Genomic DNA, 100,713 nt, shown 5'->3' on the forward strand with positions numbered 1-100,713 from the left:
GGGCCGAGCAGCATCACATCGGCGCCCGCGGATGTCAGGCCTGCCTCAAGCGCCGATTCGAACATGTAACCGGAAATTCGCGTGTCCTTGCCGACCAGCACCTTGCAGGCACCCATCTTGCGAAAGGCCATGCCGGCAGCCCAGCCGAGCTTGAGCATGAAGTCCGGAGTGATCGGGTATTCCCCGACACGACCACGAATGCCGTCGGTACCAAAATATTTCTTGCTCATAAGTGCTCCATCTTTCTTATTCGGCTGATTCCACGGCCGCGAGCATTCGCACCACGTCCACCGTTTCCGCCACATCATGGACGCGCAATATACGCGCTCCTTTCACCGACGCCAGTGCAGCCAGTGCCAAACCACCGTATAGACGCTCACCCACCGGGCGATTCAATGCATGACCGATCATGCTTTTGCGCGAAACGCCCACCAACAGTGGCCGCCCCAGCGCATGCAAGGCTTCCATATGCTTGAACAAGCTTAGATTGTGCTGCAGGGTTTTGGCGAAGCCGAAGCCCGGATCAAGAATGATCCGCTCAGCCGGAATACCTGCCAACTCACACTGAGTCATGCGCTCGGCGAGAAATTCACCCACTTCCCGGGTGACATCCTGATAACGCGGATCGTCCTGCATGTCGCCAGGCTCACCGAGCATATGCATGAGACACACGGGCAATCCCGTGGCAGCAGCAGCATCCAACGCGCCATCCCGCCGCAGCGAACGAACGTCGTTGATCAAACCAGCACCCAACCGCGCAGTTTCGCGCATGACCGCCGGGGTAGATGTATCGACGGATATGACCACATCCAGTTCGCGATTGATCAGCTCCACGACGGGAGCGACACGCTCCAGTTCCTCCAACGGAGAAACAGCCCGCGCACCAGGCCGGGTCGACTCGCCGCCCACGTCGATCAGCGTCGCACCCGCCGCAACCATGGCTTCGGCATGACGCAAAGCCGCATCGAGCTGACTGTATCGGCCACCGTCGGAAAAGGAATCGGGAGTGACATTGAGGATACCCATGACATGTGTCTGGGCCAAATCAAGAACCCGGTTGCCGCAAGGCAACCGGGTCAGGGACTGTACAGAAGTCATTTCAAACCTTAAACGTCGGCAGCCGGACCGCCAATCGGTGCTTCCGGACGCTCGCCCTGAATGACAGGAGGCGTGCCAGTTCCGGTACCGCCCGACCAGTCGCGAGGCTCGCGAGGTGTACGACCGGCCATGATGTCGTCGATCTGCTCGGCATCGATCGTCTCGTATTTCATCAGGGCATCCGCCATGGCATCGAGCTTGTCACGGTTGTCCGTGAGGATCTGCTTGGCGGTGCCGTAGCACTGATCGATGATGCTGCGCACTTCGGAGTCGATCAGCTTCGCTGTCTCACCGGAGAAGCTTGCATTCTGACCGCCACCACCGCGACCGAGGAATACTTCACCCTCTTCTTCAGCGTACATCAACGGACCGAGTTTTTCCGACAAGCCCCACTTGGTCACCATGTTTCGCGCAATCTGACTCGCACGCATGATGTCGTTGGAGGCACCCGTGGTCACACCGTCAAAGCCCAACGTCATCTCTTCAGCAATACGGCCGCCGTACAGCGAGCAGATCTGACTGATCAACGCACGCTTGGACAGACTGTAGCGATCTTCTTCCGGCAGGAACATGGTCACACCCAACGCACGACCGCGCGGGATGATCGACACTTTGTAGACCGGATCATGCTCGGGCACGACACGACCAACAATAGCGTGGCCTGCTTCGTGATAAGCGGTGTTCTGCTTTTCCTTCTCGGACATGACCATGGATTTGCGCTCGGCGCCCATCATGATCTTGTCTTTGGCCAGTTCGAATTCCTTCATCTCGACGATGCGCTTGCCGGCACGGGCAGCGAACAGCGATGCCTCGTTGACCAGGTTCGCCAGATCGGCACCGGAGAAGCCCGGAGTACCGCGCGCGATAACGGCCGGAGCAACGTCGTCACCCATTGGCACTTTACGCATGTGAACCTTGAGGATTTGCTCGCGACCACGGATGTCCGGCAGACCGACCACCACCTGACGGTCGAAACGACCAGGACGCAGCAAAGCAGGGTCCAGCACGTCAGGACGGTTGGTCGCGGCGATGACGATGATGCCGTCATTCATTTCGAAACCGTCCATCTCGACCAACAACTGGTTGAGAGTCTGTTCGCGCTCGTCGTGACCGCCGCCCATGCCAGCACCACGATGGCGACCAACGGCGTCGATCTCGTCGATGAAGATAATGCACGGAGCGTGTTTCTTGGCCTGTTCGAACATGTCACGAACGCGGCTGGCACCGACACCGACGAACATTTCAACAAAGTCGGAACCGGAAATGGTGAAGAACGGCACCTTGGCTTCGCCGGCAATCGCCTTGGCCAGCAAGGTTTTACCGGTACCCGGAGGACCGACCATCAGCACGCCGCGAGGAATGCGGCCGCCCAGGCGCTGGAATTTGCCCGGATCACGGAGGAACTCGACCAGTTCGCCCACTTCTTCCTTGGCTTCGTCGCAACCGGCAACGTCAGCCAGGGTGGTTTTCACCTGATCTTCAGACAGCAGACGCGCCTTGCTCTTGCCAAAGCTCATCGGCCCGCCCTTGCCGCCCGCGCCGCCCTGCATCTGGCGCATGAAGAACATGAACACCGCGATGATCACCAGGATCGGGAAGCTGGCTACCAGAAGCTGGGTCCAGATGCTTTGCTGCTCAGGCTGCTTGCCTTCGACTACAACGTGGTTGTCGACCAAGTCGCCGATCAGGCCATTGTCCTGGATTGCCGGACGAATGGTCTTGAAGCTGTCGCCATCGTTGCGTTTGCCGGTAATCACGTAGCCGTCGACGGCCACGCGCTCGACCTTGCCATCCTTGACCTGCTGGATGAAGTCGGAATAGTTGAGGGTCTGCGGCTCGTTAGGGCTGGAGAAGTTGTTCATCACCGTCACCAGGACAGCCGCGATGATCAACCACAGGATCAGATTCTTTGCCATATCGTTCAATTAACTACCCTCTGAAGCAAGCTCCGCTACTGGCGCGCGCTTCGCATGATATTCACCGGCCTAACTTACTACATTACCTACAGCTCTGGCAGGCGCCGTCTGTAACCCTTTGTGAAACACTTTCTACACAATATTCGCTTATGCGCGCGGGGCGAAATACGAAAAACCTATCACCCCGCCAAAAAACCTCGTTTTACTCGCTACGACCGCGGTAGCCCCAAGCCAGCATGTACTGCTCGCGAGAGCTGCCACGAGAGGAGTCCGGCTTGATCATCTGGATCTTGTCGAACTTCTTGCGAGCGTCCTTCAGGTAAACATCAAACCCCTCACCCTGAAAAATCTTGATCACGAAATTGCCACCCGGCTTGAGTATCCGCTCCGCCAGATCAAGCGCCAGCTCGCAAAGAAACATGGCTTTGGGCATGTCCACTTCAGGCGTACCACTCATATTGGGGGCCATATCGGAAATCACAAGGTCCACCTGCGAATTACCCACGGCCTCAAGGATCTGAGCGAGCACTGCATCCTCGGTGAAGTCACCCTGAATGAAGGTCACATCCGGAATGCTGTCCATTTCCAGGATGTCCGAGGCGATCAGTCGCCCCTGACCACCGATCAGCCGGCTGGTGACCTGCGACCAGCCGCCAGGCGCCGCGCCCAGGTCGACGACGTTCATGCCCGGACGGATCAGTTTGTATTTCTCCTGGATCTCCAGAAGCTTGTAACTCGCACGCGAGCGGTAGCCATCCTTCTGCGCTTGCTTCACATAGGGATCATTGACATGTCTTTTCAGCCAACCAAGGCTTGTCTTGGAACGCGCCATTGGGCACCTCGTTGATTAGGGTCGTGATTAATTGGGCGGATCCACGAGCCCTCGGGTAAAATGGCCGCCATTTTACAGAATCCAGACGAAAGGGTCAGATTATGCCGCTCACTCCAGAGCAGAAGAAACAGTACAAATCCATTGGCCACCACCTGAAACCGGTTCTGACTGTGGCTGACAACGGTTTGACTGAGGGTGTTTTAGCCGAACTCGAACGCGCATTGGCGGATCACGAGCTGATCAAGATCAAGCTCAACATCCTCGATCGCGAGGCGCGCCTGGCGTCCGTTGCAGAGCTGTGCAAGGTCGGCAAGGCCGATCTGGTTCAAGTCATCGGCAAAATGGCACTGATTTACCGCAAGAACTTCAGCGTCAACAAGCAGCTGTCGAACGTCCATCGCTTCAAGTGATGGCAAGGGTCAAGGGTGTGCTTCGCGCACCCTGCCACTCCATCCCGGCACCGGCTGCAATACCAGCACCAACCCGGAAAAACCCAACACAAGAAAGCTGAACACCTGCCAGCGCTGCGCATCCGGCCAGCCGACACGCACAGCGACGAACATCGCACACGCATACAACGCCATCAGCAACACCTGCCCGCGAAAATCCCGCCATAGACTGGCAAGGCCCTCGGCCTGTACCAGCACCAAAGCCTGAAATATCACGCACGCGACGGCAAAACCTACCACCGCCACTTCAAACGTACTTGCAACTTCGTCGATCAGCAGCGGAGCCAGGCCAATTTGACCCAGCACCGGCCGCAGACCGAGATGTACCAGCCACAGGCCACCGACCCACAACATCTGGGCCAGTTGCCAGAGCATCGCGCCCGCATGCAGCGGGCGCCCACCCTCAGATGTGACGGACTTCGACAATCTCGTACTCGATATCGCCACCTGGCGTTTTCACGACGACCGAATCGCCCTCTTCCTTGGCAATCAAGGCGCGAGCGATCGGCGAGCCGACCGAAATCTTGCCGAGTTTGATGTCCGCCTCATCCTCACCCACGATCTGGTAAGTGACGCTTTCATCAGTCTCGACGTTGGCGATTTCGACGGTGGTACCGAAAATCACTTTGCCGGTGTGCGGAATGGTCGTCACGTCGATGATCACAGCGTTCTGCAGGCGACCTTCGATATCACGGATCCGCGCCTCGACCATACCCTGCTGTTCGCGCGCGGCATGGTATTCAGCGTTTTCTTTCAAGTCACCCAACTCGCGGGCCGTACCGATGTCCTGGCTAAGCTTCGGACGAACGACCTTGGTCAGGTGAGCATGCTCTTCTTCCAGGGCCTTGGAGCCCTGGACGGTCATTGGGTATTTATTCATGCCTTCAATCCTGCGTGTAGATCCTGCAAGCGGCGCACGGTCTTCTCGGGACCGAACTTCAGCGCTTCACAGATAGCTTCGCCAGCAGCAATGGTGGTGGTGCAGTAAATCTTGTGCTGCAAGGCGTTACGGCGAATGGAATAGGAATCGGCGATCGACTGGCGACCTTCGGTGGTGTTGATGATCAGGGTGACTTCGTCATTCTTGATCATGTCGACCACGTGCGGACGACCCTCGGTCACCTTGTTCACGCGACGCACTTTCAGACCTGCGGCTTCGATCAGCTTGGCAGTGCCGGCAGTGGCGACGACTTCGAAGCCCAAGTTGATCAGATCACGAGCCACGCCTGCAACCAGTGGCTTGTCATCGTCGCGCACGCTGATGAATGCGGTACCGCCGGTCGGCAGCACTTCGCTGGCGCCCATCTGGGCTTTGGCAAAGGCTTCGCCGAAGGTGTCGCCGACGCCCATCACTTCGCCGGTGGACTTCATCTCTGGGCCGAGGATCGGGTCAACGCCAGGGAACTTGGCGAACGGGAATACCGCCTCTTTCACGCTGTAGAAGTTCGGGATGATTTCCTTGGTGAAGCCGATTTCCTTCAGGGTTTTACCGGCCATCACGCGGGCCGCGATCATCGCCAGGGAAACACCGATGCACTTCGACACGAACGGTACGGTACGGGAAGCACGCGGGTTGACTTCGATGACGTAGATGTCTTCGCCTTGCAGCGCCAACTGAACGTTCATCAGGCCGACCACGCCCAGTTCCAGGGCCATTTTCTTGACCTGTTCACGCATCTCGTCCTGGATGTGCGCCGGCAGCGAGTACGGCGGCAGCGAGCACGCGGAGTCACCGGAGTGAACGCCCGCCTGTTCGATGTGCTGCATGATCGCGCCGATTACTACGTCCTTGCCGTCGCAGACCGCATCCACGTCCATCTCGATGGCGCAGTTGAGGAAGTGGTCGAGCAGCACCGGGCTGTCGTTCGACACTTGCACCGCGTCACGCAGGTAACGCTTGAGTTCTTCTTCCTTGTAGACGATTTCCATCGCCCGGCCGCCCAGTACATAGGACGGACGCACCACCAGCGGGTAACCGATCTTCGCGGCAGCACGAACAGCTTCGTCTTCGCTGCGCACGGTGGCGTTTGGCGGCTGACGCAGGTTCAGGCGCTCAACCATTTGCTGGAAGCGCTCACGGTCTTCGGCACGGTCGATGGCGTCAGGGCTGGTGCCGATGATCGGCACGCCGGCTGCTTCCAGGGCGCGAGCCAGTTTCAGAGGAGTCTGGCCACCGTACTGGACGATCACGCCTTTCGGCTTCTCGACGCGGCAGATTTCCAGCACGTCTTCCAGGGTCACTGGTTCAAAGTACAGGCGATCGGACGTGTCGTAGTCAGTGGAAACGGTTTCCGGGTTGCAGTTGACCATGATGGTCTCGTAACCGTCATCGCGCAGCGCCAGTGCCGCGTGTACGCAGCAGTAGTCGAACTCGATGCCCTGACCGATACGGTTCGGGCCACCGCCGAGGATGATGATTTTGTCGCGACCGGACGACGCAGCTTCGCACTCTTCCTCGTAGGTCGAGTACAGGTAGGCGGTGTCGGTGGCGAACTCGGCCGCGCAGGTGTCGACGCGCTTGTAGACCGGGAACACTTCCAGCTTGTGGCGGTGAGTGCGCAGGTTCTTCTCGGTGACGCCCAGCAGCTTGGCCAGACGCTGGTCGGAGAAACCTTTGCGCTTGAGCTTGTACATCAGATCGCGGTCGATAGCGGACAGACCGAGGGTCTTGACCTTCTCTTCGTCCTTGATCAGATCTTCGATCTGCACCAGGAACCACGGATCGATCATGTTCATGCCGAAGATTTCTTCGACGGTCATGCCGGCGCGGAAAGCGTCCGCCACGTACCAGATACGCTCGGCGCCCGGCACGGTCAGCTCGCGCTTGAGCACGCTCATGCTTTCCGGGTTGCTCAGGTCGACTTTCTCGTCCAGACCGCAAACGCCCACTTCCAGACCGCGCAGGGCTTTCTGCAGGGATTCCTGGAAAGTACGACCGATGGCCATGACTTCACCGACCGACTTCATCTGAGTGGTCAGGCGCGCGTCAGCGTTGGCGAACTTCTCGAAGGCGAAGCGCGGCAGCTTGGTCACGACGTAGTCGATGGACGGCTCGAAGGACGCCGGGGTACGGCCGCCGGTGATGTCGTTCTGCAGTTCGTCGAGGGTGTAACCGACGGCCAGCTTGGCCGCGATCTTGGCGATCGGGAAGCCGGTGGCTTTCGAGGCCAGAGCCGACGAGCGCGATACGCGCGGGTTCATTTCGATCACGACCATGCGACCAGTGTCCGGGCAGATACCGAACTGAACGTTGGAACCGCCGGTCTCGACGCCGATCTCGCGCAGTACCGCCAGCGAGGCGTTACGCAGGATCTGGTATTCCTTGTCGGTCAGGGTCTGAGCCGGGGCAACAGTGATCGAGTCACCGGTGTGCACGCCCATCGGGTCGAAGTTTTCGATCGAGCAGACGATGATGCAGTTGTCCTTTTTGTCGCGGACAACTTCCATTTCATATTCTTTCCAGCCGATCAGCGATTCGTCGATCAGCAGTTCCTTGGTTGGCGACAGGTCCAGACCACGGGCGCAGATTTCTTCGAACTCTTCACGGTTGTAAGCGATACCGCCACCGGTGCCGCCCATAGTGAAGGACGGACGGATGATGCACGGGAAGCCCAGGCGCTCGAGCACCGCGTTGGCTTCTTCCATGCTGTGGGCGATACCGGAACGCGGGCATTCCAGGCCGATGGCTTTCATCGCCTTGTCGAAACGCGAGCGGTCTTCAGCCTTGTCGATGGTGTCGGCGTTGGCGCCGATCATCTCTACGCCGAACTTCTCCAGAACGCCTTCGCGCTCCAGGTCCAGGGCGCAGTTCAGAGCAGTCTGGCCGCCCATGGTTGGCAGCACGGCATCCGGACGCTCTTTTTCGATGATCTTGGCAACGGTCTGCCACTTGATCGGCTCGATGTAGGTGGCGTCGGCCATGTCCGGGTCGGTCATGATGGTGGCCGGGTTGGAGTTCACCAGGATGACGCGGTAACCCTCTTCGCGCAGGGCTTTACAGGCCTGGGCGCCGGAGTAGTCGAATTCGCAGGCCTGGCCGATAACGATCGGGCCAGCGCCGAGAATCAGGATGCTTTTAATGTCTGTACGTTTTGGCATGGGTTTGTCACTCAAATCCGCAGGTCAGTCGGCAAGCCGTCTTGATCGATTTCTGAAGTCCCGAGGGGGCCGCCGGATCCGGGGCCGCCCTCGAGGGGCTTCTCGCTACAGTCTCAAGGCGAGCGCTTAGCGTCGCTTGGCCATCTCGTTGATGAAGCGGTCAAACAGAGGGGCCACATCGTTCGGGCCCGGGCTCGCTTCAGGGTGACCCTGGAAGCTGAACGCGCTCTTGTCGGTGCGCTCGATACCTTGCAGGGTGCCGTCGAACAGCGATTTGTGGATCGCGCGGACGTTGGCTGGCAGGGTTTCTTCGTCAACCGCGAAACCGTGGTTCTGGCTGGTGATCATCACGACGCCCGTGTCCAGATCCTGAACCGGGTGGTTGGCACCGTGGTGGCCGTGGCCCATTTTCAGGGTCTTGGCGCCGGAGGCCAAAGCCAGCAGTTGGTGACCGAGGCAGATGCCGAAGACCGGAATTTCGGTTTCCAGTACTTCCTTGATCGCCTTGATCGCGTAGTCGCAAGGCTCCGGATCACCAGGGCCGTTGGACAGGAACACGCCGTCCGGTTTCAGAGCCAGCACGTCGGCAGCCGGAGTTTGCGCTGGAACGACAGTGACGCGGCAGCCGCGCTCGACCAGCATGCGCAGGATGTTGACCTTGACGCCGTAGTCGTAGGCAACCACGTGGTATGGCAGCTCGGACGCTTCAATGGTCGCGTGGCTGTCGGTTTTCAGATCCCAGACAGTGGAACGCCATTCGTATTGGGTCTTGGTGCTGACGACTTTCGCCAGGTCCATGCCTTTCAGGCCCGGGAAGCCTTGCGCCGCGGCGATGGCCGCTTCTTCGGAGATGTTGTCGCCGGCCATGATGCAGCCGTTCTGTGCGCCTTTTTCACGCAGGATGCGGGTCAGGCGGCGGGTGTCGATACCGGCGATCGCCACAACGTTGTTGGCTTTCAGGTAATCGGACAGGGACATCGTGTTACGCCAGTTGCTCGCTACCAGCGGCAGGTCACGGATGACCAGACCAGCGGACCAGACGCGATCGGACTCTGCATCTTCCGGCGTGGTGCCGGTGTTGCCGATGTGCGGGTAAGTCAGGGTAACGATCTGTTGGGCGTAGGAAGGATCGGTAAGGATTTCCTGATAGCCGGTCATTGCGGTGTTGAACACCACCTCACCAACGGTCTGACCGTCGGCTCCAATGGCTTCGCCGCGAAAAATGCTGCCATCAGCAAGGGCGAGTATGGCTGGCTTAGTCAAGAAGACCTCCCGTAAATAACGCATGAAAGGGCAATCGCAGGTTGTAAAAAAGCGGAGTGACGTATGGACACGTCACCCCGCTTCTTCACTGAATTATTCTGCGCGCTTTTAGTGGACACACTAAAGCTGTAGCTTACAGAAAAAGGGATTTTTGGTCTACCGCCAATGAGGCCGAAAGGCCGGAGAATGCGACAGGGCGTCGCTCGGCGGAGCAAAACCGGCACAAACAGGGCGTTTGCGCCGGCTTCAGAACATCTCAATGCAGGCCGAGCACGTCCTGCATGTCGTACAAACCAGGCTCACGAGCATCCAGCCACAACGCCGCACGCACCGCACCCTTGGCAAACGTCATGCGACTCGAAGCCTTGTGCGTGATCTCCAGGCGCTCGCCCTCGCAGGCAAACAGCACCGTGTGATCACCCACCACATCACCACCACGAACAGTGGCGAAACCGATGGTTTCACGCTCCCGGGCACCAGTGTGGCCTTCACGACCATAGACCGCGACTTTCTGCAGATCACGATCCAGTGCATTGGCGATCACTTCACCCATGCGCAGGGCCGTACCCGACGGCGCATCGATCTTGTGCCGGTGATGGGCTTCGATGATTTCGATGTCCGCATCTTCCGCCAACACCCGCGCCGCCATGTCGAGCAGCTTCAGCGACAGGTTGACGCCGACACTGAAGTTGGCGGCGAAGACGATCGGAATATCCTTGCCCGCCTCGGCCAGCAGCTGCTTCTGCGCAGCGTCCAACCCGGTCGTGCCGATCACCATCGCCTTGCCGGCCTTGCGGCAGAAGGCCAGGTTTTTCAGCATGACTTCCGGCAGGGTGAAGTCGATCAACACATCGAACTCTTCCGCCACCGATTCCAGATTCCCGGACAGCGGCACGCCGATTCGACCGAGCGAAGCCAGCTCACCGGCATCCACCCCGATCAGCGTACTGCCAGGGCGGACAATCGCGGCCGTCAGACCGGTCAGCGGCGCGCGTTGCTGCACCGCCTCGACCAGAATCTTGCCCATGCGCCCGGCAGCGCCCATCACAGCTATACGTCGCATGCCGACTCCTTACAGATCGCCGAAGAAGCGTTTCACACCGTCGAACCAACCGGTGGTTTTCGGGGAGTGACTGTTGTCGTCTGCCAGGGAGCTGCGGAACTCTTCCAGCAGCTCACGCTGACGACGGTTCAGATTGACCGGCGTCTCGACGGCCACACGGCACATCAGGTCGCCCGCACCACCGCCACGCACTGGCGCAACGCCTTTGCCGCGTACGCGGAACTGCTTGCCGGTCTGAGTTCCTTCCGGAATCTTCAGTTTGACGCGACCGTCGAGGGTCGGAATTTCCAGCTCGCCGCCCAGGGCTGCGTCGACGAAGCTGATCGGCACTTCGCAGAACAGGTGTTTGCCGTCACGCTGGAAGATGTCGTGCTCGCGAACGTTGATAACCACATACAGGTCGCCGGTCGGGCCACCTTGAGTGCCCGCTTCGCCTTCGCCGGACAGACGAATGCGGTCGCCAGTATCGACACCGGCCGGCACTTTGACGGAGAGGGTTTTGTACTCTTCAACGCGACCGTCACCGTGGCAGGAGTCGCACGGGTCGGAGATGATCTTGCCCTGGCCATGGCAGCGCGGGCAGGTCTGCTGCACCGAGAAGAAGCCTTGCTGCATGCGCACCTGGCCGATGCCGCCGCAAGTCGGGCAAGTCGAAGGCGACGAGCCTTTCTTCGCGCCCGAACCATCGCAAGGCTTGCAGTTGACCAGTGTCGGAACGCGGATATTCACGGTCGTGCCGCGCACCGCTTCTTCCAGATTCAGCTCCAGCGTGTAGCGCAAATCGCTGCCACGCTGGGCGCCGCCACGGGAACCGCCGCGACCGCCACCGAAGAAGTCACTGAAGACATCGCCGAAGATGTCGGAGAAGTTCTGACCGCCGAAGCCTGCACCGCCGCCACCCATGCTCGGATCGACGCCGGCATGACCGTACTGGTCGTACGCTGCACGCTTGCTGGAATCGGACAGCACTTCGTAGGCTTCGTTGGCCTCTTTGAACAGCTCTTCCGACGCTTTGTCATCGGGATTACGGTCCGGGTGATGCTTCATCGCCAGACGGCGATAGGCCTTTTTCAGGTCTGCTTCGCTTGAGCCGCGCTCAACACCCAACACTTCGTAATAGTCACGCTTAGCCATAAGTTCTTCATACTCTTGAGGATGTTCGGCAAACCCCTCCTGAGCTTCGCCAAACTCGTTGAGCCCCAATACAGGCCCGGACCCAACTCACGTCAATTCAACGATCCTGGTCTTTGGTTCATGCGGCACTTTCAGCTCGAAAAGCAGGAGCATTTCCGGCCATGCCACCAACACGCGAAGCTTGTCGCATGCTGTAAAAATTCGCGTATTCCAGATACGCCAACGCGGGAGCAAGCTCCCGCGCGGCGACATCCTACCAGTCAGTGCCCAAAGGCAGTCAACCGGCCGACCAACAACTTACTTGTGGTCTTTGACTTCTTCGAACTCGGCATCGACAACATCGTCAGCCTTTTCAGTTTTCTCGTCGTGCGGTGCCGCGCCTTCAGCAGGCTGAGCCTGTTCGGCGTACATCTTCTGGGCAACCGGCGCAGAGACTTTCGACAGTTCTTCGACCTTGGCTTCGATGGCAGCCTTGTCGTCGCCTTTGACGGCAGCTTCCAGGGCAACCACGGCCGCTTCGATTGCAGTCTTCTCTTCTGCAGTCACTTTGTCGCCAGCGTCAGCGATCATCTTGCGAGTCGAGTGAACCAGTGCATCACCCTGGTTACGGGCAGCGGCCAGCTCTTCGAACTTGCGGTCTTCCTCGGCGTTGGCCTCGGCGTCACGCACCATGCGCTCGATTTCTTCGTCGGACAGACCGGAGTTGGCCTTGATCACGATCGACTGGGTCTTGCCGGTAGCCTTGTCCTTCGCACCTACGTGCAGGATGCCGTTGGCGTCGATGTCGAAGGTCACTTCGATCTGCGGCACGCCACGTGGAGCTGGTGGAATGTCAGCCAGGTCGAACTTGCCCAAAGACTTGTTCTGTGCGGCTTGCTTGCGCTCGCCTTGCAGGACGTGAATGGTCACGGCGCCCTGGTTGTCGTCGGCAGTCGAGAACACTTGCGATTTCTTGGTAGGAATCGTGGTGTTTTTCTCGATCAGCGCGGTCATCACGCCACCCATGGTTTCGATACCCAGGGTCAGCGGGCTGACGTCGAGCAGCAGAACGTCTTTCACGTCACCGGCCAGAACGGCGCCCTGGATAGCAGCACCCATGGCAACGGCTTCGTCCGGGTTCACATCTTTACGTGCTTCTTTACCGAAGAAATCGGTAACTAGCTTCTGAACCAGCGGCATACGGGTCTGACCGCCGACCAGGATCACGTCGTTGATCGCGCCAACATCCAGACCTGCGTCTTTCATGGCGATGCGGCAAGGTTCGATGGTGCGCTGAACCAGGTCTTCAACCAGAGCTTCGAGCTTGGCACGCGAGATCTTCACGTTCAGGTGCTTAGGACCGGTGGCGTCTGCAGTGATGTACGGCAGGTTCACGTCGGTCGACTGAGCGGACGACAGCTCGATCTTGGCTTTCTCGGCAGCTTCTTTCAGACGCTGCATCGCCAGCGGGTCACCCTTGAGGTTCATGCCGCTTTCTTTCTTGAATTCGTCGACGAGGTAGTCGATCAGACGAATGTCGAAGTCTTCACCACCCAGGAACGTGTCACCGTTGGTGGCCAACACTTCGAACTGGTGCTCGCCGTCAACTTCAGCGATCTCGATCACGGATACGTCGAAAGTACCGCCACCCAGGTCATAAACGATCACGGTGTGATCGCCCTTGGCCTTGTCCATACCGTAAGCCAGAGCAGCTGCGGTCGGTTCGTTGATGATACGTTTTACGTCCAGACCCGCGATGCGGCCGGCGTCTTTGGTCGCCTGACGCTGGCTGTCGTTGAAGTAGGCCGGAACGGTGATCACCGCTTCGGTCACTGCTTCGCCGAGGTAGTCTTCGGCGGTCTTCTTCATCTTCTTCAGAATTTCAGCCGAGATTTGTGGCGGAGCCATTTTCTGGCCGTTCACTTCAACCCAGGCGTCACCGTTGTCAGCCTTGGCGATCTTGTAAGGAACCATCTGAATGTCTTTCTGTACCACTTCTTCTTCGAAGCGGCGACCGATCAGACGCTTTACCGCGTACAGGGTGTTGTGCGGGTTGGTCACTGCCTGACGCTTGGCGGACTGGCCGACCAGGATTTCGCCATCGTTGGCGTAAGCGATGATCGATGGCGTGGTACGCGCGCCTTCGGCGTTTTCAATAACTTTGGCTACGCCGTTTTCAAGAATGGAGACGCAGGAGTTGGTAGTCCCCAGGTCGATACCGATAATTTTGCCCATGTTCACTCTCCCGAAACTTTGGATTTGGTTGCCGCAGTGGTTGTGGCCAACTGCGGTAGCACTTAAACGCTTGACTTCTAAATGGGGGCCTTGCGGCTAATTTCAAGCCTTCTCGTCAATCGAAGGCGAAACTGGCGCCGGCGCCTTGCTGACCACGACCATCGCCGGGCGCAGCAGGCGACCGTTGAGCTGGTAGCCCTTCTGGAATACCTTCAGAACGCTGTTCGGCTCAAGGTCTGCACTTTCCTGCATGGCCATTGCCTGATGTTCCACGGCGTTGAACGGCTCGCCTTCCTGCGGACTTACAGCGACAAGCTGATAGCGCGCGAGGGTGTCGTGAAACATTTTCAGGGTCAGCTCGATGCCTTCACGCATCGGACGGATGCTCTCGTCATCCGGGTTCGACAGCTCGAGGCCGCGCTCCAGGCTGTCGACGATCGGCAGCAGGTCGCCGGCGAATTTTTCCAGCGCAAACTTGTGCGCCTTCTCGACATCCTGCTCGGCACGGCGGCGGACGTTCTGCAGATCGGCAGCTACGCGCAGCGATTGATCCTGCGCGGCGGCCAATTGCTCTTCGAGCACTTGTACACGGGTCGCCAGGTCATCACCCGAGGTCTCGGGCGCCTGATTGGCTTCTGGATTTTGCGTATCTACTGTCTGTTCGTCAGCCATAGAATTCTCCTTTCAATATCGTCCGCGAGTTCGATTCGCGCTTCTGCCCCGGTATATGGGGCCGCAAATTCAGGCTTCAAGGGCTGACAACGATTAACCCTACAAAAAAGTGCTGCATTGCCATTCCCGAACGCGATAAGCATTTGATCGGATCATCCACATCGAGCTAAGCGTGGGCATTGTCAGCCCGAAACAAAACACTGTATAAATAACCAGACCTGAAGCCTGGGAGCGGCCTTTATGCTGGTGCACCTGTCCGTACACAACTACGCCATCGTTGAACATCTCGATCTCGAACTCGATCGCGGCATGAGCGTGATTACCGGGGAAACCGGCGCCGGCAAGTCGATCATGCTCGACGCCCTGGGCCTGACCCTTGGCGATCGCGCCGACAGCGGCGTGGTTAGACCGGGCGCCGACAAGGCCGATATCCTGGCGACCTTCGATCTGGCCGACATCCCCGAGGCCAGCGCCTGGCTGGCGGAACGCGACCTGGAAATCGACGGCCCGTGCATCCTGCGCCGGGTCATCACTTCCGAAGGTCGCTCGCGTGGCTATATAAATGGCACGCCCTGCCCGCTCGGCGATCTCAAGGCGCTCGGCGAGCTGCTGATCGACATCCACAGCCAGCACGAACACCAATCCCTGCTCAAGACCGACACACACCGGCGCCTGCTCGACGAGTACGCCGGGGCCACCGATCTGGCGCGGCAGGTGCATCTGGCCGCCCAGCGCTGGCGCCAGACCCGTCAGGAGCTGGAACGGCTTTCCAATTCCGGCGACGAACAGCGCGCGCGCCATCAACTGCTCAGCTACCAGCTCGAAGAACTGGAAAACCTCGGCCTCGGTGAAAACGAGCTGGAAGAACTGGAGCAGGAACACAAGAACCTGACCAATGCCGAAACCCTGCTCGGTATCTGCCGACAAGTGGTCGAGCAATGCAGTGAAAGCGATTCCGGCAACGTGTTGAATGCCCTGACGGCCAGCCTCAACCGGCTGTCGAGCGTGAACAATTCGGTGGGTGCGCTGGGTGAGGCAAGTAGCCTGCTGACCAGTGCGCAGATCCAGGTCGAAGAAGCCGTCGGCGAACTCAATCGTTTTCTCGACAATTTCGACGCCGATCCGGCGCGCCTGCAATACTTGGAAGAACGTCTGGACTCCATCTACACGCTGGCACGCAAACACCGCATTCAGCCGACGGAAGTGGCGGAGATGCAGCAGAAGCTGCTCGACGAAATCGAAGCCCTCGACGCCAACGATGAATCCATCGAACGCCTCGCCGAAGAACTGGCGTCCTATGCCCGCCACTATCAGGAAAAGGCCCGGGAGCTGAGCGAGCTGCGTCATCAGGCAGCCGGCAGCCTGGCAAGCGCGGTGGAGCAGGAGATTCAACGCCTGGGCATGCCCGGCGGTCGCTTCACCATCGAATTGCGCGCCAACAACAGCAGCGAACTGCAACCCAATGGCCTGGAGCAAGTCGAGCTGCTGGTCAGCGCCAACCCGGGTCAACCACTGAAGGCCCTGGCCAAAGTGGCGTCCGGCGGTGAACTGTCACGGATCAGCCTGGCCATCCAGGTGATTACCGCCCAGACCTCTCGCGTACCGACGCTGGTGTTCGACGAAGTGGACGTGGGGATTGGCGGTCCGACGGCCGAAATCGTCGGTCAGTTGCTGCGTCGCCTCGGGGATCGCGGACAGGTACTGACAGTCACGCACTTGCCGCAAGTCGCGGCTCAGGGGCATCAGCATCTGTTCGTGCACAAGGTACGAGGCGAGCAGGCGACTCACACGGCCGTTTCGAAGCTGAGCAAGAATGACCGCATTGAAGAAGTCGCGAGGATGCTCGGCGGCATCGACCTGACCAAGGAATCTCTGGCGCACGCGAAAAAGATGGTGGTTACCGCAAAGGTTTAAGCACCGCAGAAAGCACGAAGGCGACCCTTGGGTCGCCTTCGCTCGTTTCGCGAACCTGAAATTCGCGCGACATGCTTACTTTTTCTTGCGTACGTACAGCACCAGGTTGTGATCCACCAACTCGACACCGTGCTCCTCGGCGATTGCCTTCTGGAGTTTTTCGATTTCGGTGCTGACGAATTCGATGACCTCACCGGATTCCACGTTGACCATATGGTCGTGGTGGCCACCGTCGGCCAATTCGAATACAGCGTGGCCGCCGTCGAAGTTGTGACGGACCACGAGGCCAGCCGCTTCGAACTGGGTCAGAACACGGTAAACCGTGGCCAGACCGACGTCCTCGCCAGCTTCCATCAACGCCTTGTAGACGTCCTCGGCACTCATGTGACGCTGCTCTGTAGAGTCGAGCATTTGCAGGATTTTGACCCGTGGCAGGGTCACTTTGAGGCCGGCTTTGCGTAGTTCGCTATTTTCAACCATGGTCAGCTTTCTCGCGATGCTGCTTCGCAGCTTCTCTTAATGCGGGTATGATCGGCGTTTACGTTGTCCCAGCCAAGATAGTGGAAGTCGCCCACCGATGCAAAACACCAAGCTCTTGCTAACCAGTTTCACCTTTGTGGGACTGCTCGCACTCGCCGGTTGTTCATTCCCCGGGGTTTACAAAATCGACATCCAGCAGGGCAATGTCGTCACGCAGGACATGATAGACCAGTTACGCCCGGGAATGACCCGGCCGCAAGTACGGTTTATCATGGGCAACCCCCTGCTTGTCGACACGTTCCATGCCAACCGCTGGGATTATCTGTACAGCCTGCAACCTGGTGGCGGTGAACGCCAGCAGGAACGCATGAGTGTCATTTTCGACTCGAATGACCAGCTTGTCAGCCTGTCCGGTGACTTCATGCCGGGCGTCAGTCGTGACGAAGCCATTCTCGGCAAGGACAGTGGCACCAGCGTGACCGCCCCTGCTGAAAACGTCGAGCAGCCGAAACCGGAAAAACCGGCCAAGCCAGGCTCCTTGCTGGATCAGATCCAGAAGGACGTCGATGGTGTGGAAACCGTTCCGGTTCCAACGCCAGAACCGCTGGACACCTCGCCGCAATAATTTGCGACGTAATAAAAAACCCGGAAATTCCGGGTTTTTTATTGCCTGCCGCTTGGCCAGCCTACTGATTTCGCGCCTTGGCTTCGGCAGCTTTGGCGGCACGCAGACGGCGCACTTCTTTCGGATCAGCCAACAGTGGCCGATAGATTTCGATGCGATCGCCTTCCTGAACCTGTCGGGTATCCGGATCAGCAATCACTTTGCCAAAGATCCCCAAAGGACAGCCCTTCAGATCCAGCCCCGGAAATTCAGCATCAATCCCGGACGCCATCAGCGCCGCACGCACTGCCGTACCCTCGGCAACGCTGATTACACGCAACACCTGACGATCAACGGCGGCATACACCACTTCGATTTCAATCACCGGCTCAACCATGCATCTGTTTGGCACGCTGGCAGAACGCATCCACCAGCGTATTGGCCGCCTGATTGAACAAAGGACCGAGCGTCGCACGGACCAGCGGCCCGGCATAGTCGAAGGACAGATCCAGACTGATCTTGCAGGCTTTCTCGTTCAAGACCTTGAACACCCAGACGCCGTGCAGCTGATTGAAAGGACCTTCCTCCAGATTCATCTCAATCGACTGCCCCGGCACCAGCGTATTGCGCGTCACGAAGTGCTGGCTGAGGCCGCCCTTGGCCACGCCTACACTGGCGCGCATATGTTCAGGCGAGCTTTCCAGGACTTCAGCAGACGAGCACCACGGCAAAAACTCGGGGTAACGCGCCACGTCATTGACCAGGTCGTAGAGAAATTGCGCCGGGTAAGGCAGCAGCGCCGATCGTTGAATATGTGTCGTCATGTAAGCGTCACTTCCAAAGCTGGGCGGCAAACACTACAAGAATGCCGATGGGCGCCACATAGCGCATCAAGAACAGAGACAGGGCGAACAGCGCCGGGCTGCGAATCGACAATTCGTCACGCACCGCCTCACGCCCCATCACCCAACCGGCAAACAGCACGAAGCACAGCCCGCCGAGCGGCAACATGATCCGCGAGGTGAAGAAGTCGATCACACCAAAGAAGTCCAGACCACCGGCCGCACCCCATTGGTAGAGATGGAACACCCCGCCATCGTTCACGAAAAATTTGGCTTCCTTCCAGATATTGAAGGAAAACACCGTGCCCAGGCCGACGAACCAGCAGGTGAACGCCAACCAGAATGTCACACAGGCACGACTGATTTTAGTCCGCTCGACCAGATAGGCGACCATCGGCTCCAGCAGGGAAATCGCCGAGCTCCAGGCCGCAATGGCCACCAGAACAAAGAACACCACGCCCATCAACTGGCCGAAAAGCACGTTACCGAAAGCAAATGGCAGACTGACGAACATCAGCCCCGGGCCTTCGCTCGGGTTCAAACCACCGGCGAACACAATCGGAAACAAGGCCAGACCGGCCACCAGCGAAACGAAGGTATCCAGCAGCGCCACACCGACCACCGTGCCGGACAGCGAAGCTTCCTTGGTCATGTAGGCGCCGTAGATCATGATCGAGCCCACACCCACGCTCAGCGAAAAGAACGCGTGGCCCATGGCCGGCAGCAAGCCGTCGAGGACTTTTTCCGGGTGGAAGTCGAACATGAAGTGCACGCCTTCCATGAAATGCCCGGTGGTCATGCTGTAACCCAGCAACACCAGCACCATCACGAACAGCAACGGCATCATGATCCGCAGGCTGCGCTCGAGCCCGGCAACCACGCCTTTGGCGATTACTACGGCCGACAACAGCATGAAAACCGTGTGCCACAGCGTGATGCGCCACGGATCGGCGATGACATTACCGAAGTACGCCCCGACCTGATCGGCCGTCGCGCCCTGGAAGTCCCCGCGCCCCATATCAATGATGTAATCCAGCGACCAGCCGCCGACCACACTGTAGAAAGACAGGATCAGCAGCGCCGTAATCATCCCGGCGAACGCACCCCACGACCACTTGCCCGAGTGCCCGGCCTCCAGCGCCAGCACCTTCAGGGCATTCGCCGGACTCTGACGGGCACGGCGGCCGATCAGGGTTTCGGCGAGCATCACCGGAATGCCGATCAGCGCGATACACGCCAGAAACATCAGCACGAAGGCGCCGCCACCGTAGACCCCGACCATGTAGGGGAATTTCCAGATGCTGCCCAATCCCACGGCCGAACCGGTCGCGGCGAATATGAAAACCCAGCGGCTAGCCCAACTGCCGTGGACAGAAACCTTGTCTGTCGACATCGTTTATCACGCCCAAGCGTTAGAAAAAGAGGCCGCATTGTCCGGGATTCACTCAACCTGCTCAAGCACGCAGCATCACCGTAGCCGACAGCCGTTTATCTCCATATAATGCCGCCCCTATGGCTAAACAGAAGAAACACCCAACAGGGACCATCGCGCAAAACAAAAAGGCGCGACACGATTACTTCATCGAGCACAAGTTCGAGGCTGGTCTGGTCCTGGCCGGCTGGGAAGTAAAAAGTCTGCGGGCAAGCAAACTGCAACTGGTCGACAGTTACGTGTTGCTCAAGGATGGCGAAGCCTGGTTGCTCGGCAGCCACATCACGCCTCTGATGACCGCCAGCACCCACGTCATTGCCGACCCGGTGCGTACCCGCAAATTGCTGCTCAACCGCCGCGAGCTGGACAAGCTCGCCGCCGCCGTGCAGCAAAAGGGTTACGCCTGCGTGTGCCTGTCCTGGTACTGGAGCAAGCACATGGTCAAGTGCGAGATCGCACTGGGCAAAGGCAAGAAGGAATACGACAAGCGTGATACCGAACGCGAACGCGACGCCGGTCGCGAGTTGCAGCGTGCGGTGCGCAACAAGGGCAAGGAAGACTGATTCTTCTGCCTGAATGACCGTTCCCGCGCCCGGCACGGGAACGGTCATGCTTACATCCCTTTGCGTCGCTCGGCGCGAGCCATGCGCTGCACTTCCTGACGCACCTCTTCCAGCACTTCCTGCACATACAAAATGTGTCGGCTGGACACTTCACGCGCCTGTTCCGCGCGCCCTTCGATAATCGCCAGATACAATTCCCGATGCTGTGTGATCAGCATGTCGCGGGTTTCCGTGCGCTGCTTGTACATGCCACCGATGTTGGTCACCACGTTGCGCTTGAGCAGATCGAACAGCCCGCGAATGGTGTGCAGCAACACCGCGTTATGACTGGCTTCGGCAATCGCCAAGTGGAATTTCGCATCCGCCGCGCCCTCTTCCGCCCGGCTCACTTCATCGTGACGCGAATAGCAGTCCTGTAACTCTTCAAACGCAGCCGTCAGCCGCTCGCGGTCCACATCGGTGGCGCGCAATGCCGCGTAATAGGCACACGATGCCTCCAGTGTGTGGCGAAACTCCAACAGATCGCGCTGCGCTTCGGGATTGCTTTCCAGCAATTGCAGTAGCGGATCGCTGAACGTCGAACCGAGACTTTCCACGACATAGTTGCCGCCGCCCTGCTTGCTGACCAGCAAGCCCTTGGCCGCGAGTTTCTGAATCGCCTCACGCAACGATGGCCGGGAAACGCCGAACTGTTCCGCCAGTGCCCGTTCGGCCGGCAGACGTTCGCCGGACTTCAGCGTGCCCTCGAGAATCATTCCTTCCAGTCGCTCGACAATGTCGTCAGACAAGCGGCGCTGACGTATCTGATCAAACCCCATCACTCAACTCTCCACCATCCCGACCGCTCGCCGGGCTCTCTATTCTGGCCTATCGACGCGTTGCCGACACCTGCCAGATGACACTTGGGCGACCGGATCAGATCGAGCTCTGCACCGGTGATTCGACAAAAGTTTTAGGGCGGCAAATTGACACACCGATATCAAGGCTTTTACCCTAGCCAACAGCGATTGTAAATTGGTCTTACCAATTAACCAAGAACGCTGACAGTGCCTGACCAACAACAATTAGGGGCCACCCCATATGCAAACCTGGCAACAGCTCTACAGCCCGCTCGGCAGTCTCGGCGTGTCCGCGCTCGCGGCCGTCATCCCCATCGTTTTCTTCTTTCTCGCCCTGGCGGTGTTCCGCCTCAAAGGTCACGTGGCCGGCACCATCACGCTCGCCCTGGCTATCGCCGTGGCGATCTTCGCGTTCCAGATGCCGGTCGACATGGCGTTCGCCGCCGCCGGTTATGGCTTCGCCTATGGTCTGTGGCCGATTGCCTGGATCATTGTGGCGGCGGTGTTCCTGTACAAACTGACGGTCAAGAGCGGTCAGTTCGAGGTCATCCGCAGCTCGGTGCTGTCGATCACCGATGACCAGCGCCTGCAGGTGCTGCTGATTGGTTTCTGCTTCGGTGCATTCCTCGAAGGTGCCGCCGGTTTTGGTGCGCCAGTGGCGATTACTGCTGCGCTGCTGGTGGGACTCGGCTTCAACCCGTTGTACGCCGCAGGCCTGTGCCTGATTGCCAACACCGCACCGGTGGCGTTCGGCGCACTGGGGATTCCAATCATCGTGGCCGGACAAGTCACCGGCATCGATGCGTTCAAGATCGGCGCCATGACCGGCCGCCAGCTTCCGCTGCTGTCGCTGTTCGTGCCGTTCTGGCTGGTGTTCATGATGGACGGTCTGCGCGGTGTGCGTGAAACCTGGCCAGCGGCGCTGGTCGCAGGCTTGAGCTTTGCCGTCACCCAATACTTCACTTCGAACTTCATCGGCCCGGAACTGCCGGACATCACGTCGGCCCTGGCCAGCCTGATTTCGCTGACCCTGTTCCTGAAGGTCTGGCAGCCGAAACGTGCCGCCGGCCAACACATTGCCGGTGCTGTTTCAGCTTCGGTGGTAACTGCCAGCGTCGGCGGTTTCGGTCAGAAGCGCACCACCGTCGCTTCGCCTTACAGCCTCGGGGAAATTTTCAAGGCGTGGTCGCCGTTCCTGATCCTCACCGTGCTGGTGACCATCTGGACCCTCAAGCCCTTCAAGGCCATGTTCGCCGCCGGCGGCTCGATGTACGCCTGGGTGTTCAACTTCGCGATTCCGCACCTGGATCAACTGGTGATCAAGACCGCGCCGATCGTTGCCGCCCCGACTGCAATCCCGGCCGTGTTCAAACTCGATCCGATTTCCGCGACGGGCACGGCGATTTTCTTCTCCGCGCTGATCTCGATGCTGGTGCTGAAGATCAACTTCAAAACTGGTCTGACCACTTTGAAAGAGACTTTCTACGAACTGCGCTGGCCGATTCTGTCGATCGGCATGGTGCTGGCCTTTGCCTTCGTCACCAACTATTCCGGCATGTCTTCGACCATGGCTCTGGTACTGGCAGCAACCGGCGCGGCGTTCCCGTTCTTCTCGCCGTTCCTCGGCTGGCTCGGCGTGTTCCTGACCGGTTCCGATACCTCGTCCAACGCCCTGTTCAGTTCGCTGCAAGCGACCACCGCGCACCAGATCGGGGTCAACGACACCCTGCTGGTGGCGGCCAATACCAGCGGCGGCGTGACCGGCAAGATGATTTCGCCACAATCGATCGCCGTGGCCTGCGCCGCGACCGGTCTGGTGGGCAAGGAATCCGATCTGTTCCGCTTCACCCTCAAGCACAGCCTATTCTTTGCCACGATCGTCGGCCTGATCACTTTGGCTCAGGCCTACTGGTTCACCGGCATGCTGGTGCATTAAGACTACAAGCGACATGGAAATAACCGACGCCGGTTCGTGATTCCGGCGTCAGCAATTCACAACCCGGTCTGTAAGGCTGCTGAAAGCAACGCGCTCTATATTCGGCAGCCTCAACAGACGGATAACCGGGCCCACCCGGAGACACGCCTGATGAGCGAGCTTTTTTACAACGCTGTGCCCAACGCCACTCGCGTCGCACCGCCACTGCCCGAACCCCGGCAATACCCCAGCGAGAAACCGTCGCAGGTCTACCTGTTCGGCACGTGCGTGGTCGACCTGTTCTACCCGGAAGCCGGGATGGACGCGATCCACTTGCTGGAACGCGAAGGCATCCGGGTCGACTACCCGCAAGGGCAGAGCTGCTGCGGACAACCGGCCTACACCTCGGGTTACACCGAGCAGGCACGGACGGTGGCGCGCTCGCAACTGGCGCTGTTTGCCGGGGACTATCCGGTGGTGGTGCCGTCGGGTTCGTGCGCCGGGATGATCCGCGAGCATTACGCCGACTTGTTCAAGGACGAGCCGGAAACGTTGAAACAGGTTCAGGCCCTCGCGGCCCGCACCTATGAGCTGGCCGAGTTTCTGCTGTTCGTCTGCAAGGTGCAGCTCAAGGACAGCGGCGAGCCGGTCAAAGTGGCGCTGCACACTTCGTGTTCGGCGCGACGGGAAATGAACACCCACCTGCACGGCCGCGAGTTGTTGGCGCAGTTGAGCAACGTGGAACGGGTCAATCACGACCATGAAAGCGAATGCTGTGGCTTCGGTGGGACCTTCAGCGTCCGTATGCCAGACATTTCCGGCGCGATGGTGGCTGACAAGACCCGAGCGTTGAAGGAATCCGGCGCGCATCAGGTACTCAGTGCCGACTGCGGCTGCTTGATGAACATCAACGGCTCGCTGGAAAAACAGAAGGAAGCGCTGCGCGGGCAACACCTGGCGAGCTTTCTTTGGCAACGAACCGGAGGTGCGCGATGAGCACTTCCACGATTATTCCTACGGTTGCCGTAGAAGAAGATTTCCGCACCCGGGCACACAATGCCCTGGGCGATTCGCAGTTACGGAACAACTTCCGCACCGCGATGGATTCATTGATGACCAAGCGGGCAGCGGCTTTCAGTGATGCCCACGAAAGAGAACACTTGCGTGAACTGGGCAATGCGATCCGTGCCCGCGCGCTCTCCAAGTTGCCCGACCTGCTCGAGCAACTGGAACAGAACCTGACCCGCAACGGTGTGACAGTGCACTGGGCGGAAACGGTGGACGAGGCCAATGGCATCGTCCTTTCGATCATCCGCGCTCATGAGGCGCGGCAAGTGATCAAGGGCAAATCGATGGTCAGTGAAGAGATGGAGATGAACCATTTCCTCGAGGCTCGGGACATTGAATGTCTGGAGTCCGACATGGGGGAGTACATCGTCCAGCTCGACCACGAGAAGCCTTCACACATAATCATGCCGGCAATCCACAAGAATGCCGGTCAGGTCGCGTCCTTGTTCCACGACAAACTTGGCGTGGAATACACCAAGGACGTTGACCAACTCATTCAGATCGGTCGCAGAGTCCTGCGGCAGAAATTCTTCGAAGCGGACATCGGCGTCTCCGGTGTCAACTTCGCCGTGGCCGAAACCGGCACCCTGCTGCTGGTGGAAAACGAAGGCAACGGCCGCATGACCACCACCGTGCCGCCGGTGCACATCGCCGTCACCGGCATCGAAAAGGTCGTGGAAAATCTGCGCGATGTGGTGCCGCTGCTGTCATTGCTGACACGCTCGGCGCTGGGCATTCCGATCACCACCTACGTCAACATGATCTCCGGACCGCGCAAGGAACACGAACTCGACGGCCCGCAGGAAGTGCATCTGGTGTTGCTCGACAACGGTCGCAGCCAGGCGTTTGCCGACAGCGAACTGCGTCAGACATTGAACTGCATCCGCTGCGGTGCGTGCATGAATCATTGCCCGGTCTATACCCGCGTCGGCGGCCATACCTACGGCGAGGTTTACCCCGGCCCGATCGGCAAAATCATCACCCCGCACATGGTTGGTCTGGCGAAAGTCCCGGATCACCCGAGCGCTTCTTCGCTGTGCGGAGCCTGCGGTGAAGTGTGTCCAGTGAAGATTCCGATCCCCGCACTGCTGCGCCGCCTACGCGAAGAGAACGTCAAAGCCCCCGACAGTCCTCATCAAGTAATGCGCGGCCAGGGCAGCAAATATTCGCGCAAGGAACGCTTCATCTGGAACGCCTGGGCGAAGCTCAACAGCTCGCCGACCTTGTATCGACTGTTTGCGTTTTTTGCCACACGCCTGCGCGCGCTGACGCCAAATAATGTCGGCCCTTGGACACAAAATCACAGCGCGCCGAAACCCGCCGCCCGCTCATTGCATGACATGGCTCGCGAACACCTGGCCAAACAAGGAGACCGTTGATGAGCGCCAAGCAAAACATCCTCGGCAAGTTACGGAAAAGCCTGACCGGCACCACGCCGATTGCCGACAACTTCGACGTCGATCTGGTGACCCAGCCTTACACCTACAGCGCCGAACAACGAATCCCGCAACTGCGCAAACTGATGGAAGCAGTGCACACCGAAATCCACCTGACGTCCGCTGATGCGTGGCCGGCACTGCTGGCGCAATTGCTGCGCGACCGCCAGTTGCCAAGCCTGCTGATCGCACCGACTACGCCCCACGGGCAACGGATCACACAACACTGGGCGAACAATTCTGATCTGCCGACGCTGAAGTCCTACGACCGGCCGATGGAAGAGTGGAAAGCCGAGTTGTTCAACGACACCCCGGCCAGCCTCACCGGCACCCTCGGCGCGATTGCCGCCACCGGCAGCCTGATTCTCTGGCCAACCCGCGAAGAACCACGGCTGATGAGCCTGGTACCGCCGGTGCATTTTGCCCTGCTCAAGGCCAGCCAGATCCGCGACAACTTCTATCAGGTGCAGCAGGAATTCGAGTGGGCGCAAGGCATGCCGACCAACGCGCTGCTGGTGTCCGGCCCGTCGAAGACCGCCGACATCGAACAAGTCCTGGCCTACGGCGCCCACGGCCCGAAAGACCTGGTGGTCTTGATCCTGGAGGACCAATGACCTTACCGGCGACTTTCCTGCGCGATGCGCAGCAACTGATTCCTGCCGAGCGTCGCTTCGACGATCCGCTGTCGACACTGGCCTTCGGCACCGATGCCAGCTTCTACCGGTTGATTCCGCAACTGGTGATCCGCGTAGAGTCCGAAGATGAAGTGGTGGCACTGTTGAAACTGGCCCAGCGCGATCAGGTCCCGGTGACCTTCCGCGCCGCCGGCACCAGCCTGTCCGGCCAGGCGATCAGTGATTCGGTGCTGATCGTGCTTGGGGATAACTGGAACGCCCGGGAGATCCGAGGACAAGGCACACAAATCCGCCTGCAACCGGGCGTGATCGGTGCCCAGGCCAACGCATGGCTCGCGCCATTCGGACGCAAAATCGGCCCGGATCCCGCCTCGATCAACGCCTGCAAGATCGGCGGCATCGTCGCCAACAACGCCAGCGGCATGTGCTGCGGCACTGCGCAAAACACCTATCACACGCTGGCCGGGATTCGTCTGGTGCTGGCCGACGGCACACGTCTCGACACCGAAGATGCCGCCAGCGTCGAGGCGTTTCGAGTCAGCCACGGTGAATTGCTGGAACGTCTGGCAACATTGGGCCGCGAGACCCGCGCCAATGCCGAACTCGCCGCGCGAATTCGCCACAAATACCGTCTGAAAAATACCACCGGCCTGTCGCTCAACGCCTTGGTGGATTTCGATGAGCCTGTGGATATCTTGAGCCACTTGCTGGTCGGTTCCGAAGGTACGTTGGGTTTCATCAGCGCGGTGACTTACGACACAGTGATCGACCACCCGAACAAGGCGTCGGCGCTGATCGTATTCCCGGACGTCGAGACCTGCTGCAACGCCGTCACCGTTCTGAAAAGCCAACCGGTGTCCGCCGTGGAACTGCTCGACCGCCGCAGCCTGCGCTCGGTCCAGAATAAACCCGGCATGCCGGCTTTCGTACAGCAGCTGTCGAACAACTCCTGCGCTCTGTTGATCGAATCCCGCGCCGCCTCTTCCACTTTGCTGCAGGAGCAACTGGCGCAGATCATGGCTTCGCTCAGCGGCTTCCCGGTGGAAAAGCAGATCGACTTCACCGAGGACCCAGTCGAAAACGCCCGCCTCTGGGCGATCCGCAAGGATACCTTCCCCGCCGTCGGCGCCATGCGCAAGACCGGCACCACGGTGATCATCGAAGACGTGACCTTTCCGGTGGAACAATTGGCCATCGGCGTGAACCGTCTGATCGAGCTGTTCGACAAACATCACTACGACGAAGCGATCCTTTTCGGACACGCGCTGGAAGGCAATCTGCACTTCGTCTTCACCCAAGGCTTCAACAGCCCGGAAGAAGTCGCACGCTATCAAGCGTTCATGGACGACGTGGCGCAACTGGTGGCCGTGGAGTTCGGCGGTTCGCTGAAGGCCGAACACGGCACCGGGCGCAACATGGCGCCCTTCGTCGAACTGGAATGGGGCAGCGACGCCTATCAATTGATGTGGCAGCTCAAACGCCTGCTCGACCCCAACGGCATTCTCAATCCGGACGTGGTGCTCAGCGAAGATCCACAGATCCACCTCAAGCACCTGAAACCGCTGCCGGCGGCCGACGAGATTGTGGATAAATGCATCGAGTGCGGTTTCTGCGAGCCGGTCTGCCCTTCGAAAGGTCTGACCCTGAGCCCGCGCCAGCGCATCGTGATCTGGCGCGATATTCAGGCGCGAAAGCGCGCCGGAATCGACACCACCGAACTGGAAAAAGCCTACGAGTACCAAGGCATCGATACCTGCGCCGCGACCGGTTTGTGTGCGCAACGCTGCCCTGTAGGCATCAACACCGGCGAGCTGGTGAAAAAGCTTCGCGGTCGTCACGCCACGCATACGAAAACCGCCAATTTGATCGAAGGAAATTTCGCCACCACCCTGCAAGGCGCGCGTTTCACCCTGCATGTGGCCAACGGTGCGCGGATGTTGTTGGGAGCACCGCGCCTGGCGAAGCTTTCGGCCACCCTGACGCGGCTGTCCAAAGGTCAGGTGCCGCTGTGGACCAACGCGATGCCGCAGCCGGAAAAAGCCATTCGCTTCAGCCCGGCCGTATCGGATGAACGCCCGCGCGTCGTGTATCTGGCGGCCTGCGTCTCGCGGGTGATGGGGCCGGCGGCGGGCGACAAGGAGCAGATGTCGCTGTACGACAAAACCCGTGGCTTGCTTGAGAAAGCCGGTTATCAGGTGGTGTTCCCGGACAATCTGGACAACCTTTGCTGCGGCCAGCCCTTCGCGTCCAAGGGCTATGCCGAACAGGCCGAACACAAGCGTCAGGAGCTGATCGGCGCATTGCTCCAGGCCAGTCGCGGCGGGCTCGATCCGATCTATTGCGACACCAGCCCCTGCACGTTGCGGCTGGTGCAGGATGTGGTAAATGTTCGCCTGGATCTGTATGACCCTGTGAGATTCATTCGTACGCATCTGATGGATCGTCTCGAGTTCACTCCGCAGGAGGCACCGATTGCCGTTCACGTGACCTGCAGCACTCAGCATCTTGGGGAAAGCCAGGCGCTGATCGACCTGGCGCGCAAATGCAGCAAGACAGTGGTGATCCCGGAAGGCATTCACTGCTGCGGTTTCGCCGGCGACAAGGGTTTCACCACGCCGGAGCTCAACAGCCACTCGCTACGTACCCTCAAGGATGCGGTGCAACAGTGCAGCGAAGGGATTTCCACCAGCCGCACCTGTGAGATCGGTCTGACGCAACATGGGGGAATCGACTACCACGGCCTGGTATATCTGGTGGACCGAGTGACCCGGGCCAAAGCCCCGGCAACCGCCGTCTGAAGAAAAATAGAACCCTTGCGAGCGACCGCAGTCCACAGAACAGGCCCCGAACAATCGGGGCTTGTCCTCCATTCGGTTGCCCGTCCTGACGGCCAGCGAAGTCTGGATCCCTCAGTTCAAGGAGATTCATATGAAACGTTCTGTACTGTTAGGTCTGTTCGTTACTGCCTCGATGATGGCGTCTGCTTCGTTCGCCGCCGACAAGCCCGCCGATCTGTGCGATGCCAATCTGCAAACCATCAACAACGCCAAGGCGCAGGCAATGGCCTCACCCGACCTGAATCAACGGGTAGAAGCCAGTGTGCAGAAGGCCCAGGCACTCAAGGCCCAGGGCAAGATCGACGAATGCGTGGCTGAAACCCAGCAAACCATTCTGGAAATCCGCAAAACCAGCGGAACCAATAACTGATCGAAGCTCAGGCCAACCTTCGGGTTGGCCTTGTGAGCCGTTTGGCGTACACTGCGCAGGCTTGTTGCTCACAAGATTCACAGAGCACCAGGCTCGGGGCCGTTTAGGATTCGACGCCGGTTGCGAAACTCTAGGTGCATGCCGACTTGGTAACAGAAGTCGTAAATCCACTGTTGCAACTTCTTATAGTTGCCAATGACGACCAATACGGTGCTGCTCTCGCTGCTTAATTGCAGCTGACATGCACTCCTGGTACCTTCGGGTCCAGCAATCATCAGGGGATGTCTGTAAACCCAAAATGATTGTCATATAGAACAGAATCGCCGTGCAGTACGTTGTGGACGAAGCGGCTAAAACTTACACAACTCGCCCAAAGCACCCTGCCCGTCGGGTCGCTGAGGGTTAACTTAATAGACACGGCTACGCATGTAGTACCGACAGCGGAGTACTGGCGGACGGGGGTTCAAATCCCCCCGGCTCCACCAACTCTCAACGACAAGGCCCGCCCAGTGCGGGCCTTGTCGCATCTGGAGATTCATCCCGGGAGACCTCATGCGCCAGGCACTGCTGATCATCGACGTCCAACCCAGCTTCTCCCCGCCGCAATGGCTGATCGACGGCATTCAATCGCTGATCGGCAAACTGCCCAGCGCCGCCACAGTCGAGCGCCATGACGAGAGCCGCACACCCTTCCAGCGTCAGCTCGGCTGGCACCCGACAGCGGATGACGACAGCCTGATCGCCGCAGACTGCATCTTCATCAAATACGGCTACGCGCCCTCCCCGGACACAATCGAATACCTGAAAAGCCTGAATCTGGATCGCGTGTTGGTCTGCGGCCTGCAAACCGAAACCTGCTGCCTGGCTGCCGGGTTTGCGTTGTTCGATGCCGGTTTGCAGTCGACGTTGCTGACGGATCTGACGGTGGGTTCGTCGCTGGATCGTTCTGGCGGGCTGGGGGTGCGGTTGTGGGAACATCACTTCAAGCACACGCTGACATCGAGTGAACTCCGCTCCTGTCTGCAGGCGTCCTAAGAAACCTCCCTCAGTACGCGTCGATTTTCATGTACTGCTTCAAGATGCTTCCTAGCGCTCGCCTTCGCGCTCCGCTGCAAGCCGGCAGATGGTTTACCAAAGGAATTTGCCGGGAGCCTGAAACCATGGAGCCTCGTCATGAAAAAAGACACCCGAAGCCTGCATGATCAAACACCGCCTCACGAAACCGAATCGAAAGAACCGGCTGTGCTTGCCCAGCCTCAGGAATACGTGAGAAAGCCGCGTCGAACCCTGCCTTTAATGAGATTTTCTCCGTACGCACCGACGTGCACACGGCCACTCTGCTGACCCATACCTGCGAAACCCTGGCGGAGCTCAGCTACCAAGGCGCTGGCACATAAGTTGGGGCGAGTGAGTTATCACATCCTGAAGTAAAAACAGCCTTTTGATGCCAGACGCTGTCTCGCCTAAAGGACGAATCAGATGATGGTCGGTCAACCAAAAGGGACTGGGCACGAACCACTAAATCAGAGTGGCGACCGGCTGTCACTACCTGAGTGTGTTGTAACCTAGTCGTCTACTAGGTGAGCTAGCCGGGACTGGACGTGTGGTTTGCACAAGCCACAGTTCTGCGACACGTTTTGGACGCATTGGCGGCACTAACCTTTCTCTGGGGTAGTTAACTGCCAGGGCGATGCTGGTCGTATCGTTACCGCTTGATCCAAATGGGTGTCTGGCACGACTCGTTCATAGCCAATGAAGAGGAAACGGGTTCAACCGATCAGGCTAAAGAGCACACCCTGCAGTTGAAAACTGCGGGGCGCGGTGGCTTTTAACCTTGGCCTTGGACCGGCTAATGGGTGCCCCATTTTTCTGTGCCGTTTTTTATCAGCGCTGGCCTACTCAGCAGTGGCGGCTCGGTGGGATAACTATGCGTCATCTAAGCTACCTGAGACACTCTCCCGCAATCCCCCCTAATAATGGGGCCCTGTAAATGCTTTTTTGGGGGGGAGGATGGAAAAAAATGATTAGAGAATCAGTAGCCCACAAAACCTCACTATGTTTGCTGGAGGCGCCCGACTTTGTATTCATCAGCGTGACCGTGTGATGACAGCCTCTTTCGCTTGGAAACGAGAATGCCACGCAAAAGTAGGTTCGTATGTGCTTGTGGTCAAATTTATGTTGGTGATCTAGTAACAATGCCCATGTGCGACCAGAGCATGGTGGCGGACTCCTTCAGATGAAACCAAATTCTGTCATTTTCTTTCGAAATGTAGCCCTGCTAATACCTAATACTTTCGTCGCCAAGCTCTGATTCCTTCCGCAATGCTGAAACACAAAGCTAAACAATTCACGCTCAACTTCACCAGTAACAACTTTGTAGATTCCACCACTTGGAATCTCACCATCAAGAATTTCTAGATAACTAGCCACAGCCAAAAAAACTGAATCTCTAAGATTTACATTATGCATAATCAACTCATACTTAATATTATAAGCCAACAATAATCTGTCTTTTAACACCTGCAACTCAACTGGCTTACCATTAATTTGAAATCGCTTTAGCATCGCTATATCGACCTTGACAAATCTAATCTTCAAGCGGGCTAGCACGCCCGCATGAAAACACGCTTATAAAAGACCTATCAAAATTCATTTAGAAAATTTCTTAGTACGTCAGTAGCAATCGATCTGTAACCAAGTGCCCTTCTAAACTTTTTCCGTCCATTTGAAATCGCTTCAGCATTGAACGACCAACGTTTATGAACACTTCCTGCTTAAACAATCCTTCAGGCACATCCACATCACATAGCTTTTTTCCGGAAAATTTCGTTCCATCAATACTCAACGCAACATAAACACCACGACGCTTACATTCATCTATTTTATTGAGCAAGCGACTGAGAGAAAAGGACTGAGCACCATATAAAATCGCCTGACTATCAACATAGGGTGGGTCGCAATAAATCAAATCACCTCGTTCTGCCTTATCCATCGACTCTTCAAAATCACACAAGATGAATTCAACACCTTTTGTTCTCTCGCTCCACAAATCAACTCTTTGAGAAAACTTTTCAGGCGGCATAGGGTTGTGTGCCCCGCAAGGAGTGGACATAAAACCATCTTTTTTACGGAATCTCACTACCCCGCCGTAGCAGGAGCGAAGTATAAAAACGAGATCAGCCCCGTTAGGATTGGAATTATAAGAGTCCAGAACTTTTTTATATGCTTCTTTTTTTCCTAATACAGCTATTAACTCATGTCGATCCTGATACCATTTTTTAAGCGACTCTTTGTCACTATGCAACGCTGTCCAAATTTCTACAAGCGGGGGGAACACGTCACTTGCTATAGCCTTGGTTGGATTTAAAGTTCCGAGGACACCCCCACTCCCCAGAAACGGTTCAAAATATGTGCCGTAATGCTCAGGAAAATAACTAATAATATCTTCAGCTTGTTTTTGCTTATTCCCTACCCACTTCAATAGTTGGCTTTTGAAAGCTTTGGACTTAAGAGGCAGGCTTTTCAGTTCCTCTGCCTCAAAAAAATCTCGTTGTATTTGCCCCAATTTGGCGCCCCTATCATGATCAATATTCTGATTTTGAATATCCTACCAGATATTTTATATTCAGTAAATGGCCAAAACTCATAGATATCACTTACTTCTTCGCCAATATCGCCTTGAGTCTGGAATTACTCAAGCGCAACTCGCTGAGCGAATTAATGAAACACAATCGTTTGTTAGTAAGTACGAGAGTGGTGAACAGCGATTAGATCTATATGAGTTAGAAAGAATTTGCGATGCCATTGGGGTGCCGCTAATGGATTTTATAGAGAAATATCTTGAAAGCTGATATCCGTTTTCTTAGCCAGACTAGAGAGTTCTGGGCTAATGTTCGCACTATTAGCCAGGAAGTCGGCTATACAGATAGAACCAGTAAAACCATTCTCATACCCAACCGACAGCAACTACACAAAGCTTTCAACAAACTGAATCTATCATTTGCTCACATTGAAGACCATTGCGGAAACCTTACACAATTTGGTGAAGTATTGATCGACTACTTCACTTACCGCTCTGAGGTATTGAACAACGTTGTTCGTGGGAATTTGATGAACAAAGAGCAAGCGCAAGAGGCCTTCAATAAACTTTATGACAAGCTTCGACCTACTTGCCCGCTACCTCTGAACAAGCAGAAGGCCGAAAAGAAAAATTTTGCATTCCTTACTGGCATGGTTAATATGCTAGTTGAAGAAAATATCGGATCGCACAGTTGCGACTACGACCCAAGAAGCTTGACCACTGTTACTCACAACCGCATGCCTCTGAGAACCCTTTCACGTAGGGTAGATGGAGCATTTCCGGCAGTAATTAATCCCATCGCCATATGGGAAATCAAAGAATATTATTACACGACCAGTTTCGGCAGTCGTGTTGCTGACGGTGTATATGAGTCTCTATTAGATGGCATGGAACTCACCGAGTTAGAACAAGCAGGGCATCAGCGAATTCATCACATGTTAGTAGTCGATGACTACTATACGTGGTGGGAATGCGGCCGCTCTTATCTGTGTAGAATCATTGATATGCTGCACATGGGGTATATCGATGAGGTAATTTTTGGCCGAGAGGTGTTTTACAGGCTTCCTGTTCTTGTTAGGGAATGGAGACAACAACTTGAGGCGCGCCAAGCATTCATGCGTTAATATTTTTTCATATAAAAACCCGCCAAATGGCGTAATGCTGTTCACTTAAGCGGAACAGCCTTTCGGTCTACCGGAAATTGGTTTTTTGCAATCTTTACCGCCCTTGGCCTCGAAGGCCTCGGGCGGTGATCCAGAAACATTCCTCCAACACCCGTTCTGAGCTCCGCCAATCGTCTAGCCGTCGCGGAGATCGGGTTGGCTGCCGCCATCACGATCAACTGAACGGCAATGTACTGACACGCCGGCTTGAAGCGAATGGTCGATGGCGCTCGACCAAAATCGACTGCCGCTTGGCTCGTCTCCCGACGAATCATGTTGTAGGCCAGCCCCCCCAAGCTTGCTGGTAAACCAGATCGATCTTCTTGCTGCGCAAGGTGACGACATTCTGCTGCACCGAGCTTTTGATGTCTCTGAAACCCATTTCGATTTTCCATCGTTCCTGATAGAGCTTGGCACGGCTTTTCCAATGTAAGTAGCGGCATGTAACGAGGTCAGCACTGTTTTCAGTTTGCCCTGCACTTCGTAGCCGACCTCACGCACCTCCCACTATGTCGGCACTTCCGGATTTCGCTTTTTTTGCCTGCTGCGACACTTTCATGCGTACAAGGCGATCGTTTTTGCCGTAACGAATCACTTCTTCGCTGACCAGATTCTTGCGTGCCGGGGTCAACCAATGGCGATTACGCCCTCAATTGCTTAGACCGAGCATCAATTCAGCACTCCAAAAAAAACCCTGTAAAACAGGGTTGTTGAATGGTCGGGGATCTGCTGCAGGAACTCATCAGTCAAACGCATTTCGCTACGTCGATAAGGACTCAGTTGAGCATCCAGAACCTCGTGCGAGCGCACATTCATCAAGGCGACCATACGCATCAAGGGAAACGGGGTCTGGCGTTCGGACGGAGTGTTTCCTGAACCGATTACGCAGCTCCGGTGTATCTGCCGTGCGCAGCACGCGCACCGTCCACAGCAAACACTTGCAACCCCTGCCAGGCATCATCGCTCGCGGTAACGCTCGCTGCCCCATTGATTGCCGGTTTTGCGAAACAGCCACTCGACAGGATTAGCTCCAAGCCGCTTGCGCGGTTCGGTCACGCCGCTGCGGGCGAGCAGATGATCTGTTGCCAAACCCTGGGCGCAGATATTCAGTCGTCTGGCGACTTCGTGCACAGGTTCGTCACGAAATAGCGCCATGCCCAGCACAAGCCAAAGCACTTGGTCTGCAGGCAGTCGACGACGTCTGATACTGGCCTGGCTGGAGAGCCCCAGAGCCGATGCCACCCATTCAATAGGTATGTTCTGAGTAAAGGTGCTCAGATCTGAAAAGTTGAAGAGATCGCCGAGGTCGAGCAGATACTATTGAACAGACATAAAAAATCCGATGCCAGATATCTGGCATCGGATTTTCTAAGAACCCCGACAGTGGTTCAAATGCTTAAGTGAACAGCATTACCCCCAGTGCGGCCCTTGTCGCATCTGCAGTCCCGCATCCGAACAACACCTCCACCCAACGTCCTAGGAAATTTCCCGCAACCCGCGTCGACTTCCATGAACTGGTTCAAGATGCGTCCAAACGCTAGTCTTCGCGCTCCGCTGCAACCCGGCAGATGGTTTACCAAAGGAATTCGCCGGGAGCCTGAAACCATGGAGCCTCGTCATGAAAAAAGACACCCGAAGCCTGCCTGATCAAACACCGACTCACGAAACCGAATCGAAAGAGCCGGCTGTGCTTGCCCAGCCTCAGGAGTACGTGAGAAAGCCGCGTCGCACCCTGCCGTTCAACGAGATTTTCTCCGTGCGCACCGATGTGGACACGGCCACTCTGCTGACCCATGCCTGCGAAACGCTGGCGGCGCTGAACATGGTGACGGCCAATATCGCCGATGATTTCACGGGCTCTCAACGCAGCCGGTTGCTGGCGATCCGGCAGCTGTCGATCATGACCGAAATGCTGGTCAATCGTGCCGTGGAGAACCTTGATCCGGTGAATCTGGTGCCTCGTACGACGGCGCCTGTCGTGCACTGAAAACGACCGCTCGTCGATGACGCAAGTCGTTCATCGACATGAACTTTTCTTCACCCCGGCGGCGGTGATGGCCGTGTACATTGCCCTCGCTCATTCAAGAAACTACGGTTCGCCCGCGCTCCTGCGGGCTTTTTTTTGCCCGGGATTTGGCGGCGAAGCGATACACATACGTGTCCTGAACGCCGTGTTGCTCCGAATGCCGGGCCCGAGGATGAACCCTGATCAACAAGAACCCTGCAGTAGCGGCCAAATGCTGACTGCGCAAATTGGCGGAAGACGTGGTCAGGTAAAACGTGGCATCGGGAAATCGACCCAGCAATTGAGTCAGCGCGGCTCGCAGATACCCCTTACCCGAATGTTCGCTGTTAGCCCAATAACCGACGACGTAACGATTACGCCCCCGCGGTTTCAGGCCGATGCAGCCGATGATCGCCGCCCCGTCGGCAGCAACGATAAAAAACCTGCGCTCGCCGGTTTCGCTGTCGAACTCATCACGGGCCTTGAGCAACGACTCCAGCGCCTGTTCCTCGGTCGTGTGCGCACGGGCCCAGGACAAAAACTCCGAATGCTCCGGATAGCTGACGTTCAGCGCTTGCTGAAACGCAAGGTACAACGCCGGATCCGGGGATCTGACACGCATTGATTCGCCCCCCGCCATTAACGCAAACTCCATCGTATCCTCCTTGAAAACGCCTTCGCGCACGACAAGCCATACCTGACTGTGCAGCGAACGCCGCAAATTTATAGAACGAGTCAAACCACCCGCGATTTGTGTTTTCCTGCCCACCGGGCAATTCTGGTGATCAACCCCGAGACCCGGAGCACCCGATGCCGCTGCTGACCCTGCCCTGTCAACGCCTGACGCTCGCGGTACTCGACCCGGATCAGGCGCCGCTGGAAAGCGCGTTCTACCAGCGCAATCAACGTCACCTCGCGCCGTGGTCGCCGATTCGTACCACCGATTACTTTTCCACCGAACAGATCCGCCGACGCCTTGAAATACAGGCCAGCGCCTTCGAAGCCGGGCTGGCGGTGCATATGGCGTTGCTGACCCCGGACGGCGAGCAGATGATCGGCGCCTGCAATTTCAGCGGGATCATCCGCGGTGCGTTTCAGGCGTGTTATCTGGGTTATCACATCGACGAAGCGCATCAGGGCAAGGGTTTGATGCAGGAAGCGCTGGAGGCGGCCATCGCCTATATGTTCGACACCCAGAACCTGCACCGGATCATGGCCAACTACATTCCCGGCAATGAACGCAGCGGCCGGTTGCTTGAGCGCCTTGGATTTGAACGTGAAGGTTATGCCAAGGCCTATCTGAACATTGCCGGGCGCTGGCAGGATCATGTGCTGACGGCGCGGGTCAATCAGAGTTTTGAAACGCCGGAGCAACGCTGGTCACGACCGCTGTCCTGACGTTCACAAATTATTAAGGATTGGCCGCGTAAGCTCGGGTTTCCGCTCACTTCCGGTTGCCTGAACCCATGTCGCGTGCCGCCTCTTCCCTGCTTCTGCTTGCCGCTCTGCTGTTCTTTTTCGCCCTTGGCAACCATCAACTGCAAGGCTCCACCGAGGCCCGGGTTGCGGGCATTGCGATGGAAATGCATTTGGACAACGACTGGGTGACGCCGCGTCTGTTCGGCGAGCCCTTCCTGGAAAAACCGCCCCTGAGCCTGTGGCTGGACGCCGGCGCCATGCGTGTTTTCGGCGTCTCGCCCTGGGCGGTGCGACTGGCGTCGGCGGTGGCCGGGTTGCTCAGCGTGATGCTGCTGTACGCCATGTTGCGCCGATTTGAACGCCCGAAGGCCATCGCCTGGACGGCGGGGATTCTGCTGGCGACCATGGCCAGTTACTGGAGCAACGTGCGTGGGGTCGGCGAGGATGCGTTGCTCGCACTTGGCGTGACCACCGCACTGTTGGCGTTCTTCCAGGCGCAGCGAGCACCGACTCCAGGCAATTCGTTGCTGTTTGTAGCCGGGATCGCCATCGCCACGCTGAGCAAAGGCGTGCTCGGTCTGGCGATGCCGGGGGTGGTGATTTTCGCTTATCTGCTGGCCGACAATCTGATGGACAAGCGCTTCAAACTGACTGAGTGGTTGCGACCCGGTTTGTTGACAGCGCTCGGGCTGATCCCGCTGCTGATCTGGCTCGCGGTGCTTTATCAGCACGGCGGCGCACAGGCAGTCAGAGAAGTCTTGCTGACCAACAGCGTAGGACGTTTCAGCGGATCGTTCGTCGAAGCCGGGCACTATGAGCCGTTTTACTACTACATCGCCAAACTGCCCGAAGCGTTCCTGCCCTGGAACATTCTGGTCTATCTGGGGCTGTGGCACTTCCGTAAACAATTGAAGGCCAACCGTTACCTGCTGTTTTTCAGCCTGTGGATAATCGCGCAGTTCATCCTGCTGACCCTGGCTTCAAGCAAACGTACGGTTTACCTGATGTCGATGACGCCCGCAGCGGCAGTGATTGCAGCGGAATATGCGGGCGTGCTGTTCGACAGGTTGAAGGATCACAAGAATGGTTTTGTCGGACGAATCGCCCGCCATCGTCAGACAGTGGCGGCGGGGATACTGACGGTGGTCATCGCCAGCTACCTTGGCGCCGCGCAATGGGCGCTGCCAAATGCCGATAAACATCTGTCGTTCCTGCCGCTGACCGAACACATCCAGTCCCTGCAAGCGAACGGCAGCCAGGTCGCACTGTTTCAAGCCAACGAACGGGTCGGCGGCGCCAGCGTGTTCTATACCCGAAGCGTCCTCAAGGGCCTGGATACCGATGCGCAGCTACGGGAATTCCTCAGTGCATCGCCATCAAACATCGCCGTGATCTCGGGAGACAGCGAACCCGTCGCCCCGCTGAAAGTGCACAAGACCATGATGGTCGGGCGTCAGGCGTATTACTTCGTGGGCTATTGAAACCACCAAAGCACAAACGAAAAACCCGCCGGTGATGGCGGGTTTTTCATTTCAGCGGCGAGGACTCAGAGAGAAACCTCAGGCTGTGCGCCGAACACCTTCCGCTCACGCTTGCTCAACACCGGCAACTCCAGACGAGCCCGTCCGTAGAACGCCAGCGCCGTCAGCAAACACGCCAGCCACACGAAGATCCCGGCCCAGAACGTGTGGGACATGTAGTGCCAGCCCTGTAGGACTCGCGTAGTGCCGTAGACAAAACCGAGAAGCAGCGAGCCCCACAGCAACGCGCTGGAAAAGCGCCATTGATAACGACGCGCCACAAAATACAGCGCCAGCATGGTGAAACCACCGGAAGCATGGCCGCCCGGCCAGCAACGCCCTGCACCCGCTTCGTGGAACAGCTGGAAATTGTTGTACCACTCGATGTGCGGCATCTTTCCGCCGTACAGCGTGGTTTCGATCGGGCAGTAAACGCTGGTGTGCGACTTGAGGAAGTGAATCACCCCGGTGCAGACCGCGAAAGCCACCACCACAAACAGAAAATCCCTACGGTGATTGGCGGCAAAACGCAGCACCGGCGCGACTTTGCAGCGCTCGAGAAAACCGCCCAGACGCGGATGTTTTTGCGGTTTCACCAACGGCCAGACAAACGACAACATCGCGCCGATCAAGGCGATTTCCGCCGTCCAGTTCGGAATGATCCGCGCCCACTTGTGGGTCAGTTTTTCGAAGAAGTGGATCTTGTCGAGCGGGAACGATTGGCTCAGTGGATCGAACAGCAGATTGCTGAACGCGATGTCGATACGGGTCATGTCGAACATCAGGAACACCAGCGCGGCACACAGCAGCGGGATGCCGAAGTTGTAAGCGTAAAAGCGGGATTTCATTGGGTGGTCACCGTGCGCCAGTCGGAGGCTCCAATGAAGCCGAGCATCTGTGGGGCCGCCGGGCTGGCGGCGGAAACAAACAGCGATGCGCCGTACCCGAGGGTCGAGGCCGGCACCTTGAGGTCTTTTTCCAGCTGCGCCATGCATTCGCTGTGGGTCACCAGAATAAGGTTGCGGCCCGGGACTTTGTGCGCGAGCGCGTCCTGCAGCATCCGGCCCTTGCAACTGATCAGCCAGTCTTCGCCGGTCGCGGCCTTGTTGAACATGTAGCCGGCAGTCTGCACCGTGCGCATCATCGGGCTGTTGTAGACGTCGGCCTTGTCCAGACCCAACTGCTCGAACTGCGCGCCGACGCTCACCGCGACACTGCGCGAACGGTCGGTGATGCCATCGTGGCCGCTCAGGCACGGGGCTTTCGAGTGGTCGCAGCGCTCGACATGGCGTACCAGCACGATCATCTCGCCCTTGTCCCAACCATCCTTCAGCGCCTGCGCCCCGGCCACATTGCCGTGGGCAAGGTCAGGCACCGCCGCCGGGGCGAGCAGCCACAGGGTCAGCGGAATCACCAGCGCCGACGCTGCCAATACCACCCAGGTGTTTCGAAAACGGGCCAGACCGCTCAGATCAATCGAGCGCTTGACGCCGAACAGACTCAGTCGCAATTCCACAAAAAGCCGCCATCACTTGTCATTCGATGCGGCGAGGTTAAAGAGCACGGCGTGGGCAGCCAGTGAAACCCATGTGAAAAAAGTCTTGGAGGCGCTTGTTACAAATTCCGTAGGACAAAATCCTTTCAGCTATCGGATTTGCGGCCGATACAGTCCTGCTAACACCCTTGCTGGCTCAAAAAAACAACAATCTTCCAGCCTGACCGACGATCAAGACGCACAACGTTTTCTGGAGGATTTGTGATGAATAGCTGGTTCGGCAACATCAGCGTTAACCTGAAACTGGGGCTCGGATTCGGCCTCGTCCTGGCCCTGACCTGCATCCTGGCGCTCACTGGCTGGACCAGCCTGGGCGGCCTGATTGACCGCAGCAACTGGATGAGCGACATCACCCAGCTCAACGCTGGCCTGACCAAACTGCGCGTGGTGCGCCTGCAATACATGCTGACCAACGGCGACGAAACCGCCGCGCAGAACGTGCAGACCACCCTCGACGGCTTCGCCGCGCAACAGCAAGCGCTGATCGGGAAATTCAAGAGCCCGGAAAACGTCAAACTGCTCAAGGAGCAGGCGGCGACCATCGCCGAGTACCAGACGTCCCTGAACAAGATGCGTAACGCCTACCGCACCGGCAACACGGCGCGCGACACCATGGCCGCCAATGCCGAGACCGCGTACAACCTGATCGAATCGATCAGCGCCCGCGTCCAGCAGATGGACATGAGCGAACAGCGTTTCGAGCAGTTCCAGGCCATCACCGCCGCCAAGGAAGCCTTCATCCTGGCGCGTTACGAAGTGCGCGGCTACACCGCCACCACCAACGCCGAGACCGAGCAGAAAGCCGTCGGCCAACTCGACGTGGCCATCGCCAGCCTCAAGCAGCTGAACGTGCATTTCGCCAGTTCGCAGCAGGACGCCCTGCGTCAGCTGGAAACCGCGCTGACCAACTACCGCAGCGCCTTGCAGGCCTTCAAGAACGCCAACACCGATGCGGTGCAGGCGCGCAAGGAAATGACCGATCAGGGCGCGACCATCGTGACCCTGAGCGAGCAGCTGTATCAGATCCAGCTCGACCGTCGTGACATCGAAAGCGCCCAGGCCCGCACCCTGCAACTGATCAGCACCCTGCTGGCCTTGCTGGTGGGTGTCATCGCCGCGTTCATCATCACCCGTCAGATCACCCGTCCGCTGCAGGAAACCATGGCTGTGGTCGACCGCATCGCCAGCGGCGACCTGAGCCACAACGTGATCGTCACCCGCCGCGACGAACTTGGCGTGCTGCAACAAGGCATCGCGCGCATGGGCGTGACCCTGCGCGACCTGATCAGCGGCATCCGCGACGGCGTGACTCAGATCGCCAGCGCTGCCGAAGAACTGTCGGCCGTGACCGAACAGACCAGCGCCGGCGTGAACAGCCAGAAGGTCGAGACCGATCAGGTGGCCACCGCGATGCACGAAATGACTGCCACCGTGCAGGAAGTCGCGCGCAACGCCGAAGAAGCCTCGCAAGCTGCAGCCGCCGCTGACGGCGAAGCCCGCGAAGGCGACAAAGTGGTGAATGAAGCCATCGCCCAGATCGAGCGTCTGGCCAGCGAAGTGGTGCGTTCCACCGAAGCCATGAGCGTGCTGCAACAGGAAAGCGACAAGATCGGCAGCGTCATGGACGTGATCAAGGCCGTGGCCGAACAGACCAACCTGCTGGCCCTCAACGCCGCCATCGAAGCCGCCCGTGCCGGTGAAGCCGGTCGTGGTTTTGCCGTGGTCGCCGACGAAGTCCGTGGCCTGGCCCAGCGCACCCAGAAATCCACCGAGGAAATCGAAGGCCTGGTGGCCGGTCTGCAGAACGGCACGCAACAGGTTTCCGCCGTGATGAACAACAGCCGCGCCCTGACCGACAGCAGCGTCGCCCTGACCCGCAAGGCCGGCGACTCCCTGGAAAACATCACCCGCACGGTGTCGAACATCCAGTCGATGAACCAGCAGATCGCCGCAGCCGCCGAACAGCAAAGCGCCGTGGCCGAAGAAATCAGCCGCAGCATCATCAACGTTCGTGACGTGTCGGAACAGACGGCGGCGGCGAGTGATGAGACCGCCAAGTCGAGTGTTGAGCTGGCGCGGTTGGGTGGGCAGTTGCAGCAGATGGTTAGCCATTTCCGCGTGTAAGAACTGCACACGAAAGCCGATGTACAAAGAAGGGCAGCTGAAAAGCTGCCCTTCTTTTTTGTCCTGAAATTGCCATCTTCGGGAATTGGATGACGCGGTCTGAAACGCAATTACACACGCTTGGTCATGGGTGTTTAAGGACACGCTGTGATACGTCCCGAAGCCCACAAAACCTTGCGCCGTTGCCTACGGCTACGCCAGAATCCGCCGGCTTGTGCGCCTTGGGCTGGCTGCGTAATTTGATTACGTCACTGATTTCCAGTGACCGGGCTTAGCGGCTCGGCAAGCATTTCACGGTTGTACAAGTACGATCCAGTCAGGCACTCGCCTGCACTTGATGGTGGCTGTGCGCATGGCATCTTCGGATGCGCCGGGTTGAGATGCTTACCGGACCGCTAACTTGCGCACAGCTGCCTCCCTTTTGCTTAGCGGTTAAAAAGGACGCGGCCTCATAAGAGGTAAGCACCAATGTTCAAGGTAACGCCAAACCCACCGCTCACCGAACCCACAACACTCCCGGATCCGGCATCCCCCTATGAATGCCCTGGTTCGAAACGCTTCAACGAAGCCGCCGAACGCGCCCTCGATTATCACCTGGGCCCACTCAGCGCCCACATCATGGCCGCGCCCTACAAACCCAACATCCTCTATCAGGCTCACCCCGAAGCCGACACCGAATCCCTGCTGGTAGACGCCAGCGAATCCCTCGGCTCCGCCACCGTCATACTCAACAATCATGTGGCGCTGGTTGAGGGCAGCCACCGTAAGACCCTGCAAGGCATTGCCCAGATCGTGATGATCGCTGAAATGGCCGTTAACCGTGCGCTGGACAAGGTCGTGCCGACTGATTGATGCGGGAGGTGGCGAGTGCGGTGCACTCGCCTTTTTTTTGCTGATCCGATAAACATCCCTCCCTCTCCACAGTGTGGTGAGGGAAGGAAATGCAGCTAAGTCAAATCACTCACCGCGTCCCCCGCTGCCGCAACGCCGACGGCATGAAATACGAATCCTCCGGCACCGGTTGCGAGAAGTCGACGGTGGAGGCCTCTTCGTTATCCAGGTTCTGCACGTAGTACCGACGGGCCTGCAAGTCGTGGAAGACGTCCAGTGCGCTCCAGGTGGTGGGCAGGTCGTAGAAGTTTTTCAGGTAGGCCATCGACACGCGCCACAGCTCCCCTCGCCCGTCGTATTGATCCACCAGGGCGGCGCCCCAGCTGTCTTCATCGAGGAACAGCACGCGTTTGGAGTAGATATGCCGTGAGCCTGGTTTGAGGGTGCCTTCGACCACCCAGACCCGGTGCAGCTCGTAGCGGGTGTATTGCGGATTGAGGTGGCCGGGGGTGAGCAGTTGGGCGTATTTGACGTCGGGGCTGCCGACTTTGTAGTTGTTGTAGGGGATGTAGATTTCCTGCTTGCCCTTGAGCTTCCAGTCGAAGCGGTCCGGCGAGCCGTTGAACAGGTCGGTGTCGTCTGCGGTGCGCAGGCCATCGGATGAGGCGATCGGCGTGTCGTAGGCGAGGTTCGGTGCGCGGCGCACGCGGCGTTGGCCGGCGTCATAGATCCAGGCCTGGCGGGCGTCCTTGAGCTGGTCCAGCGTCTCGTGCACCAGCGCTGCGCCACCGGCGAGGCGCGCCGGACTTTTCACGAAGGCGAGGTAGTAGAACAGGATGTTTTTCAGGTCGGCGAACTGGCCCCCCGGGCGGTAGTAGTTGAAGAAGCCTTCCTGCTGCGAGGTCACCAGCGCGAAGCTGCCGTTGCGCTGCACCGGTGCTTCGGAAGCGCGGCGAACCACGTAGATGCCGCGATAGCGAGTGATGTGGTTCCACAGCACTTCGACGCCATCCTTGGGCACCGGAAACGGCACGCCGCCATAGGCATCGGCGAACCCGCTGCCGCCCTCCAGCAGTTTGGCCGAGGTCGCATTTTTCAGGGTGTTGTCATACAGCCACTGCGGCGCCGAACCGGACCGGCGCGAAGGATAGACCGGCATCTGGAAGGTATCGGGGTAGCTGGTGAACAGGGCGATCTGACCTGGCGTGAGATGCGCTTTGTACTGGTCGAGATTGGCCTTGGTGATGGTGAACAGCGGCTTGTCCGCCGCGTAGGGGTCGGGGTGATGCTGACCGGGTTTGTAGCCGGCCGGCGCCTGGGTGATGCCGCCGGTCCAGGCCGGGATTGTGCCGGCAGCATTGCCGGCGCGCTCGGCGCCCATGGGGGTGAGCGAGGTTTTCAGCTGTTCGGCTTGTTGGGGCGAGATGGCGGCCAGTGCGCTGCCGGTGACAAGGCCGAGAACGAGTGCCAGCGAGATCTTGGTCAGTCTTGAAGTGTGGAACATGATCTTCTCCGAAGTACAAAAACCTGTGGGAGCGAGCTTGCTCCGGGCGGCGTTCCGACGAAACGGTTTGTCAGGCGACATCTGTGTTGAATATGCCGGCCTCTTCGCGAGCAAGCTCGCTCCCACAGGGGATGAGCTGCCGCAAAAATTGTGTTTGGTACTCACAAGAAATACTTGAGGTTGAAACCGACGTTGTCGCGGTCGCGAATGCCGTTGTTCTGCCCACCGCCGTAGAACTCGGTGTACTGCAACTCGGCTTCGAGCCTGTTCTGGTAGTTGGCCTTGATCCCCAGCGTGTAGGCCTTGCGTCCCTCGATGGTGTTGCCGGCCTGGTAGCTGTTGCCCTTGAAGTCGTCCTTGTAGACGACGTAAGGCGAGACGTTGACCCCGGCGTACACGTCGTTCCAGGTGCCGTTGAACATCACGGTGTAGCTGTAGGAATCGCGGTTGACCTGATCGTCGCGATCGCCGCCGGACACATATGAAGTGTTGCCGGTGCCGGCGTAGTAACGGTTGCTGCCGTCGTAGGCGGTGTATTGCAGACTGCTGCCGCGCAGGTGCTCGGAGGCCAGTTCGAAGATGCCGAACATCGAGTCGAACGACAGGGTCGGGCCGAAGTTGTAGATGCTGCCCAGCGAAGTGTTGAACGCTTCCACCCGCTCGGCGTTGTTGATCTGGCTGTCGAGGGTGACCATTTGCCCGCCGACGTTGATGGTCTTGCCGGACACCGCTGCGGCAGCGCCATTGGCCAGGTCGCCGATCAAATCGTTGGTGGCCGCGACGCCGATGGGCAGGTTCGGCCGATAGGCCACTTCACCGAACACCGAAGCCTCGCCCAGTGTGGTGTTGAAGCTGAAGCCATACATGCGGATGTCTTCGGCATAACGCCGATGAGCCTGGATGTTGCCCATCACATCGGCAGTCGCCAGCCCGTTGGCGAGGGCTCCGGCCTGACTGCCGGCGACGCTCGACAGCATGTTGGTCAGGGCATTCATGTCGATGCCGTTATAGCCGCCAAGGTCAGCCGCGATGGTCGGTTCCTTGGCGTGGTAATTGACCATGTACAGGCCGAACTCGGTGCTGTTGAGCTCTTCGGCGATGTAGCGAAAGGCGAAGCCGAACTGACCGTCGTTGCGCGCGTTGTAGTCCTTGCCGATGGACGCCACTTTCAGGGTGTTGCCATAGGCCGGGGTCACGCCGTTGGCATAGAGGCCGGTGGACTTCAGCGCCGGGCCGAGCAACGGATTGTTGCCCAGTGCGCTGTACAGACCGATGACATTGCCGAACCCCGGCACTGGCGTGTCGAGGGCGGTGCCGCTGAAGTTGTTGTAAGCGGTGTTGCCGCCGTCGGCGAACAGGTCGGTCTGCGAGTAGAACGTGCCGACCGGGTCGATGCGGGTTTCCTTCCAGTTGGTCTGGTAGAAGCTCTCCATCGTAAGGTTGTCGCTCAGGCCGATGTTGAAGCTGAGCGCCTCCACCGGCATCAGCACTTCCTTGACCTCGGCGCCGGGCAAGCGGTACTTGGCGGCGTCCACCGGGTTGGTGGTGTTGACGCCGCCGCGATAGAAAATCCCCTCGCCCCAGTTGAACACCTGACGCCCCACTCGCGCAGTGACCGGCATTGTCGCGACGTCCCAAGTGCCATGGACGTAGGCATCGAGCATCTCGATCCGGCTGCCGGCGATGTCGCGGGTCTGGCTGGTGAAACGGTCATCCTGGGGATAACTCTGGCTCGGTTGCGACGGGCTGTTGTTGTGGTAGTAGTCGTTGCGCTTGTCCATCAACTGGGTGTCGTAGAACGCCGTGCCGCGCAGGAACATCCCGTAGTTCTGGTAGTTGGCTTCCAGCTCCGAAGTGATCTTGTACACCTCGGAAACCAGCCCGGTGTCGAAGTTGCGATTGCCGTCGTTGGTGTTGACGTCGTCGTTGGTCTTGTCACGACCCTGCACCCGCCACAAACGGCCATAGGACAAGGTCGTGTCGAGCGAGCCGGTGACCTGATTGTCCAGCACGCTGAACTCGGCGGCCTGCACCGCATCGACTGCGCAGAGTTGCAGCAGCCCTGCCAAACCGACACCGGGGAGCGCTACGCCAGACAGGCGCAATCGAGTGTTGATCATCTGTTCCTCCTTCCCTGTTCTTATTGTTGTGTGTTGCCGCGATGCTTAGGGCGACAGCCCCGCACGGACATAAATCCGGCTGTGGGCGCCGAAATGGCCGAGCAGTCTGAGCAGTTGCTGATTGAGTTGCGGGTGCTCGAAGGTCTCGCGCTGCAACTGATTGCCCGCGCTGAAATCGCTGGTGACCGGCGCCGTTTCCAGCCACTGGCCGATGGCTTCATCGAAGGCGGCAGAGTCGTCGACGGACTCGGCGCTCACCACTTCGCGCAAGTAGTCCACGGAGTACGGCGGGTAATGCGCCTCCCCGGCGGCATCGGCGTAGGCGTCGAGCATCGGATGCGGTTTACCGGCACGCAGCACGCGACGCAGCCAGGTCGACTGGTATTTCTCGACCTCCATGTGGCGGGTCGCGACCCGTTCGATGGACGCCTGTTTGTCGTCTGCAAAACCGGCCAGCGCCTTGCCTTCCAGCAACAGAAGGCTCGGCAACTCGACGCCCGGCAACGGCTTGGCGTGATACGGCTGGGTCAGATCCTGAACGTGGTGCAGGCCCCAGCCGAGAAAGCGATAACCCCAGTAGGAATGACCGCTGGCAAACGCCAGTCGCGCCAGTCCCATGTACTGATACGCGCGCCAGTCCGGCCAGCTGCGCTCGAGGAATCCGGCGACCGCGTACACCACCGGACTCTCATGGAAGAAGCCCATATGGAAAGGCGCCTGGGAGCTGTACTGGAAGCGCGCATCGCCAAATGGCTGCGGGCCGAAGCCATACAGCGCGGCGACTTCACCGGGGTTGTCGCTGAACAGGTTGATGTCGTGGCCGTAATCCGGTTCATCGGCGGCACTCGCCAGTACGGCGAGGGGTGCGACTTTTTCGTGGTCGGCTACACGAATGAAACGCTGGCGATTCCACGGCGAAAGCGTCTGCTCGACCATCACCTGATCGGCCTGCAGATGCTCGCGTTCGGGCAGGTCCTTGCCCGGCAACGGCTGAATGACCATCGCCAGATAAATCTGCGGATTGATCCGCAGCGCGGTGAGGAAGTCGTGGCGCAGATTGTCGCTCGGCGTGGCGGGCAATTTGAGGTTGTCGGGGCGCGGCGGGTACTGGTTGAAATGTTCGCGGGCGAAGCGTTCCTGCTCATCGAGCAACGCGACGATGGCCGGGTATTGCTCGGCGAGAAATTGCTCCAGCGGTTCGACTTCGGCGGGCGACGCGTCGCGCAACGCCGGCAGGTCCTGCAATGCCAGGTAGCTGCCCACGGTATGGTTCGACCAGCCCCACGCCGTGGGGGCCATTGCGCAAAACAGCAGGAGGGAGATCAGCTTCATTGCTTCTGGTTCTTGTTATGTGTGCCGTGGGGATCGAGCCTAACAATCGACCCCGCCTCTGACACTGTCCGATCTCACCAGAAAAGTTCTCCGATAGCGCCACGCGCGATGTTCTTTCAGGCCGGGTAACCGGTGATCTTGCGGATGCTCTGGTACAACGGTTTGAGCTGTCGATACATGCGCAGATAGACGTCCTTGTACAGTCGCTCATAGACTTGTTGCGCCTCGGGTTGCGGCTGAAACACCGCGCCAACCCGGGTCATCGCCGCAATTGCCGTGGGGAAATCCGTGTGCAACCCCAGTCCCACCGCGCAGCAAATCGCCGCGCCCAGACCGGACGCTTCATAGACATGCGGACGCTCTGCCGGCAGACCGAAAATGTTCGCCGTGAGTTGCATCGCCGCATCACTTTGCGAGCCACCGCCAGCGACGCGTAAACGGGTGACGGAGATCTTCGAACGCTTCTCGATCTTCTCCATGCCTTGGCGCAAGGCATACGCCAAGCCTTCGAGGATTGCCCGATAGATATGCGCGCGGGTGTGCACGTCGCCGAAGCCGATCATCGCGCCCTTGGCTTCCACACCCGGCTCACGAATCCCCGGCGACCAATACGGTTGCAACATCAACCCCATCGAGCCCGGCGGCACCGCATCGACCAGTGCATCGAACAGTTGCTCGGGTTCGATACCCTGCTCCTTGGCCTGCTGCATTTCTCGCAAGCCGAACTCGTTCTTGAACCAGCTGACCATCCAGTAACCGCGATAAATCATCACCTCACAGTTGTACTGATCCGGCACCGCCGACGGGTACGGCGGAATCAACGGGACGATTTCCAGATAGCGCGAACGGGTGCTGGTTATGGTCGCCGTGGTGCCGTAGGACAGGCAAACCGTGCCCGAGTCGACGACGCCGGAACCGAGCACTTCGCAGGCCTTGTCGGCACCCGCCGCAATCAGTGGCACGCCTTCGGGAATGCCGGTGTGACGACTCGCTTCGGCGTTGATGTGACCGAGGGTTTCACCGGGTTTGTATAAGGTCGGCAGTTGCTCGGGACGCACCGCCAGCGCCTGCCATTTCCAGTCACGGGTTGCGGCCCAGCGCAGGCGTTTGAAATCGAATGGCAGGTAACCGACGCAACAGCCCACCGAGTCGACGAAACGCCCGCACAGGCGATGCGTGAGAAACCCCGAGAGCAAAAGAAACTTGTCGGTCGCCGCCCACACTTCGGGTTGATGGCGGGCGATCCAGTTGGCCTCGGCCTGGGCGCGAAAGTAATCCACCGTGGCCTGCGCGCCAGCCAGTTTGAACAGCCAGCCCCACGGCCCCTTGATCCCGCCTTCGACTTCGCTCTGGCGCTGATCGAGCCAGAGAATCGCCGGACGCAACGGCTTGCCCAGAGCGTCGACGTTGATCACCGTGCCGCGCTGGGTCGTGAGGGAAACCCCGGCAATCTGCGAACGGTCGATGCCGGTTTGCGCCCATACCTGCTGGCAGGCCTCGCCCAGTTTCGCCCAGTAATATTCCGGATCCTGCTCGGCCCAGCCCGGTTGCGTCGAGTAATAGGCCTGCAATTCAACCTTGCCCTTGCCGAGCAGATTGCCCTGCAAATCGAAGAGCAGCGCGCGCACGCTCTGGGTGCCATTGTCGATGGCCAGCAGGTAACGCTTGTTCGGGTGGTTATCCATGGAGCTCTCTTCGAGGGGCATCACTGCGCGATTTCCGGCAGGCCGTGATGGCGTTGCCATAACGCCTGATAGCGTTGCTGTTCCTGTTGCCAGTGTTCGTCGTCCCAGCCCAGCCGTGGTTGGCAGAGTCGGCGAATGGCCGGGAAATACTCCGCGCCGCCACGGGGCAGCAACAAGCCGAGACGGGTTCGGCGCAGCAGGAGGTCATCCAGGTGCAGGACCATTTCCGCGTCGCAGGCGAAGGCCAGTTCTGCCCACAAGGTGTCGGTGGCACCGACCGTTTCATGGCCCAGTTCGGTGAGCAGTTGTGCCAGCCTCGGCAGGTCCCGGCCATGTCGCCCGGCCAGACGTCGCCACTGAGCGGGGCTGAGAGCCGGGATCGCCAGTGGCGGCACGGCGGCAAACACCGGTGCGGCATCGTCATCGAAGGAACGGCCGAGCATGTCGGCGCAGGCCTTGAGCACTTCGATGGCTTGCGGTCTGAACGTCGTGAGTTTGCCGCCAGCCAGAGTGACGCAGCCCGGCTCCTGCCACAGCACATGTTCACGGGTTTCGTTCGACGGTTTGTCTTGATGCTCACCCGCCGCGCTGCCCACCACCGGGCGCACGCCGGACCAGGTTGAAAGCACGTCAGCCGCCGTCACTTCAGCGCCGGGGAACTGCTGTCGGCAGGCGGCCAGCAGGTAGTCGAGTTCTTCACCGCTGATGCTCGCGCTCTGGTCCAGATTCTCGCGGTGATCGAGATCGGTGGTGCCCACCACTGTGGCGCCTTCCCACGGGAAAACGAACACCGGTCGCCGATCCCGCTCATGCAAAAACGTGAAAGCCTGCGCCACCGGCAAGCGCCAGCCCGGCAGTAGCAAATGACTGCCGCGCAGCGGACGCAACTGGCGCGGTGCCTCAGGTGAACGCAAGCGTTCGGCCCACGCCCCGGTGGCCACTGCCAGCACACCACAACGCAATTGCAGTGATGCGCCGGCTTCGCAATCCTCGACCTGAACACCGCACACCCGCCCGTTTTCCCGCAGTAGATGTTCGACGCGTACACCGTTGAGCACCACCGCGCCGTCGGCCCGTGCTTCGCTCAGCACGCGCATCACCAGCCGCGCGTCATCGGTCAGCGCATCGATAAAACAGGTGCCGCCCAGCAAGTCATTTTCTTTCACGCCCGGAGCGAGATAACGCAGTTGCTGCGCATCATGGAAACGATGGTCGCGGCGTCCGGCCAATGCGTCATAGATCGACAACAGACCACCCAGCACACGGGGTCCGGGGAAGCCGCCGCGATAGTGCGGCATCATGAAGCTCATCGGCTCCACCAGCCCCGGCGCTTCGTCGAGCAGACGCTGGCGTTCGCGCACTGAATCTCGGGTCAGGCGCCACTGGCCCTTGGCGATGTAGCGCAAACCGCCATGGACCATTTTCGAAGACCGACTGGACGTGCCCCAGGCGAAATCACGCTGCTCCAGCAACAGGCAACGCCAACCACGACGCGCGGCTTCACGCAGAATGCCGGCGCCGCTGATGCCGCCGCCGATGACGATCAGATCCCAGGTTTCACCCGCCAGTGTCGGCAGGACTTGCTGGCGCCATTCGGCGTTCCAGTCAGCGCTCATCGCCGTCACTCCTGCAACAGCGTGCCGGGGTTCAGACGCCCGGCCGGGTCAAAGTGCCGACTCAGCGCCTGCAAAGTGTCCATCGCCAGCGCGCCCTTTTCACGCGGCAGGTACGGCGCGTGATCCTTGCCCACGCCGTGCTGGTGGCTGATGGTGCCGTGGTTGTCGACGATGGTCTGGCTGGCCGCGTGCTTAAGGGCCTTCCAGCGGGCCAGGGTCGCGGGATAGTCCGCCGCCGGGCGAAACACGTAGGTGGTGTAGATGCTCGAGCCTTCGCCGTAGACGTGGGACAGGTGCGTGAACACGTGCACTCGCTCACTCTCTGCCGCCAACGCGTCGCGCAGGCTGTTTTCGATGAGGTTGAGCAGGTTGTCGACGTTGCTCCAGTCGGTGGCGGTTTCGAGGGTGTCGACCACGTAACCGGCGTTCCACAGGTTCTCCCGCAGATACGGAAAACGAAAGCGGTTCTGCGCCCACTTCTTGCCCAGCAGCGTGCCGGTGAACACACCGCCGAATGCCTTCAGATGCTGACGTGCCTGACTCAGGGACAGCGCATTCTGCTTGCGATTGCCGGTCACGCCGAAGGTCAGCAGGCACTTGCCCTGCCCCGCGCCACGCAGGCTCAGGTATTTTTCCAGCCAGGCGATCTGTTGTGGATGGCCGGCCAGCGCCAGTTGGGTTTCGGTCTCCATCGCGTTGGACAGACGCAGCATCGAAAGCGGCACCCGCGCTTGCGCCAGTTGTTGAATGGCTTGCAGCGCCTTGCTCCAACTGGGCAGAAACACACCGTAGAAACGCTCATCGGCCGGCAACGCACTGACCCGCACCTTGACCTCGGAAATGATCCCGAAACGCCCCTCGCAACCCAGTACCACTTCGCGCAGATCAGGGCCGGCCGCCGACGCCGGGAAGGTTGGAATCTGTAGCGGCCCGGCAAAGGTTTCCAGGGTTCCGCCGGCGAACAGTTGCTCGATCCGCCCATAGCGCAGCGACTGCTGACCACTGGAACGACTGGCCACCCAACCGCCCAGCGTCGACAGCTCCCACGACTGCGGAAAATGCCCCAGCGTGTAGCCACGAGCGCGCAATTGGCTTTCCACCTGCGGGCCGCTGGCGCCAGGGCCGAAAGTTGCCAGCAGGCTTTGTTCGTCGAGGTCGATCAGGCGGCTCATCCGCGCCAGAGACACCGTCACCACCGGCCGCGCAGAGTCTGGCGGGTTGATGTGCCCGGCTACCGACGTGCCGCCGCCGTAGGGGATCAGGCACAGGTCCTGCGCCTGGGCGAGCGCCAGCAACTGGCGAATGTGCTCGGCGGTTTCCGGAAACGCCACCGCGTCGGGATAGTAGCCCAGCGCCCCTTCGCGCAACGCCAGCCAGTCCGGCAGGCTCTGACCTCGGGCATGCAGCAGACGGTCATGGGCATCGATGCTGTACAACGCGTGTTCCGCCAGCCGCGAGACCGGCACCCGGGCCAGCGCCGCTTCAAGCGTCGCATCCGGCAGCGCGCGCCCCTCCCCCAGTCGCTCATGGAGAAAACTTGCGCCCTGGGCCGGCAGTTCGACCACCGTGGTTGCATCTCCCCAGCCGTTCCAGCGTCGCATGCGTGTGTCCTTCTGTGCAGTCTGATCAGTGAGATTTCAGGCCCTCATACTAGTCAGCCGGCCGAAAGTGTCACGGTCGCATCCGGCCAGTTCGAGTAGCCAATTGAGTCAAACGTCGCGCAAGCGTCAGCCATTTACTTTAGTCGTGGATTCAAATTACCTTTCAGGGCGCTCATCCGCCCGTGGCGGCCTCGATCAAGGGAATTCGGTCATGCAATCGCTCGGCTTCACCTCCGTTCCGCCGCTGCTCAAATACCTGCGCCATGCCGAACACCTGGGCCTGGCCATCGAGCCTGCGTTGTTGGCGGCCGGGTTGCAGGCGCAGCAGTTGAGCGACAACAGCCTGCGCCTGCCGGGTGAAACCCATGAGCGGTTGCTCGATTACTTTTGCGAGCATTCGGGCGATCCGTTGTTCGGCCTCAACGCCGCGAATTTCGTGCTGCCCAACTCCTGGAGCGTGCTCGGCTACATCACCATGAACTGCGCGACACTGGGCGACGCCATGAGCCGCATCATGCCGTTCGAAAAACTGGTGGGCGACATGGGCGTCAGCCGCGCCGAGGTGCAGGACAGCCACGTACACCTGATCTGGAGCTGCCGCTTTGAACGCCCGCGGATCCGCCGGCATCTGGTGGAAAACGTGCTCGGCTCCTGGCTGCAATACGCACGCTGGATCGCCGACACCCAACTGTCGCCGGCCGCGGTGTGGCTGGAACACTCGATCCCGACGGACACGACGCAGGCGCAGTACGAACAGTTTTTCGAATGCACGGTGCTGTTCGATCAGCCGTACTCCGCGCTGATCGTGCCGTTGCCGTATTTGCAGTTGCCGCTGCGTCAGGCCGATGCGCATTTGCTGCGCACCCTGGAAGAACACGCTCAGAGTCTGATGGCGACGCTGGAGGATGCGTCGCTGGAACAGCGGGTGAAAAGCATCCTGCGCCAGTTGCTCAAGGAAGGTCTGCCACGCAAGGAACAGGTGGCCGAACATCTCGCTGTGTCCGTGCGCACGCTGCAACGCCAGTTGCATCAGGCCGGCACCTCGTATCAGCAGATTCTCGACGAACTGCGCCAGGAACTGGCCGAGCATTACCTGCTCAACAGCACCTTGCCGATTCAGGACATTGCCCAATATCTGGGCTTCACCGAACCGCGCTCGTTTCACCGCACCTTCAAGAGTCGACGCGGCATGCCGCCCGGTGAGTTTCGGCAGACTCACCGGGTAGCGAACGACAGTTAGAGGCTGATCGCGTTGGTGAACACCAGACGATTGCCGAACGGATCGGCGATGGTCATGTCCTGGCTGCCCCACGGCATGGCCTGGATGCCCGGGTGCGAGAACTTGTAATTCTTGGCGACCAACTGCTGCTGAAACGCCTCCAGCTCATCGGTCTCGATCCGCAGGGCCGAACCCGGTGTTGCATCGCCGTGGTGTTCGGACAAATGCAGCACGCACTCACCGCGCGAAACCTGCAGGTACAACGGGAAACCGGGTTCGAAACGATGCTGCCAATCGATCTTGAAGCCGAGGAAATCGACGTAGAATTCCACGGCCTTGGCTTCATCGAAAATCCGCAGGATCGGGGTGGTTTTGCCGAAGCTCATGGGTTGCTCCCTGACTGATTGGCCCCAGAGTGTAGCCGGGGTGGATGTCAGCAATTCGGCTTGGTGATGGCTTTCTTTAATTGCAATGTGCCATCACCGTGACGCAGTCAGCAAAATTCAGCGAAAGCCGTCGCGCAGATCGCCCTGGCGCGCCAGGAACCGCCCTGGTCTTTGGCCATTGGCCTGACCGTCGCGGTAACTCATCACGCCATTGATCCACACACCCTCGATGCCTTGAGCGGCGCGTTGCGGGTCGTTGAAATCCGCCACGTCACGCACGGTCGCCGGGTCGAACAGCACCAGATCCGCCCAGTGCCCTTCACGAATCTCGCCCCTTTCCTTCAAACCGAAACGCGCCGCCGACAGACCGGTCATCTTGTGCACGGCGGTGTGCAGCGGAAACAGCCCGACATCACGACTGAAATGGCCGAGCACCCGGGGGAAAGCGCCCCACAGACGCGGGTGCGGGAACGGGTCTTCCGGCAGGCCATCGGAGCCGACCATCGACAGCGGATGAGCAAGGATCCGGCGCACGTCGTTCTCGTCCATCCCGTAATACACCGCGCCGGCCGGTTGCAGGCGTTTGGCGGCGTCGAGCAACGACAGGTTCCATTCGGCAGCGATGTCCATCAGGTCGCGACCGCCCATTTCAGGATGCGGCGTCGACCAGGTGATGGTGATGCGGTGGGTATCGGTGACCTGCTTCAGATCCAGGGTCGAAGAACTCGCCGCATACGGGTAGCAATCGCAGCCGACCGGGTGAGTTTTCGCCGCCTCCTCCAGCGAGGCGAGCAACTGCGGACTGCGGCCCCAATTACCGGCGCCGGCGCATTTGAGGTGGGAAATGATCACCGGCGATCGGGCGTGGCGCCCGATGCGGAAGGCCTCGTCCATCGCTTCCAGCACTGGTTCGAATTCACTGCGCAGGTGGGTGGTATACACCGCGCCGAACGCATTCAACTCTTCGGTCAGTTGCATGACTTCATCGGTGGATGCCGAGAACGCACTCGCATACGCCAGACCTGTGGATAAACCAAGGGCGCCCGCCTCCAGGCTTTCACGCAACTGCTCGCGCATGGCGCTGATTTCATCGTCAGTCGCTGTGCGGAACAAATCATCAAGATGATTGCTGCGCAGCGCCGTGTGCCCGACAAGTGCCGCGACATTCAATGTGGTATTGGCCGCCTCGACCGCCGCCCGATAATCGCTGAAGCGTGGATAAACGAACGCCGCTGCAGTGCCGAGCAGGTTCATCGGATCCGGCGGATCGCCGCGCAAACTGACCGGCGCGGCACTGATCCCGCAGTTGCCGACAATCACCGTGGTCACGCCCTGGCTGAGCTTGGGCAGCATCTGCGGCTGGCGGATCACCACGGTGTCGTCGTGGGTGTGCACGTCGATGAAACCCGGTGCCAGCACACGGCCGGCGGCGTCGATTTCATCGGTGGCGCGGGCGTCGCGCAAGTCGCCGATCTGCACGATGCGGCCATCGAGGATCGCCACGTCGGCGGCGTAACCGGGGCTGTTGCTGCCGTCGATGACCAGGGCGTTGCGAATCAGGGTGTCGTACAGCATGTCAGTCTCCCAGCGGCAGGTGATCGTCGCCGCCACGGTATTCGTCGAGGGCGAGTTTGATCCGCCGCAGACGTTCTTGATTGTCTTCAGGATTGGCCAGCGCCAGCTCGGTGGCCAGCACGTCGATGGCGAGCAGCATGCCGTAGCGCGCCGCCGTCGGTTTGTAGATGAACGAGGTCTCGGCGCCTTGCAGCGGCAGGACGATATCGGCCAGTTCCGCCAGCGGCGAGTCGGCGCGAGTGATGGCGAGAATCCGTGCGCCGTAGTTGCGCGCCAGCGCCACGGTCTCCAGCAACTCCGGGGTAATGCCGGTCAGCGAACAGACGATCACCACCTGCTCGGCACTGAGGCTGGCGGCGGTGACGCGCATCATCACTGCGTCGTGGCACACCGCAATCGGGTAGCCGAGACGCACCAGCCGCACTTGCAATTCGTCGCTGCACAGGGTCGAGCAACCGCCGATGCCGAAGGCATGGATCATCCGCGCCTGGCCCAGCAGTTTCACCGCATCGGCGAAGCGCGATTCGTCGAACGCCGCCAGATGCTGGCGCAAGGTGGTTTCGATATCGCCGACGATCTGCCCGTAAAACGCCGACTGCTCGGGCGTGCCCGCCGGGTCGAGGAAACGGCTGCCAACACCACTGGCCTGGGCCAGTTGCAGGCGTAGGTCGCGCAAGTCGCGGCAACCGACGGTGCGGGCGAAGCGCGACAGCGTGGCGGTGCTGACTTCGGCCCGCTGCGCCAAGTCTTCGAGGCTGGCGGAGGCGGCAAATCCTACGTCGTCGAGCATCAGACGGGCGATGCGTCCTTCACCGGCGCTGAAGGAATCCTGACGGGCGCGGATCTGATAAAGGATGTCCATGGCGGAAAACTCCGACTACAGCAGGTAAGAAAGACCGACGGTCAGGGCGAAAGCGACAACCGAGATCAGGGTTTCCAGCACCGTCCAGGTCTTGAACGTCTGGGCCACCGTCATGTTGAAGTATTCCTTGATCAACCAGAAGCCGCCGTCGTTGACGTGGGAAAAGATAACCGAGCCCGCGCCTGTCGCCAGCACCAGCAGTTCCGGGTGTGGATAACCCAGACCGATGGCCACTGGTGCGACCACACCGGAAGCCGTGGTCATCGCGACGGTGGCCGAACCGGTGGCGATGCGCATCAACGCGGCGAACAGCCAGCCCATGATCAGCGGCGACAGGTGAAATTCGTGAGCCAGGCCAACGATCTGATCGGTGACGCCGGCGTCCACCAGAATCCGGTTCAGACCGCCACCGGCGCCCACCAGCAAGGTGATGCTGGCGGTCGGTGCCAGGCATTCGTTGGTGAATTTGAGGATCGATTCCCGGTTGAAACCCTGCGCAATGCCGAGCGTCCAGAAACTCAACAGCGTCGCCAGCAACAGCGCGATCACCGAGTTGCCGATGAACAACAGGAACTGGTTGAAACCGCTACCCGGCGTGGAAATGAGGTTGGCCCAGCCGCCGATCAGCATCAGCACCACCGGCAACAGAATGGTCGCCATGGTGATGCCGAAACCCGGCAGGCTGTCGCGAGGTTCGCGTTCGAGAAATTGTTTTTCCAGCGGGTTATCCGCCGGCAACTGAATGCGCGGCACGATGAATTTGGCGTACAGGGGGCCGGCAATGATCGCCGTCGGAATGCCGATGGCAATCGCATACAGCAAGGTCTGCCCGACCGACGCCTGATAAGCCTGCACCGCCAGCATCGCCGCCGGGTGCGGCGGCACCAGCGCATGCACCACCGACAGACCGGCGACCATCGGCAAACCGACCATCAGAATCGACACGCCAACCCGCCGCGCCACCGTGAAGGCAATCGGCACCAGCAACACGAAACCGACTTCGAAAAACAGCGGCAGCCCCACCAGAAATGCGATGCACACCATCGCCCAGTGCGCGTTTTTCTCGCCAAAGCGCTCGATCAGCGTGCGCGCCATCTGCTCGGCCCCGCCGGACTCGGCCATCATCTTGCCGAGCATCGTCCCCAGCGCCACCACCAGCGCAATGTGCCCCAGCGTCTTGCCCACCCCGGCCTCATACGCCCCCACCACGCCGGACGGCGGCATCCCCGCCACCAGCGCCAGGCCGATGGAAATCAGGGTGATGACAATGAACGGATTGAGCCGGTAACGGGCGATCAGAACGATCAGGGCGATGATGGCAACGGCGGCGTACACCAGCAGCCAATAGCCGAAGGACGGTGTCATGCGGTACTCCTCGAAAGGGTCACGTTCGAATGGGTTGTGAAACTCATAAATCATTTCGAGATCGAGTTTTCAAACGAAGTGAAAGTAATTTTCGTGGAGGGATAAGGCTTGTCGTTTTTGGATATGTCTTGTCGCGAATAATGAAAATCGAGGGGTGGGATTTTCATGGCCTGGCTGTAGGTTTCGCCCAGGCCACAAGGTTTTCAACATCAGTCCAGGCGCTATACTCGGCAGACGCTTTCTATCGAGTTCCTGCCATGACTGCTTCGCGCCGCCGCCCCAAAAAAATCACTGCCGAAGCATTGATACGCGCGATTGCCAGTTCGACAGCCATCGAAACGGGTCAAAGTGTTGAATCGATTGAACGCAAGCTGAAGCTCAAGGACAGCAAGTTTCTGCATCTTTCTCTGGCCAAATGAGGTCGTCACTCAAGTCCACAATGCCTGCCGAACCCAATACTCCATGGGTTCGTAATTGCAATTCAGCCCTTGGTTGATTGCCGCAAAATAGGCCTCTTTGTTTCGCTCCCAACTGCTGTAGTCGAGCGGCACATACCCCGCCTGCACCGCCATGACATCCGCCAATAATCGCGACAAGCGCCCATTACCCTCGCGAAATGGATGAATCAGAATGAACTCCACGTGCGTGACAGCGATGGCGTGGATCAGGTTTTCATCCAGATCAGGCTTGCAGGGTGTGTACTTGCCAAGACAGTCCCTCTCGAAACCATCAAGCAGTCGGGGAATCTGCGGTGCTGCGGCAAAGAAAAAGCCGTCCTTGCCCATATTCACCGCACGCACATCGCCGGCCCATGAATAGAGATTGCCCAACCAGTGTCGATGCCACTCTTTCAGGTCCTGAACGGTTAATGGCCGATTTGGCAAATGTTCGATGAGCACGAACTGGTACAACTTTTCCAACAGGATGAGCTCTGCGTCATCCATGTCTTCAGGATCGGTTATCCCTAATTTATTGCTCAGTACCTGTTCGTCGGAGCCTGGTTCATAAGAACTTTGCGAGCCCTCGGCATCATAACGATCAACCATCCTTGCTCCTCCTGATGCCACTGACCATTGAAAAGCGCCGGGTGTTTTCCCCGATGCCAAGACAGATCCAAAAACACAAACGGCTGCCCAAAGGCAGCCGTTCACAGGTTAGTCGCAAAGCCCTCTCGGGTTTAATCAACCCTCACACCATTTCGTTACGAATCCATTCAACCACCGACGTGCGCTTCGGCGTCCAGCCCAGCAGTTCGCGGGCGTGTTTGCCGCGTACGCGGCTGTTGGAGCCGAGGCCGTAGTTGGCCATTTCGTAGCCCCACTCGGCTTCGGCGTCTTTCAGTGGCCAGTCTTGTGGCTCGCCGAGGTTCAGGGCCTGGGCCATGGCGGTGGTCATGTCGATGAACGACGCTTCGCCGCTTTCGACGAAGTAGAAGGTGCCCGGGACGTTTTTGGTCAGGGCCAGCAGGTACAGCGCCACGACGTCTTCGATGTGCACGTTGGACCAGATGTTCTGGCCGGTGCCGACGTGACGGACCACGCCGCTTTTGCGCGCCTGTTTCAGCAGGCGCGGCAGTTGCACGCTGTCGCGATTGACGCCCAGGCTGTGGCCGTAGATCAGGGTGTTGCAGATGACGGCCGAGTTCACGCCGTCCTTCGCTGCGGCGAGGATCAGGTTGTCGATGGCCACGCGTGCGGCCTTGTCGACGGTCGGCTCCGGCAGGTTGTCTTCGAAGTAGATGACATCGCTGGATTTGCCGCCCGACGCATCGCCAACGATGCTCGAACCGCTGGTGTGCAGGAACACTTTGTTCGAGCCGCGCAGGGCATCGAGCAAGGCTTCGACGGCGCCGCGATGGTCGCTGCTGGCGGCGTTGATCACGGCGTCGGCGGCGCGTGCCTGTTCGGCCAGCAATGCGTTGTCGTCGAGGGTGCCGATCACCGGGGTGATGCCCAGCGCTCTCAGCTCATTGGCCTGTTCGGCGCTGCGTACAAGACCGGTGACGGTGTGGCCGGCCTGAACCAGACCGGTGGCGATGGAGCCGCCGATAAAACCGGCAGCGCCGGTGACGAATACGTTCATGGAGAAACTCCCTGCGTGAGTAAGTGATGCAACGAGTATCGACCGGCGAGCCCGGTGGAAAAACCCGCCCTCAACCAATTCACTGTTGCGCAGGGGTCACGAATCAGCCTTTGAAATCGGCGCTGGCGTAAGCCGCCAGTTTGCTCTGGATGAAATCCAGGAAGCACTGGATGCGCAGCGCCAATTGCGAGTTGCGGTAGTACACCGCATTGATCGGCTGGCGATAACCGCTGTTGAATTCCGCCAGCAACACCTTGAGGCGCCCGGCGCGGATGTCGTCGATGGTCATGAAATGCGAGAGGCAGGCAATGCCCTGGCCTTCCAGCGCCAGATGCCGAACCGTCTCGCCGCTGGAGGCGCTGATCGCCGGGGTGATCGGCCAGCGGTCGCCGTGCACGTAACGCAGCGGCCACTGGTTGAGGCCTTCGTTCTGGGTGAAGCCGAGCAAGGTGTGCTCGCTCAGATCGGCCACTTCCTGCGGCGCGCCGTGCTTCTCAAGGTACGCAGGACTGGCGACGATCAACAGCGGACTGCAACCCAGCGAACGGGCATGCAACGTCGAATCGGCGAGTGTGCCGATGCGGATGGCGACGTCGGTGCTTTGTTCCAGCAGGTCAATGATCAGGTCGTTGCTGTTGAGTTCGAGCTGGATGTCCGGGTACAGCCGCCGGAATTCGTCGATGTACGGCACGATGGCGTGGAGCATGAACGGCGACGCGGCGTTGATTCGCAGCCGTCCTGATGGCGTCTGTTGGCGCGAAGAGAGGCGCTCCTCGAGCTGATCCATCTGGTCGAGAATCAGCTTGGCCTGCTCGAAGAAATACTTGCCCTCCTCGGTCAGGTCCATGCGCCGTGTGGTGCGGTTGATCAGCGTGGTGTCGAGCTTGGCTTCCAGCCGCGACAGCGTGCGGCTGACCGCCGACGGCGTCTGTCCGACCTGCTCGGCGGCGGCGGAGATCGAACCGCATTCGATCACACAGACAAAAATCTGCAACTCATCGGATCTGGCTTTCACGGGTGTCCTCGGATCGAAAGGCCTGCAGCGCAAGCTCAGGCCTTCGATAGTAGCCGAGCGTCAGGCCTTGAGGCCAAACACCTCGGTCAGATGCTGCTCGTAACGCGCCACATCCGCTTCGATGTTCGGGCGTTTCATCACGTCCACACAGAGGAACGTCGGCAGGCCGGTCATGCCAAGGAATTCGTTGGCCTTGTGGAACGGGAAGTACACCGCGTCCACGCCTTTGGCTTCGAAAAAGTCGGTCGGATCATCGAACGCCTGCTGCGGTGCATTCCAGGTCAGCGACAGCATGTACTGCTTGCCGTGGATCAGACCGCCGCTGCCGTACTTCTGCGACGCGTCGGAACGGGTGCGACCGTCACTGGCGTAGAGGCTGCCGTGACCTTCGGTGAAGACTTCGTCGATGTACTTTTTCACGGTCCACGGTGCGCCCATCCACCAGCCCGGCATCTGATAAATGATCACGTCGGCCCAGAGGAATTTGGCGACTTCTTCGGCGATGTCGTAACCCTCGTCGATGAAGGTGGTCTTGACGTCGACACCGCCGCGATCCAGCACGCTCAGCGCCGCTTCGTGCAGGGTGGTGTTGTAGCGACCGTCGGAGTGGGCGAATTTTTTACCGCCATTGAGCAACAGCACTTTTTTCATGGGAGAGCCTCGATCGGATTCCGATGCGCAGCGCAGAGCGCTGGATGGAGAAGGGGAAAAATTGAATGGCGGCAGATTAGCGATCCGCCTCGCGCGGAATAAGCATCGATTGCGCAAAATTCATTTGAGTAAAACGCACGAATCGAACGCCGATTGTTGCCGTAGGATTGGCCGCCATCTGAATCTGAATGGAGTTTTTTTGCGATGAGCGAACGCCAGGGTTTCATCCTGCACGCCAAGACCCGCCCGGAAAAAGCCGAGGCCTTCGAAGCGTTTTTCCGCGCCTACGTCGAGCCGAGCCGCGCCGAACCCGGCTGCATCGAATACCACATGCTGCGCGACAAGGAAGACCCGAGCCTGTTCATCTTCTACGAGATCTGGGAAAGCCAGGCGCATCTGGACGTGCACTCGAACCTGCCGCACATGCAACAATTCCTGGCCCAGCGCATGGAGTATCTGGAGCGGGATTTCGATATCCGCCCGATTGAAATGCTCAGCGATTCGTCCGCTAGCCGCTGATCAACAGATGGGCGCCGAGCGCGCCCAGACCAATGAAGAACACTCGCTTGAACAGCACGGCGCTGATGCGCTGACGCAGCCATTGGCCGAGCAACATGCCGAGCACCGCCGGGATCAGGGCCAGCAGCGAAGCGCTCAATTCCGAACCGCCGAGCGACCCGCGCCAAAGCAATCCGCCGGCCAATGCCAGGGTCGACACGGTGAAGGACAGACCCAGCGCCTGGACCAGTTCATCGCGGCTCAAACCCAGGGCCTGCAGGTACGGAACGGCGGGAATCACGAACACACCGGTGGCCGAAGTGATGACGCCGGTGATCACACCACAGAGCGGACCAAGCCACGGTTCATGGCGGCGACTGACACTCAGCGTCGGCAGGAACAATCCGCTCAACGCATAGAGCAATAGCGACGCGCCGAGCCCGCGCACCACCCAATGCCCGCCTGCCATGCCGATCCACAAAGTGCCGATGGCCGTGCCGAGAAAGATCGCCAGCAGCATTGGCCACAAGCGTTTCACCAGCCCTCGCAAATGCCCGCCGAACGCCAGTTGCCAGAAGTTGGTCAATGTCGCCGGAATGATCAGCAACGCCGCAGCCTGCGATGGAGCCATAGCCAGACCGAGCAAACCCATGGCGACAGTGGGCAGGCCGAGACCGATCACGCCCTTGATCATGCCGGCGACGACAAACGTCGCAATCACCAGCAATGACAGGGCCAGACCGAGGTTTTGATAGAAATCTGCGAGTGCGTTCATGGCGATACTGTGCACCTGCGCGGATGAACTGAAAATCTGTCATACACTGAGGCAGCCTCTCTCTCAGCAAGAGTCACGACCGATGCACTTCGACCTCACCGACCTGCGCCTGTACCTGCACATTCTCGACAGCGGCAACATCACCGCCGGCGCCGCTCGCAGTCATCTGTCGCTGGCGGCGGCCAGTGCGCGGATCCGGGCGATGGAAACGTCGCTGGGCACCGAGTTTCTTGAGCGCGGGCGCCGTGGTGTCACACCGACGCCGGCCGGCAAAGCCCTGGCGCAACATGCGCGGGTGATACTGCAGCAGGCCGAACGTCTGCAACAGGATCTGGCCGAGTACGCGCGCGGCGTCAAAGGCCAGGTGCGCCTGTTGTGCAACACCACGGCGCTCAGCGAATACCTGCCGGAGGTGCTGGCGGATTTCCTGCGTGAGCATCCCAATCTCGATATCGATTTACAGGAGTTGCCCAGCGCTCGCATCACACATGCCTTGCGTCAGGGGGCGGCGGATCTGGGCATTGTGTCCGACGCGATCGACACCACCGACTTGCAGACCCGAGCCTTTCGCGATGATCCGCTGGTGCTGATTCTGCCTTTGGATCATCCGCTGTCTGACGCGATCCAAGTCAGCTTCAGCGATGCCCTGCGCCACGACTTCGTCGGTCTGCATGCCGACAGCGCGCTGGCGGTGTACCTGGAAGAACAGGCCCTGCACAGCGGCTCGCGGATGCAGATCCGTATCCGCGCCGATGGTTTCGACGGGGTGATGCGCATGGTGGCCCGAGGTGCCGGTCTGGGTATCGTGCCGCTGGCAGCAGTTCAGCGCGCCACGCCACAAGCCTTCAAGACCCTGCCGATGAATGAAGGCTGGGCCAGGCGCAAACTGTTGCTGTGCGCCCGCGACTTCGACGCCCTCCCCGCCTATGCCCGCGCCTTGCTCGACGCCTTGACTCTGCCCTGAGGGGCAGACTTTACCCTTGGGGTTTCTTCCTCAGGGGCAGTCATGATGGGCAAGCGGATTCTGCTGATTCTCGGCCATCCATCCAGCGAAAGTTTTTGTGCGGCACTGGCCGGACGTTACTTGGAATCGGCCCGCGAGGCCGGGCACGAAGTGCGGCAACTGTCCCTCGGTCAGCTCGATTTCGACCCGGTCCTGCGCGAAGGTTACAGCCAGGTTCAGGCCCTTGAACCGGATCTGCTCCAGGCTCAGGCCGACCTGCTGTGGGCCGAACACCTGACGCTGGTGTATCCGATCTGGTGGGGCGGGATTCCGGCGCTGCTCAAAGGCTTTTTCGACCGGATCCTGCTCCCCGGTTTCGCGTTCAAGTACCGCCAGGGCAAAGCGTTTCCCGACAAACTCCTGCACGGTCGCAGCGCCCACCTGCTGGTCACCATGGACACCCCGCCCTGGTATTACCGCTGGATCTATCGCATGCCCGGCCTGCACGAAGTACGAAGGAACACGTTGGCGTTCTGCGGGATCGAACCGCGCCGGACACTGACCTTCGGGCCGGTGCTCGGCGCCAGCGACCATCAGCGTGAAACCTGGCTGAAACAGGCCGGATCAATTGCCCGCCATTGAGTTTTCCGCTATTGGTGCGCATGCCCGCTGACGGAGAAAAGGGATTTGCACATGTACATCGGCCAGGCCGCACAGCGTTCGGGAACCACGATCAAAACCATCCGCCACTACGAGTCAATCGGCCTGCTGCCCGAGGCCCCGCGCCAGGGCAAATACCGGGTTTACGACCCGCAGACGGTCGAACTGCTGAGCTTTATCAAATGCGCACAGGCGCTGGGTTTTCGCCTCAGGGAATTGCAGGCGATCTTTGCCAGCCAACCGGAATTGACGCCCTACGAAAAAGCCCGCCGCGCGATTGCCGACAAGCAACAGGAGATCGCGGCGCAGCTCTTGAAACTCACCCGACAGCAAGAGGAATTGAGTGCGCTGGAGGCCAGTCTTGAACACGCGCAACAGCAATGCCTGTCGAGCGTATCGACCGCAAAATAAGCACAAGGAATAGCTTGCAAGGTACGTATACATACGTACTATATCGCCAGAGCGAACGTGTTGCCCGATACCCGTTTTCGCACAACGACAACGGACAAGGAAGAACGGATCGGCTCCATTAAACCTACATGGAATGAGGTGACGCGATGGTTGATTCAACGGAGTTTCGTAATGCAATGGCGATGCTGGGGAGTGCCGTCACCATCGTCACGACCGATGGCCCTGCGGGGCGTTTCGGCTTTACCGCGTCGGCGGTGTGCAGCGTGACGGATTCACCGCCCACGCTGCTGGTGTGCGTCAATCGCTCGTCGTCCAATCACGAGCATTTCAAGACCAATGGCGTGCTGTGCGTAAACGTCCTGACCGGCGACCACCAGTCGACCTCCGGCGCGTTTGCCAATCGGCAGTTGAGCATGCAGGAGCGCTTTTCCAGCGTGAACTGCCAGACCCTGAAAACCGGTTCGCCGGTGATCGAAGAGGCGCTGGTCAGCCTCGATTGCCGGGTCAGCAAGGTCGACGAGGTCGGCACCCACAGCATCTTCTACTGTGAAATTCTCGAACTGCAGCAACACAGCGAGGCCACGGAAGGCCTGGTCTATTTCAACCGCAGTTACTACCGTCTGAACGACGAACTGCGCCTGGCACCCGAGCAGTGATCCAGACACCCGCCGGCCTCGGCTGACGCCGCCCGGCGGGTCATGACAGGGATGTAACCATGCTATTCAATGAAGACAACTTCGCGGATATCGACCTGAACCTGATCATCATTTTCCTGGTGCTGTTCCGCGAACGCAGCGTGTCACGCACGGCCGAGCGCCTGCACGTCAAACAACCCGCCATCAGCGGATCACTGGCACGGCTGCGCAAGCGGTTCGATGATCCGTTGTTTCTGCGCTCGTCGAGAACCATGCGCCCGACCTCGAAAGCCGAGCAACTGGCGCAAGCGCTGACGCCAGCCATCAAGCAGATCGAAGCGGTGATCCGGCTCTGAAAAACCAGCGAAAAAAAACCTGCGGGCGTTCGCTCCCGCAGGTTTTTTTCATCAGGCCGACTTGAGCGCCTGAGCGTATTCAACCCGAGCCCAGAAGGCAGGCAAAAAGCACTCGCTGACCAGCAACGCCGAACCATTGCGGGTGAAACGCGAACGCCGGGCCAGCAGACGTTTGGCCTGTGGCGCGAAGCGATAGGACAGCGCCGCCAACGGTGCACCGGGGGACAGCAAGGCGCATTGGAAAGGTTCGCGCAGGGTCTGCTCCGACGTGTAGAGAATCTCGGCCAGCGGTCGACGGCCATAACCGTTCAGATCCGCCCAGTCGCCATTCAGTGCCGGCACGCTGGTCAGGCTGCGCGCGGTGACGCAGGCTTCGCCATCGAGCTTCATCACCACCTCACGCACCCAGCCGAGGGTGGCCGGCGGCACGCTCAGCGCTTGCGCTTCTTCAGGATTGAGCGGGCCATGGGACTGCTCGACGACTTCGATTGAATAATCGCCCATGGCTTTCAGACGTGGGGTCAGTGCCCCGGGCAAAAACAGCCAGTGATGCTCGGAGCCGGTCAATTCCGACAGCGGTCGCGATGACCAGTAATGACTTGTATCCATACCCGCTCACACCTTCCTGGTGATGGTGAATTGTTGGTTGCCGTGGAAGGCCAACCCTTCACCGGCGGTGTCTGTCACTCGGCTCCGTTTTCTTCGGTCACTTCGTGTTTGCTGATGACGCTGATGGTCTGTTCATCGGTCTTGACCGCCGACAGCAGCGAGTCGAGCAATCCCGGAAAACGCACGTCCATGTCTTCACGACGCAGGGACAGCAGGTTTTCCCGACCGTAAGGGCGCTGCCAAATCAGACCGCTGTCGCGCAGCACCCGCCAGTGGTGGGTCATGGTCGACTTCGATGCGCCCTTGAGGATCCGGCCGCACGGATGTTCCTGGCCATCGGACAACACTTTCAACACGGTCAGGCGTAGCGGGCTTCCCAATGCGTTCAGCACATTTTCCAGAAGGATCTGATCCTGATTGGGATGATTCGGGACGTTCATAGGTAGGTACCCTTGATGATATAGGCGGGAAAAATCCGGCTTGTATTCGTCTATACGAGAACAGTAAGACTATACACAAGATGCTTTTTCCCCGCGACAGCCGCCCCGAGGGCGGCGTCCCTGAAAACACTACAAATCGCTGCTCTGCGCTGTCTCCAGCGCGGGCGCCTGAAACCCGCCGCCCAGCGCCGCCATCAACGAAACCGAGCTGTCGATGTGCTTGCTGTTGAGGAAGGCAAGGCGCATTTCGTCCTGGATCAATTGCTGCTCGATGTTCAGCGCATCGAGGAACGTGTCCTCCCCCGCCTTGTAGCGCGACTGCGACAGATCGTAAGACGACTGCGCAATCGAACAGGCATCGCGCTGCACGACGATTTGCTGCTCGAAAGAGCGCAACTGCGTCACCGAAATCGCCACCTCGTGCAGGGCCGAATTCAGCACCCGGTTGTACTGCGCGATGGAGCTGTCGAGTTCGGCATTGCCGGCCTTCAGATCCGAGCGCAGACGCCCCGCATCGAAGATCGGCAGCGACACCGTCGGCGCCACGTTCCAGAACTTGCTGACCCCGGCGAACAGCGCATCACCGGTCAACGCATGGGAACCCGCCGCTGCTACCAGATTGATGTTCGGGTAGAACGTGGTCTTCACTGCCTCGACGTTCTTGGTCTCGGCCTCAACGCGCCAACGTGCGGCGACGATGTCCGGACGACGGCCCAACAATTGGGCCGGCAACTGCGCCGGCAATGCCACCACGCTCGCTTGCAGATTCGATGGCCGCTCAAGTGTGTGCGCACGATCAACGCCCTTGCCGATCAGCGCCGACAGTTGAAGACGAGCAATTTCGATGTCTTCGTTGGCGCCGATCAGCGTCGATTCCGAACGCGCCTTGAGGCTCTGCACCTGCTTGAGTTGCGACAGGTTGTCTAGCCCCGAGCCGTAACGTGAATCCGTCAGGTCCACCAGTTTGCTCAGGCGTTCCAGATCCCGCTGATTCAACTCCGACACCTGCCACGCATACGCCAACTGGTTGTAAGCCTTGACCACGTTGGTCGCCAGAATCAGCCGCGAGGATTGCAGGTCGACTTCCGCCGCTCGTGCGCTGTTGAGCGCCGACTCCCAGGCGGCGCGCTGGCCGCCCCAGAGGTCGAAGGTGTAGCTGAAGTTCACTGCCAGATTGCGTGCGGTGAAGTACTTGTGGCCCTCGCCGCTGTAATCCTCGAAGCGCGACAGCCGACCGCGAGTGACACCCGCCGAGACGTCCATTTCGGGATAGCGCTCGGCGTCGCGCAGGTCGAGAAACGCATTGGCCTTGGCGACCCGGGCAGCGACTTCCTGCAAGTCCGGATTGCTGGCATACGCCTCTTCGATCAACGCGCCCAGACGCGGATCACCCAGCGATGTCCACCAGTCCGCACGCGGCCATTGGGCCGGCGGCAATTTGTCTTTCAGGCTGTCGGACGGCGCAACGCCGACCGCCAGCAATTTGCCCTGATGATCGATCCCGGCGTAGTTCACACAACCCGCCGCCAACAGGATGGACGCCGCCAGCGGCGCCAGCATCAAACGTGTAATCGAATGCATGTCACGTCCTCACAGGATGGGTTGCGGCACACCGGCCGGTTCAGCTTCGGGTGCGTGGCTCGGTTGCTTGATCGAACTGAGCAGCGTGTACACCGACGGCAGAATGAACAGGGTGAACAAGGTGCCGATCAGCATCCCCACCACAATCACCAGGCCCAGGCCGAAGCGGCTGTTGGCGCCCGCACCGCTGGCGAACAACAGCGGCGCGAGGCCGACCACCATTGCCGCAGTCGTCATCAAGATCGGCCGCAGACGCACCTGCGCGGCGTGCTGGATCGCTTGCACGCGGTCCATGCCTTGCTGGCGCTGCAACTCGTTGGCGAACGCGACCATCAGGATCCCGTGCTTACTGATCAGACCGATCAGCGTGATCAGGCCGATCTGGGTGTAGATGTTCATCGAAGTCATGCCCAGCGCCAGCGGCACCAGGGCCCCGCAGATCGACAGCGGCACGCTGATCAAGATGATGAACGGGTCGCGGAAGCTCTCGTACTGCACGCTCAACACCAGATAGATGATCACCAGGGCCAGGCCGAAGGTGAACGCCAGGCTGTTGCCTTCCTGCACATATTGGCGGGCGTCGGACTGCCAGTCGAAACTGAAGCCGGCCGGGAAGCCTTCCGATTGTTTTTGCAGGAAGCCCACCGCATCACCCAACGTCACGCCCGGCGCCGGAATGGCCTGGAACGTGGCGGAGTTCTGCTGGTTGAACTGGGTCAGGCGATTCGGCTCGACCTTGACGCTGAGGGTGGCCAGCGTCGACAGCGGCACCGGATTGCCCTTCTGGTCCTTCACGTAATACAGCTTCAGGGTTTCCGGGGTCAGGCGATCCGCCGATACCGACTGCGGAATCACGTCATAGGAACGGCCGTGGAACGAGAACCGGTTGACGTACTTCTCGCCGATCAGGCTGTTCAGCGTCTCGCCGATGTCCTGCATGCGGATGCCCAGCGCGTTGGCCTTGGCCCGGTCGACCTGGATTTCCACCACCGGGTTGTTGAAGTCCAGATCACTGTCGACCACCGCGAACAGACCGCTGGCTTGCGCCGCCTGCTTGAGTTGATCCATCACGTTGTACAGCGCCAGGTATTCCTGATCGCTGCGGATCACCATCTGCACCGGCAGACCACCGGTGGAGCCCGGCAACGGCGGCATCTGGAACACGAAAATGCTCGTGCCTTCGATCTGGTTCACCCGCGCCTGCAAGTCGGGCTGGATGGTGTTGGCATCGCGGCCGCGTTTTTCCCAGTCCACCAGGTTGATCCCGCCGACGCTGTTGGACAGGCCGTCGGAACCGTTCGCCACCCAGTTGCTGTAGCCCTCGGGGATTTCGTTGAACGTCTTGTACAGCTCGTGGGCGTAGGCCTCGAGGTAGTTCAGGTTGGCGTGTTGCGGCGCCTTGATCGCGGTCAGCAGGATGTTCTGGTCTTCCAGCGGCGCCAGTTCGGTCTGCGCCGAGCGATAGAGGAACGGCAGACTGAAGAAAATCACCAGCGCCACGCTCAGGCTGATCCAGCGATGTGCCAGCGAACCGCCCAACAGAGCGCCATAGCGACGGGACAGATACTGGAAGAAACGGTCCGCCTTGACCGCCATGAAACCTTCGCTGGTTTTCGCGTCCAGCAGGCGAGTACTCATGATCGGCGACAGGGTCAGGGCGACGATGCCGGAAATCACCACGGCGCCGGCCAGGGTCAGTGCGAACTCCTTGAACAGCGTGCCGGTGAGGCCGCCCATCAGACCGATCGGCGCGTACACAGCTGCCAGGGTGAAGGTCATCGCCACGACTGGACCGGCCACTTCACGCGCACCGATCAGTGCCGCGTCGAACGGCGTCTTGCCCTCTTCGATGTGACGGTGAACGTTCTCCACCACGACGATGGCGTCGTCCACCACCAGCCCGATGGCGAGCACCATGGCGAGCAGGGTCAGCAGGTTGAGGCTGAAGCCGAACATCTGCATCAACATGGCCGCGCCGAGCATCGACAGCGGAATCGTCACCAGCGGAATCAGCACGGTGCGGAACGTGCCCAGGCACAGGTAGATCACCAGCACCACGATCACCAGCGCTTCGAGCAAGGTGTAGCTCACCTCGTCGATCGACGACTGAATGAAGTGCGCCACTTCGAACGGGATCTGCACGGTCACGCCCGGTGGCAGGGTTTCCTGGATCTGCGGCAGCAATTCACGCACGCGTTTGACGATGACCAGCGGGTTGCCGGTCGGTGCGGCGTCCAGACCGAGGAACAGCGCGGGTACGTCGCTCATCGCGCCGCTGGTGTCGGTGGAGGCTGCGTTCAGTTCTACGGTGCCGACGTCACGCACACGGATGATGTGGCCGTTGTCGTTGCGCAGCACCATGTCGCGAAAGTCTTCAACGCTGTTCAGGTCAGTGTTCACCCGCAGGTTGCTGACCACGTACAGGCCTTTGACCTGCCCCGGCGCTGCCTGGAAGTTGTTGCCTTCGATGGCGGCCGAAACGTCCTGCCCGGTCATGCCGTAACCGGCCAGACGCTGTGGGTCGAGCCACAGGCGCATGGACAGTTTCTGCTCGCCCATGATGTTGATCTTGGCCACGCCTTCGATGCCGGCGAACATCGGTTCGACGACGCGGGAGATGTAATCCGACATCTCCGGAATGGTCAGGTTGGAGCTGGCGAACGCGACGTAGGCCACGCTGGTGAAGCCGCCGGAAGTGCGCTCCACCACCGGGTCGTACGCGTCCTTCGGCAAGCGGTATTTGATCTGGTTGACCTTGGCCATGACCTCGGTCAGCGCCGCGATGGAGTCACTGTTGAGCGCCATGCGGATCGTCACCTGGCTGCGGCCCTGGGTCGAGGTCGACGACAGATAGTCGATGCCTTCAACCGAGGCCACGGCCTGGCTGATCGGCTGCGTGACGAAGCCTTGCATCAGTTCCGAAGAGGCGCCGGGATACTGGGTCGTGACCGTGATGGTCGATGTTTCCAGCATCGGGTACTGGCGGATCGGCAGGTTCATCAGCGCGCGCACCCCGAACAGCAGGATCAGCGTGCTGACCACCACGGCCAGTACCGGGCGGCGAAGAAAGAGGTCGGTGAAATTCATTTTTCCAGCCCACTGAGTTTAAGAGCAATCGTGTCCGGCACGCCTTCCACCGCCACGCCGTCGTGGAGCTTGAGCTGGCCGGACGTCACCACTTGCACGCCTTCGGTCAGGCCCTTGTCGACCACCGCCCAGCCATCGCGGCGCTCGCCGACCTTGATGCTTTCACGCTTGACCTTCTGCACGCCGGCCTCGTCGGTGTAGACCGAGAACACGCTCTCGCCGTAAGCGTTGTAGGTGATCGCGGTTTCCGGAATTAGCAGCTCGGCGGTCTGCGGCAGGGTCACCGAGACCCGTGCGTACATGCCGGGACGCAGGCGTTTTTGCGTGTCGGTGATGACCGCTTGAACGTTGATGGTGTGCGACTGGTTGATCTGCGGATCGACCGCCACGATCTTGCCGGCGAAGGTCACATCACCCCAGGCATCGACCTTGGCCTGCACGGTCTGGCCCAGTTGCACTTGCGAGCCATCGCGCTCGGCGAGGGTGAAGTTGACGCGCAGCAGGCCCGGATCGGTCAGGGTCGCCACCGCGCTGCCGGCTTGCAGGTATTGGCCCAGATGCGCCTGGCGAATGCCGAGGGTGCCGGCGAACGGCGCACGAATGTGGCGTTGGGCGATCTGCGCCTGCATGCGTTCCATGTCGCCTTTGGCCGCGTCGTATTGAGCGCGGGCACTGTCGAAGGCGCGACGGCTTTCGGCGCCGGTCTTGGCCAGTTCCTGGACCCGAGCAAACTGCGCCTTGGCCGATTCGTACTCGCCTTTCAGGCGCACCAGTTCGCCTTGCTCCGGCGCATCGTTGAGCTTGAGCAGCACTTGCCCCGCCTTCACTTCATCGCCGGACTCGAAATCGATGTCCACCACTTTGCCGCTGACTTCAGCCGAGACCAGCACCTGGCGCTGAGCTTCGAGTTTGCCGATGGCTTCGAGGTAGTAGGTGTAGGGTTGTTTCTTGACCACGGCCAGACCGACCCGGGTGCTGGGGATCCGTTGCTCGGCCGCCGCCGGTGGCGGAGACCAGAAACGCCAGCCCAGTGCAGCGGACAACACCACCACAAGAATAATAAAGATCAGCGACTTGATAATGTTTCGAGCAAGCATGTGGCACTCCCTTGACTCTTTGCTGCGAGCACAAAAGTTTGAGTTTTAAGAAAATAAAGGTGCAACTTAAGGCGGGCGCATTATCGGTCCCTGTGAACTTTCACTTGTAAACGCGCCCGCTTTATTTATCCGCTGTTACGCCGCGGCCAGTACGTTGGTTTTATCCAGGTAATACTTGCCGATACCGTGCAAGTTCAAGGGCGACAGTGTGAAGTGCTTCGAACCGGTGTGGATATCGCGGAAGCAACGCTCCAGGAAGTGCGACTTGTAGACGGCTTTGGAACCGGCCATCGAGTAGATCTGGTTGACCGCATTGACCGAGTTCTCGGTCAGCACCGAGGCTGCCAGACCGACGCGGGCACTTACCGGTTCGCCGATGGTTTCACCCCGGTTGATGACCTGGTGGATCGCATCTTCCAGCAGCAATTGTGCGGTGTGCACCGAGGAGATGGCGCGGCCAGTCTTCTCGAAGATCACCCCTTCCAGACCCGGATCGGTGTTCACGGCGCGGTCGTTGCGGAAATGATCGACCGCCGCCCGGGCCACGCCCAGCACGGTGGACATCGCCGCCAGGGTGCCGAACTCGTAGTAACCGGTGGCGTAGGCCCGGGAGTTGCGCGCTTCGGGGGATTGCTTGAGGGTTTCGACGTCCAGCGAGAAGGACTTGTGGACGATCACGCTGGAGCACTGGAAGTGATGGCTGCCGGTGCCGCGCATGCCCAGGGTGTCCCAGGTCGGCAGGATGGTGCACTGGCTGGCGGGCACGAAGAACATCCGCACTTCCGGGGTGGTGTTGTTTTCGGTGCCTTTGACCGTGGCGGTGCAGACCAGCCAGTCGGCGTGGGCCGAGCCGCTGGCGAACGCCCATTTGCCGCTCAGCAGGTACTCGTCGCCCATCGGCAGCGCTTCGCCACCGGAGTGGATGGCGCCGATCACGAAACCGTCGCAGTGGTTGTAGATCGCTTCGGAAGTGGCTTCCGGCAGGTAATCCGACAGGCGCCCCATCGCCACTTGCACCGCCAGCTGCCAGGACAGCGAGGCGTCAAAACGGGCGAATTCCAGCAGCAGGGCCGAGGTGGTCTGAATATCGACCTGGGATCCGCCGAACGCCTTGGACACCGACGTGCGGCCAAAACCTTCCTTGAAGAATCGGGACATCACATCCTTGTGCGTCGCATTTGTCTGCTCGCTGTAATCGCGGTGCTGAATAATCAGCGGATTCAGTGCACGCACCTTCTCGAGCCATTCATTGGATTCGGAGGGAAGGCTGTTCCATTGCATTAGATTTTTCATAACGGCTCCTAGCTATTATTTATTTACGATCAGCAGACGAAAAAACAGACAGAACTTTTTATTGTTGTTAAACCCCGATAAAAATGTACGTCTACAGTCGTACATTTTACAAGCACTATTATCAGACTTCTTTCATTTCCCAATAAAAGAGCAATCACTGTCCGACAATTACACAAGGCGCAAGAGGCCAACGTAACTTGCGAACAAGTTACGTTGCTTGAATCTTTTTGCTTACTTCACGCCGGCACGCCGATCACTGACTTTCGACAGTGAGGCCCAGTCCTGATCGGCCTGACCATGGGCCATGCCGTCCAGCAGGTTGTCCTTCAACACGCTGGCAAACGGCAGCGGCACCTGCGCCGCTTCACCGGCTTCCAGCGCCAGGCGTACGTCCTTGAGACCCAGCGACAATTTGAAACCGGCCGGCTCGAATTTTTCATCGACCATCAGCTTGCCGTAGCCCTGATAGACCGGCACGGCGAACAGGGTCGAGGTGATCATCTCGATGAACGCTTCGCGACTGATGCCGTAACCGCCGGCCAGGGTCGAGGCTTCGGCCATGGACTCGATCGCCGACGCGATCATCAGGTTGGCCGACAGTTTCGCGGCGCAGGCCACTTCAGCCGTGTCGCCGAACGTCCAGGTCTTGCGCCCCAGCACATCGAACAGCGGCTGCACTCGGGCCAGTGCTTCGGCGGGCCCGGAGGCAAGAATGTTCAGATTGCCGGCAGCCGCCACATCGACCCGCCCCAGCACCGGTGCCGACACGTAACCGACGCCGCGTGCTTCATGCTCGGTCGCCAGCTCCCTGGCCAGCGCCACCGATACCGTGGACATGTTGATATGAACGCTGCCGGCCTGAAGGCCGTCCAGCGCCTTGGCATCGAAGAACACCGAGCGGATCGCCGTGTCATCGCCGAGCATCGAAATCAGCACCTCGGCCTGCGCCGCCAGTGCCGGTGTCTCGACAGCTTCAGCGCCGGCCGCAGCCAGTGCTTCCAGAGGTGCCGACGAACGATTCCACACGCGGACCCGATGCCCGGCTTTCAGCAGGTTCAGCACCATCGGTGCGCCCATCGTGCCCAGACCGATAAATCCCAGTTCCATGTCGCGTTCCTCTCTCGATGAGGTCTTCAAATCCGTTTGTGCAATGACCCATGTTTGCGATTGTACGTGTACAGGCGTACATTTCAAGTGCCGCGATGATTCATTCTTCGCGGCAAGGGTTTCAAACACACCTTTACCCAAGGCAAGGAGGCTTTATGCAATTCGGGATCTACACCGTTGGCGACGTCACACAAGACCCTACCAACGCCCGTACCCCCAGCGAATCCGAGCGCATCCAGGCCACCCTGCAAATTGCGCAGAAGGCCGAAGACATCGGACTGGACGTGTTCGCCACCGGCGAGCACCACAATCCCCCGTTCATCACCTCCTCTCCCACCACGCTGCTGGCCTACATCGCAGCCAAGACCCAACGCATCATTCTCTCGACGTCCACCACCCTGATCAGCACCAACGATCCGGTGCGTCTGGCCGAAGAATATTCGCTGCTGCAAAACCTCTGCGGCGGCCGCATGGACCTGATGCTCGGCCGAGGCAACACCGCGCCGGTCTATCCCTGGTTCGGCAAGAGCATCGCCGACGGTCTGCCACTGGCGATGGAAAACTATCGCCTGCTGCACCGGCTCTGGCGCGAAGAAGACCTCAACTGGAGCGGACCCTTTCGCACCCCGCTGAAAAACTTCACCTCGATCCCGAGGCCCCTCGATGACCTGCCGCCCTTCGTCTGGCACGGCTCGATCCGCACACCGGAAATCGCCGAGCAGGCGGCGTATTACGGCGACGGTTTTTTTGCCAGCCACATCCTCTGGCCCCGTGAGCATTTCATGGCACTGGTCGAGTTCTACCGCGCGCGGTTTGCCCATTACGGTCACGGCACGCCGGAGCAGGCGATCGTCGGTCTCGGCGGGCATATTTTCATGCGTCGCAACTCGCAGGATGCGCGCCGTGAATTCCGTCCCTACTTCGACAACGCCCCGGTGTATGGCCACGGTCCATCCCTGGAAGAGTTCATGGAAATGACCCCGCTGGCCGTCGGCAGCCCTCAGGAAATCATCGACAAGACCCTGACCTTCCGTGAGTACTTCGGCGACTATCAGCGCCAGCTGTTCCTGTTCGACCATGGCGGCATTCCGCTGAAGACCGTGCTGGAACAACTCGACATGTTCGGCAAGGAAGTGTTGCCGGTGCTGCGTGAAGAAACCCGCAAACGCCGCTCGCCGCTGGCGGCCGAAGCGCCGACTCACGCCAATCGCCTGGCCCGTTTGCACGAGCTGCAAACGCCACCTACCGATCCGCGCTCCGACGTGAAGGCCCCACGACACGATAGCGTGACCGGCCACTGAACCTGTGGGAGCGAGCTTGCTCGCGAAGGGGCCGTCACGTTCAACAGCATCATTGACTGATGCATCCCTTTCGCGAGCAAGCTCGCTCCCACATTGATCTCACAGTGATCAGGCAGCGCCTTTCAACGGGCGCTGCGCATCCATCGCCACCACCACGTCATCGTGGATCAAACGCGCCAGATACTGACCGTAACCGGTCTTGCTCATGCTGCCCGCGTGCACCAGCAATTGCGCGTCGTCGATCCAGCCCTTGTTGTAGGCGATCTCTTCGAGGCAGGCGATTTTCAGGCCTTGGCGTTTCTCGATGGCCTGCACGAAATTGCCCGCTTCCATCAATGCATCGTGGGTGCCGGTATCCAGCCACGCCATGCCACGCCCCATCACCGACACGTTCAATTTTCCGCGTTGCAAATAGACGTTGTTGACGTCGGTGATCTCCAGCTCGCCGCGCGGCGACGGCTTGATGTCGGCGGCAATCTGCAGCACTTCGTTGTCGTAGAAATACAGGCCGGTGACGGCGTAGTTCGACTTCGGATCGCTCGGTTTTTCGCAGATGCTCAGGGCCTTGCCGGCAGCATCGAATTCCACCACGCCAAAGCGCTCGGGATCGGCCACGTAGTAACCGAACACTGTCGCGCCTTCATCACGAGCCGCCGCTTGCAGCAGGGTTTCACCGAAGCCGGCGCCGTAAAAAATGTTGTCGCCGAGCACCAGGCAGACGTTGTCTTCACCGACGAATTCGCGACCGATGATGAACGCTTGAGCGAGACCGTCCGGGCTCGGTTGTACCGCGTAGCTCAGGCTCAGGCCCAACTGGCTGCCGTCGCCGAGCATGCGCTGGAAGCCCGGGAGATCTTCCGGCGTGGAGATGATCAGGATCTCGCGGATTTCCGCCAGCATCAGCACCGACAGCGGGTAGTAGATCATCGGTTTGTCATACACCGGCAGCGACTGTTTCGAGACGCCCAGAGTGATCGGGTGCAGACGCGAACCGGCGCCGCCCGCCAGCAGAATTCCTTTGTACTTGGCCATGCTTTTTTCCTTTCAAGCAGTGAGATTTGAATGACTGAATGTTCAGGCCACGAGGGCTTCGTCGCGTTGCTCGCCGAGGCGCTCCAGCGCGTAGGCACCGGACATCACCCGCACCCACCAGGCGCGGTTGTCCAGATACCAGTCGACAGTTTTCTGCATGCCGCTTTCGAAGGTTTCCTGCGGCGTCCAGCCCAGCGTCACGTGGATTTTTCCGGCATCGACGGCGTAGCGTTTGTCGTGGCCCGGACGATCCTTGACGAAGGTGATCAGGTCGCGGAAGTGCGCAACACCCGCCGGCTTTTCCGCGCCGCGTGCCTCAAGCAAATCGCACAGGGTGTGCACCACTTCCAGGTTGGTCTTCTCGTTGTGGCCGCCGATGTTGTAGGTCTGCCCGACCTCACCGCGCGTGACCACCGCGTACAGGGCGCGGGCGTGATCCTCAACGAACAGCCAGTCGCGGATCTGCGCACCATCGCCATACACCGGCAGCGGCTTGCCTTGCAGCGCATTGAGAATGACGTGAGGAATCAGTTTTTCCGGGAAGTGATACGGCCCGTAATTGTTCGAGCAATTGCTCATCACCACCGGCAGGCCAAAGGTGCGATGCCAGGCGCGGACCAGATGATCGGAACCAGCCTTGGTTGCCGAGTACGGCGAACTTGGCGCATACGGCGTGCGCTCGGTGAACGCCGGATCTTCGGGTTCAAGGTCGCCGTACACTTCGTCGGTGGAAATATGATGGAAACGGAACGCCGCCTGACGCTTAGCGTCCAGTCGGTTCCAGTAACCGCGCGCCGCTTCGAGCATCGTGTAGGTGCCGACGATGTTGGTTTCGATGAAGGCTTGCGGGCCATCGATCGAGCGGTCCACGTGGGACTCGGCGGCCAGGTGCATCACCGCATCCGGTTGCAGGCGCTCGAACAGTTCGTCCAGCGCCGGCTTGTCGCAGATGTCCACCTGACAAAACCGATAACGCGGCGAGTCGGACACATCGGCCAGCGACTCGAGATTGCCGGCGTAGGTCAGTTTGTCGACGTTGATCACTTCACATTCGGTCTCTTCGATCAGAAACCGCACCACGGCCGAGCCAATGAAGCCCGCGCCCCCTGTCACTAAAATTTTCATCAGCGCCTCCCCTGGCAAAATGATGATTTAACGTCCTTCGATGCTGTGTGCGGGTCAGTTCAACAACGCGACCCAGTATTGCGACAACCCTTGTTCGAGAATCAGCAGCGTCTGGATGCAGACGAAGCTTTCGTCGGTGGTCGCCGAGGTCGCATTGAGCGGGCCGAATCCACCGTCCTGCTTCTGATGGGAAGCGATCCAGTCTTTCGATTCCTGCAAATACGTCGGCTGCGCGTCGAGCAGAAACATCGCCGCGATGGCCATGTAAGTCCCCACCAGGCTGACCGCTTTGCCCGGCCGGTAGTGGAATGAGCCGTTGGCCAGTTGCAGCTTTTGCAGCCAGGCGACTGTCTGTTCGGCATCGACGATGCGTCGGTTGAGAATGAACAGCGTCGACACCACGCGGTACACCGAAAACGCATCCGGCGGATATCCAGGCTTGTTGGCGAAACCGCCGTCGGCCGAGCGGCAGCGCAAGGCAAACGCCATCACGCCCTGCTCGTCCGGCGCCTTGGCTTCCAGCGCGTGCAGCGACAGCACCGCCAGGTTGGTGTGCCAGATGTCTGAGCCAAACCCCGGCACATCGCCGAACCCGCCGTCCGGGTTCTGACACGCTTGCAGGTAACGCACGCAACCGCCGATATCGTTCGGCAACGCGCCCAGCACTCGCAGCGACAACACCGCGCAGTAAGTGGCGAACACATCGCTCAGATGCCCCGGCTGCTCGGCGAATCCGCCATCGGTGTTTTGCGAAGCCCTGATGCAATCGATCAGGCTGGCCTTGTTTTCGATTTGCAGACCCAGCGCGTGCAAGTCCGAAATCACATGCAACCCGGAAAACACCTGCCAGGTCTTGTCAGCACGGAACCCCAGCGGCGCGGTTTCGGCTGTCAGCCCGTAAGGCGTTTCGTTCGATGCCCGGGCCTTGGCCAGCCACGCCAGATAACGCTGCAGATCAACATTGATGGTCGGCACGCCATTCGGATGAATGCGCTGCACATCACCACCGCCATCGATCACTTGCAGTTCACGGTTTACCAACGCCGCATCGTCATGATGAGTGACGGCAGCGGCCGGTTCGATGGACTGCAAGGCGTGGGCCGCAGCGAGCTGGGTTTTCAGGCTTTTCAGGTGCAACGGCAGGTACGTCAGGTTGCCGATGCTGAAGATCCCCGGCTGACGCGGCGGCGCCCAGAACTGCCGAATGAACGGCACGGTCGGGTCATCCGGGGTCGACCAGAAGTAGCCCTTGCCCATGAACAGCCCGCCATTGCGGGCGTCGTGAAATTCCAGCAACGCTGCCGTCACCGAAGCCCGGTCGGCTTCGCTCGCGCCGGACGGCAAGGCCTGAATCGCCTGCAACAGCAACGCCACGTCGTAGGCGGTCTTGATCGGAAATGGCGACTCGTGATTTTTGTACGAAGTGTGCCAGTCGCAACGCACTTTGCCGTTGATCCCGACCCGATCCCAATACCCGCCGTACGCCGGATCGCGGAACAGCGCCAGGGTTTGCAGCAGGAACGAACGGGCCAGATTCGACAACGCATTGTCGTCGCGCGCATCAGCCAGTTGCGCCAGCACCAGACTGACCTGAGCACGCACGCCGCAACGGGTCAGCGCCACATCGACACAGGATTGGCTGTCGCTACCGGCCACCCGACCGATCAGGTTCTCTGCATGAATCTGCAAGTGCCCGACCAAGCCGAGACCCAACGGCTGATTGTCGATACGCGCCAGCAACGCCGTGGCGCTGATGTCGAGATCGATCGAAATCGCCAGTTCCAGAGGCGTCGACCAGTCGCTGCTGTAAAGGCCGGCGACCGTGGACCGAGCGTAGATCGCTTCGACCTTTTCCAGCAGGCCGTGGATCGCGGCATTGTTCGCCGCGTCCTGCGGCACCCGGCGCTGATAGGCAATCAATGCCGCCAGCGCGTCCAGTTGCAGCGCCAGCGTACGGCAGCGCCCGGAGCCATGCGGCGTCCAGTAGCGGTCGGCGAGCTCGTGGAAACCGGCATTCGATGCATCATGCAAACGCATCAGCCCGTCATGGGCAAAACGCAGTTCGACATCGTCGCCGTGCTCGGCCTGATAGAGCGTCGCGGCGACCTGATCCTGCAACTGCTTGTCGCTGGAAATCGCGACCTCACCACTGGCATCGGTCACGGCGAAAAAGCCGCCGTGGTCGATGTCCTTGAGGCCTTGATCAAATAGAAACTGCGGATGCAGTGACATGGTGAATCCCTCTTCCTTGAGGTTAAGCGGCTTTGCTTTCGGTCAGCGACACAACGCTGCCCTGGCACAACTCGATGATGCGCGTCGCGGCGCGGGCGGCACCTTCGCCATCCGGCGCGGCCACTTGCTGATGCGGTGCGTAGTAGGTCGAAGCGTCGGTGTCTTTTTCCAGCTCGCCCTGGATCAGCTCGACGATCGCATCGCGGTCGTGGCCCAGATGCGTCGGAAAACCCAGCAGCTCCAGACGGCGCAGCGCCTCGAGTTCGTGGTACTCGGACTTGGACGGCAGCACGAACAGCGTTGGAATCTGCAGTGCGGCGATTTCCGTCACGGTGATCCAGCCCGGCGCCGAAATCAGCAGGCTGGCTTCGCGTAGCAGGCCCATCCAGTCCGGGTAGTACGGCACGCAGACGACGCCGTCCTGAGCCTGGATATCCTGACGGCCGAGCAACACCAGCTTCAGCTCCGGATTGCGCTCGCGCAGGATCTTGAAGCTGTCGAGGTAGGCGGCAAGCAGCGCGTCTTTGTTCTGGGCAAACATCGTGGTGCCGCTGATCGAGGCGACAATGAACGGCGAGTCGCCGAGGTTCAGTTGCTCGCGCACGTTCAAGCCGGTCTGCACATTGATGTCGCGGATCATCGGGCCGACGAAATGCGCCTTGCCGCTGACCAACGCTTCGGCCACCGGAGTGCCCTGATCCAAGGAGGCCACGTACGGCTTGTCGGTCAGCACCAGTTGGCTCTGATTGATCATCCAGTTGAATTGGCTGTGCAGCGCGGTGCGGGCCCGGGCCATTTCCAGCGCATTGACCTCGAAACCGCCGTCGGCCAGATCATGGTCTTCGAGCTGGCACAGGGTGAAGTCGTAGCGCTCGGTGACGAACACCAGCGGCGTACCGCTGAAAATCGCGGCCAGGCAGGCGGCCATGTTGTAGTCCGACACCAGAGCGGTTGGCTTGTACTCGGCGATCAGCGCCAGGTAAGACAGAATCCGCTCGCCGGACAAGAAGGTATTGGCGATATAACCGCCAATGTAATTATTCCAGTCGAGTTCTTTCGACAAGTTGCTCTTTTTCGAGTAATCGACCAAACGACCGGCAATGTCCACAACTTCAACGCCAGACTTTTCGAACATCGGCGTAAAGGTCGGCTGCAAGGAAGCCAGGGCCACGGTCAATGGCATGTCCGGACGCTGTTTCTTGATCGCCTGCGCGATGGACAGCGCGCGCATGTTGTGACCGGAACCGGTTGGATTGGGGGCAAATAAAATCATTCTTGAATCTCCATTAGTTGAACAACGCCATGAACCACAGTGTTTTCCAATACATCCCTTATAACCACCGAGTACGGTTTGATAACGGCACCGTCACCAATATTCAGTGGACCTACCAAGATGGCGCCCTCGCCAATAACGCAACGACTTCCAATGCGCACCGGTGCCTCCTCCCAAGGCAGTGAGCGGAAAGAATGATCATGGGTGGAGGCAACGATCGTGACCCCCTCGGACAACTCGCTGAAGTCACCGACGGATACGCCGCCAGCCGCCTCGATAACCACACCGGCAGCCAGTCGCACGCCAGTTCCCAGTTCGATACCGCCCAGTTGCGACATGCCGCCCTGACGGTTGCTGCGCCCGATTAGAATGCAGTCCCGGGCGATTTCCACCGACGCTCCACCGCGCAATTCGGCATCGATCAAGGCATCGTCGCTGATGTCCCAGGTCAGGGTGTCGGGGTTCAGCGACTTTAGCCGCGCAACCGACTGCGTGGACCGATCGAGCATCGACGGCAAGCCCTGGCGCGCCCGCTCCCGGACTTTGGCCAGCACTGGCTCGGGGCTCGGCCGGCCGTCCTCGACCACGGTGCGCCGGGCAATAACCCGCGCCGGACGACCGACGACGATTGCGTCCGGCGGCACATCCGCTGTCACCAACGCGCCAGCCGCCACCACGGCCCCGGCACCGATGGAGACACCGGCAGCCACGGTGGCCTTGGCGCCCAGCCAGACGTTTTCGGCAATTCGAACCGGCGACTGCGCCGTCCCCAGGCATTGGGCGCCGGTGGCGAACATGCTGGACTTGCCGATGGACGCGTGCTGCAAATCGCACCTGAAGCCGATAAAGCAGTCATCGCTGATCTGCACATTTGTCAGGAGGCTGCCGGCACGCACCCAGACGTTCCGGCCAAGTTCACTCGCACCATCAACAATCGTCGAAACTTCAATTACGTTTATGTCGTCCACAATAAAGCCTCATTCCATTGATGCCGGGCACATAAAAATTCGATAGGCGTGCGTATCCCGCAGATATAAATCCGCCAGTGCACAAATAATAATTAACTGTTTATTTAAGGCTTCTACTCAAAGCACGCGAGACATTGCGTCCGCGCCACTTATTAACTGACCGGTTCATTCAACTGTCATTATTCATTAACAACAGATAGAAGTTCACACTTGAGCCGAAGGCCAAGTCAGTTATCGAGATGAGAAAAAGCCGATTCAAGTCTGTCCGTGACTCAGATGGAGCTCCCTTCCGAGGAATAGTCCTTTAGTACGAATGTTATAGTACAGACGATTTTGTTTTGCAATAGGTGTCAGAATGGTTATCTCGTTTTAGTCTAAAAATCGATTGAACTTTTATGGTGCATGCTTGTATTAAAACCGTCATATATGCACAGCCATGGTGCAAATCCAGTTTTTACGAAGGTCTGCGCCAGCGCTTACAGGCATCTGGAGGTCGACCCCAGACATTCCGACAGCACCCGCGAAGGCTACGGTGACGGCTCTAACTCCCTCTGGCCTGGAGCCGTCATGCCCGCACCTATTACTGTTTTGCGCGACACCCATCCCCTGCCCGTACTCGATGCCTGCAAATGGGAAAAGCTCGAGGGCGACCCGCACACCGTCAACCTCAACGCCTACACCAGCGAAGACGGCAGCAAGATCATGGGCACCTGGATCTGCACGCCGGGCAAATGGCGAGTGGACTACGTGAAGTGGGAGTACTGCCATTTCCAGGAAGGCTACTGCGTGATTACCCCGGACGGCATGGAGCCGATCCACCTGCGCGCCGGCGACATCTTCGTGGTCGAGCCAGGCATGAAGGGCACCTGGGAAGTGGTCGAGACCGTGCGCAAATATTTCGTGTTCGCCTGATACAAAAAAGCCGGGAAACCACCCGACGTGATTTCCCGGCAACACCTACTGCATCTGAATTGCAGACCTGTGACGAGCACAGGCCTGACGACGATTACTGCGGCTTGCGATAGCTGTTGATGATCGCCGAGAAGTCTTTGCCACCTTCCCCGCGCTGACTCATCGCCTGATACAACTGCTGCGCCACCGCGCCCAGCACCACCGGCTGATGGGCCTGACGCGCCGCTTCGGTGGCCAGCCCCAGATCCTTGAGCATCAGCTCGGCGCCGAAACCACCGGTGTAACCACGCGAGGCCGGCGCCGTTTCGACGATACCCGGCCACGGGTTGTACATTTCCGAACTCCAGCAACGACCGGTCGAGCTGTTGATGATCCCGGCGAGCACCGAGGTGTCGATGCCCAGCGCATCGCCCAGCGCCATCGCCTCGCTGACGCCGACCATCGAAATGGCGAGCAACAGGTTGTTGCAGATCTTGGCAATCTGGCCGGTGCCGACTTCACCGCAATGCACGATGTTTCGGCCCATTTGCGCCAGCACCGGTTGCAGAGTGGCGAACAGTTCCGGGGTGGCGCCAACCATGAAGGTCAGCGTCCCGGCCGTGGCACCGCCGGTACCGCCGGACACCGGGGCATCGGCCATGGCCACGCCTTGTTTGGCAGCTGCTGCAGCTACATCGCGCGCAGTCTGCGGGTCGATGGTGCTGCAATCCACTGCCGGCACACCTTTGCCGATTCCGGCCAGCACGCCATCTTCACCGAGCCAGACGCTGCGTACATGCACGGCGGCGGGCAGCATGGTGATCACCAGTTCTGCATCTTCAGCAGCTTCGCGAGCCGAAGCGCGGATGGTGCCGCCCAGCTGCTCGAGCTCCGCCAGCACGGTCTTGTTCAGGTCCACCAGATTCAGCGAATGCCCGGCCTTGATCAGGTTGCGCGCCATCGGCGCGCCCATGTTGCCCAGACCGATAAATGCGATTTTCATGGCCATTCCTCAGCGCAGGTTAATGGTGGTGTTCACGCCGTCGTTGACGCTGTCGTCATCAAACCAGCGCGCCGTGACCGTTTTGGTCTGGGTGTAGAACTGCACCACTTGCTTGCCGTACGGGCCGAGGTCGCCGAGTTTCGAACCGCGCGAACCGGTGAAGCTGAAGAACGGTACCGGCACCGGAATCGGGATGTTGATGCCGACCTGGCCGACGTCGATTTCAGTCTGGAACTTACGCGCCGCCGCACCGCTCTGGGTGAACAGGCCCGTGCCGTTGCCGAATGGGTTGGCATTAACCAGCGCGATGGCCTGATCGAGGGTGTCGACTTCCAGCACCACCAGCACCGGGCCGAAGATCTCCTGGGTGTAGATCTGCATGTCGGTGGTCACCCCGGAGAACAGGGTCGGGCCGACGAAGTTGCCTTTCTCGTAACCCGGCACGCTGATGTCGCGTCCGTCCAGCTCAAGTTTGGCGCCTTCCTTGATGCCGCTTTCGATCAGATCGAGAATCCGCGCCTTGGCCTTTTTCGAAATGACCGGGCCGACATCAGTGCCCGGCTCGTTGCCGGCGTTGACCTTGAGTTTCTGCGCCAGCGCTTTCAGATCCGGTAGCCACTGCTTGGCCGCACCCACCAGCACCACCACCGAGGTGGCCATGCAACGCTGGCCGGCCGCACCGAAACCGGCACCGACCAGTGCATTGAGCGCTTGTTCACGATTGGCGTCCGGCAGCACCACCGCGTGGTTCTTCGCGCCCATCATCGATTGCACGCGTTTGCCGTGTTTACCGGCCAGGTCATAAACGTGGGTGCCAACGGCGGTCGAACCGACGAACGAAACGGCCTTGATGTCCTTGTGGGTGCACAGGCCATCGACCACGTCTTTGCCACCGTGCACGACGTTCAGAACACCGGCCGGAATGCCTGCTTCAATCGCCAGCTCCACCAGCAACATGGTCGACAGCGGATCCTGTTCGGATGGCTTGAGGACGAAGGTGTTGCCGCAGGCGATGGCCATCGGGAACATCCAAAGCGGAATCATTGCCGGAAAGTTGAACGGGGTGATGCCGGCGCAAACGCCGATCGGCTGGCGCAGGGTGTAGGTATCGACACCGCCGGCCACGTTCTCGGCGAACTCGCCCATCTGCAGGCTGCCGATGGAGCATGCGTGTTCGACCACTTCCAGGCCACGGAAAATATCGCCCTCGGCATCGGCAATGGTCTTGCCCTGCTCGGCGCTCAGCACCACGGCGATGCGTTTGGAATGCTCGCGGATCAACGCCTGCAGCTTGAGCATGATGCGCATGCGCGCGCCGATCGGGGTCAGCTTCCAGGTCTGGAAGGCGCGCTGGGCGGCACTGACGGCAGCGTCGACTTCAGCGGCGGTGGCGAACGGAACCTTGGCCAGCACTTGCTGGGTCGCCGGGTTGACGATGTCGTGCCACTCGGTCGTCTGCGACTCGACCCACTCGCCGTCGATCAGCAGCTTGACCTTCTGGATCGTGGTTTCGTTGGGCGTAAGCGATGCGTTCATGCTGGTCTCCAGAAATTGTTTTTATCTTGGGAGCCAAGGCGAAAGGTTCGCCTTGAGATGAGGCGTGTGTCACGAATTGGTTGTCGGACTGTTTTTGGAGTATAGATGTGCAAACTTCTAATAAGAACGCACATATAAGCCCGTCCATCATGCAAAAAAACATCACGTCTTTAGGCTCGCTGAACTGGGACGACCTCAAGTTTTTCCTCGAAGTCGCCCGTACCCGCAAGGCCAGTACCGCGGCCAAACGCTTGGCTGTGGATTACACCACTGTGTCGCGGCGCATCAGTTCACTGGAAGCGGCGCTCGGCACTTTGCTGTTCGAAAAGTCGCGCACCAGCGGTTTTGTGCTGACTGCCGAAGGCCAGCGCCTGCTGAGTTACGCCGAGTCGATCGAAAGCACGCTGCACATGGCCTGCGAGCAGGTGTCAGGCTCCGGCGTCGCGCTGTCCGGGCATGTGCGGATGGGCTGCACGGAAGGTTTCGGCAGCTTCTTCATCACCCCGCAATTGAGCCACTTCGTCGACGCCTACCCGGCGATCTCGGTGGACATCCTGCCGCTGCCGCACTTCATCAGCCTGTCCAAACGCGAGGCCGACATCGTCATCGCCCTCGAACGCCCGGAACACGGGCCGTACGTGTGCTGCAAACTCTGCAACTACCGCTTGCAGCTCTACGCGACCCAGGAGTACCTCGACAAACACCCGCCGATCCGCCGCCCCGCTGACCTGGGCAAGCATCAATTCATCAGTTACGTGGATGACCTGGCGTTCAGCTCGGAGCTGCTGTATCTGGCGAACGTGTTGCCCGGCGCCAGCGCCAATTTGCGCAGCACCAGCGTAATTGCACAGTTCGTGGCGGCGCAGCAGGGGCGCTCATTGGCGATTCTTCCGTGCTTCCTCGCGGCACAGGATCCGCGCCTGTTGCCGGTGCTGCCGGAGGAAATCGACATCACCCGGCAATTCTGGATGTACTGCCGGGAGGACTTGCGCAAGCTCAAGCGGATCACCCTGTTGTGGGATTACATCCGCGAGGTGACCGAGCGCAATCAGAGTCTGTTGATGGGTGAGACCCGCGAAATGCAGTTCGCCGATTAATCGGCGCTGACCACGATCGACACCCGGCGGTTTTCGGTACGGCCCGCTGCGGTGTCGTTAGAGGCGACGGGTTCGCGGCTGCCGAGACCTTGCAGCTGGATGTTCTCTTGTTTCATGCCGACCGCGGTCAGCACTTTGCCGACGCTTTTTGCGCGGCGCAGTGACAGCTGCTGGTTGTAGGTTTCCTTGCCTGAGGCGTCGGTGTGGCCATCGACCCGCACGCGCTCGATGCCGACACCCAGCAACGCTTTGCCGATACGCTCGACGATTTCGGTACTTTGCTTGTTCAGGCTTTCGACATCGCTGCCAAACAACACCTTGCCCGACAGGCCGAACTCCCAGCCGTCATCGGTCAACTCGAAGCCTTGCTGCTTGAGGACCGCGACCTGAGCCGGCGTCAGGCCTTTTTGCGGGGCGGTCTGGCAACCGGTCAGAGCCAACATGGCCGTCAGCAGCAGAGTGGAAAACAGTCGAAAGGAAAGTGAGAACACGGGCATCAGCTCCTGGTTTGAACGGGATCGACCGGGTGCTCCGACCCGGCCGTGAATTGGGCGCCGCGCGACAAACGCTTGGCTTGGTACATCGCGGCATCCGCCGCATCGAGCAAGGTGCCGGGCGTGGCGCCATGATCGGGGTAAACGGCGATGCCGATACTGAGCGAAGTCACGACACTGCTGTCGCCGGGCAGCGCAATCGGGGTGTCCATGCTGGCGAGGATTTTGTCGGCAATGCGCTCGGCGTCTTCGGTCTTGTGCAGGGGCGTCAGCAGAACGGCAAATTCATCACCGCCCAGACGCGCCACCAGATCTTCCTCACGCAACTGCGCCCGCACCCGATTCGCCACCGCCACCAGCACCGCGTCGCCGGCGGCATGACCGAAGCTGTCGTTGATGTCCTTGAATCGGTCGCTGTCGAGAAACAGCACCGCCACGCGCTCGTTCAGTTTGTGGGCGCTGCGTAGCGCACGGATCAGGCGGCCTTCGAAAAAGGCCCGGTTCGGCAATCCGGTGAGGCTGTCGTGACTGGCCTGGTGCGCGAGGGTTTCGTTCTCGCTTTGCAGGTGGGTCTGCCAGTCTTCGAGTTCATCGAGCAACGCATTGAAGTCATTGCCGAGGTTGTCCAGCTCGGCAATCTTCGCTCGCGGCACCCGTCGGTCCAGTGCCCGCTCGCTGCGGGCGGCGTGAGCCACTGCCGCCAGACTGTGCAGCGGGCCGATGATCCTGCGCAACTGACGCCGCGCCAGATAGAGCGCGACCCAGGCACTGATCGCCGTGCAGAGAATGATCCCCGCCAGACCGCTCAACAGAAAGCGCATCAGGCTGCCGCCGTGACCGATCAGCAAAATGCGCCCGATCTCGCGATCCTGATGCAGGATCGGCAGGCTGATGGGTTTTTCCAGAATGACCCGCGCGACCTGCATCTCCAGTTCGGAAAACAGGCCTTTCTCCGGACGCTGCCAGCGCGCGATCAACTGGCCCTGAGTGTCCAGCACCTGGGCATCCGCCACTTCTTCGGTCGAGGCGATCAACGCCAGCGCTTCGGTCGCGGCAGCCTTGTCGTTGAACACCACGGCAGCTTCCACGGTGTAACTGATCGAGCGGGCAATCAAGTGCAGGTTGTGATCGGCATAGACCCGCAGTGCCAGCACCCCAAGCAGCGTCAGCGACACACTGGCCATTGCCACGGCGACCAGCGCCACAATCAGGTTGCCACGGCCGATGACCGAGCCGAGGGTCGGGCGCCCTGTGGATTTGTCGCGTCTCATGGCACCGCCGGCTTGCGGCGTGACAACTGCAGCACGCTGGGATGAATGCGCACGCCGCTGCGGGCGACGGAGTCGAGATTGACCTCGAACGACACTTGCTCATCACCGACCCGCAGGCAGAACAGGCTGCCGACCGTGCATTGATCGCCGCCTTCACTGATGCTCAGCACCGGATGGCCGATCAGGGACGCGAACAGCCGGCTGCGTTCGTCGGTCGTAAGCTTGCCGATGTAGACCGCGTCGCACTCGCTGACGATGGCCGGGTTGTCGGCCAACAGTCGACGCACGATGACCGGACGGCCCGTGGCCTGGGTCGTGCCCTTGACCAGGTCGTCGGTGTATTCGGTCGGGCCGACGATGCACAGGCGCAACTGCGCCGGCTCTACCGGCCAGCGCGCGTAACTGAGGATGCCGAGGACAACCTGAGTGACGGATTTGGCCCGCTGTTCGGCCATGCCCGCCGGGGGTTGAGTCTGGGCAGCGGCCACACCCGTGAGCAAACAGAGCACACCGGCAAGCAACGCCTGCTTGCAGCCAACTACGCGCTCTGTCGCCCAGACAGCCACCTTCATGCAGGGATTCTCTTGGATCGTTACGAAATGATGCCGCAACGATAGCACAGCGCTGGAACGCCAGCGATACAGCGACCTCTGACCGGTCGGTCAATTATCGGCGGCAATCGAAGGCTCCTTCATCCTTTATGCGGCGCCCCTTCTTCCAGTTCCAGCATCAGTCCACTCAGGCGCTTCACCTTGCGCTGCACCGCTTCTTCAAACACGCCGCTCCGAGGCTCGATCAAGGTGAACCAGTCCTTGGCCCGGGTAATTCCGGTGTAGATCAGCTCCTTGGTTAACACAGGATTCAAGGCGTCCGGCAGGATTAGCGCGGTATGGGCAAACTCCGAACCCTGTGACTTGTGCACAGTCATCGCATAGACGGTCTCGACATCGTTGAGCCGGCTCGGCAGCACGAAACGCACCCCGCCGCGCCCGTCGTTACGCGGGAACGCCACTCGCAACACCGACTTACCGGCATCCGGCCCATCGCGCTCGGGCAGTTTCAGGGCGATACCGATGTCACCGTTCATCAGCCCCAGACCGTAGTCATTTCGGGTCATCAGCACCGGCCGACCTTCGTACCATTGCTGATCGCTTTCGATCAGCCGCGCCTTGAGCAACGCGTCGGTGATGCGCTGGTTCAGCCCCTCCACACCCCACGGCCCTTTGCGTACTGCGCACAACAACTGGAAGGTATCGAAGGCCCGCAGGACGTTACGCGCCCAATCGACCCAACCAGGGTTCTCGAGCGGCGTTCCGCTCGCCGGACGTCGATCGCGCAAGACGCTCAGATAGTGTCGATAACCGTGAGGGCCTTCGCCGTGTCCATCGAGCACCAGGTGCTCAAGTTTCCGGTCGTGCTCGTTTTGAAGCGGCAACGAAAACACATCGCCATGGGTTTTGGCGTCCAGTAACTGGCGAGCCTCGTCCGGGAGTTGCTGATTCACTCGTCGCGCCAGTTGGCCGATGCCGCTGCCCTCGCCGAAACGCCGTGAGTGACGCAGCATCACCACTTGCTGGGCCAACGGATGCGAACCGTCAGTGCCTTCGTGCAAGCCGCTATCCTGCAGGGATTCACCGCTCACCTGTTCCAGCCACTGGCGAGTCTGCGGACTGTACCAACCGGCTTCGGCATCGCGGCACAAATCTCCCAGCACCGCACCCGCCTCCACGGAGGCCAGTTGATCCTTGTCGCCCAGCAACACCAATCGGGCGTGAGGCGGCAAGGCATTCAGCAGATTGGCCATCATTTCCAGGTCGATCATGGACGCCTCATCGACCACCAGAACGTCCAGGGGCAGACGGTTACCGGCATGGTGGCGAAAGTGCCGCGTGCCGGGACGACTGCCGAGCAGGCGGTGCACCGTGGTCACCTCGGTCGGGATTTTTTCCCGGACGCTGTCAGCGACCTTCAGCGATTGCACCTGCTGGCTGATGGACTCGGTCAGCCGCGCCGCCGCTTTACCGGTAGGCGCCGCGAGCCGAATGCGCAATGGTTGATTCGCCTCGACTGCAGGTGCCTGGAGCAATGCCAGCAAACGGACCACCGTCGTCGTCTTTCCGGTGCCTGGACCGCCCGTGATGATGCTGAAGGCACTTCGGGTGGCCAGGGCGCAGGCGAGCTTCTGCCAGTCGATGACATCCGCACGCTGCGCTGGATCGAACAGCTCGTCCAGCCGCCATGCAAGATCGGGTGGTGTCGTTTCCTGCTCCGCGAGCCGCTGACGCAATGCGCTGTCGATACGCCGCTCGTAGGCCCAATAGCGCCGCAAGTACAAGCGCTTGCCGGACAACACCAGCGGACGTTCCTGCGCCGACGCACCTTCGTCGGCGGCCAGTGCCACCAGCGAACTGCCGGCCAGCACCTTGCACCAGTGCGCTCCGTCGAGGGTTTCGAGCAACTGCGATGGCAGCAGCAATGCGCCGGGTTGTGCATCACCCTCCGGCGGCAGGGACAGTGCAAAATCCGGCGCCTTGAGGGTTTCGAACAGATCCAGACAGACATGACCATGGCCGAGCTGGTGACTGGTCAATGCGGCGGCGAGCAACACCAACGGATCGACATCGGGTGCCAACTCATGAAGAAAGGCCACGAATGCCTTGTCCAGCGCCCGCAACCAGCCACGCTCGACCCATTGGGTCAGCAACAGCAACAGATCATCGGCACGGGTCAGGGGCGTCAGTTGCGCGAGGCTGTCGGCGGTCAGCGGCGTTGGCAGCAGGTCGGCGAATGTCCGGTTCATAGCAGTACTCCCTGTTCCCACGCGGGCTCGGCCTTGGGTTGCGGTTTGCCCTGGAACATGAGGTCCAGACGCTCGATCAGCTCCCTTGGTGGTCGCGCGAAGTAAACGCCACCGCCAGGGGCCCGTGTCCCGCGCAGGAACAGATATAACGCGCCGCCGATATGCCGGTCGTAGTCGTAATCGGTAAGCCGCGCCTTGAGCTGACGATGCAGTGCCAAAAGGTACAGCACGTATTGCAGGTCGTAACGGTTGTCGAGAATCGACTGCTCCATGGCCCGTTCGGTGTACGCAGCGTCATCGATGCCCAGCCAATTGGATTTGTAATCGGCCACGTAGTAACGACCCTCGTGCTCGAACGTCAGGTCGATAAAGCCTTTGAACATGCCATTGAGCTGCACCGCTTCGGCGCCGACCCGGGCAACACCGTTGTGGGTGAACTGACGCACCTGTTCGTCGAGCTTCAGCACGTCGACTTTGTGGCTGGCGAACCAGAACTCCATCTCGACCCGATACTGCTTCAATTGCTCAAGCACCACTGGCGTTTGGTCGGGCCCTGCGGGCAGTGGCAGCTTGAGCAAGTGTTGCAACCAGTCGCCGAGGGTGGTGATCCAGCCTTCCCAGCCCCGTCGATTACAACGCCGGGCAATCGCATCGTCCAGCGACTCGCGGGTGACCGCGAACCCTTCCTCCCCTGCCCACTCCAGCAAACCGTGAAGAAACGTTCCCGGATTCGGGCCACGGGGGAAGCGGTGAATATCGGCTCCGCCGGCGATGATCTCGCGCGGAGCTTCAGGATCGAGGCGTTCGTCGTCGAACAGCTTTTGAGCCTGCGGACTTTCGGGAGCCTCGTCATTGCCGACGCTCAGCACGTCACTGATGCGTAAGGCGCTGTACGACGCAATCCACCAGTTCTCGCTGGCCTTGCGGCTCGGCAAAAGGGTGGCACGTAGCGTGGCTTCGTTACGCGGAGGCTGGTACTCCTCGCTGGTGGCCGCCGGCATTTCAACAACGCTCAGCGCCGAACAATCCTGTTGCAGATCGTCCAGCCAGCGAGCCAATCCGCTGGACTCATTCAACGTTGCGCCGCCGCCCAACAGATAGCCCAGTGCAGAAAGATGCAGCACCGAGCTGCTGTGATTGCCGCGTTTGAGATCCGTCACCCCGAGCCAGCATGCATGTTGCGCGCGAGTCAGCGCGACATAGAGCAAACGCAGATCCTCCGCCAGGCGCTCATTGTCCGCCAGGGCAATCAGTTCGGCGTCGGGCTTCAGACTGATGCGGGCCTTGCCGGACTCATCGTGGTAATGCAGCGGCAATCGACTGCCATCCACGGGTTTGGCCGAGCAGATGAAAGGCAGGAACACCAATGGGTACTCAAGCCCCTTGGACTTGTGAATGGTCACGACCTTGACCAGTTGTTCGTCGCTCTCAAGACGCAGGATCTGCTCTTCACCTGCCTGGCCGGACAGTGCCAGATGCTCGGCTAGATGGCGGATCAGTGCCTGCTCGCCATCTAGCTCCGACGCGGCCTGTTGCAACAACTCCGACAGGTGCAACAGGTTGGTCAGCACCCGCTCGCCATCACTGCGGGCGATGAGCATCTGCGGCAGTTGAAAGTCGTGCAGCAGGCGCCGCAACATCGGCAGCACCCCTTGCTTGCGCCAGAGCTCACGATAACCTCGGAACTGCATGACCCGGGTTTCCCAGACCAGTTCGTCCTGATTCAGACGTTCCAGCTCAGCCAGCGGCAGGTTCAGCGTGATGCACGCCAGCGCCGCTTTCAGGGAGCGTTCGACATCCGGCTCGGCACACGCCTTGAGCCACGACAGCAGGTCATGGGCTTCCTGAGCGGCAAAGACCGAGTCCTTGTCCGACAGATAAACGCTGCGGACTCCGCGCGCTGCGAGCTCACCGCGTACCGCCTGCGCCTCTTTACCGTCGCGGACCAAAATCGCAATGTCCGCCGGCCGCAGCCCACGCCAATCCTTGCCCTCCTGCGCAAACCCGGCACGACCGGTTTGCCCCCCATTAAGCAGGGTCGTGATCTCACTGGCGCAGGCCGCCGCCAACTGCTGGCGATAAACCGCCCCGGACAGTGGCTTGTCGGTGGATAAATGCCAAATGTTCAGCGCCGGTACATCCAGCCCGGATATCTGCAAACGCTCTTTACGCCCCTGAGCCTCTACAGGCTGGAACGGCACCGGGTTTTCGCCGTCTTTCTCTCGGAACAGAAACGCTCCGCGCCCTTGCTCACGGGACTCGGCACGCTCGAACACATGGTTGACCGCACTGACCATCCCGTGACTGGAACGGAAGTTCGTGCCCAGGGTATGCAGGCGCCCGGTTGTGGCTTGCCGGGCTCGCAGGTAGGTGTAGATGTCGGCGCCACGGAAGGCATAGATCGCCTGCTTCGGATCGCCAATCAGGAACAGCCCGGTCTCGGGGTTATTCTCTTCAATGCGATAAATGCTTTCGAAGATCCGGTACTGCACCGGGTCCGTGTCCTGGAACTCATCGATCAGGGCGACGGGGAACTGCTCGCGAATGAGCGTGGCGAGGCGTTCCCCGCCATCGGACTGCAAGGCCGCATCCAGACGCAGCAGCATGTCGTCGAAACCCATTTCGGCCCGACGGCGCTTCTCGTCTTCAAAGCGGGCACCGACCCATTTGGCTGCATGCTGCAGCACGGCCGCATCGGGCGTCGGCAAATTGTCGAGGCTCGACTTGAGCACAGGCATGGCATCCAGGCCCGGGTGGCTCGGCGGCTCACCTTTCCAGGCTTCAGCCATGCCGTCCGGTGTGAGCCGGGCGAACCCGGTGCCGATATCCAGTTGCTCGAGCGCCTCGTCCTCGGCCCAAGCCTTAAGCTTTTCAAACCAGGGTTCGAAATAGCGGGCTTGCATCTTGCGCCCGTCCACGGTTTTGTTGGCGACGCCCTGATGGCAGATGGCGAGTAACTCATCGGCCCACTGCCGCCATGGTCCCTTCAACTCCACCAATGCCGCACGGCGTTCCTGCATGCATTCTTCGATCAGTTCGGATGGCGTCTTGTCTGAATCCCCTTCGCGCTCGGTGCCAAACAGCCCACGCACACGCGGCAACAGAGCCGCCGGACCTCCCCAGTGACTGCGAACCCAGTTCAGGGCATCGCCCTGCATCGGATAGCAGAACAGCCGCCAATAATCGCGCAGCACTTCGCCGAGCAGGTCGCTGTGATCGGTTTCCAGGGTCTGGGTAAACAGACTGCCGCTGTCGAACGCATGCTCGCGCAGCATTCGCTGACACCAGCTGTGGATCGTCGAAACCGCGGCTTCGTCCATCCATTGCGCGGCGATGTCCAGGCGGTTGGCACAACCGGGCCATTGTTGCGGATCGAACTGTGCACGCAGTTCATCGATCAACGCATCAGGGGGCGGAGTCTCGTCGCGGAAGAAACGGGCGGCTTCGGCCAGACGCGTACGGATGCGTTCGCGCAGCTCTTTGGTGGCCGCGTCGGTGAAGGTCACCACGAGAATTTGCGGGGGCAACAGCTCACGACCAAAACCACTCGCCTCGCCTCCGTGGCCGAGGATCAACCGCAAATACAACGCCGAAATGGTAAACGTCTTGCCAGTGCCCGCACTGGCTTCGATCAGTTGGCTGCCCTTTAACGGGAATGCCAAGGCGAGTGGCGGCTGGTTACTCATGCGCCTGCCTCCTCGTGGGTCCATGAGCGCCACGGTGCCTCAAGCAGAGGGCGATACAGTGCATCACACCAACCGGAGAAGGTTTCATCCGCCTGCAGTGCATCGAAGTCGGCGAATTGTCGGGACAGAGCCGGGCTTTCGCGACGCTCGCCTTCGTTGGTCTGACCATCACCCTCATAGGCTTTGCGGGCAGCCGCTTCAGCCTTGACCGGATCGGTCTGGGCCAGCCATGCAAAAGCCGTTTTCACCGCGACCGGAAGTGGCTGGCGCATGCCCGTCTGCCAGGCGAGCAGCAGATCCTCAAGAATTCGCCCCGCTCGAGTCTGTTCCAGAGGTTCAAGAAGGAGCGTGTCATCACTGGCCACCAGTGCGGTCGTCAGGGAGAGTCCACTGGCGCACGCGACGAGATGGCTGACCCAGGGCTTGGTCATGCGATGCCATTTGCGGCTCTTGATCGAGCCTATGCTGTTGGGGATTGTTGTGACCGACAGTACGCCGCCATCGGCGCGCCGATGCAAACCTCCCAGCCATCCTTCAAGGCGCAGTTCCTGCCATTCAAAATTGATCGGTAGCGCGTTGGTCAGGGGTGTTGGCCATAACGCCAACAGCTGTTGATATCGTTGCAACAAGTCTGGCAGAGGCTCAATCAACTCTCGCTGAAGGCATTCACCGAATCCGGCCATGGGCAACAGTCCGCTGTTCTGCAGGCGTCGGGCTTGAGACTCGAGCGCCTGATCAACATTGTCCGGGTGTCTCAAGGCTGCCCCGAGCAAGCTGTCGCTGAGCATGTATCGCTGCAACGCATCCAGCACAAAGGGCTCCTCGTCAGCCTGAGGTACCTGCGCCGCTTCGAAGTAAACCTTGAGTCGCTGAGTGAAAAAGTGTCGAACCGGATTGCGCAGGAAGTCCTGCAGCAGTTCCAGACTCAACGGTTCCTCCTGGACATGAGGGGCAAGCGTTGTTGTGACGTCGCTCTGTTCGTGAGGTTGATGCAGCACCTGCCATTCGATGGCGTAGCTGAACAGATTGTCTTCCTCATGGAAGTAGCGCGAACTGAATGGCTGCAACGGATGCTCCTGAGTCATGGCACTCAGGAGATCCTCGTTGTGGTCGGCCGATCGCCATCCATTGGCAAGGTGATCGCGCAACTGGCCGATCAACACAGAGGCTGGCCGCTCGCTGTTGTCGCGAATGCTGCGACCGACCCAACTGATGTAAAGCTGATGACGGGCGGACAAGAGCGCTTCAAGCAGAAGATAGCGATCGTCTTCACGACGGGAACGATCTCCCGGCCGGTAGTCGCTGCCCATGAGATCGAAGTCCAGCGGCGGTTGAGCGCGTGGATAATCGCCATCGTTCATGCCCAACAGGCAAACCAGCTTGAACGGGATCGCGCGCATCGGCATCAGTGTGCAAAAGTTCACGGCTCCCGCCAGGAAGCGCTGCGACAGACGCCCCTGATCCAGCCCCGCCAACCAGGCCTCACGGACGACGGTCAATGGCAGCTCGTCCAACAGTCCGACGGCTTCACAAGTTTCCAGCCAGGTTTCGCGCAACTCCTCGAGTTGAGCCAGCAGGTAGTCGTCATGCTCATCTTCGGGCTTGAAAAACAGCTGCATCAACGCCTGAAGCCGATGCCCCCATTCCTGTGGTTGCGCAGGTTTCATCAGTTGCTGATGCGAGAGTTCCAGTGCATCCAGCAACGCAACCAACGGACCGATCAATGCGGCATCGAGACCACCAATTTCGTCGTAAGGCTCGATATCTCCACAGGAACCGGAGCTGCCGACGGCATAGCCGAGCAACATCCGACGCAGACCGAAACGCCAACTGTTTTGCTCCAGTTCGTCGGGTAATCCCAGTTCGGCCCGTTGCCCGGCATCAATACCCCAACGCACACCTGCACCTTCGATCCAGCGATGCAGAGTCGGCAAATCTCGCTCCTGCACACCAAATCTGGCGCGTAACGCAGGAACGTCGAGCAGGTCGAGGATCTCACTGACGGGAAAACGGCTGTCCGGTAGTTTGAGCAGATGCTCGACGGCAATCAGCAATGGATCCCGTCCGCGCTGCCCCTGATCGGCCATCGTGAAGGGAATGAAGCGTGGGTCCTGGCGATCCAGTTGCCCAAATACGGCGCGAATATGCGGCGCATAACTATCGATGTCAGGCACCATCACGATCACGTCGCGAGGGCGTAGTTGAGGGTTGGCACTGAAACGGGCCAGGAGCTGGTCGTGGAGAATCTCCACTTCGCGCTGGGCGCTATGGGCTATGTGAAAGCGGATCGAATCGTCTTGAGTCAGATCGACTGCCGGCCAGAGCGTTCGAGTCTCGCTGAGCGGGCGAAGCTCCAGAATGTCGTCCTGTAACTGGTTGAGCATGTTCTTCGGCTGGTTTTCGCTGAACAGATCGATACGTCCGTTGCGAAATGCTGCGCGATAGCTGTCCGGCTCATCGTAGCTGTCGAGAAGGTTGATGTAATCGCGACCTTGCTTACCCCACGCTGCAAGGAGCGGGTGAGCATGTTGGTGGAGTGATTCCGAATCCAGCACCACAGGCATGCCGTTTCTTCGAGCCTGCCGCTTGTACTGATGACGCAAGAGATCCTTGTCGGCAACGATATCGGCCCAGTGATAACGACAGGGGTTATGGACACACAACAGAACCTGGCTGAAACGGGAAAGCCCGGCCAATGCCTCCAGTACCTGGGCGGGCAACGAGGAAATTCCAAAAACGATCACTCGCTGGGGAAGTCCGGTCGGTGCGCGTTCCAGACTGTTGATGCGCTCCATGAACCGCTGGTGCACGCCCGCCCGACTTTGAGCCATGCCTTGCTCGCCCACATCGTCCAGCAGGGCGCGCCACAACTCTGCCTGCCAACAACTGGTCGGTGAGAGAGGCTTCGCTTCACCTCTTACATTGCGGAGTTGATGATGCCCCTCTGCCCAGTCCTCAAGCCAATCAGCGCGGTAAACCTGGTATTGGTCGAAGAGGTCAGCCAAGCGTTCGGACAACTGGTAGCGCTTGCGCAGATCGGCGTCATGGGTGAGGAAGCGTTGTAACGGTTCGAAATGCGGTCGGGTGATGACCTGTGGCAAGAGGCGCATCAGACGCCAGGTCAACGGAGCCTTGTCGAGCAGCGACTTGGGCGGAATCTCCTCTCGCCCCAGCACCATCCGGTAGAGCTGCCACATGAAACTGCCCGGCAATTGCACGTCAATAGCGGCAGCGATACCACAGCCGCCGGAGTCGTCCCCTTCTGCATCCTCAGCCAGTGCCAGCTTGAGCCATTGTGCGATGCCATTGCTCTGGACGAGCGCGATTTCGTTCTCCAGGGGTGCCAGTGGATAGCGCCGCATGATGCTGATCACAAGGCTGCGCAGTTCATCCAGACTGTTGCTCTGAACGACCATGAATGCAGCGTTGAGGGACTGGGTGTCCGGCATGAAGGCTTCCTTGGAAAAGTACAAAAGCTAGGGCTGAACCTTAGCATTGTCGGCAGGCGACGACAGCCGCACGGCGGCTGAGAATGCTGTAAGAACTTTCCCGCGGGCAAAACAAAACCCCAACTGCTTTCGCAATTGGGGTTTCGGAATTTAATCTTGACGATGACCTACTCTCACAT

The 100,713-nt window shown here is 59.7% G+C and carries 86 protein-coding genes, 1 other RNA gene and 2 pseudogenes (1 of these 89 running past the window's edge); 31 read left to right on the forward strand and 58 right to left on the reverse strand.

Annotated elements, in window-relative coordinates; genetic code table 11:
• The 4 genes from glmM to rlmE form a co-directional block, all read right to left on the reverse strand.
• Positions 1 to 230 carry the 5' end (the start) of a phosphoglucosamine mutase gene (gene glmM, locus AC1Q9F_RS09315; protein WP_492619498.1) on the reverse strand. The gene continues 1,108 nt to the left of window position 1, outside the view, so 230 of the gene's 1,338 nt are visible here — the first part of the coding sequence; the start codon lies at positions 228 to 230; its stop codon lies beyond the left edge, outside the window.
• 16 nt (positions 231 to 246) lie between these two features.
• On the reverse strand, positions 247 to 1,098 hold the full coding sequence (gene folP / locus AC1Q9F_RS09320) for a dihydropteroate synthase (RefSeq protein ID WP_207984999.1): 852 nt from the start codon (positions 1,096 to 1,098) through the stop codon (positions 247 to 249).
• Positions 1,099 to 1,106: 8 nt separating this feature from the next.
• The gene (gene ftsH / locus AC1Q9F_RS09325) at positions 1,107 to 3,014 is read right to left on the reverse strand and encodes an ATP-dependent zinc metalloprotease FtsH (RefSeq protein ID WP_207984998.1); all 1,908 of its coding nucleotides are present in this window, start codon (positions 3,012 to 3,014) and stop codon (positions 1,107 to 1,109) included.
• 202 nt (positions 3,015 to 3,216) lie between these two features.
• On the reverse strand, positions 3,217 to 3,846 hold the full coding sequence (gene rlmE, locus AC1Q9F_RS09330; RefSeq protein ID WP_007953751.1) for a 23S rRNA (uridine(2552)-2'-O)-methyltransferase RlmE: 630 nt from the start codon (positions 3,844 to 3,846) through the stop codon (positions 3,217 to 3,219).
• A 101-nt stretch (positions 3,847 to 3,947) separates the two neighbouring features.
• Here rlmE and AC1Q9F_RS09335 point away from each other — a divergent pair, with 101 nt between their 5' ends.
• Positions 3,948 to 4,256 carry a YhbY family RNA-binding protein gene (locus AC1Q9F_RS09335; RefSeq protein ID WP_011332401.1) on the forward strand — a complete coding sequence of 103 codons (309 nt, stop codon included), beginning with the start codon at positions 3,948 to 3,950 and terminating at the stop codon, positions 4,254 to 4,256.
• Positions 4,257 to 4,265: 9 nt separating this feature from the next.
• On the opposite strand, the gene AC1Q9F_RS09340 is transcribed toward AC1Q9F_RS09335, so the two are convergent.
• The 8 genes from AC1Q9F_RS09340 to grpE form a co-directional block, all read right to left on the reverse strand.
• A complete protein-coding gene (locus AC1Q9F_RS09340; protein WP_007953755.1) occupies positions 4,266 to 4,670 on the reverse strand; it encodes a hypothetical protein in 405 nt (134 codons plus the stop codon).
• Between the two features lie 28 nt (positions 4,671 to 4,698).
• Complete coding sequence (gene greA, locus AC1Q9F_RS09345) at positions 4,699 to 5,175, reverse strand: transcription elongation factor GreA (RefSeq protein ID WP_492619497.1); 477 nt, start codon at positions 5,173 to 5,175, stop codon at positions 4,699 to 4,701.
• The gene (carB, locus tag AC1Q9F_RS09350; protein WP_492619496.1) at positions 5,172 to 8,393 is read right to left on the reverse strand and encodes a carbamoyl-phosphate synthase large subunit; all 3,222 of its coding nucleotides are present in this window, start codon (positions 8,391 to 8,393) and stop codon (positions 5,172 to 5,174) included. Before carB ends, greA begins: the two co-directional genes overlap by 4 nt.
• Before the next feature lie 126 nt (positions 8,394 to 8,519).
• Positions 8,520 to 9,656 (reverse strand): glutamine-hydrolyzing carbamoyl-phosphate synthase small subunit, encoded by a 1,137-nt coding sequence (gene carA, locus AC1Q9F_RS09355; RefSeq protein ID WP_007953761.1) that lies wholly within the window; start codon positions 9,654 to 9,656, stop codon positions 8,520 to 8,522.
• A gap of 256 nt (positions 9,657 to 9,912) precedes the next feature.
• Positions 9,913 to 10,719: a 4-hydroxy-tetrahydrodipicolinate reductase gene (dapB, locus tag AC1Q9F_RS09360; RefSeq protein WP_011332397.1), complete on the reverse strand. Its 807-nt coding sequence runs from the start codon at positions 10,717 to 10,719 to the stop codon at positions 9,913 to 9,915.
• Between the two features lie 9 nt (positions 10,720 to 10,728).
• On the reverse strand, positions 10,729 to 11,853 hold the full coding sequence (dnaJ, locus tag AC1Q9F_RS09365) for a molecular chaperone DnaJ (RefSeq protein ID WP_007953765.1): 1,125 nt from the start codon (positions 11,851 to 11,853) through the stop codon (positions 10,729 to 10,731).
• Positions 11,854 to 12,150: 297 nt separating this feature from the next.
• Complete coding sequence (dnaK, locus tag AC1Q9F_RS09370) at positions 12,151 to 14,067, reverse strand: molecular chaperone DnaK (protein WP_492619495.1); 1,917 nt, start codon at positions 14,065 to 14,067, stop codon at positions 12,151 to 12,153.
• Between the two features lie 102 nt (positions 14,068 to 14,169).
• A complete protein-coding gene (gene grpE / locus AC1Q9F_RS09375) occupies positions 14,170 to 14,739 on the reverse strand; it encodes a nucleotide exchange factor GrpE (protein ID WP_262194645.1) in 570 nt (189 codons plus the stop codon).
• 240 nt (positions 14,740 to 14,979) lie between these two features.
• On the opposite strand from grpE, the gene recN reads away from it, so the two are divergent.
• Positions 14,980 to 16,653: a DNA repair protein RecN gene (gene recN, locus AC1Q9F_RS09380; protein WP_085608031.1), complete on the forward strand. Its 1,674-nt coding sequence runs from the start codon at positions 14,980 to 14,982 to the stop codon at positions 16,651 to 16,653.
• A gap of 75 nt (positions 16,654 to 16,728) precedes the next feature.
• Here the strand turns inward: recN and fur are convergent, their stop codons facing one another.
• Positions 16,729 to 17,133, reverse strand: a complete 405-nt coding sequence (fur, locus tag AC1Q9F_RS09385; protein WP_007953774.1) for a ferric iron uptake transcriptional regulator — start codon at positions 17,131 to 17,133, stop codon at positions 16,729 to 16,731.
• Between the two features lie 97 nt (positions 17,134 to 17,230).
• Between fur and AC1Q9F_RS09390 the strand changes: the two genes are divergently transcribed.
• Positions 17,231 to 17,758, forward strand: a complete 528-nt coding sequence (locus AC1Q9F_RS09390) for an outer membrane protein assembly factor BamE (RefSeq protein WP_179692684.1) — start codon at positions 17,231 to 17,233, stop codon at positions 17,756 to 17,758.
• A 61-nt stretch (positions 17,759 to 17,819) separates the two neighbouring features.
• Here the strand turns inward: AC1Q9F_RS09390 and AC1Q9F_RS09395 are convergent, their stop codons facing one another.
• Genes AC1Q9F_RS09395 through AC1Q9F_RS09405 form a run of 3 tightly spaced genes read right to left on the reverse strand, consistent with a single transcriptional unit; the run spans position 17,820 to position 19,972 of the window.
• A complete protein-coding gene (locus tag AC1Q9F_RS09395) occupies positions 17,820 to 18,134 on the reverse strand; it encodes an RnfH family protein (protein ID WP_492619494.1) in 315 nt (104 codons plus the stop codon).
• Positions 18,127 to 18,561, reverse strand: a complete 435-nt coding sequence (locus tag AC1Q9F_RS09400) for a type II toxin-antitoxin system RatA family toxin (protein WP_016986510.1) — start codon at positions 18,559 to 18,561, stop codon at positions 18,127 to 18,129. The genes AC1Q9F_RS09395 and AC1Q9F_RS09400 overlap by 8 nt, the downstream gene beginning before the upstream one ends.
• A gap of 7 nt (positions 18,562 to 18,568) precedes the next feature.
• Positions 18,569 to 19,972, reverse strand: coding sequence for a sodium-dependent transporter (locus tag AC1Q9F_RS09405; RefSeq protein WP_492619493.1), 1,404 nt, complete (start codon positions 19,970 to 19,972; stop codon positions 18,569 to 18,571).
• Positions 19,973 to 20,091: 119 nt separating this feature from the next.
• On the opposite strand from AC1Q9F_RS09405, the gene smpB reads away from it, so the two are divergent.
• The gene (gene smpB, locus AC1Q9F_RS09410) at positions 20,092 to 20,574 is read left to right on the forward strand and encodes an SsrA-binding protein SmpB (RefSeq protein WP_007953781.1); all 483 of its coding nucleotides are present in this window, start codon (positions 20,092 to 20,094) and stop codon (positions 20,572 to 20,574) included.
• A 50-nt stretch (positions 20,575 to 20,624) separates the two neighbouring features.
• Here smpB and AC1Q9F_RS09415 read toward each other — a convergent pair whose 3' ends face one another.
• Positions 20,625 to 21,392, reverse strand: coding sequence for an FCD domain-containing protein (locus AC1Q9F_RS09415; protein WP_007953782.1), 768 nt, complete (start codon positions 21,390 to 21,392; stop codon positions 20,625 to 20,627).
• 262 nt (positions 21,393 to 21,654) lie between these two features.
• On the opposite strand from AC1Q9F_RS09415, the gene AC1Q9F_RS09420 reads away from it, so the two are divergent.
• From AC1Q9F_RS09420 to AC1Q9F_RS09455, 8 genes are all read left to right on the forward strand, one after another.
• Positions 21,655 to 23,349, forward strand: coding sequence for a lactate permease LctP family transporter (locus AC1Q9F_RS09420; RefSeq protein WP_492619492.1), 1,695 nt, complete (start codon positions 21,655 to 21,657; stop codon positions 23,347 to 23,349).
• Between the two features lie 150 nt (positions 23,350 to 23,499).
• Positions 23,500 to 24,324, forward strand: coding sequence for a (Fe-S)-binding protein (locus AC1Q9F_RS09425; RefSeq protein ID WP_492619491.1), 825 nt, complete (start codon positions 23,500 to 23,502; stop codon positions 24,322 to 24,324).
• Positions 24,321 to 25,775 carry a LutB/LldF family L-lactate oxidation iron-sulfur protein gene (locus AC1Q9F_RS09430; RefSeq protein ID WP_096818796.1) on the forward strand — a complete coding sequence of 485 codons (1,455 nt, stop codon included), beginning with the start codon at positions 24,321 to 24,323 and terminating at the stop codon, positions 25,773 to 25,775. The genes AC1Q9F_RS09425 and AC1Q9F_RS09430 overlap by 4 nt, the downstream gene beginning before the upstream one ends.
• Positions 25,775 to 26,446 (forward strand): LutC/YkgG family protein, encoded by a 672-nt coding sequence (locus tag AC1Q9F_RS09435; RefSeq protein ID WP_492619490.1) that lies wholly within the window; start codon positions 25,775 to 25,777, stop codon positions 26,444 to 26,446. Before AC1Q9F_RS09430 ends, AC1Q9F_RS09435 begins: the two co-directional genes overlap by 1 nt.
• The gene (locus AC1Q9F_RS09440; protein WP_492619489.1) at positions 26,443 to 29,265 is read left to right on the forward strand and encodes an FAD-binding and (Fe-S)-binding domain-containing protein; all 2,823 of its coding nucleotides are present in this window, start codon (positions 26,443 to 26,445) and stop codon (positions 29,263 to 29,265) included. The genes AC1Q9F_RS09435 and AC1Q9F_RS09440 overlap by 4 nt, the downstream gene beginning before the upstream one ends.
• A 130-nt stretch (positions 29,266 to 29,395) precedes the next feature.
• Positions 29,396 to 29,674 (forward strand): PA2433 domain-containing protein, encoded by a 279-nt coding sequence (locus AC1Q9F_RS09445; RefSeq protein WP_007953788.1) that lies wholly within the window; start codon positions 29,396 to 29,398, stop codon positions 29,672 to 29,674.
• 95 nt (positions 29,675 to 29,769) lie between these two features.
• Positions 29,770 to 30,159, forward strand: a transfer-messenger RNA (tmRNA) gene (gene ssrA / locus AC1Q9F_RS09450).
• Between the two features lie 67 nt (positions 30,160 to 30,226).
• Entirely contained in the window at positions 30,227 to 30,709 is a 483-nt protein-coding gene (locus AC1Q9F_RS09455; RefSeq protein WP_492619488.1) for an isochorismatase family protein, read from the forward strand.
• Positions 30,710 to 31,906: 1,197 nt separating this feature from the next.
• Here AC1Q9F_RS09455 and AC1Q9F_RS09460 read toward each other — a convergent pair.
• Together AC1Q9F_RS09460 and AC1Q9F_RS09465 are read right to left on the reverse strand one after the other, a co-directional pair.
• The gene (locus AC1Q9F_RS09460; RefSeq protein ID WP_492619487.1) at positions 31,907 to 32,239 is read right to left on the reverse strand and encodes a helix-turn-helix domain-containing protein; all 333 of its coding nucleotides are present in this window, start codon (positions 32,237 to 32,239) and stop codon (positions 31,907 to 31,909) included.
• Positions 32,240 to 32,339: 100 nt separating this feature from the next.
• The gene (locus AC1Q9F_RS09465) at positions 32,340 to 33,239 is read right to left on the reverse strand and encodes a DNA adenine methylase (RefSeq protein ID WP_483316924.1); all 900 of its coding nucleotides are present in this window, start codon (positions 33,237 to 33,239) and stop codon (positions 32,340 to 32,342) included.
• 67 nt (positions 33,240 to 33,306) lie between these two features.
• Here AC1Q9F_RS09465 and AC1Q9F_RS09470 point away from each other — a divergent pair, with 67 nt between their 5' ends.
• Entirely contained in the window at positions 33,307 to 33,525 is a 219-nt protein-coding gene (locus tag AC1Q9F_RS09470; protein ID WP_483316923.1) for a helix-turn-helix domain-containing protein, read from the forward strand.
• Positions 33,515 to 34,378, forward strand: coding sequence for a DUF7687 domain-containing protein (locus AC1Q9F_RS09475; RefSeq protein WP_492619486.1), 864 nt, complete (start codon positions 33,515 to 33,517; stop codon positions 34,376 to 34,378). Before AC1Q9F_RS09470 ends, AC1Q9F_RS09475 begins: the two co-directional genes overlap by 11 nt.
• Positions 34,379 to 34,419: 41 nt before the next feature.
• On the opposite strand, the pseudogene AC1Q9F_RS09480 reads toward AC1Q9F_RS09475, so the two are convergent.
• Positions 34,420 to 35,731 (reverse strand): annotated as a pseudogene (locus AC1Q9F_RS09480) (IS4 family transposase).
• 304 nt (positions 35,732 to 36,035) lie between these two features.
• On the opposite strand from AC1Q9F_RS09480, the gene AC1Q9F_RS09485 reads away from it, so the two are divergent.
• Positions 36,036 to 36,404 (forward strand): DUF6124 family protein, encoded by a 369-nt coding sequence (locus tag AC1Q9F_RS09485; protein ID WP_375745347.1) that lies wholly within the window; start codon positions 36,036 to 36,038, stop codon positions 36,402 to 36,404.
• Between the two features lie 94 nt (positions 36,405 to 36,498).
• Here AC1Q9F_RS09485 and AC1Q9F_RS09490 read toward each other — a convergent pair whose 3' ends face one another.
• Positions 36,499 to 37,077 carry a GNAT family N-acetyltransferase gene (locus tag AC1Q9F_RS09490; RefSeq protein WP_492619785.1) on the reverse strand — a complete coding sequence of 193 codons (579 nt, stop codon included), beginning with the start codon at positions 37,075 to 37,077 and terminating at the stop codon, positions 36,499 to 36,501.
• Positions 37,078 to 37,232: 155 nt separating this feature from the next.
• Between AC1Q9F_RS09490 and rimJ the strand changes: the two genes are divergently transcribed.
• Together rimJ and AC1Q9F_RS09500 are read left to right on the forward strand one after the other, a co-directional pair.
• Positions 37,233 to 37,820, forward strand: a complete 588-nt coding sequence (rimJ, locus tag AC1Q9F_RS09495) for a ribosomal protein S5-alanine N-acetyltransferase (protein WP_492619485.1) — start codon at positions 37,233 to 37,235, stop codon at positions 37,818 to 37,820.
• Between the two features lie 68 nt (positions 37,821 to 37,888).
• On the forward strand, positions 37,889 to 39,322 hold the full coding sequence (locus AC1Q9F_RS09500) for an ArnT family glycosyltransferase (protein WP_492619484.1): 1,434 nt from the start codon (positions 37,889 to 37,891) through the stop codon (positions 39,320 to 39,322).
• 65 nt (positions 39,323 to 39,387) lie between these two features.
• Here AC1Q9F_RS09500 and AC1Q9F_RS09505 read toward each other — a convergent pair whose 3' ends face one another.
• Positions 39,388 to 40,209: a phosphatase PAP2 family protein gene (locus tag AC1Q9F_RS09505; protein ID WP_492619483.1), complete on the reverse strand. Its 822-nt coding sequence runs from the start codon at positions 40,207 to 40,209 to the stop codon at positions 39,388 to 39,390.
• The gene (gene pmrG / locus AC1Q9F_RS09510) at positions 40,206 to 40,877 is read right to left on the reverse strand and encodes a lipopolysaccharide core heptose(II)-phosphate phosphatase PmrG (RefSeq protein ID WP_492619482.1); all 672 of its coding nucleotides are present in this window, start codon (positions 40,875 to 40,877) and stop codon (positions 40,206 to 40,208) included. Before pmrG ends, AC1Q9F_RS09505 begins: the two co-directional genes overlap by 4 nt.
• A gap of 378 nt (positions 40,878 to 41,255) precedes the next feature.
• Here pmrG and AC1Q9F_RS09515 point away from each other — a divergent pair.
• From AC1Q9F_RS09515 to AC1Q9F_RS09525, 3 genes and pseudogenes are all read left to right on the forward strand, one after another.
• A pseudogene (locus tag AC1Q9F_RS09515) lies at positions 41,256 to 42,182 on the forward strand (methyl-accepting chemotaxis protein); the annotation flags it as partial.
• 144 nt (positions 42,183 to 42,326) lie between these two features.
• Entirely contained in the window at positions 42,327 to 43,040 is a 714-nt protein-coding gene (locus tag AC1Q9F_RS09520; protein WP_371850997.1) for a methyl-accepting chemotaxis protein, read from the forward strand.
• A 468-nt stretch (positions 43,041 to 43,508) separates the two neighbouring features.
• Positions 43,509 to 43,892, forward strand: coding sequence for a DUF6124 family protein (locus tag AC1Q9F_RS09525; protein ID WP_492619481.1), 384 nt, complete (start codon positions 43,509 to 43,511; stop codon positions 43,890 to 43,892).
• Positions 43,893 to 44,001: 109 nt separating this feature from the next.
• Here the strand turns inward: AC1Q9F_RS09525 and AC1Q9F_RS09530 are convergent, their stop codons facing one another.
• The 6 genes from AC1Q9F_RS09530 to AC1Q9F_RS09555 form a co-directional block, all read right to left on the reverse strand.
• Positions 44,002 to 45,375, reverse strand: coding sequence for a DUF1329 domain-containing protein (locus AC1Q9F_RS09530; RefSeq protein WP_492619480.1), 1,374 nt, complete (start codon positions 45,373 to 45,375; stop codon positions 44,002 to 44,004).
• A gap of 161 nt (positions 45,376 to 45,536) precedes the next feature.
• The gene (locus AC1Q9F_RS09535; protein ID WP_492619479.1) at positions 45,537 to 47,495 is read right to left on the reverse strand and encodes a DUF1302 domain-containing protein; all 1,959 of its coding nucleotides are present in this window, start codon (positions 47,493 to 47,495) and stop codon (positions 45,537 to 45,539) included.
• Positions 47,496 to 47,540: 45 nt separating this feature from the next.
• A complete protein-coding gene (locus tag AC1Q9F_RS09540) occupies positions 47,541 to 48,827 on the reverse strand; it encodes a phospholipase (protein WP_492619478.1) in 1,287 nt (428 codons plus the stop codon).
• 116 nt (positions 48,828 to 48,943) lie between these two features.
• Positions 48,944 to 50,512 carry an FGGY-family carbohydrate kinase gene (locus tag AC1Q9F_RS09545; RefSeq protein ID WP_492619477.1) on the reverse strand — a complete coding sequence of 523 codons (1,569 nt, stop codon included), beginning with the start codon at positions 50,510 to 50,512 and terminating at the stop codon, positions 48,944 to 48,946.
• A gap of 20 nt (positions 50,513 to 50,532) precedes the next feature.
• Positions 50,533 to 52,128 (reverse strand): glycerol-3-phosphate dehydrogenase/oxidase, encoded by a 1,596-nt coding sequence (locus tag AC1Q9F_RS09550; protein ID WP_492619476.1) that lies wholly within the window; start codon positions 52,126 to 52,128, stop codon positions 50,533 to 50,535.
• 5 nt (positions 52,129 to 52,133) lie between these two features.
• Positions 52,134 to 53,729, reverse strand: coding sequence for an FAD-binding oxidoreductase (locus AC1Q9F_RS09555; RefSeq protein ID WP_492619475.1), 1,596 nt, complete (start codon positions 53,727 to 53,729; stop codon positions 52,134 to 52,136).
• 211 nt (positions 53,730 to 53,940) lie between these two features.
• Between AC1Q9F_RS09555 and gliR the strand changes: the two genes are divergently transcribed.
• Complete coding sequence (gene gliR / locus AC1Q9F_RS09560; protein ID WP_492619474.1) at positions 53,941 to 54,969, forward strand: AraC family transcriptional regulator GliR; 1,029 nt, start codon at positions 53,941 to 53,943, stop codon at positions 54,967 to 54,969.
• On the opposite strand, the gene AC1Q9F_RS09565 is transcribed toward gliR, so the two are convergent.
• From AC1Q9F_RS09565 to AC1Q9F_RS09580, 4 genes are all read right to left on the reverse strand, one after another.
• Complete coding sequence (locus tag AC1Q9F_RS09565) at positions 54,966 to 55,334, reverse strand: glyoxalase superfamily protein (RefSeq protein WP_007953815.1); 369 nt, start codon at positions 55,332 to 55,334, stop codon at positions 54,966 to 54,968. The two genes, gliR and AC1Q9F_RS09565, sit on opposite strands and share 4 nt — an antisense overlap.
• A 117-nt stretch (positions 55,335 to 55,451) precedes the next feature.
• A complete protein-coding gene (locus AC1Q9F_RS09570; RefSeq protein WP_492619473.1) occupies positions 55,452 to 56,909 on the reverse strand; it encodes a D-aminoacylase in 1,458 nt (485 codons plus the stop codon).
• Between the two features lies 1 nt (position 56,910).
• The gene (locus AC1Q9F_RS09575) at positions 56,911 to 57,771 is read right to left on the reverse strand and encodes a MurR/RpiR family transcriptional regulator (RefSeq protein ID WP_039769047.1); all 861 of its coding nucleotides are present in this window, start codon (positions 57,769 to 57,771) and stop codon (positions 56,911 to 56,913) included.
• A 15-nt stretch (positions 57,772 to 57,786) separates the two neighbouring features.
• Positions 57,787 to 59,136 carry a GntP family permease gene (locus tag AC1Q9F_RS09580; RefSeq protein WP_085608174.1) on the reverse strand — a complete coding sequence of 450 codons (1,350 nt, stop codon included), beginning with the start codon at positions 59,134 to 59,136 and terminating at the stop codon, positions 57,787 to 57,789.
• A gap of 257 nt (positions 59,137 to 59,393) precedes the next feature.
• Between AC1Q9F_RS09580 and AC1Q9F_RS09585 the strand changes: the two genes are divergently transcribed.
• Positions 59,394 to 59,555 (forward strand): hypothetical protein, encoded by a 162-nt coding sequence (locus AC1Q9F_RS09585; protein ID WP_492619472.1) that lies wholly within the window; start codon positions 59,394 to 59,396, stop codon positions 59,553 to 59,555.
• Positions 59,556 to 59,564: 9 nt separating this feature from the next.
• Here the strand turns inward: AC1Q9F_RS09585 and AC1Q9F_RS09590 are convergent, their stop codons facing one another.
• From AC1Q9F_RS09590 to mdaB, 4 genes are all read right to left on the reverse strand, one after another.
• Entirely contained in the window at positions 59,565 to 60,182 is a 618-nt protein-coding gene (locus tag AC1Q9F_RS09590; RefSeq protein ID WP_064593310.1) for a Fic/DOC family protein, read from the reverse strand.
• A gap of 142 nt (positions 60,183 to 60,324) precedes the next feature.
• Entirely contained in the window at positions 60,325 to 61,218 is an 894-nt protein-coding gene (locus AC1Q9F_RS09595) for an NAD-dependent epimerase/dehydratase family protein (protein WP_492619471.1), read from the reverse strand.
• Positions 61,219 to 61,321: 103 nt separating this feature from the next.
• Positions 61,322 to 62,233, reverse strand: coding sequence for a LysR family transcriptional regulator (locus tag AC1Q9F_RS09600; RefSeq protein ID WP_207984966.1), 912 nt, complete (start codon positions 62,231 to 62,233; stop codon positions 61,322 to 61,324).
• 60 nt (positions 62,234 to 62,293) lie between these two features.
• A complete protein-coding gene (gene mdaB, locus AC1Q9F_RS09605) occupies positions 62,294 to 62,884 on the reverse strand; it encodes an NADPH:quinone oxidoreductase MdaB (protein ID WP_375745317.1) in 591 nt (196 codons plus the stop codon).
• 204 nt (positions 62,885 to 63,088) lie between these two features.
• Here mdaB and AC1Q9F_RS09610 point away from each other — a divergent pair, with 204 nt between their 5' ends.
• Positions 63,089 to 63,403, forward strand: a complete 315-nt coding sequence (locus AC1Q9F_RS09610) for a putative quinol monooxygenase (RefSeq protein ID WP_085608002.1) — start codon at positions 63,089 to 63,091, stop codon at positions 63,401 to 63,403.
• Here the strand turns inward: AC1Q9F_RS09610 and AC1Q9F_RS09615 are convergent.
• Positions 63,393 to 64,157 carry a sulfite exporter TauE/SafE family protein gene (locus AC1Q9F_RS09615; RefSeq protein WP_492619470.1) on the reverse strand — a complete coding sequence of 255 codons (765 nt, stop codon included), beginning with the start codon at positions 64,155 to 64,157 and terminating at the stop codon, positions 63,393 to 63,395. The genes AC1Q9F_RS09610 and AC1Q9F_RS09615 overlap by 11 nt on opposite strands.
• Before the next feature lie 82 nt (positions 64,158 to 64,239).
• Between AC1Q9F_RS09615 and AC1Q9F_RS09620 the strand changes: the two genes are divergently transcribed.
• From AC1Q9F_RS09620 to AC1Q9F_RS09640, 5 genes are all read left to right on the forward strand, one after another.
• On the forward strand, positions 64,240 to 65,121 hold the full coding sequence (locus tag AC1Q9F_RS09620) for a LysR substrate-binding domain-containing protein (RefSeq protein WP_492619469.1): 882 nt from the start codon (positions 64,240 to 64,242) through the stop codon (positions 65,119 to 65,121).
• A gap of 42 nt (positions 65,122 to 65,163) precedes the next feature.
• Complete coding sequence (locus AC1Q9F_RS09625; RefSeq protein ID WP_492619468.1) at positions 65,164 to 65,742, forward strand: NAD(P)H-dependent oxidoreductase; 579 nt, start codon at positions 65,164 to 65,166, stop codon at positions 65,740 to 65,742.
• A gap of 51 nt (positions 65,743 to 65,793) precedes the next feature.
• Entirely contained in the window at positions 65,794 to 66,171 is a 378-nt protein-coding gene (locus AC1Q9F_RS09630) for a MerR family transcriptional regulator (protein ID WP_492619467.1), read from the forward strand.
• A 146-nt stretch (positions 66,172 to 66,317) separates the two neighbouring features.
• Positions 66,318 to 66,827, forward strand: coding sequence for a flavin reductase (locus AC1Q9F_RS09635; protein WP_007953834.1), 510 nt, complete (start codon positions 66,318 to 66,320; stop codon positions 66,825 to 66,827).
• A 59-nt stretch (positions 66,828 to 66,886) separates the two neighbouring features.
• The gene (locus tag AC1Q9F_RS09640; protein WP_007953837.1) at positions 66,887 to 67,162 is read left to right on the forward strand and encodes a helix-turn-helix domain-containing protein; all 276 of its coding nucleotides are present in this window, start codon (positions 66,887 to 66,889) and stop codon (positions 67,160 to 67,162) included.
• A 51-nt stretch (positions 67,163 to 67,213) separates the two neighbouring features.
• On the opposite strand, the gene AC1Q9F_RS09645 is transcribed toward AC1Q9F_RS09640, so the two are convergent.
• The 7 genes from AC1Q9F_RS09645 to AC1Q9F_RS09675 form a co-directional block, all read right to left on the reverse strand.
• Positions 67,214 to 67,771: a chorismate--pyruvate lyase family protein gene (locus AC1Q9F_RS09645; protein ID WP_492619466.1), complete on the reverse strand. Its 558-nt coding sequence runs from the start codon at positions 67,769 to 67,771 to the stop codon at positions 67,214 to 67,216.
• 74 nt (positions 67,772 to 67,845) lie between these two features.
• The gene (locus AC1Q9F_RS09650) at positions 67,846 to 68,211 is read right to left on the reverse strand and encodes an ArsR/SmtB family transcription factor (protein ID WP_007953843.1); all 366 of its coding nucleotides are present in this window, start codon (positions 68,209 to 68,211) and stop codon (positions 67,846 to 67,848) included.
• Between the two features lie 129 nt (positions 68,212 to 68,340).
• Positions 68,341 to 69,792, reverse strand: a complete 1,452-nt coding sequence (locus AC1Q9F_RS09655; protein WP_492619465.1) for an efflux transporter outer membrane subunit — start codon at positions 69,790 to 69,792, stop codon at positions 68,341 to 68,343.
• 9 nt (positions 69,793 to 69,801) lie between these two features.
• Positions 69,802 to 72,879: a MexW/MexI family multidrug efflux RND transporter permease subunit gene (locus AC1Q9F_RS09660; protein ID WP_492619464.1), complete on the reverse strand. Its 3,078-nt coding sequence runs from the start codon at positions 72,877 to 72,879 to the stop codon at positions 69,802 to 69,804.
• Positions 72,876 to 73,976, reverse strand: coding sequence for an efflux RND transporter periplasmic adaptor subunit (locus AC1Q9F_RS09665; RefSeq protein ID WP_221535611.1), 1,101 nt, complete (start codon positions 73,974 to 73,976; stop codon positions 72,876 to 72,878). Before AC1Q9F_RS09665 ends, AC1Q9F_RS09660 begins: the two co-directional genes overlap by 4 nt.
• A gap of 135 nt (positions 73,977 to 74,111) precedes the next feature.
• Positions 74,112 to 75,269 (reverse strand): acyl-CoA dehydrogenase family protein, encoded by a 1,158-nt coding sequence (locus AC1Q9F_RS09670; protein ID WP_492619463.1) that lies wholly within the window; start codon positions 75,267 to 75,269, stop codon positions 74,112 to 74,114.
• A gap of 231 nt (positions 75,270 to 75,500) precedes the next feature.
• On the reverse strand, positions 75,501 to 76,505 hold the full coding sequence (locus tag AC1Q9F_RS09675) for an NAD(P)-dependent oxidoreductase (RefSeq protein ID WP_492619462.1): 1,005 nt from the start codon (positions 76,503 to 76,505) through the stop codon (positions 75,501 to 75,503).
• 26 nt (positions 76,506 to 76,531) lie between these two features.
• On the opposite strand from AC1Q9F_RS09675, the gene AC1Q9F_RS09680 reads away from it, so the two are divergent.
• Positions 76,532 to 77,677 carry an LLM class flavin-dependent oxidoreductase gene (locus AC1Q9F_RS09680; protein WP_492619461.1) on the forward strand — a complete coding sequence of 382 codons (1,146 nt, stop codon included), beginning with the start codon at positions 76,532 to 76,534 and terminating at the stop codon, positions 77,675 to 77,677.
• 108 nt (positions 77,678 to 77,785) lie between these two features.
• On the opposite strand, the gene rfbA is transcribed toward AC1Q9F_RS09680, so the two are convergent.
• Genes rfbA through AC1Q9F_RS09705 form a run of 5 tightly spaced genes read right to left on the reverse strand, consistent with a single transcriptional unit; the run spans position 77,786 to position 84,307 of the window.
• Entirely contained in the window at positions 77,786 to 78,709 is a 924-nt protein-coding gene (gene rfbA / locus AC1Q9F_RS09685) for a glucose-1-phosphate thymidylyltransferase RfbA (RefSeq protein ID WP_007953857.1), read from the reverse strand.
• A gap of 42 nt (positions 78,710 to 78,751) precedes the next feature.
• Positions 78,752 to 79,834, reverse strand: coding sequence for a dTDP-glucose 4,6-dehydratase (rfbB, locus tag AC1Q9F_RS09690; RefSeq protein WP_492619460.1), 1,083 nt, complete (start codon positions 79,832 to 79,834; stop codon positions 78,752 to 78,754).
• Positions 79,835 to 79,888: 54 nt separating this feature from the next.
• Positions 79,889 to 82,066 carry a prenyltransferase/squalene oxidase repeat-containing protein gene (locus AC1Q9F_RS09695; protein ID WP_492619459.1) on the reverse strand — a complete coding sequence of 726 codons (2,178 nt, stop codon included), beginning with the start codon at positions 82,064 to 82,066 and terminating at the stop codon, positions 79,889 to 79,891.
• A gap of 22 nt (positions 82,067 to 82,088) precedes the next feature.
• Positions 82,089 to 83,339 carry a glycosyltransferase family 28 protein gene (locus AC1Q9F_RS09700; protein ID WP_007953861.1) on the reverse strand — a complete coding sequence of 417 codons (1,251 nt, stop codon included), beginning with the start codon at positions 83,337 to 83,339 and terminating at the stop codon, positions 82,089 to 82,091.
• Complete coding sequence (locus AC1Q9F_RS09705; RefSeq protein WP_492619458.1) at positions 83,336 to 84,307, reverse strand: acyltransferase; 972 nt, start codon at positions 84,305 to 84,307, stop codon at positions 83,336 to 83,338. The genes AC1Q9F_RS09700 and AC1Q9F_RS09705 overlap by 4 nt, the downstream gene beginning before the upstream one ends.
• 567 nt (positions 84,308 to 84,874) lie before the next feature.
• Here AC1Q9F_RS09705 and AC1Q9F_RS09710 point away from each other — a divergent pair.
• Entirely contained in the window at positions 84,875 to 85,219 is a 345-nt protein-coding gene (locus tag AC1Q9F_RS09710) for a cupin domain-containing protein (RefSeq protein WP_007953863.1), read from the forward strand.
• 94 nt (positions 85,220 to 85,313) lie between these two features.
• Here AC1Q9F_RS09710 and mmsB read toward each other — a convergent pair whose 3' ends face one another.
• Both mmsB and AC1Q9F_RS09720 read right to left on the reverse strand, forming a co-directional pair.
• The gene (mmsB, locus tag AC1Q9F_RS09715; RefSeq protein ID WP_007962098.1) at positions 85,314 to 86,201 is read right to left on the reverse strand and encodes a 3-hydroxyisobutyrate dehydrogenase; all 888 of its coding nucleotides are present in this window, start codon (positions 86,199 to 86,201) and stop codon (positions 85,314 to 85,316) included.
• Between the two features lie 9 nt (positions 86,202 to 86,210).
• On the reverse strand, positions 86,211 to 87,737 hold the full coding sequence (locus AC1Q9F_RS09720; RefSeq protein WP_011332335.1) for a CoA-acylating methylmalonate-semialdehyde dehydrogenase: 1,527 nt from the start codon (positions 87,735 to 87,737) through the stop codon (positions 86,211 to 86,213).
• A 149-nt stretch (positions 87,738 to 87,886) separates the two neighbouring features.
• On the opposite strand from AC1Q9F_RS09720, the gene AC1Q9F_RS09725 reads away from it, so the two are divergent.
• Positions 87,887 to 88,834 carry a LysR family transcriptional regulator gene (locus AC1Q9F_RS09725; RefSeq protein WP_492619457.1) on the forward strand — a complete coding sequence of 316 codons (948 nt, stop codon included), beginning with the start codon at positions 87,887 to 87,889 and terminating at the stop codon, positions 88,832 to 88,834.
• Here the strand turns inward: AC1Q9F_RS09725 and yfiB are convergent.
• From yfiB to recC, 6 genes are all read right to left on the reverse strand, one after another.
• On the reverse strand, positions 88,831 to 89,331 hold the full coding sequence (yfiB, locus tag AC1Q9F_RS09730; RefSeq protein ID WP_218887827.1) for an outer membrane lipoprotein YfiB: 501 nt from the start codon (positions 89,329 to 89,331) through the stop codon (positions 88,831 to 88,833). The two genes, AC1Q9F_RS09725 and yfiB, sit on opposite strands and share 4 nt — an antisense overlap.
• Positions 89,331 to 90,599, reverse strand: a complete 1,269-nt coding sequence (gene dgcN, locus AC1Q9F_RS09735; RefSeq protein ID WP_492619456.1) for a diguanylate cyclase DgcN/YfiN — start codon at positions 90,597 to 90,599, stop codon at positions 89,331 to 89,333. Before dgcN ends, yfiB begins: the two co-directional genes overlap by 1 nt.
• Positions 90,596 to 91,171: a regulatory sequestration protein YfiR gene (gene yfiR, locus AC1Q9F_RS09740; protein ID WP_474733426.1), complete on the reverse strand. Its 576-nt coding sequence runs from the start codon at positions 91,169 to 91,171 to the stop codon at positions 90,596 to 90,598. Before yfiR ends, dgcN begins: the two co-directional genes overlap by 4 nt.
• A 119-nt stretch (positions 91,172 to 91,290) precedes the next feature.
• Entirely contained in the window at positions 91,291 to 93,399 is a 2,109-nt protein-coding gene (gene recD / locus AC1Q9F_RS09745; RefSeq protein WP_492619455.1) for an exodeoxyribonuclease V subunit alpha, read from the reverse strand.
• Positions 93,396 to 97,085 (reverse strand): exodeoxyribonuclease V subunit beta, encoded by a 3,690-nt coding sequence (gene recB / locus AC1Q9F_RS09750; protein ID WP_492619454.1) that lies wholly within the window; start codon positions 97,083 to 97,085, stop codon positions 93,396 to 93,398. The genes recD and recB overlap by 4 nt, the downstream gene beginning before the upstream one ends.
• A complete protein-coding gene (recC, locus tag AC1Q9F_RS09755) occupies positions 97,082 to 100,534 on the reverse strand; it encodes an exodeoxyribonuclease V subunit gamma (protein WP_492619453.1) in 3,453 nt (1,150 codons plus the stop codon). The genes recB and recC overlap by 4 nt, the downstream gene beginning before the upstream one ends.
• Positions 100,535 to 100,713: the final 179 nt, after the last annotated feature.

The organism is Pseudomonas sp. GW823-FHT04A03 (assembly GCF_058796615.1).

Bases quoted from the DNA above. Each gene is read 5' to 3' on its own strand.
- AC1Q9F_RS09570 (WP_492619473.1), bottom strand. From the start codon at position 56,909: ATGCTGTACGACACCCTGATTCGCAACGCCCTGGTCATCGACGGCAGC.
- AC1Q9F_RS09445 (WP_007953788.1), top strand. From the start codon at position 29,396: ATGAAACGTTCTGTACTGTTAGGTCTGTTCGTTACTGCCTCGATGATG.
- AC1Q9F_RS09630 (WP_492619467.1), top strand. From the start codon at position 65,794: ATGTACATCGGCCAGGCCGCACAGCGTTCGGGAACCACGATCAAAACC.
- AC1Q9F_RS09650 (WP_007953843.1), bottom strand. From the start codon at position 68,211: ATGAACGTCCCGAATCATCCCAATCAGGATCAGATCCTTCTGGAAAAT.
- AC1Q9F_RS09395 (WP_492619494.1), bottom strand. From the start codon at position 18,134: ATGGTTGAGCCGGTGATTGAAATCGAAGTGGTGTATGCCGCCGTTGAT.
- AC1Q9F_RS09470 (WP_483316923.1), top strand. From the start codon at position 33,307: ATGGCCAAAACTCATAGATATCACTTACTTCTTCGCCAATATCGCCTT.
- mdaB (WP_375745317.1), bottom strand. From the start codon at position 62,884: ATGAAAAAAGTGCTGTTGCTCAATGGCGGTAAAAAATTCGCCCACTCC.
- AC1Q9F_RS09590 (WP_064593310.1), bottom strand. From the start codon at position 60,182: ATGGTTGATCGTTATGATGCCGAGGGCTCGCAAAGTTCTTATGAACCA.
- AC1Q9F_RS09490 (WP_492619785.1), bottom strand. From the start codon at position 37,077: ATGGAGTTTGCGTTAATGGCGGGGGGCGAATCAATGCGTGTCAGATCC.
- recD (WP_492619455.1), bottom strand. From the start codon at position 93,399: ATGAACCGGACATTCGCCGACCTGCTGCCAACGCCGCTGACCGCCGAC.
- AC1Q9F_RS09670 (WP_492619463.1), bottom strand. From the start codon at position 75,269: ATGAAAAATCTAATGCAATGGAACAGCCTTCCCTCCGAATCCAATGAA.
- AC1Q9F_RS09505 (WP_492619483.1), bottom strand. From the start codon at position 40,209: ATGAAATCCCGCTTTTACGCTTACAACTTCGGCATCCCGCTGCTGTGT.
- folP (WP_207984999.1), bottom strand. From the start codon at position 1,098: ATGACTTCTGTACAGTCCCTGACCCGGTTGCCTTGCGGCAACCGGGTT.
- AC1Q9F_RS09645 (WP_492619466.1), bottom strand. From the start codon at position 67,771: ATGGATACAAGTCATTACTGGTCATCGCGACCGCTGTCGGAATTGACC.
- AC1Q9F_RS09530 (WP_492619480.1), bottom strand. From the start codon at position 45,375: ATGTTCCACACTTCAAGACTGACCAAGATCTCGCTGGCACTCGTTCTC.
- AC1Q9F_RS09440 (WP_492619489.1), top strand. From the start codon at position 26,443: ATGACCTTACCGGCGACTTTCCTGCGCGATGCGCAGCAACTGATTCCT.
- AC1Q9F_RS09725 (WP_492619457.1), top strand. From the start codon at position 87,887: ATGCAAAAAAACATCACGTCTTTAGGCTCGCTGAACTGGGACGACCTC.
- AC1Q9F_RS09580 (WP_085608174.1), bottom strand. From the start codon at position 59,136: ATGACACCGTCCTTCGGCTATTGGCTGCTGGTGTACGCCGCCGTTGCC.
- rlmE (WP_007953751.1), bottom strand. From the start codon at position 3,846: ATGGCGCGTTCCAAGACAAGCCTTGGTTGGCTGAAAAGACATGTCAAT.
- AC1Q9F_RS09415 (WP_007953782.1), bottom strand. From the start codon at position 21,392: ATGGGGTTTGATCAGATACGTCAGCGCCGCTTGTCTGACGACATTGTC.
- AC1Q9F_RS09640 (WP_007953837.1), top strand. From the start codon at position 66,887: ATGCTATTCAATGAAGACAACTTCGCGGATATCGACCTGAACCTGATC.
- AC1Q9F_RS09335 (WP_011332401.1), top strand. From the start codon at position 3,948: ATGCCGCTCACTCCAGAGCAGAAGAAACAGTACAAATCCATTGGCCAC.
- yfiB (WP_218887827.1), bottom strand. From the start codon at position 89,331: ATGCCCGTGTTCTCACTTTCCTTTCGACTGTTTTCCACTCTGCTGCTG.
- dnaK (WP_492619495.1), bottom strand. From the start codon at position 14,067: ATGGGCAAAATTATCGGTATCGACCTGGGGACTACCAACTCCTGCGTC.
- rfbB (WP_492619460.1), bottom strand. From the start codon at position 79,834: ATGAAAATTTTAGTGACAGGGGGCGCGGGCTTCATTGGCTCGGCCGTG.
- AC1Q9F_RS09535 (WP_492619479.1), bottom strand. From the start codon at position 47,495: ATGATCAACACTCGATTGCGCCTGTCTGGCGTAGCGCTCCCCGGTGTC.
- recN (WP_085608031.1), top strand. From the start codon at position 14,980: ATGCTGGTGCACCTGTCCGTACACAACTACGCCATCGTTGAACATCTC.
- rimJ (WP_492619485.1), top strand. From the start codon at position 37,233: ATGCCGCTGCTGACCCTGCCCTGTCAACGCCTGACGCTCGCGGTACTC.
- AC1Q9F_RS09340 (WP_007953755.1), bottom strand. From the start codon at position 4,670: ATGCTCTGGCAACTGGCCCAGATGTTGTGGGTCGGTGGCCTGTGGCTG.
- AC1Q9F_RS09655 (WP_492619465.1), bottom strand. From the start codon at position 69,792: ATGCATTCGATTACACGTTTGATGCTGGCGCCGCTGGCGGCGTCCATC.
- AC1Q9F_RS09680 (WP_492619461.1), top strand. From the start codon at position 76,532: ATGCAATTCGGGATCTACACCGTTGGCGACGTCACACAAGACCCTACC.
- AC1Q9F_RS09695 (WP_492619459.1), bottom strand. From the start codon at position 82,066: ATGTCACTGCATCCGCAGTTTCTATTTGATCAAGGCCTCAAGGACATC.
- AC1Q9F_RS09430 (WP_096818796.1), top strand. From the start codon at position 24,321: ATGAGCACTTCCACGATTATTCCTACGGTTGCCGTAGAAGAAGATTTC.
- AC1Q9F_RS09610 (WP_085608002.1), top strand. From the start codon at position 63,089: ATGAGCGAACGCCAGGGTTTCATCCTGCACGCCAAGACCCGCCCGGAA.
- dnaJ (WP_007953765.1), bottom strand. From the start codon at position 11,853: ATGGCTAAGCGTGACTATTACGAAGTGTTGGGTGTTGAGCGCGGCTCA.
- AC1Q9F_RS09615 (WP_492619470.1), bottom strand. From the start codon at position 64,157: ATGAACGCACTCGCAGATTTCTATCAAAACCTCGGTCTGGCCCTGTCA.
- AC1Q9F_RS09700 (WP_007953861.1), bottom strand. From the start codon at position 83,339: ATGATTTTATTTGCCCCCAATCCAACCGGTTCCGGTCACAACATGCGC.
- mmsB (WP_007962098.1), bottom strand. From the start codon at position 86,201: ATGAAAATCGCATTTATCGGTCTGGGCAACATGGGCGCGCCGATGGCG.
- AC1Q9F_RS09635 (WP_007953834.1), top strand. From the start codon at position 66,318: ATGGTTGATTCAACGGAGTTTCGTAATGCAATGGCGATGCTGGGGAGT.
- smpB (WP_007953781.1), top strand. From the start codon at position 20,092: ATGGCTAAACAGAAGAAACACCCAACAGGGACCATCGCGCAAAACAAA.
- AC1Q9F_RS09500 (WP_492619484.1), top strand. From the start codon at position 37,889: ATGTCGCGTGCCGCCTCTTCCCTGCTTCTGCTTGCCGCTCTGCTGTTC.
- AC1Q9F_RS09455 (WP_492619488.1), top strand. From the start codon at position 30,227: ATGCGCCAGGCACTGCTGATCATCGACGTCCAACCCAGCTTCTCCCCG.
- AC1Q9F_RS09400 (WP_016986510.1), bottom strand. From the start codon at position 18,561: ATGACGACACATATTCAACGATCGGCGCTGCTGCCTTACCCGGCGCAA.
- AC1Q9F_RS09555 (WP_492619475.1), bottom strand. From the start codon at position 53,729: ATGCGACGCTGGAACGGCTGGGGAGATGCAACCACGGTGGTCGAACTG.
- AC1Q9F_RS09710 (WP_007953863.1), top strand. From the start codon at position 84,875: ATGCCCGCACCTATTACTGTTTTGCGCGACACCCATCCCCTGCCCGTA.
- dgcN (WP_492619456.1), bottom strand. From the start codon at position 90,599: ATGAGACGCGACAAATCCACAGGGCGCCCGACCCTCGGCTCGGTCATC.
- AC1Q9F_RS09525 (WP_492619481.1), top strand. From the start codon at position 43,509: ATGTTCAAGGTAACGCCAAACCCACCGCTCACCGAACCCACAACACTC.
- AC1Q9F_RS09595 (WP_492619471.1), bottom strand. From the start codon at position 61,218: ATGAACGTATTCGTCACCGGCGCTGCCGGTTTTATCGGCGGCTCCATC.
- AC1Q9F_RS09520 (WP_371850997.1), top strand. From the start codon at position 42,327: ATGCACGAAATGACTGCCACCGTGCAGGAAGTCGCGCGCAACGCCGAA.
- AC1Q9F_RS09665 (WP_221535611.1), bottom strand. From the start codon at position 73,976: ATGCTTGCTCGAAACATTATCAAGTCGCTGATCTTTATTATTCTTGTG.
- AC1Q9F_RS09620 (WP_492619469.1), top strand. From the start codon at position 64,240: ATGCACTTCGACCTCACCGACCTGCGCCTGTACCTGCACATTCTCGAC.
- AC1Q9F_RS09460 (WP_492619487.1), bottom strand. From the start codon at position 32,239: ATGCTAAAGCGATTTCAAATTAATGGTAAGCCAGTTGAGTTGCAGGTG.
- dapB (WP_011332397.1), bottom strand. From the start codon at position 10,719: ATGCGACGTATAGCTGTGATGGGCGCTGCCGGGCGCATGGGCAAGATT.
- AC1Q9F_RS09720 (WP_011332335.1), bottom strand. From the start codon at position 87,737: ATGAACGCATCGCTTACGCCCAACGAAACCACGATCCAGAAGGTCAAG.
- recB (WP_492619454.1), bottom strand. From the start codon at position 97,085: ATGAGTAACCAGCCGCCACTCGCCTTGGCATTCCCGTTAAAGGGCAGC.
- AC1Q9F_RS09420 (WP_492619492.1), top strand. From the start codon at position 21,655: ATGCAAACCTGGCAACAGCTCTACAGCCCGCTCGGCAGTCTCGGCGTG.
- gliR (WP_492619474.1), top strand. From the start codon at position 53,941: ATGCAATCGCTCGGCTTCACCTCCGTTCCGCCGCTGCTCAAATACCTG.
- AC1Q9F_RS09545 (WP_492619477.1), bottom strand. From the start codon at position 50,512: ATGGATAACCACCCGAACAAGCGTTACCTGCTGGCCATCGACAATGGC.
- AC1Q9F_RS09565 (WP_007953815.1), bottom strand. From the start codon at position 55,334: ATGAGCTTCGGCAAAACCACCCCGATCCTGCGGATTTTCGATGAAGCC.
- AC1Q9F_RS09585 (WP_492619472.1), top strand. From the start codon at position 59,394: ATGACTGCTTCGCGCCGCCGCCCCAAAAAAATCACTGCCGAAGCATTG.
- greA (WP_492619497.1), bottom strand. From the start codon at position 5,175: ATGAATAAATACCCAATGACCGTCCAGGGCTCCAAGGCCCTGGAAGAA.
- fur (WP_007953774.1), bottom strand. From the start codon at position 17,133: ATGGTTGAAAATAGCGAACTACGCAAAGCCGGCCTCAAAGTGACCCTG.
- AC1Q9F_RS09425 (WP_492619491.1), top strand. From the start codon at position 23,500: ATGAGCGAGCTTTTTTACAACGCTGTGCCCAACGCCACTCGCGTCGCA.
- yfiR (WP_474733426.1), bottom strand. From the start codon at position 91,171: ATGAAGGTGGCTGTCTGGGCGACAGAGCGCGTAGTTGGCTGCAAGCAG.
- AC1Q9F_RS09485 (WP_375745347.1), top strand. From the start codon at position 36,036: ATGAAAAAAGACACCCGAAGCCTGCCTGATCAAACACCGACTCACGAA.
- recC (WP_492619453.1), bottom strand. From the start codon at position 100,534: ATGCCGGACACCCAGTCCCTCAACGCTGCATTCATGGTCGTTCAGAGC.
- AC1Q9F_RS09625 (WP_492619468.1), top strand. From the start codon at position 65,164: ATGATGGGCAAGCGGATTCTGCTGATTCTCGGCCATCCATCCAGCGAA.
- AC1Q9F_RS09540 (WP_492619478.1), bottom strand. From the start codon at position 48,827: ATGAAGCTGATCTCCCTCCTGCTGTTTTGCGCAATGGCCCCCACGGCG.
- carB (WP_492619496.1), bottom strand. From the start codon at position 8,393: ATGCCAAAACGTACAGACATTAAAAGCATCCTGATTCTCGGCGCTGGC.
- grpE (WP_262194645.1), bottom strand. From the start codon at position 14,739: ATGGCTGACGAACAGACAGTAGATACGCAAAATCCAGAAGCCAATCAG.
- AC1Q9F_RS09575 (WP_039769047.1), bottom strand. From the start codon at position 57,771: ATGGACATCCTTTATCAGATCCGCGCCCGTCAGGATTCCTTCAGCGCC.
- AC1Q9F_RS09550 (WP_492619476.1), bottom strand. From the start codon at position 52,128: ATGAGCGCTGACTGGAACGCCGAATGGCGCCAGCAAGTCCTGCCGACA.
- AC1Q9F_RS09405 (WP_492619493.1), bottom strand. From the start codon at position 19,972: ATGTCGACAGACAAGGTTTCTGTCCACGGCAGTTGGGCTAGCCGCTGG.
- AC1Q9F_RS09390 (WP_179692684.1), top strand. From the start codon at position 17,231: ATGCAAAACACCAAGCTCTTGCTAACCAGTTTCACCTTTGTGGGACTG.
- rfbA (WP_007953857.1), bottom strand. From the start codon at position 78,709: ATGGCCAAGTACAAAGGAATTCTGCTGGCGGGCGGCGCCGGTTCGCGT.
- ftsH (WP_207984998.1), bottom strand. From the start codon at position 3,014: ATGGCAAAGAATCTGATCCTGTGGTTGATCATCGCGGCTGTCCTGGTG.
- AC1Q9F_RS09435 (WP_492619490.1), top strand. From the start codon at position 25,775: ATGAGCGCCAAGCAAAACATCCTCGGCAAGTTACGGAAAAGCCTGACC.
- AC1Q9F_RS09660 (WP_492619464.1), bottom strand. From the start codon at position 72,879: ATGAATTTCACCGACCTCTTTCTTCGCCGCCCGGTACTGGCCGTGGTG.